Origin of the sequence: Streptomyces sp. A5-4, from assembly GCF_051131715.1 — a bacterium.
In the GTDB taxonomy this organism is placed as follows: Bacteria; Actinomycetota; Actinomycetes; order Streptomycetales; family Streptomycetaceae; genus Streptomyces.
The window spans coordinates 2849846-2932500 of record NZ_CP178591.1 but is presented as its reverse complement, the minus strand read 5'-3'; the positions used below and the strand labels follow the sequence as shown (position 1 = coordinate 2932500).

Here is an 82655-nt window from a genome sequence, read left to right as displayed (position 1 = left end):
CCGAATGCCGGTAAGTGAGAGCACGGCAGTGAGACTGTGGGGGATAAGCTCCATGGTCGAGAGGGAAACAGCCCAGAGCATCGACTAAGGCCCCTAAGCGTACGCTAAGTGGGAAAGGATGTGGAGTCGCACAGACAACCAGGAGGTTGGCTTAGAAGCAGCCATCCTTGAAAGAGTGCGTAATAGCTCACTGGTCTAGTGATTCCGCGCCGACAATGTAGCGGGGCTCAAGCGTACCGCCGAAGTCGTGTCATTCGTACACATATCCCCAACGGGAGTACGGATGGGTAGGGGAGCGTCGTGTGCCGGGTGAAGCCGCCGCGTAAGCGAGTGGTGGACGGTTCACGAGTGAGAATGCAGGCATGAGTAGCGATACACACGTGAGAAACGTGTGCGCCGATTGACTAAGGGTTCCTGGGTCAAGCTGATCTGCCCAGGGTAAGTCGGGACCTAAGGCGAGGCCGACAGGCGTAGTCGATGGACAACCGGTTGATATTCCGGTACCCGCTTTGAAACGCCCAGTACTGAACCCATTAATGCTAAGGCCGTGAAGCCGTCCTGGAGCCTTCGGGCAAAGGGAAGTGGTGGAGCCGCCGGTCCAAGGTGGTAGTAGGTAAGCGATGGGGTGACGCAGGAAGGTAGTCCAGCCCGGGCGGTGGTAGTCCCGGGGTAAGGGTGTAGGGCGTTGTCCAGGTAAATCCGGATGACATGTGCCTGAGACCTGATGCCGAGCCGATTGTGGTGAAGTGGATGATCCTATGCTGTCGAGAAAAGCCTCTAGCGAGTTTCATGGCGGCCCGTACCCTAAACCGACTCAGGTAGTCAGGTAGAGAATACCGAGGCGTTCGGGTGAACTATGGTTAAGGAACTCGGCAAAATGCCCCCGTAACTTCGGGAGAAGGGGGGCCATCACTAGTGATCGGACTTGCTCCGTGAGCTGGGGGTGGCCGCAGAGACCAGCGAGAAGCGACTGTTTACTAAAAACACAGGTCCGTGCGAAGCCGTAAGGCGATGTATACGGACTGACGCCTGCCCGGTGCTGGAACGTTAAGGGGACCGGTTAGTGCACCTTCGGGTGTGCGAGGCTGAGAACTTAAGCGCCAGTAAACGGCGGTGGTAACTATAACCATCCTAAGGTAGCGAAATTCCTTGTCGGGTAAGTTCCGACCTGCACGAATGGCGTAACGACTTCTCGACTGTCTCAACCATAGGCCCGGTGAAATTGCACTACGAGTAAAGATGCTCGTTTCGCGCAGAAGGACGGAAAGACCCCGGGACCTTTACTATAGTTTGATATTGGTGTTCGGTTCGGCTTGTGTAGGATAGGTGGGAGACGTTGAAGCATGCACGCCAGTGTGTGTGGAGTCAATCTTGAAATACCACTCTGGTCGTGCTGGATGTCTAACCTCGGTCCGTGATCCGGATCAGGGACAGTGTCTGATGGGTAGTTTAACTGGGGCGGTTGCCTCCTAAAGAGTAACGGAGGCGCCCAAAGGTTCCCTCAGCCTGGTTGGCAATCAGGTGTTGAGTGTAAGTGCACAAGGGAGCTTGACTGTGAGACCGACGGGTCGAGCAGGGACGAAAGTCGGGACTAGTGATCCGGCAGTGGCTTGTGGAAGCGCTGTCGCTCAACGGATAAAAGGTACCCCGGGGATAACAGGCTGATCTTCCCCAAGAGTCCATATCGACGGGATGGTTTGGCACCTCGATGTCGGCTCGTCGCATCCTGGGGCTGGAGTCGGTCCCAAGGGTTGGGCTGTTCGCCCATTAAAGCGGTACGCGAGCTGGGTTTAGAACGTCGTGAGACAGTTCGGTCCCTATCCTCTGCGCGCGTAGGAATATTGAGAAGGGCTGTCCCTAGTACGAGAGGACCGGGACGGACGAACCTCTGGTGTGCCAGTTGTCCTGCCAAGGGCACGGCTGGTTGGCTACGTTCGGAAAGGATAACCGCTGAAAGCATCTAAGCGGGAAGCCTGCTTCGAGATGAGTATTCCCACCACCTTGAGTGGTTAAGGCTCCCAGTAGACGACTGGGTTGATAGGCCAGATGTGGAAGCCCGGTAACGGGTGGAGCTGACTGGTACTAATAGGCCGAGGGCTTGTCCTCAGTTGCTCGCGTCCACTGTGTTAGTTCTGAAGTAACGAACTGTGCATACACCGGTTTGGTTAACTTCATAGAGTTTCGGTGGTCATAGCGTTAGGGAAACGCCCGGTTACATTTCGAACCCGGAAGCTAAGCCTTTCAGCGCCGATGGTACTGCAGGGGGGACCCTGTGGGAGAGTAGGACGCCGCCGAACAATTATTGTGGGAAAGCCCCGCACCTTATGGTGCGGGGCTTTTCTGCGTTCTGGATCCGTTTCTTCTCTGGGCTCTGGGCGAGGATTTTCTAGAGTCGGCCTGCGGCTTTCAGGGCGAGGTACGCGTCGGCGAGAGCGGGAGCCAGATCGTCCGGAGTGGTATCGACGACGGTGACGCCGTGGCGGGTCAGCTTCTCCGCTGTGTGACGACGCTGCTCCTGCTCCTGGGTGCCGGCAGCAGCGTCGTACACCGAGTCCACTGTGCCGCGAGCGGTCGCCATCTGTTGGATACGAGGGTCGGCCACCGAGGCCACGAGGACCGTGTGGCGTTTGGTGAGCTGCGGGAGTACAGGCAGGATGCCCTCGTCCACAGGTGCGGCATCCAGGCTGGTCAGGAGCACGATGAGCGAGCGACGCGGGGCGTTCTTCAGGGCTGTCGCGCTGAGCCCCCTGGCATCGGTCTCCACCAGTGCCGGCTCCAGCGGTGCGAGAGCGTTGACCAGCGCTGGTAGGGCGTCGCCCGCGGTGCGTCCCTGGACCTGAGCGCGGATGCGCCGGTCGAACGCGAGTAGGTCCACCCGGTCGCCCGCGCGTGAGGCGAGTGCGGCGAGGAGCAGTACGGCGTCCATCGAGGCATCCAGGCGCGGCACGTCACCGACACGACCGGCAGAGGTGCGGCCCGTGTCGAGAACAACCAGGATGTGGCGATCGCGCTCCGGGCGCCAGGTGCGTACGGCGACGCGGTTCTGCCGGGCGGTGGCGCGCCAGTCGATGGACCGGGTGTCGTCGCCGGGTACATAGTCGCGGAGGCTGTCGAATTCAGTGCCTTCACCGCGGGTCAACACACTCGTGCGGCCGTCGAGCTCGCGGAGCCTGGCCAGTTTGGAAGGCAGGTGCTTCCGGCTGGTGAAAGGCGGGATGACGCGGACCGTCCACGGAACTCGATGGCTGCCCTGGCGGGCCACCAGGCCCAGGGGCCCGTACGACCTGACCGTGATGCGGTCGGCGTGGCGATCGCCACGCCGGGTTGGGTGCAGGACGGTGGAAGTGCGACGGCGTTCCCCCGCCGGCACGGCCAACTGGCGACGTGACGAGGCCTGTTCGGCGTCGGTGGACCAGCTACTGGGCGGCCAGGCGTCGCGGATGTCGGAGCGGAGGCGGCGGCCCGTGGGGTTCGCGACGGTCAACTGGACTGTCGCAGTGTCACCTTGTCGAACTGACGTGTCACCACTTCGGGTGAATTGGAGCCTTTTTACTGGCGTTGCCAGGGCGTAGTCGCACAGAATTGCGAGTGTGAGGGGCGCATTTACGGCGAGCATCCCTGACCAGCTCGGCGCCAGGATGCCGATGGGGAGAGAGCCGAGGGCGGCGAGGAGTGCGGTTCGTCCGGTGAGGGCCACAGTCATCGCCTCAGCGGGGGACGGGCACTTGGGCGAGGATCGCGGTGATGACGGAGTCTGCGGTGACCCCCTCCATCTCGGCCTCGGGACGGAGTTGGATGCGGTGGCGCAGGGTGGGAAGTGCCAGTGCCTTGACGTCGTCGGGGGTGACGTAGTCCCTGCCGGTGAGCCAGGCCCAGGCGCGGGCGGTGGAGAGCAGGGCAGTGGCGCCTCGTGGGGAGACGCCGAGAGTGAGTGAGGGGGAATCGCGGGTGGCACGGCAGATATCGACGACGTAGCCGGTGATCTCGGCGGAGACCGTGGTCTTGGCGACTGCGGCGCGGGCCGCTTCGATGTCGGCAGGGCCTGCGGCCGGTCGTACACCTGCTGCGTGCAGGTCCCGGGGGTTGAAGCCTTCCGCGTGCCGGGTCAGGACCCCGATCTCGTCCTCGCGGGACGGGAGCGGGACCGTGAGTTTGAGGAGGAAGCGGTCCAACTGGGCTTCCGGGAGGGGGTAGGTGCCCTCGTACTCGACGGGATTCTGGGTCGCGGCGACCAGGAAGGGCTCGGGCAGTAGGCGCGGGGTGCCGTCGACGGTGACCTGACGTTCTTCCATGGCTTCCAGGAGGGACGCCTGCGTCTTGGGCGGTGTCCGGTTGATCTCGTCCGCGAGCAGCAGATTGGTGAAGACAGGGCCTGGCTGGAAGGAGAACTCGGCGGTGCGGGCGTCGTAGACCAGTGAGCCGGTGATGTCGCTCGGCATGAGATCAGGAGTGAACTGGACGCGCTTGGTGTCGACTTCGAGCGAGGCCGCGAGTGCGCGGACAAGCAGAGTCTTGGCCACCCCGGGAACTCCTTCGAGCAGGACATGTCCGCGGCAAAGCAGAGCCACGACCAGTCCGGTGACAGCGGGATCCTGGCCGACCACGGCCTTGGCGATCTCGGTGCGCAGGGCTTCGAGCGAGGCGCGGGCGCTGTCGGGGTTCTCTGCGGGCTGGGCGCTCATGAAGCGCGTACCTCTCTTTCGAGGGCGTCGAGTTCGTCCGCCAGGCGGATGAGGCCGACGTCGTCTGAGGGGGCGGTGCCGAAAAGCAGGGAAAGGAGGTCCCGGCCGGTCGTCGGCAGGTGGGCGGAGACGGCGGGGAGCAAGGATTCGACGGCGTCGGCCCGGGAGGCGGGCACGCCGAGCAGGAGGGCGAGACGGGCACGGCTCGCAGAGCGCAACGCCGAGGCCGCGCGGTCGCGGGCGTTGGCCTTGCGGTAGAGACGCGCCCGGCCCTCGGTCGTCTCGGAGGCGCGGACGGCCACCGGGAGATTTTCGCTCACGAGAGCGCCCATTCGGCGACCACGCCAGATGGCCGCGAGCACTGCGGCGAGGGCGAGTTGAAGGGCTCCCCACAACCAGCCCGGGGGGGCCAGGTCGGCAAAGCTGCTTTCGCCGCTGTCGGTGGCGGAGGCATCACCCAGCGAGGGGAGGTACCAGACGAGATGAGGCCGGGAGCCGAGGAGTTGCAGGGCCAGCGAGGCATTGCCCTGCTGGTCGAGACGGTCGTTGTAGAGGATGTCCGGCGAGCCGAGGAGAACGGTGTCACCGATGGCGGGGCCCGGGACCCGCAGCAGAGTAGGGAGGCCGTCGCTGGGGTAGCAAGCCTGCCGGCCGGGGATCGCGGAGGTGTAGCGGACCCCGCCGATGTCGGCGCCGCCGGCGCGGCGGGCGGCGGGCATGGAGCACTGGGGGGACCGCGACGACACATCGCTGCGTGCCGCAGAGTGGACGCCGGGCACGAGTCCGGAGACGGAGGGTGCTCCTGCCGAGAGGAGGACGGTCCGGCCGCCGGACCGCTGGGTCGCGGCGCGGAATTTCTTCTGCTGGCGGGCAGTCAGCAGGTCGGGATTGGTGACCAGGAGCGTGGTCTCGGGGCCCGTCGCGGTACGGGCGTCGTCGAGGTCGGTGACCACCCGGGTGTCGACGCCACGTTCCTTGAGGAGCTCGGCCACGGCGCGGCTGCCGTAGGGGCCCGCCGAGCGCGGGTCGAGGCGTCCGTGCTGGTCGCCCGAGCGTGCGGCGGCGATGGCGACACCGGCAGCGACGACGACGAGGAACGCGAGCAGCAGCCCACGGGTGCGCGTCCATACCTGGCGGGTGGTGGGGGAGTCCGAGGTGGAGCGGGCGGCGGTCGCCGTCATTCGGCTACTCCTCGGACCGCGCCGCTCAGCAGAGGCCTGGCGCGTTCAAGATCAGTGTCCAGCTCACTCAGGCGCCGGTATGCCCGCTCGTCGGAGGTGCGGCCGCCGTACGTGACGTCGTCGAAATCCCGGGCCGCGGCACGCAGCCGGTCGGCGTGGTCGGGCAGTGGGCGCCCGGCCTCCGCAGCGGCCTCGTCGGCAGTGCGGCCGGGGCGTGGGTCGAGGAGAGCGCGTTCCTCCAGCGAGCGGACGACGGCGCGCATCCGCTCCTGGACGGCCTCGTTCCATCGATGGGCGGCGGCGTGTGCTTCGGCGGCAGCGCGGTGTTCGGCCGCGCTGCGTGGGCCGTCGTCGAAGAGGGTGCCCTCGGCGGGCGGGGTGCGCTGCGGAGTGCCGAGGCGCCACCACAGGCCGAGGACGAGGAGCACCACGAGTACGGCGACGACGAGGATCCCGACCACGCCACCCGGGGCGGCCCCGGAGGCCGCGCCGAAGAGATCGTCGATCCATTCCCAGAAGCTGTCCAGGGCGCGCTGGAAGGCGCTCGGCTCGTTCTCCCGGTACATCGGGTTGGACAGCTCCTGCTCCGCCGCCTCGCGGGCGGGGACGCGCGGAGTGCCCACCGGTACGTCATCGGCCGTGCGGGCCCGCAGGTTTGCCGTGCTGGTGCCCCCTGCTGCGAACACCGCATCAGCTCCCGGCGGTGGGGTCGGTGGGCTGCTCGGGGCCGTATCCGGGCACCCCTGCGGCGCGGGCGAGGTCCAGGTCGAGGGCCTCTCGGCGGATGCGCTGGTCGATGTAGAGCAGGACCGTCACGCCTGCGGAGATCGGGTAGGTGATCGAGGAGGCGATCACAGCGCCGATGCCGGTGATGATCAGGAAGGGCCAGCCGAACTCGGGGGTGGCTCCGGTGAACAGTCCGCCCAGTCCGTCGCCGTCCACGGCGTATGCGATCGCGCCGAACGGCACCGCGATGATCATCGAGACGATGAGGGTCAGCAGCCCCGTGAGTACGAGGATTCCGAAGATTCTCCACCAGGTGCCCCGGACCAGTTTCGCGGAACGGCTCAGGGACTTGATGATGCTCTGCTTCTCCAGCATCAGTGCGGGAGAGGCGAGGCTGAACCGGATCATCAGCCAGACGGTGACGACGAAGGCCGCGAGGCCGCCGAGCAGGGAGAGTCCCACGCCGGCGGTGCCTCCCAGCAGTACGCCGGGCAGAATGCCGACGGTCATGATCGCCATGGCCATGAGCGGCAGCAGCAGGGTGAGACCGAGCAGCTTCGGCAACTGGGACCGGGACTCACGCCAGGCGTCGGAGAGCGTGACCTCACGGCCGATCACCGAACGGCTGATGACCATGGTCAGCAGAGCGGTGGTGAACAGCGTGCCGATCAAGGTGATCGCGAGGGCCGGGGTGGTGTTGACCAGGCTGGTGACCGTCGAGTCGATGGCCTGGTTCAGAGCCTCGGTGGGGCTCGCGTTCGGATCGACCTCGGGTGGCGCGGGGAGCAGGTAGCGCTGGATCAGGATGTCGCAGAGCTGAGTGATCACCGAAACGGTGATCGTGATGCCGAGAACCGTGCGCCAGTGGGCGCGCATGGTCGACACCGCGCCGTCGAGGATCTCGCCGATGCCGAGGGGCCGGAGCGGAATCACGCCGGGCTTGGCGGCGGCAGGAGGGCCGCCCCAGCCGCCTCCCGGCCCGCGCCCGGCGCCCCAGCCCGGTCCGGGCTGTTGCGAGGGGACGGTGGGGCCTCCGGGCGCGCTGGGTGGGGACCACTGTGCCGCGGGGGGCTGAGCCTTGGACCACTTCGAAGAGGCGTCGCCCTGGTCGGCAGGCTCAGCAGGGCGGGGTGCGCCCGGTTCCTGGCCGTCGGAGGGGGCAGATCCGGGCGAAGCCCAGCCCGGAGAGTCGTTCATTGTCGCTCCTTCACGGTGCCCGTCCGCGGTCGCGGCGGCAGGTTGGCAGCCATCGTGCCACGGGGCGTCGGCCGACGGACCTGGCCCCGTATCTCCTTCGCACCTTCAATTGTCGGTGCCTCACCGGGCAGACTGGGCGAATGGCCGATCAGGACGCGCAATCCACAGCGGGCGCAGAGCCGCCCGCGCTCCCTTCGCTGCGCTGGGACGAGCCGCCGGAGGGGCCCGTACTGGTGCTGCTCGACCAGACCAGACTGCCCGCGGACGAGGTCGAACTGGTCTGTACGGATGTGCCTGCGCTGGTGCAGGCGATCCAGACACTCGCTGTACGCGGTGCACCGCTGCTCGGAATCGCCGGCGCCTATGGGGTGGCGCTCGCGGCAGCACGTGGCTACGACGTCGAGGAAGCCGTGGTGCTGCTGGAGAGGGCGCGGCCCACCGCGGTGAACCTCGGATACGGCGTGCGCCAAGCGGCAGAGGCCTACAGGGCTGCAGAGCAGAAGGGGGCGGACCCGGAGCAGGCCGCCACTGCCGCGCTGGCCGCCGCCAAGGCACTGCACCGGGCCGATGCCGAGGCCAGTGTGGAGATGGCGGCGCACGGGCTGGCGCTCCTGGAGGAACTGCTGCCGGGAGGCGGTCACCGCATCCTGACCCACTGCAACACCGGGGCGCTGGTCTCCGGCGGTGAGGGCACGGCGTTCGCGGTGGCCTTGGCGGCTCACCGCAGTGGCACGTTGCGGCGGCTGTGGGTCGACGAGACGCGTCCGCTCCTGCAGGGGGCCCGGCTCACCGCGTACGAGGCGGCCCGCAGAGGCATGCCGTACACGCTGCTCACGGACAGCGCTGCGGGCTCGCTCTTCGCGGCCGGGGAGGTGGACGCGGTGCTCATCGGAGCCGACCGGATCGCCGCCGACGGTTCCGTGGCGAACAAGGTCGGGAGCTATCCGCTCGCGGTGCTGGCCAAATACCACCACGTACCGTTCATAGTGGTCGCACCCACCACCACGGTCGATCTGGGCACTCCGGACGGGGCGTCCATCGAGGTGGAGCAGAGGTCGGGGCAGGAAGTGACGGAGCTCACAATGCCGCAGATTTCGGGCATTGGTGCGGAACCGGGCGTCGGGATCGGAATGCCGGTCGCGCCGCTGGGAACCCAGGCGTACAACCCTGCCTTCGACATCACACCACCGGAGCTGGTGACGGCGATCATCACGGAGCAAGGCACGATTTCCCCGGTCACAGGCGTCGCACTCGCGGAGCTGTGTGCCAGGTCACGCCAGGTAACGATTAGCTAATGGGATGATGTCGATTATGAAGGGACGCGTCCTTGTCGTCGACGACGACACCGCACTGGCCGAGATGCTCGGCATTGTGTTGCGTGGAGAAGGTTTTGAGCCGTCTTTTGTAGCGGACGGTGACAGGGCACTTGCGGCATTCAGGGAGGCGAAGCCCGACCTGGTGCTGCTGGATCTCATGCTGCCCGGACGGGACGGCATTGAAGTCTGCCGCCTCATCCGGGCCGAGTCCGGGGTGCCGATTGTCATGCTGACCGCCAAGAGCGACACCGTTGATGTGGTGGTCGGGCTGGAATCCGGCGCCGACGACTACATCGTCAAGCCGTTCAAGCCCAAGGAACTCGTCGCCCGTATCCGGGCGCGACTGAGGAGGTCGGAGGAACCGGCGCCGGAACAGCTGGCGATCGGAGACCTGGTCATTGACGTGGCCGGTCATTCCGTGAAGCGGGAGGGGCAGTCGATCGCTCTGACCCCGCTCGAGTTCGACCTGTTGGTCGCGCTCGCACGCAAGCCGTGGCAGGTGTTCACCCGTGAGGTGCTGCTCGAGCAGGTATGGGGTTACCGCCACGCCGCGGACACCCGGTTGGTCAATGTCCACGTACAGCGGCTGCGCTCGAAGGTCGAGATGGACCCGGAGCGGCCGGAGATCGTGGTGACCGTGCGCGGTGTCGGCTACAAGGCCGGACCGAGCTGACATGACCCGAAGCAGCGCTGCTCCGATGCCCGGGGAGCCGGGAGTCCGTACGGAGCGGGCTGCCGGGCCCCGGCGAGTGACGTCCAGGCTCGGCCGCTCTCTGCAGGGCGGCCGGCTGCTCCAGGACGGGGCGCCCAGCAGCCCAGTGCTGAGGCTCTTCATGCGTCTGGCCAGGCGGCCCCTGCTGCCTGCCGTGCGGCTGTGGCGGCGGAACATCCAGCTGCGCGTGGTCGCCGCCACCCTGCTCATGTCGCTCGGTGTGGTGCTGCTCCTGGGTTTCGCCGTCATGTGGCAGGTACGCAATGGGCTGCTCGACGCGAAGGAGGGGGCCGCGCAGAGCCAGGCGGCCGGTGGGTTCGACGTGGCCGAGGAGAAGGCCCGCACGATCGCGGGTCCCGGCGGCAGCGAATCCGCTGAGGCCAGGGCCGCGGCGCGGAATTCCACCAACTGGCGGACCGAGCTGGCCGAGCAGCTCGCCAGTGGTGGACGGCAGGCGTTCCATGTGGTGGCGCTGAGCTCGATATCGGACGATCAGGAGACGAGCAGCCGCGGACCGCGTGCGTCGGCCGACGTGAACCCGATGGCGAGCGTGCCGCAGAAGCTGCGGGACGCGGTCGACGAAGGAACGGGGAAGGCGCACCAGGCCTTCGTCGAGATCAAGTACACGGACGGCCAGCAGCCCGAGGCCGGCCTCGTCGTCGGCAAGCAGCTGATCGACAACAGCGGCGAGCCCTACCAGCTCTACTACCTTTTCCCGCTGACCCAGGAGACGGAGTCTCTCGGCCTGGTGCAGCGCACGCTCGTCACCGCGGGGCTGTTCGTGGTCGTTCTGCTCGGAGCCATCGCCTGGCTGGTGGTCCGGCAGGTCGTCACCCCCGTGCGGATGGCCGCGGGGATCGCCGAGGGACTGGCCGTGGGCCGTCTCCAGGTGCGGATGAAGGTCACCGGCGAGGACGACATCGCCAGACTCGGCGAGGCCTTCAACAAGATGGCGCAGAACCTGCAGCTCAAGATCCAGCAGCTGGAGGACCTGTCCCGGATGCAGCGGCGCTTCGTGTCGGACGTCTCGCACGAGCTGCGCACACCGCTGACGACCGTGCGGATGGCCGCCGATGTCATCCACGAGGCACGCGGTGACTTCGACGCGGTGACCGCGCGCTCCGCCGAACTGCTCAGCGGCCAGCTCGACCGGTTCGAGTCGCTGCTCGCCGACCTCCTTGAGATCAGCCGCTTCGACGCAGGCGCGGCGGCCCTGGAGGCCGAGCCGATAGACCTGCGGGACGCCGTACGCCGAGTGATCGAGGGCGCCGAGCCGCTGGCCGAGCGCAAGGGCACCCAGATACGCGTGACCGGTGATGAGCAGCCCGTCATCGTGGAAGCCGACGCCCGGCGCGTCGAGCGCATCCTGCGCAACCTTGTCGTCAACGCCGTCGAGCACGGCGAGGGCAAGGACGTGGTGGTGCGGCTGGCCTCGGCCGGCGGCGCCGTGGCCGTGGCCGTACGCGACTTCGGCGTGGGGCTCAAACCCGGTGAGGCGACCCGGGTGTTCAGTCGTTTCTGGCGGGCCGACCCGGCCCGTGCACGTACCACCGGCGGTAGCGGGCTCGGCCTGTCCATCGCGGTCGAGGACGCACGGTTGCACGGCGGCTGGCTCCAGGCCTGGGGGGAGCCGGGTGGCGGCTCGCAATTTCGGCTGACCCTGCCGCGTACGGCGGACGAATCGCTGCGCGGTTCGCCGATTCCGCTGGAGCCCGAGGACTCGCGGCGCCGGCGTGAGCGCGCGGACGGTGATGACGAACGGGAAGACGGCAGTCACCGGCTGGCGAGCGTGCCGGTCCAGCCCGGGGGCGACCGGTCCGCGCTGCCCGTGCCGCTGCGGGCGGCGCCCGCAGCGGATCCGACGGCGCTGCCCGGCAGTGGGGCACGGGTGGTGGCACGTCCGGCGGGCGACAGCGACAGCGACAGCGCCTCGCAGGCTGCCGCGCCGCAGACGTCGCCACGCACGGCGTCACAGCTTTCGTCTCAGGGTTCGCGATTTTCGCAGGCGTCACAGACATCGCAGATCGAGCAGTCGTCGGAGCGGAAGGACATCACCCGTGGGCGCTGACCGAAGTCGCGGTGGCCAGTGGCGCATGACCCGCACTTCGGTGCTGCTGGGATGCGGCGGCCTGCTGCTGGCGGGCTGCGCGTCCATGCCGAACAGCGGGGACGTGGAGGAAGTGAAGGCGTCCGCGCGCGGTGACTCGCAGGTGCGGGTGTACGGGGTGGCGCCCAGAGCGGGCGCGCAGCCCAACGAGATCGTCGGCGGCTTCCTGGAGGCGATGACGGGGGACGACCCGCAGTTCGCCACGGCCCGTAAGTACCTGACGAAGAAGGCGTCCCAGCGATGGAAGCCCAGTCAGGTCACGGTGCTGGACAGTGGCCCGGTGGCGCAGGACGAACGGGCCAATGACCGCGAGGGCGGGGCCTATACGTACGAGCTCACCGGCACGCAGGTCGCCGAGGTGAACGAGCAGCGCGCCTACCAGCCGGTCAAGCGCACGTACCACGAGGTCATTCACCTCAGCAGGCAGAACGACAAAGACAGCAAGGACGGCCAGGAGTGGCGCATCGACGGACTTCCCACGGGTCTGGTGCTCGGGCTGTCGGACTTCGAGCGCATCTACCGTTCCGTCAATAAGTACTACTTCGCTTCCGGTACGTCCTCGCAGAGCGGCGGTGGCCACCCCTGGCTGGTCGCCGACCCCGTCTATGTGCGCAAGCGCATGGATCCGGAGACCCGGATGGACCCGGTGACGCAGACGGTCAGGGCGCTGCTCGGCGGGCCGACGAACTGGCTGAAGCCGGTGGTCGGTTCGAGCTTCCCCACGGGTACGGCGCTCAAGGCGGGAACCAAGTCGCTCACGTTCGACGACCGCAACGCGCTCAAGGTGCCGCTCAACGAGAAGGCGTCCAACGTCGGCCAGAAGCGGTGCCGGGAGATGGCGGCCCAACTGCTGTTCACCGTCCGGGATCTGACGTCCTACCGGGTGGGACAGGTGGAGTTGCTGCGGTCCGACAGCTCGTCGCTGTGCGAGCTCGGCGCAGACCAGGCCGAGGACTTCGCGCCGGAGCGTGCCTCCGGCAGCCCCGACTATCAGTATTTCCTCGACACCAAGAGCCGTCTGGTGCGGATGGTGGCGGGTTCCGAGGCCACGGACAGCGACGACGCCTCTGAGCCCGTTCCCGGCCTGCTCGGCGCGGGGGAGCGAAAGCTGGGCGCGGTCGCCGTGGCGCGCGACGAGCGCCACGGGGCAGGGGTGTCGCGCGACGCCCGCTCGCTCTATGTGGCGTCCGTCGTCTCGGACGAGGAGCCCACGGAGCCCGCGCTCACCAGCAGTGGCAAGCAGCAGCAGGACCGGCTGTCCGCCCCCAGTTGGGACGGCCGGGGCGATCTGTGGGTGGCCGACCGCGATCTCCGCAACCCCCAGCTGCTACGGCTGATCGGCGGCGAGGGTGAGCCCGAGCAGGTCAAGGTCGTCGACGGCCTGGACGGGGCCCGTGTCGAAGCCCTCAAGGTCTCGGCGGACGGTGTGCGGATCGCGTTGCTGGTCTCGGAGAAGGGCCGGACGACGCTGAAGATCGGCCGAGTGGAGCGGCGCGGGTCCGACGACAAGCCCGAGGTGTCCGTGGTCGATCTGCGCCCCATCGCCCCGCAGATGGAGGAGGTGACGGCCGTCTCCTGGGCGGGCCGAAGCCGCCTTGTGGTGGTCGGCCGGGAGTCCGGCGGCGTACAGCAACTGCGCTATTTGCAGACGGACGGTTCGACGTCGGACGCCGGTGCGCTGCCCGGTGCGAACCGGGTGACGGCGGTCGCTTCGGCCGACGACGACCGGCTGCCCCTGCTGGCGCACTCGTCGGAGGACGGCATTGTGCGGCTGCCTCCCGGTGCCAACTGGAAGACCGTGGTGAAGGAAGGCTCGTCGCCCGTCTATCCGGGGTAGTCCGCGGCTAATTCCGTACGGCCTCGTGCGTTCGCGTGCAGGTTCGCGCGGGTTATCCACAGGGGTGGCCGAGGCGCACCCGTCTTGGCAGAGTGGATGCCATGCGGGGGTGGTGGCGGGAAGCCGCCGGTCTGTTGCTGCCGGTCGGGTGCGCGGGCTGTGGCAGACCGCGTACGGCGCTGTGTGAGGAGTGCCGACAGACGTTGTACGGCACTGGGCCCCGGCGGGTCCGGCCGTGGCCCGAGCCGCCGGGGCTGCCGGTGGTCCATGCCGCCGCTCCTTACGGGGACGCGGTGCGGGCGGTCCTGCTCGGGCACAAGGAGCGGGGCGCGCTGGAGCTTGCCGGGGCGCTCGGAGGTGCGCTGGCCGGCGCGGTTCTGGCCGGCGCGTCCGGGACGGGTGCGCCCGGCACCGGCGGGTCTCCGCTCGGCGGTGGGTACCGGGGCGTTGGACCGCTGCTGCTCGTACCCGTGCCGTCCGCGCGGCGGGCGACCAGGTCGCGCGGACACGACCCCGCGCGCCGGATCGCGCTCGCCGCTTCGGGTGAACTGCGCCGGGCCGGGGTAGCCGCACGGATGCTCCCGATGCTGCGGCAGCGCCGGGCGGTGAGTGACCAGTCGGGTCTGAAGGCCCCGGAGCGGCTGGCTAATCTCGCCGGGGCCCTGGAGGTGGTGGCAGGGGGCCCCGGGCTGCTGGAGGGCCGCAGGGTGGTGCTGGTGGACGATCTGATGACGACGGGGGCATCGCTCGTGGAGGCTGCGCGGGCACTGCGTGCCGCCGTGCCGACGGATTTTCGCGGTTTCCGACACCTGAGTGCGGCGGTGGTGGCGGCGCCCTCGCTTTCCTTCGGAATAAACCGGAACTGACGGGGAACTTGCGTCGTTGCAGGTGGTGAGGGGGAAAAAGCACCTGAACGGAGGTACGCGCCGGTAGCGGGTGCCGACATGCCTCCGGGAGAGCTATGTTCGGTTGTGAGGAAAAGCAGACCCTGTGCCTCACTTATCGGACTAGGGCGCCTGGGTTTTCCCTCAGCTCGAAAGGTCGAAGTGGACGGGTGGGGATCTTGTCCCCTGGGGAGGAGGAGGTGAAAGTCACCAAGTCCGAGGCTCCGGTGTTCGTCGGGGCCTGGTGCGAAAGGGAGATGCTCCGCCGCTGAGCGGGGCTATCCGGAACGGAGTTCTGCGTGGACATCGTCGTCAAGGGCCGCAAGACCGAGGTACCCGAGCGGTTCCGGAAGCACGTGGCCGAGAAGCTGAAGCTGGAGAAGATCCAGAAGCTCGACGGCAAGGTGATCAGCCTGGACGTCGAGGTGTCCAAGGAGCCCAACCCGCGGCAGGCGGACCGTTCCGACCGGGTGGAGATCACGCTTCACTCGCGTGGACCGGTGATCCGGGCAGAGGCATCGGCGGCCGACCCGTACGCAGCGCTGGACCTGGCCACAGGCAAGTTGGAGGCGCGGCTGCGCAAGCAGCACGACAAGCGCCACACACGTCGCGGCAACGGACGGCTGTCGGCGGCCGAGGTCGGTACGACCGTGGCCAACTCGGCGCCCCTCAACGGCAGTGGAGAGCTCGGCGCCGCCGTGGCCGTGGCCGAGGCGCCCCAGGCGGTTCCCACCACCATGGTCGGCTCGCTCGAAGTGCAGGGCGAAGGACCTCTGGTGGTGCGCGAGAAGACACATGTCGCCGCCGCGATGACGCTCGACCAGGCGCTCTACGAAATGGAGCTGGTCGGGCACGACTTCTATCTCTTCGTCGACTCGGAGACGAAGGAGCCCAGTGTCGTCTACCGGCGGCACGCCTACGACTACGGAGTCATTCACTTGACGACCGACCCCTTCGCCGAGACAGAGGTGGGCGGCGCCGGCGGTGCTCTCGGAGGGTGATCCGCCGTACGCGCTGAACCCTTGAGGGCTGAGCGTCGTACCACTGTGGGTGGTGCCCCTGGAGCGCCCGTGCGCCCCCAGGGGCACCACTGTGCGACCACTTCGTCACTCTTCTGTCGTCCCGGCATGAAATCATGGCGTCGCAGGCCAATCGATGTTCTGCGGACTGTGGTTGGCACAGCTCATGATTTTCGGGCCACGGCCTTCAGGGGGAGGAACGATGGCGGACAGCTTCGGTCCGGTGCACGACGAGGACGACGCGATCGGCGGTACGGACGCGAGCGGGTCGCGTAAGGAGCCCATCAGGGTCCTGGTCGTCGACGACCACGCTCTTTTCCGCCGAGGACTTGAGATCGTCCTCGCGCAGGAGGAGGACATTCAGGTCGTCGGTGAGGCGGGTGACGGGGCCGAGGCCGTGGACAAGGCTGCCGACCTGCTGCCCGACATCGTGCTGATGGATGTGCGGATGCCCAAGCGCGGTGGCATCGAGGCATGCACCTCGATCAAGGAGGTGGCTCCCAGCGCGAAGATCATCATGTTGACGATCAGCGACGAGGAGGCCGACCTCTACGACGCGATCAAGGCAGGTGCGACGGGTTACCTGCTCAAGGAGATCTCCACCGACGAGGTGGCCACCGCGATCCGCGCGGTGGCGGACGGCCAGTCCCAGATCAGTCCGTCGATGGCGTCCAAGCTCCTCACCGAGTTCAAGTCGATGATCCAGCGCACGGACGAGCGTCGGCTCGTCCCCGCGCCACGGCTCACCGAACGTGAGCTGGAGGTGCTCAAGCTCGTCGCCACGGGGATGAACAACCGCGACATCGCCAAGCAGCTGTTCATCTCCGAGAACACCGTGAAGAACCACGTCCGCAATATCCTGGAGAAGCTGCAACTGCACTCCAGGATGGAGGCCGTGGTCTACGCGATGCGGGAAAAGATCCTGGAAATCAGATGACCGCGGATCAGGTGAGACGGGCCAGTTCGGCGGCGAGCGGCGCACGCAACCGCTGCGCGTCGACCCGCTCCAGCCGCACATCGGCGCAGCCGACCCACTTCGCCGCCTCTACGAGTGCCTCGGCCATCGGCCGGACCGCCTTCGGTCCCTGAAGCGAAACCTGCCGCGCCACCAGGGTCCTGCCCTCGCGCGCCGGGTCGACGCGGCCGAGCAGCCGCCCGCCCGCCAACAGTGGCATCGCGAAGTACCCGTGCATCCGCTTCGGCTTGGGGACGTACGCCTCCAGGCGGTGCGTGAAGCCGAAGATCCGCTCGGTGCGCGGCCGGTCCCAGATCAGCGAGTCGAAGGGCGACAGCAGGGTCGTGCGGTGGCGCCCGCGCGGTGTGCTCGCCAGGGCCTCGGGATCGGCCCAGGCCTGCTTCTCCCAGCCCTCGACGTCGACCGGGACCAGTCCCGAGTCGGCGATCACGGCCTCGACCTGCTCACCCTTGAGGCGGTGGTAGTCCGCGATGTCTGCGCGGGTACCCACTCCGAGTGACTTTCCGGCCAGCTGCACGAGCCGGCGCAGGCACTCGGTGTCGTCCAGGTCGTCGTGGTGGACGGCGTCCGGGACGGCCCGCTCGGCCAGGTCGTACACCCGCTTCCAGCTGCGCCGTTCGGTACACACCACCTCCCCGTACATCAGTGCCCGCTCGACGGCGACCTTCGACGCCGACCAGTCCCACCACTCGCCGCCGTTCTTCGCGCCGCCCAGCTCGGTGGCGGTCAGTGGCCCTTCGGCGCGCAGCTGTTTGATCACGGTGTCGTACGCGCCGTCCGGCAGGTCGTGGTGCCACTGCGGGCGGGCGCGGAAGGCGCGACGGCGGAAGGCGAAGTGCGGCCATTCCTCGATGGGCAGGATGCAGGCCGCGTGCGACCAGTACTCAAAGGCGTGACCGTCGGTCCAGTAGGCGTCGTCCACCGTCGTACGCCCCACGGCGCCGAGGCGGGCGTACGGAATCAGCTCGTGCGAGCGGGCCAGCACCGAAATGGTGTCGAGCTGCACGGCGCCCAGGTGCCGCAGCATGCCGCGCACCCCGCCTCGCCGGTCGGGCGCGCCCAGGAATCCCTGCGCGCGCAGGGCGATTCTGCGGGCTTCGTCGGCGGACAGGGAGGCCGTGGGCGGCAGCAGACTCGTCATGGCCGAACCCTAGAGGCACGCACTGACAAGCCCGGGGTGGCCTGCGGCGATTCAGGACTTGCCGGGCAGGTACGGGTGCTCGGCCGGCAGGCCGATGTCGGACGGGAGCAGCGCGCCGACCCAGGCGTCCCGGCGGACGCCCTTGTTCACGATTCCGGAGCGCTGGGTGCCCTCCAGGACGAAGCCGACCTTCTCGGCGACCGTGCGTGAGGCCGTGTTGCCGACCTCGGCACGCCATTCCAGGCGTTCCACCCCCACCGCGGTGAAAACCCAGTGTGCGAGGGCCAGCGCCGCCTCCGTGACGTAGCCGCGGCGGCGCTGCCCCGCCGCCGCCCAGAAGCCGATCTCCGCGGTGTCGCTCTGCCTGTGCGTGGTCGTGGAGATCGCGGCGACCAGCTCGGCGCCGTCCCGGGTCAGCACGGCGAAGGAGTGGACGGTGCCCGCGCGCCAGCCGTCCGGTGCCTGTAGGGCGACGAAGCTCTCCGCGTGCGCGCGCTCGTACGGGGAAGGAATCGTCGTCCAGCGCTGGATTTCGGGGTCCTGGCAGGCCAGGAGGACGGCATCGGTGTCGGCCTGCTGGAAGGGGCGCAGGAGCAGCCGTTCGGTGGTGAGGATGACGGGCTTCATCGGCCGATTCTCGGCTCCTCGGCCACCCGGCCACCAGACCTTTTCGGGGGAGCCCGGCACCTTCCGGGTGCTCCGGCCGTTCTCTTTGCGGGTGACAGTGGGCCTTCATGCCAGTGGACCTCCCGGCGTGGCGAGGTCCTCGCTTACGATGGCCGTTGCGGTGGGGCCCACCTGCCGTGCCCGCGTACCTCCAGTGCACAGGCCCGACCGGCAAGGAGACCAACCTCAGTGTCCGTCTTCAACAAGCTCATGCGTGCAGGCGAAGGCAAGATCCTGCGCAAACTGCACCGCATCGCGGACCAGGTGAAGTCCATCGAAGAGGACTTCGTGAACCTCTCCGACGCCGAGTTGCGGGCGCTCACCGACGAGTACAAGGAGCGGTTCGTCGACGGCGAAAGCCTGGACGACCTGCTCCCCGAGGCGTTCGCGACCGTTCGCGAAGCCGCCAAGCGTGTTCTCGGTCAGCGCCATTACGACGTTCAGATGATGGGTGGCGCCGCCCTGCATCTCGGCTATGTCGCGGAGATGAAGACTGGTGAGGGCAAGACCCTCGTCGGCACGCTCCCCGCTTATCTGAACGCCCTGTCCGGCAAGGGCGTCCACCTGATCACGGTGAACGACTACCTGGCCGAGCGCGACTCCGAAATGATGGGCCGGGTCCACAAGTTCCTCGGTCTTGAGGTCGGCTGCATTCTCGCCAACATGTCGCCCGCGCAGCGCCGCGCCATGTACGCCTGCGACATCACGTACGGCACGAACAACGAATTCGGCTTCGACTATCTGCGCGACAACATGGCGTGGTCCCAGGACGAGCTCGTCCAGCGCGGCCACAACTTCGCGATTGTCGACGAGGTCGACTCGATTCTGGTCGACGAGGCGCGTACGCCGTTGATCATTTCGGGACCGGCCGACCAGGCCACCAAGTGGTACGGCGACTTCGCGAAGCTGGTCACCCGGCTGAAGAGGGGCGAGCCGGGCAATCCCCTCAAGGGCCTTGAGGAGACCGGCGACTACGACGTCGACGAGAAGAAGCGCACGGTCGCCATTCACGAGCCGGGCGTCGCCAAGGTCGAGGACTGGCTGGGTATCGACAACCTCTACGAGTCGGTGAACACCCCCCTCGTCGGTTACCTGAACAACGGCATCAAGGCCAAGGAACTCTTCAAGAAGGACAAGGACTACGTCGTCATCGACGGCGAAGTCATGATCGTCGACGAGCACACCGGCCGTATCCTCGCCGGCCGCCGCTACAACGAGGGCATGCACCAGGCGATCGAGGCGAAGGAAGGGGTGGACATCAAGGACGAGAACCAGACCCTCGCCACGATCACCCTGCAGAACTTCTTCCGCCTCTACGGCAAGCTCTCCGGCATGACCGGTACGGCCATGACCGAGGCCGCGGAGTTCCACCAGATCTACAAGCTGGGCGTCGTGCCGATCCCGACGAACCGGCCGATGGTCCGCGCCGACCAGTCCGACCTGATCTACCGCACCGAGGTCGCGAAGTTCGCCGCGGTCGTCGACGACATCGCGGAGAAGCACGAGAAGGGGCAGCCGATCCTGGTCGGCACCACCTCCGTCGAGAAGTCCGAGTACCTCTCGCAGCAGCTCTCCAAGCGCGGTGTCCAGCACGAGGTCCTCAACGCCAAGCAGCACGACCGTGAGGCGCCGATCATCGCCCAGGCCGGCCGCAGGGGCGCCGTGACCGTCGCCACGAACATGGCCGGTCGCGGTACGGACATCAAGCTCGGCGGCAATCCGGACGACCTCGCCGAGGCGGAGCTGCGCCAGCGCGGCCTCGACCCGGAGGAGCACATCGAGGAGTGGGCCGCGGCCCTGCCCGCCGCGCTGGAGAAGGCCGAGCGAGCCGTCAAGGCCGAGTTCGAAGAGGTCAAGGACCTCGGCGGGCTCTATGTGCTGGGTACCGAGCGGCACGAGTCGCGCCGTATCGACAACCAGCTGCGCGGCCGTTCCGGCCGTCAGGGCGACCCGGGCGAGTCCCGCTTCTACCTGTCGCTGGGCGACGACCTGATGCGCCTGTTCAAGGCCGCGATGGTCGAGCGCGTCATGGCGATGGCGAACGTCCCCGACGACGTACCCATCGAGAACAAGATGGTGACGCGCGCGATCGCGTCCGCCCAGTCGCAGGTCGAGCAGCAGAACTTCGAGACCCGTAAGAACGTCCTGAAGTACGACGAGGTCCTCAACCGGCAGCGCGAGGTCATCTACGGCGAGCGCCGCCGCGTCCTGCAGGGCGAGGACCTGCAGGACCAGGTGCGTCACTTCATGGACGACACGATCGACGCCTACATCCAGGCGGAGACCGTCGAGGGCTTCGCGGAGGAGTGGGACCTCGACCGGCTGTGGGGCGCGTTCAAGCAGCTCTACCCGGTGAAGGTCACGGTCGAGGAGCTCGAGGACGCGGCGGGGGACCGCGCGGGCATCACCGCCGAGTTCATCGGTGAGTCCATCAAGGACGACATCTACGAGCAGTACGCGGAGCGCGAGTCGGAGCTGGGCTCGGACATCATGCGTGAGCTGGAGCGCCGCGTGGTGCTGTCCGTGCTGGACCGCAAGTGGCGCGAGCACCTCTACGAGATGGACTATCTCCAGGAGGGCATCGGCCTGCGCGCGATGGCCCAGAAGGACCCGCTGGTCGAGTACCAGCGCGAGGGCTTCGACATGTTCAACGCGATGATGGACGGCATCAAGGAAGAGTCCGTCGGCTACCTGTTCAACCTGGAGGTCCAGGTCGATCAGCAGGTCGAGGAAGTCCCTGTGCAGGACTCCTCCGAGAAGACCTCGCTCGCCAAGAAGGACGCCCGTCCGGAGATCAGGGCCAAGGGCCTGGACGCTCCGCAGCGGCCCGACCGGCTGCACTTCTCCGCTCCCACGGTGGACGGGGAGGGCGGCATCGTGGAGGGCGACTTTCAGGACGAGGACGGGTCCGACCGTTCCGAGGCGGACGGTCTGACCCGCGCCGAGCGGCGCAAGGCGCAGAAGGGCGGCGGCCGCCGCCGCAAGAAGTAGCAGCGGGCGGCAGCACGCACGGGTACCCGGCGGCTTCACCGCCGTCGGAGTCCCACCGGCCGCGGTGGCCCCTCCTGTGCCCCCGAGGCGCTCCTGCGCCCTTGCCTGCGGGCCCGCGTGTTGGTGGCTGCCTCCGGGCCTGTCTCGCTAGGCCGATCCTCCGCACATAGCTGAATCGGATGAACTGATGAGTTGGCCGGTACTTCGATAAGTGCGGGTCGTTGTTCTGGACGTGCCGATATCTCGTTCGTGTCGTTCCCGGGTCCAGCGCCCCCGCATGTCGGTGGAGTTGGCGCCTGTGGTGGAGAGGCGTCTGGGTGCTCTGCCTGCCTCTGCCGAGTTTCTGCGCCGGCTGGACGTGGCCGGGATCATCGACGAGCTGTGTCCTGTCCGTGAGGTGGCTCATCTGACGCACGGGCAGGTCGTCGAGGCGCTGATCGCCAACCGGCTGTCCTCGCCGACCTCGATGGTGCGGGTGGAGGACTGGGCGCGGAAGTGGGCTGTCGAGGAGGTCTTCGGCATCGAGCCGGACCTGCTCAACGACGACCGTATCGCCCGCGCTCTGGACGCGATCGCCCCGCACCTGGAGGAGATCACCGGCTCGGTCGGCGCGCAGGCCATCGCGGAGTTCGGCATCGATACCGCTCAGATCCACTGGGACATGACGTCGATCTCCATGTTCGGCGCCTACCCGGACCAGGAAGAGGAGTACGCGCAAGTCAGATACGGTCACCCCAAGGACCGGCGGGTCGACCTGAAGCAGGTCCAGGCCGGGCTGGCCGTCACCCGCGACGGTGGCATCCCCGTCTTCCACCGTGCCTACGACGGCGGAGCGGGCGAGGTCGCCCAGGTCGTCGGCGCGATGAAGGCCCTGCGGAAGATCGCCGACCGCAAGGACTTCCTGCTCGTCGCGGACTCCAAACTGGTGTCCTACCCGAATGTCACCGCCCTGCTTGACGCCCGGGTCGGATTCGTCGCCCCCATACCCGCGGCCCAGGTCAAAGCCGGCTTCTACGCCACTGCCGACCTCGGGGCCGCCGAGCTGGTCGACTACGTCAACGACCGCGACCGCGAGCGGGAGACCCCCGCCGACCAGCGCGAGTCCTACCGGGTCCTGGAAGACGTCCACGCCATGGCAGGACCACGCAAGCGCGACCCGGTCCACCACCTGCGCCGGATCCTGGTCCACTCCACCGGCAACGCGGAGGGCCAGCGCAAAGCACGCGCCAAGCGTCTGGCCAGAGCCACCGAGGATCTGGAGAAACTGCAAAACTCGGCCGGCGGCCGGTACTACACCACCGCCGAGAAGGTCCAGGCCCGGATCGGGGTGATCACCAAGTCCCGCCGGGTCGCCAGCTGCCTGCGTACCACCGTCACCGCCGGCCCCGACGGGAAACCCACTCTGGCCTGGCACTTCGACGAGGACGTCCTGGCCGCCGAAGCCGCCGCCGACGGCTGGTACTCCCTGGTCACCGCTCTGACTCCGGAGCAGGCCGACACGGCCGAGGTCTTCCGGCGCTACAAAGGCCAGGGAGTGGTCGAACGCCGCTACGGCGAGTTCAAAGGCCCCCTGGCCGTCGCGCCGCTGTTCCTGGAGCACAACCGCCGCATCACGGCCTTGATCACCGTGATCTGCCTGGCCCTGCTGGTCTACTGCCTGATCGAACGCCAGGTCCGCCAGGCCCTGGGCCCCGAGCAGACCATGGCCGGCCTCTACCCCGACAACCGCAAGGTCCGACCCACCGGCCGCATGATCCTCTACCACCTCGACGGCCTCATGCTCCGCCCCGGCACCGCCACCGACCCACCCGTCATCCTCATCAGCCGAGGAGTCCAAGCACACCTACTCGAACTCCTCGGCATCGACGAAACCCGGCCCCGCTGGCTGGAGACCTAAAGCCCCATGTGCGAAGTCACCGGCTAGGTGCGTGCTCGGGTCGCGCCCACCGGGTCGCCGCCCAGCTCCACCGCGGCGCAGCGCCAGCGGAGATCGGCCCCCTGCTCCAGCCGGAACGCCATCGCGCGCACCTGTTCACCGGCCGCGATGCTGGCGAACGCCTCGACCACTCCGGGGCGGGGGTGGAAGCCGCCGCAGTTGCGTACGACGGGCAGGGCGCCGCGGGTCCTCAGCGGGGTGCGGGGCGCGAGCTGGACCAGCTGCTCGTACGCCTCGCCGATGGTGTGCCCGAGCATCCAGTGCACCGGGCGCCGGCCGCTGAGCACCGCCAGCAGGCGCTCGGCGAACATCTCGTGCGGGGTGCTGGGGCGGGGGCGTGACCGAGACTGCGGGCGGCGGGCCGCGGATGTGGGTGTGCCGGGCCCGCGCTGATCGCCGCGTCCCTGTGGCCGGGTCCTGTCCTTGCTCATCTCTGCCCCGCTCTTTCGTGCCCGTTGGCATACCGGGCGGTAACTTCTGCTGTGGATCTTTTACGGGGGGAGCGGGGTGGCGGGCAAGGCGAGGAAGCCGTTGGGGCGGGGGCCGTCAGGATCACCTATCAGGGTGACCAGCGCGCGGTATCAGGCGGCGGGCGGCAGGTGAGAGGTCCCTCGGGTGGACGCCGCGGGGGCGGGAACGGCCACCCCGAAAGGGGACTCCGTACGTATCCTTGGGTCCGTCTCCCCGACTACGAAAGTGGCCTGCCATGCGCGTCTACGTCCCCCTGACCCTTCCCGGTCTCGCTGAGGCGCACAAGGCGGGCGAGCTGGGCCCCGGCCCGCTGGCCGCCTACGCCGTGACGCCGGGTCTGCGCGAGTGGTACGTCTCGGACGACATCGAGGAGCTCGAATACGCGGCGCTGGGCCGGGCCGCGGCCGCGTCACTGCGGCTGCTGGCCGGAGACCCGGACGCGGCGCGGCGCCGGGTCGTCGTCGCCGTCGACGTCCCGGACGAGGACGCGGTCGCCGACCCCGACCGGGGGCCGGCCGCCTCCGCCGTGGGCGAGGTGCGGCTGCCGGCCGCGGTGCCGCTCAAGAAGGCGGCGGCGGTGCATGTCGACGCCGACGAGGCCGACGCGGATGTGACGGCGGCGGCCGGGGCGCTGGGGGCGGCGGACCATGGCGACGACGACGCGCAGTTCACGGTGGACGGGGCGGAGGACCACGTACTGCTGTGGTTCGGTGTGCAGGAGATCCCGAACCTGATCGCCTGATCGCCCCGCCCGGTCGCCCGGGTGCTCCGCCCGATTGGAACCGGACCACATCGTCGGACTGCGCTGTCATACCCGGTGGGTACCGTCTATTCATGGGGAAGCACATGACGACGCACTTGGTCTGGGACTGGAACGGCACGCTGCTCGACGACATCGCGGCGGTCATCGGGGCGACGAACGCCGCGTTCGCCGAGATCGGCCTGGAGTCGATCACGCTGGCGCGGTACCGGGAGCTGTACTGCGTACCGATCCCGCTCTTCTACGAGCGGTTGATGGGACGGCTGCCGACGGACGAGGAGTGGGAGGTCATGGACGAGGCCTTCCACCGGCACTACACCGCGCACCGCATCGGGTGCGTGCTGACCACGGGCGTCGAGGAACTGCTGCGTGAATGGCGGTCGGCGGGCCGCAGCCAGTCGCTGCTGAGTATGTACGGGCACGAGGAACTGCTCCCGGTGGTGCGGGGATACGGGATCGAGCCGCACTTCATACGGGTCGAGGGGCGGACCGGCCCGTCGGGCGGCAGCAAGGTGGCGCACATGGCACGCCATGTCGCGGCGCTGGGCGGCGTCGGGCCGGAGCGGGTGGTCGTGATCGGCGACGCGGTCGACGATGCGGTGGCGGCGGCGCACGTGGGAGCGAGAGCGGTGCTCTACACCGGGGGCTCGCACAGCAGAGGAAGCCTGGAGGTGGCGGGGGTGCCGGTGGTCGACACGCTCGCCGAAGCGGTGCTGCTGGCGCAGCGCATGCAGGTCTGAGCGGGGGGCGCCGGGCCCCGGGACTCGGCGGCCGGAGACCACCGCAGGGCTCCGAAGCTGCGGGGCGTCACGTCGCTGAGCGGAGCGCGGCGGAGAACGGTCCGGGGAGCGGAACCCGGGGGCCCGCGGTCGTCGGGCGGTGAGGAGTACGTCACAGGCATCGGCGCCGGTGGCCGGTTTTCCCTAGGGGGCGCGCGTCTCTGTCCAGAGTGGCGCACTTCGTGGCCGGTTTTGTACACGGACCGGACATGACGGGGCCCCGGTACAGGGCGATAGCCTTGTCACGTGATCAGCGCGATAGCCCTCGGGGGCAGCGAAGCCCCCGGTATGCGCCCGGAGCACCACCGTGCCCGGGCCTTCGCCGATCTTCAAATCCCGGGCCTGCCGCCAAAATGGCCAATTGCGCCTCGGGTATCTCTCCGCGGCATAACGTCGACTACGACCGGACACCCCGCGTCGTGGCGTTGTGTCACCTTCTTCACCACCTACGTCACGCAACGGCGCGCGACAGGAGCCAGAGGACATGCAGACCAAGCTGGACGAAGCAAAAGCCGAGCTGCTCGCACGGGCGGCACGGGTAGCTGAGAACAGCCCGGCCGGGGGACAACTTCCGACTGGGTCGACGAGCGAGGGAAGCCCGGACCGGGAGACGCTCCTCGCGTACCTCCAGCGCTACTACCTGCACACGGCCCCCGAGGATCTGGCAGACCGCGACCCGGTCGACGTATTCGGTGCGGCACTCTCGCACTACCGGCTGGCGGAGAACCGCCCGCAGGGCACCGCGAACGTCCGGGTGTACACGCCGACCGTCGAAGAGAACGGCTGGACCTGCAGTCACACGGTCATCGAGGTCGTCACCGACGACATGCCGTTCCTGGTCGACTCGGTCACCAACGAACTTTCCCGCCAGGGGCGCGGCATCCATGTCGTGATCCACCCTCAGGTCGTCGTACGCCGTGATGTGACCGGCAGGCTGATCGAGGTCCTCACGGCCGAGGCGGGGCGCGGCGAGCTTCCGCACGACGCCGTCACCGAGTCCTGGATCCATGTCGAGGCCGACCGCGAGACCGACCGGGCCGACCTCAAGCAGATCACCGCCGATCTGCTGCGTGTCCTGTCCGACGTCCGGGAGGCCGTCGAGGACTGGGAGAAGATGCGCGACGCCGCGCTGCGCATCGCGGAGGGGCTGCCCGGCGAGCCCGCCGCCGACGACCTGCGCGAGCAGGAGGTCGAGGAGGCCCGTGAGCTGCTGCGTTGGCTCGCCGACAACCACTTCACATTTTTGGGATTCCGCGAGTACGAGCTGACCGACAGCGACGCGCTCACCGCCGTCCCCGGTACCGGACTTGGCATCCTGCGCTCCGACCCGCACCACAGCGGCGACGAGACGCACCCCGTGAGCCCGTCCTTCAGCCGGCTGCCCGCGGACGCCCGTGCCAAGGCCCGTGAGCACAAGCTCCTCGTCCTGACGAAGGCCAACAGCCGCTCGACCGTGCACCGGCCGAGCTACCTCGACTACGTCGGCGTGAAGAAGTTCGACACCGAGGGCAATGTCGTCGGTGAGCGCCGCTTCCTCGGCCTGTTCTCCTCCGCCGCGTACACCGAGTCCGTACGCCGCGTCCCGGTGATCCGCCGCAAGGTCGCCGAGGTCCTCGAAGGCGCGGGCTTCTCGCCCAACAGCCACGACGGCCGCGACCTGCTCCAGATCCTGGAGACGTACCCGCGCGACGAGCTCTTCCAGACGCCCGTCGACCAGCTCCGGTCGATCGTGACGTCCGTCCTGTACCTCCAGGAGCGCCGCAGGCTGCGGCTGTACCTGCGTCAGGACGAGTACGGGCGTTACTACTCGGCGATCGTCTACCTGCCCCGCGACCGCTACACCACGGGTGTCCGGCTGCGGTTGATCGACATTCTCAAGGAGGAGCTCGGCGGCATCAGCGTCGACTTCACCGCCTGGAACACCGAGTCGATCCTCTCCCGGCTGCACTTCGTGGTCCGTGTCCCGGCCGGCACCGAGCTGACCGAGCTCACCGACGCCGACACCGAGCGCATCGAGGCCCGCCTCGTGGAGGCCGCCCGCTCCTGGGCCGACGGTTTCGCCGAGGCCATGAACGCCGAGTGCGGCGAGGAGCGCGCCGCCGAGCTGCTGCGCCGGTACGGACACGCCTTCCCCGAGGGCTACAAGGCGGACCACTCGCCGCGTTCCGCCGTCGCCGACCTGATCCACCTGGAGCAGCTCACCCACGGCCGCAACGACTTCGCGCTCTCTCTCTACGAGCCGGTGGGCGCCGGCCCCAACGAGCGTCGCTTCAAGATCTACCGGATCGGTGAGCAGGTCTCGCTGTCCGCGGTCCTGCCGGTGCTTCAGCGGCTCGGCGTCGAGGTGGTCGATGAGCGGCCGTACGAACTGCGCTGCGCGGACCGCACGCACGCGTGGATCTACGACTTCGGCCTGCGCATGCCCAAGCCGAGCGGCAACGGCAGCAATGGCGACTACCTCGCCGACGACGCGCGGGCGCGGTTCCAGGACGCCTTCGCGGCCGTGTGGACGGGACAGGCCGAGAACGACGGCTTCAACTCCCTCGTCCTGAGCGCCGGGTTGAACTGGCGTCAGGCGGTGGTGCTGCGCTCGTACGCGAAGTACCTGCGTCAGGCCGGTTCAACCTTCAGCCAGGACTACATGGAGGACACCCTCCGGAACAATGTCCACACCACCCGGCTGCTGATCTCCCTCTTCGAGGCGCGGATGTCGCCGGGCCGCCAGCGCGCGGGCACCGAGCTGACCGACGGGATCCTGGAGGAGCTGGAAGGCGCGCTCGACCAGGTCGTCTCGCTCGACGAGGACCGGATCCTGCGGTCCTTCCTCACCGTCATCAAGGCGACGCTGCGCACCAGCTTCTTCCAGAAGACGAAGACGGGCGAGCCGCACTCGTACGTCTCGATGAAGTTCGACCCGCAGGCCATCCCGGACCTGCCCGCGCCCCGACCGGCGTACGAGATCTGGGTGTACTCTCCGCGCGTCGAGGGCGTCCACCTGCGCTTCGGCAAGGTCGCCCGCGGTGGTCTGCGCTGGTCCGACCGCCGTGAGGACTTCCGTACGGAGGTGCTCGGCCTCGTCAAGGCGCAGATGGTGAAGAACACCGTCATCGTGCCGGTCGGTGCCAAGGGCGGCTTCGTCGCCAAGAACCTGCCGGACCCGTCCGTGGACCGCGACGCCTGGATGGCCGAGGGCATCGCCTCGTACAGGACCTTCATCTCGGCGCTGCTCGACATCACCGACAACATGGTGGCGGGCGAGGTCGTACCGCCGAAGGACGTCGTGCGCCACGACGAGGACGACACGTACCTCGTCGTCGCCGCCGACAAGGGCACCGCGACGTTCTCCGACATCGCCAACGAGATCGCTGTTGCCTACAACTTCTGGCTCGGAGACGCCTTCGCCTCGGGCGGCTCGGTCGGCTACGACCACAAGGGCATGGGCATCACGGCCCGCGGCGCCTGGGAGTCCGTCAAGCGGCACTTCCGCGAGCTCGGCCACGACTCCCAGAACGAGGACTTCACGGTCGTCGGGGTCGGCGACATGTCCGGTGACGTCTTCGGCAACGGCATGCTGCTCAGTGAGCACATCAGGCTGATCGCCGCCTTCGACCACCGGCACATCTTCATCGACCCGAACCCGGACGCGGCGCTCTCCTACGCCGAGCGCCGCCGTCTCTTCGAGCTCCCGCGCTCCTCGTGGGCCGACTACAGCACCTCGCTGCTCTCGGCCGGCGGTGGTATCCATCGGCGCGACGCCAAGTCGATCCCGATCAACGCGCATCTGCGCGAGGTCCTCGGAATCGAGGCGGGCGTCAGCAAGATGACCCCGGCCGACCTGATGAAGGCGATCCTCCAGGCACCGGTCGACCTGCTGTGGAACGGCGGCATCGGTACGTACGTCAAGTCCGCCGGCGAGTCGAACGCCGACGTCGGCGACAAGGCGAACGACGCCATCCGCGTCAATGGCGAGGACCTGCGGGCCAGGGTCGTCGGCGAGGGCGGCAACCTGGGCGCGACCCAGCTCGGCCGCATCGAGTTCGCGCGGGCCGGCGGCAGGATCAACACCGACGCCATCGACAACAGTGCGGGCGTGGACACCTCCGACCACGAGGTGAACATCAAGATCCTGCTCAACGCCCTCGTGGTGGACGGTGACATGACCGTCAAGCAGCGGAACAAGCTGCTCGCCGCGATGACCGACGAGGTCGGCACGCTGGTGCTGCGCAACAACTACGCGCAGAACGTGGCCCTGTCGAACGCCGTCGTGCAGGCGCCCTCGCTGCTCCACGCCCACCAGCGTTTCATGCGCAGGCTGAGCCGCGACGGGCATCTCAACCGTGAGCTGGAGTTCCTGCCCACCGACCGGCAGATCCGCGAACTGCTGAGCAACGGCCGCGGTCTGAGCCAGCCCGAGCTCGCCGTGCTCCTCGCGTACACCAAGATCACGGTGGCGGACGAGCTGATCCACACCGGTCTGCCGGACGACCCGCATCTGCGGGTCCTGCTGCACGAGTACTTCCCCGAGGCTCTGCGGGAGAAGTTCACCGAGCAGATCGACGCGCACGCGCTGCGCCGCGAGATCGTCACGACGGTGCTGGTCAACGACACCGTGAACACCGGTGGCTCGACCTTCCTGCACCGTCTGCGGGAGGAGACCGGGGCCTCGATCGAGGAAATCGTACGGGCGCAGTTCGCGGCCCGCGCGATCTTCGGGCTGAGCAAGGTCTGGGACGCCGTCGAGGCGCTCGACAATGTGGTCGCGGCCGATGTCCAGACCCGGATCCGACTGCACTCGCGCCGTCTCGTCGAACGCGGTACGCGCTGGCTCCTCGGCAACCGCCCGCAGCCGCTGGAGATCGGCGAGACCATCGAGTTCTTCCGCGAGGGAGTGGTGAAGGTCTGGGACGAGCTCCCGAAGATGCTGCGCGGCGCGGACCAGGAGTGGTACCAGGGGATCGTCGACGAGCTGACCGGAGCGGGTGTTCCCGAGGAGCTCGCGGTGCGGGTGGCCGGGTTCTCCTCCGCGTTCCCCGCGCTCGACATCGTGGCGATCGCGGAGCGGACCGACAAGTCTCCGATGGATGTCGCCGAGGTGTACTACGACCTCGCCGACCGGCTGTCCATCACCAAGCTGATGGACCGGATCATCGAGCTGCCGCGGGCCGACCGCTGGCAGTCCATGGCCCGCGCCTCCATCCGCGAGGACCTGTACGCGGCGCACGCCGGGCTGACGCAGGACGTGCTGTCCGTCGGAAACGGGGCCTCGACGCCGGAGCAGCGCTTCAAGGCGTGGGAAGAGAAGAACGCGGCGATCCTGGGCCGCGCGCGCACCACGCTGGAGGAGATCCAGGGCTCGGACGCCTTCGACCTGGCGAACCTGTCGGTCGCGATGCGGACGATGCGGACGATGCTGCGTACGCGCGTCTGATCCGAAGGTGACAGCGGTACGAGACAGGGGGCGCCCCGCACCGGGAGGTGCGGGGCGCCCCCTGTCTACTGCCGTGCGACCGTGGTGGTCCTGAGCCGGTGGCAGGACAGGACGGCCGCGCCGAGCAGCAGTCCGTTGCGTACGACCATGAGCGCACAGCCCAGCGGTGTGCCCGTCACGACTTCCTCGTACAGCACCGGATAGACGAGCGAGCTGATCGCGGCGGCGGGCAGCAGCAGGGCCGCGACCGGGCGTTGCGAGGTGGCGCGCGAGGTGAGGCAGACCGCGGCCAGGCCCAGCAGCCAGATCAGGTACTGCGGGCTGATCACCCGGCTGGTGACGGTGAACAGCAGCACGGCGCACAGGGCCGCGTCGAAGGGCGTGGCGGGCGTCCAGTGCCGGGCCCTGAACCGCCACACCAGCAGCCAGCAGAAGGCGGCGGCCGTGCAGAGCAGTGACAGATGCGCGACGGTCGACACATACGGGCCGGTGAACTCCATCGCCCCGTACCGGAAGGCCACCGTGCCCGGCCAGCCGGTCAGCCGCGCGAGGGACAGCGCGGTGCCGCCCAGCGACTCGATCTGCACGCCCCTGCTGCCCTGTTGACGCAGGAAGTCCAGGGTGTGCGAGAAGGCGAGGGACAGGAAGGCGAGCAGCGCCAGCGCGGCCACGGCGGCGGACAGCCAGGCGTTCCGCGTGCCGCGACCTCGCGGGGTGCCCAGCAGGGTGAGTGCCGGCCAGACCTTCACCAGTGCGCCCAGGGCGGCGAGCGCGCCGCCGACGCGTGGCCGGGTGTGCATCGCCAGGAGGGCCAGTACGGCGAGGGCGGTGACCAGGACGTCGTACCTGACCAGGGGCAGATGCAGGAGCAGAGGCAGGGCGCACACCCACATCCACGCGCCCCCGGCACTCCGTCCGCGCCTCTTCCACGCTCGCACGAGCGCGACGGTGACGAGGGCGTCGGCGAGGAGGGTGAGCACCACGAAGGCCTGGAAGTAGGTCAGCCACGGCAGTGCGGCGGGCGCGAGGATCACCAGGCCCGCGGCGGGCGGGTACTGCCACATGACGTCGTCGAGCGGGAAGTCGCCGCGAGCCAGCTGCTCGTACCAGGCGTGGTAGATCCCGTGGACCTCCCCGCTGATGTCGCCGAGCTCGACGACGGCGCCGGAGAGCAGGACGAGCATGGCGAGCCGGGTGGTGAGCCAGACCGCGCCCAGGGCGCGCCAGGAGCGGAGTGCGCGGGGCGTGGGGGCGTGCGAGCCGGGGGCGGGGGTCGGGTCGAGAGCCCCGATCTGCTGGGTCGTCATCCAGAGGGACTTTAGCCGCCTTTGTTCTATTTGCTGTGCTTTGCGTGCGCCTCGTAGGCGGCGACGACTTCTCGCGCGGGCCCGTCGGCGCGTACCGTCCCCGCCTCCAGCCAGATTGCCCGGTCGCAGGTCTCGGTGATGGTCCTGTTGTGGTGGCTGACCAGGAAGACGGTGCCCGCCTGCTCCCGCAGCTCGGCGATCCTGGCCCGGCTGCGACGCTGGAACTTCGCGTCGCCGGTGGCCAGCGCCTCGTCGATCAGCAGTACGTCGTGGCTCCTGGCGGCGGCGATCGAGAATCGGAGCCGGGCGGCCATGCCCGATGAGTACGTGCGCATGGGCAGGGTGATGGCGTCCTCTCCGTGGTCGTTGATGCCGGAGAAGTCGACGATCCCCTCGTAACGTTCACGGATCTGCCGACGGGACATGCCCATCGCGAGGCAGCCGAGGATGATGTTGCGCTCGCCCGTCAGGTCGTTCATCAGGGCGGCGTTGACGCCGAGCAGCGAGGGTTGGCCCTGGGTGTGGACGTGGCCCTGTGTGGGCGGAAGCAGGCCGGCGACCGCTTTCAGGAGGGTCGATTTCCCCGACCCGTTGGAGCCTATGAGGCCGATGGCCTCGCCCCGGTGCGCGACGAAGGTGACACCCCGGACGGCGTGCACTTCGCGTACGCCGGCGCGACCGCCGTGGACCTTGTAGGTGATGTGCACGTCGTCGGCGACGACGGTGGGGACGGGTTCCCGAGGGGTGTGGTCAGCCACGGCCGTACGTCTCCTCTGCCTGCCAGAAGTAGATGAAGCCGCCCACGCCCGCGACGAGCGCCCAGCCCGTGGCCACGAGCCATACGTGCGGGGGTAGTTGGGCGTCGGTGAAGGTGTCGATGAGGGCGAAGCGCATCAGGTCGATGTAGATGGCCGCCGGATTGCACTCCAGCGCGACGAGGGCCAGGCGCGGCAGGTGGTCGTTGTGCAGGACGTGCCCGATGCTCCACATGACACCCGACACGTACATCCAGGTGCGCAGGACGAACGGCATGAGCTGGGCGATGTCCGGGGTTGCCGACGCCAGCCTGGCCATGATCATCGCCAGCCCCGTGTTGAACACCGACTGGAGCAGCAGCGCCGGGAGCGCGAGCAGCCAGGACGCGCGGGGGAGCTGCCCGAAGCAGACCAGGATCGCCGACAGTACGGCCATGGAGAAGAGCAGCTGCTGCAGCTGCTGGAGGGCGTACGAGACGGGCAGCGCGGCGCGCGGGAAGTGCAGGGCCCGCACCAGGCCGAGGTTTGAGGTGAGGGAGCGGGTGCCGGCCATGACCGAACTGCTGGTGAACGTCCAGACGAAGACGCCCGTGACCAGGAACGGGACGAAGTCGGCGACGCCGTCCTTGGTGTGCAGCAGGACGCCGAAGATGAAGTAGTAGACCGTCGCGTTGAGCAGCGGGGTCATGATCTGCCAGATCTGGCCCAGCTTGGCCTGGCTGTACTGCGCGGTCAGCCGGGCGGTGGCGAACGCCAGGACGAAGTGCCGCCGGCCCCACAGGCGGCGGGTGTACTCGGGCAGCGAGGGGCGCGCGCCGCTCACTGTCAGGCCGTGGCGGGCGGCCAGTTCCGCCAGGTTGGCCGGTGGCGCCGGGGTGGGTGGCGCGGATGGTATGGCAGGGGCGGATGGTGGGCGTTGTTCGGTCGGTGTCGTGGGTGGTGCGGGCTGTGCGGTCGGCAGGCTCACATCGGCGGCTTTCGACGGGGGACCGGGTCCGTGCTGACGGCGGGACGGGCCCGTATCGTCGTGACGATGACAGTAGGTCGCATCGACGTCGGAACGCAACCGTCTCGTCGTTACGTGAAAACGCTATGCTTCCCCGCATGACTTCACGCCGTGCGCCCGCCGGAGCCGCAGTGCTCAGGGAGGACGTGACCGATGCGATCCGTGCCGCCGTCTTCGAGGAGCTGGCCGCCGTCGGCTTCGCCCGGATGTCGATCGAGGGGATCGCCCGCAGGGCCGGTGTCGGCAAGACGGCCGTCTACCGACGCTGGAAGTCCAAACTGGCGCTCGTTCTGGACCTGGTCTCCGCCGTCGCGTCCCAGGGCGTGCCCGCCCCCGCCACCGGCTCGCTGTACGGGGATGTGCGCGCCCTCATCGAGGTCGCCTCGCACGCGCTGCGGCACCCGGTCGCCTCGCAGGTGATCCCGGACCTGCTCGTCGAGGCCGCGCGCAATCCGGAGATCGCCGACGCGATCAGGACGGCGCTGCTCGACGGCCGACGCGGCTTGGCGGCCGGGGTGGTGCGGGATGCCGTCGAGCGCGGGGAGTTGCCTGCGGGCGCCGACGTCGACCGGGCGCTCGACCTCATGATCGGCCCGCTGTACTGGCGGCTGGTGGTGGTGCGCACCGAGCTGCCCGACGGCTATCTGGACGACCTCGCCACGTCCGCCGTCGCGGCTCTCAAGGCCTGACCGGCCTCAGGTCGGCTGCGGCCGCCGGGCGGCCGCAGCGGCGGGCGTGTTCGGCCCGCGACGGCGTCGGCGGCGTCCGGCCTCAGCGGCGTCCGGCAGTCAGGAGGCCGGAGAGGTCGCGCCCGCGCTCGTGCCGGGGGCCCGCCGCCGGAACCGGCCTGCGGTCCTCCAGCGGCACGATGGACGGCAGCGCGGCCGTCTCGCCCAGGAACACATGGCGTACGACGCGCTCGGCCGCCCTGCCGTCGTCGTACGCGCAGAAACGCGCCCGGAAGGCGGCCCGCAACTGGGCGGAGCGGGAGCCGCGCCAGTGGCCGCTGGAGAAGATGTCGATCAACTCGTCCTCGGTGCGGGCGATCGCGCCCGGCGGGAACTCGCGCAGGTCGAAGTAGGTGCCGCGAGCGGCCCCGTACGCGTCCCAGTCGTCGGTGTGCACGACGACCGGGCGGTCCAGGTTGGCGTAGTCGAACATCAGGGACGAGTAGTCCGTGATCAGGGCGTCGGCAGCCAGACAGAGCGTCTCCACCGAGGGGTGCTCGCTGACGTCGATGATCCGGGGGGATTCACCCGATCGTGCGGAACGCGGGCGGGAGAACGGCACGTTGGAGGAGTAGAGGGCGCGATCGAGGATGACGACCCGGGGGCCCAGCGCGCGAGAGATCCGGTCGAGGTCGAGGAGTGGGCGCTGGTCGCGGCGGTAGTCGCGGTGTGTCGGGGCGTACAGCAGGGCGGTGAAGCCCTCGGGGATGCCGAGGGTGGAGCGCAGGCGGGCGACGTCGGTGGCGGTGGCGCGCTGGAAGGTGTCGTTGCGGGGGAGGCCGTATTCGAGCGTGGTGTAGCCCGAGGGGTACGCCCGTTCCCAGATCAGGGAGGAGTGGCGATTGGCGGAGAGGCAGTAGTCCCACTTGTCGACGTCGTCGAGGAGGCGGGTGAAGTCGGTGGTGCGGGCCGCCGCCGGGTGGTCCTGGAGGTCGAGGCCCATCGACTTGAGCGGTGTGCCGCGCTGGGTCTGCAGGACGATCTGGCCGGGACGCTTGGTCAGGCGCGGTTCGAAGCCGACGTTGCTCACCAGGTACTTGGCACGGGCCAGGGCCGTCCAGTGGGCGAAGGTGTCCGGCCGGATCGTGCGGGTTCCGGTGGGGACGGTGTGGTGGTGCTCGGGGGTGGCGATCCAGGAGGTGCGGATGTGTGGGGCGAGTTCGCGTACCTGCTCCTCGATCGCGGCGGGATTGCAGGCGTAACCGGCGTGCGCGTAGGCGGTGAAGACCGCCCGGTCGGGCCGCAGGGGCAGGCGCAGCTGGACGCGGTAGTGCAGCCGAAGGACGGCGGCGCGGACGGTGCGACGCAATGTCGCGGACCGGCGGCGGAGGGAGGAGCGCAGTCGCAGGTAGGTCCGCACCGCGCGGTGCAGGCGGTGGCTGCCCAGTCGGACCGTCGCGTGCCGCAGGCGAGCGCTCGGGCGCGGGGCGGTGCCCGGGGCGCGGTGGCGGCGGTAGTGGGCGCGGGCCAGTTGAAAGAACTCGCTGTGGCCGCCGCGCGGCAGCTGCCCCCGGGTGGTGACCAGCGTGGTGAAGTGGTCGGCCATCCGCCGGAAGACCAGCGGGCGCCAGTGGGCCAGTTCGGGGCGGGCGTCGATGAAGGCGAAGACGCGGTCGTACTGGCCGAAGACGTCGAAGTGCTCGCGGCCGGTGGCTGGATCGCCGGGGCTGCCGGTGCGGGCCGTGCGGTCGGCACGGGTGGTGTCGTCGACGCGGGCTGCGCTGTCGGCTTCGGCAGTGCGGCCGACGCTGCCCGAGTTGCCGGTGGTGAAGTTGCACGCGCTACCCGTGGTGATGCGGCCGACGCTGCCCGAGCTGCCCGTCGTGAAGTTGCCCGCGCTGCCGGTCGTGCTGCCGGTGCGGCGGCGCTGGCGGTGGTGCACGCAGACCCGGTCCAGGACCGCGATCGAATCGGCGGCCAGCAGCGCCGGGTAGGTCCAGGGGACGTCCTCGTACCGGCCGGGCGCGAAGGTGAAGCCTTCGCGCTCCATGAACTCCCGGCTGTACGCCTTGTTCCACACCACCGCGGGGAGCTTCAACAGGCCCGGTCGGTAGCCGAGTTCGAAGGCGGCCGGGCCCTCCTCGGCCAGCTGCGCGGCGTGTTGGTCGCGTACGGCCTCGCCCGACCAGTGTGTGCGGGCGTGGTCGTAGACCAGGAGGTCGGGTGCGTCCGTCTCCTTGAGGCGGTCGGTGATGGCCTGGAGCGCGCCGGGGACAAGGGTGTCGGCGCCGTCGAGGAAGATCAGATAGTCGCCGGTCGCCCGGGTGATTCCGGCGTTGCGGGCGGGGCCCGGCCCGGTGTTCCGGGGCAGCCGCACGGCCGAGACCCGTGGATCGCGGGCCGCGTACGCGTCGATGACCGCGCCACCGGAGTCCGGCGAGCAGTCGTCCACCACGATCAGTTCGAGATCGTCGTAGCTCTGGACGAGCACCGAATCGAGGCACTCCTCCAGGTACGCCTGGACCTTGTACGCGGGCACGATGACGCTGAACCGGGGCACGGCACATCCAGGGGGTCGACGTGGGCATCTGCCCCAGGAACGGCCGAAGGAGTGAAGTGGTTACGCCGGACGTGGCATCCGGGGGAAGGATGCGGCGTGGCGGCCCGGTTTCAATAAACCGGGCCGCCCCGTCACCGCTGCCCACGGAGAGCCGAAAGGCCGTCGAACGGCCCTCGCCAGGCCGCTATTTGACCCCGCCGGCCATGACGCCGGACACGAACTGCTTCTGGAACGCGAAGAACACGATGAGCGGGATCACCATCGAGATGAAGGCGCCGGGCGCCAGGATGTCGATGTTGTTCCCGAACTGCCTTACCTGGCGCTGGAGTTCGACCGTGATCGGCGGATTGGCCGAGTCGGCGAAGATCAGTGCGATCAGCATGTCGTTCCAGACCCAGAGAAACTGGAAGATGCCCAGCGAGGCAATGGCGGGACCGCCCAGCGGCATCACGACACGGGTGAACAGCCGGATCTCGCCCGCCCCGTCGAGGCGCGCCGCCTCCAGTAGCTCCTTGGGGATCTCCGCGAAGAAGTTCCGCAGAAGGAAGATCGCGAAGGGCAGTCCGAAGGCGACATGGAAGAGCACCACGCCCGCCGTGGTCTCGAAGAGGCCGACCGAGCCGAAGAGCTTGGACACCGGGATCAGGGCGACCTGTACCGGAACCACCAGCAGACCGACGACGACCAGGAACCACCAGTCACGGCCCGGGAAGTCCATCCACGCGAACGCGTACCCGGCCAGTGCGCCGATCACCACGACCAGCACGGTCGACGGGACGGTGATCATGATCGTGCTGAGCAGGGAGTCGGTGATGGCTTCGTTCTTGAGGAGGTTGGAGTAATTGTCGAAGGTCACCTCCGAGGGGGAGGTGAAGACCTTCCACCAGCCGCTCGACGCGATGTCGGTGGAGGTGCGCAGTGAGGAGAGCAGCAGCCCGACCGTCGGCATCAGCCAGAACACCGCGACCAGGATAAGGAAGACCCGCATCAGCCCGCCGCCGGCCCGGGCCGCGATCCGCGCCGGAAGGGGCTGCTTCGCCTTCACACTTTGGCCACCCGTGGTGGTCATCGGCGTGCCTCCTTCCGCAGACGACGGACGTTGAAGAGCATCACCGGGATCACCAGGAGCAGCAGGAGTACGGCGATCGCGCTGCCCACACCGAGGTCGGCATCGGTGCCGAACGACGAGCGGTAGAGCTGGAGCGCCAGTACGTTCGCATCGTCCTGGGACGAGCCCGGCGCGATGATGAAGACCAGGTCGAAGATCTTCAGCACATTGATCATTAGGGTGACCAGCACCACCGCGAGCACGGGTGCGAGCATGGGCACGGTGATGCGGCGGAAGACCTGCCACTCGTTGGCGCCGTCGACCCGGGCCGCTTCGAGGAGTTCACGTGGCAGACCGGCGAGCCCGGCCGCGATCAGCACCATCGCGAAGCCGGCCCACATCCAGACGTAGCTGCCGATGATCGCCGGTGTCACCAGATTCGGGCCGAGCCAGTCGACTCCGTTGAACGGCTCGTGGAAGTTCGATTCGGGCAGGCGCAGTTCGGCGCCGTCCGCCTTCGACGAGAGCGTGAACGTGCCGTCGGCGGCGGCCTGGGTGGAATCGACGACCTTGCCGTCCTTGACCGCTTCGATCTTGAGGCCCTTGAGGCCCAACTCCTTGGCGTCGATGGTGTTGGGCCTGCCGCCGCCACCCCGGGTGAAGTCGAGCCAGGCCGTGCCGCTCACCCGGTCCCGGGAGACTTCGGCGGGTGCGGCGATCTTCGCGTCACCGGGCATCTTGGCGGGTGCGACACCCACCAGCGGCAGATTGACCTGCTCGCCCACGGTCACGGTCTCTTTGGTGACGAAGGTCCCACCGCCGCCCGCTTTGAGCGGATGGACCGGCAACGGGCGCGCCTTGGGATAGCCGGCCGATTCGGCGAAGGCGTCATGGGCGGTGACCGCGACGGCGTTGGCGACCCCGCGCTCCGGATCCTGCTCGTACACCAGCCGGAAGATGATGCCCGCGGCGAGCATCGAGATGGCCATCGGCATGAAGAGCAGCAGCTTGAAGGCCGTCCCCCAGCGGATGCGCTCGGTGAGGACGGCGAATATCAGGCCGAGTGCGGTCGAGATGGTCGGGGCGAGGACCACCCAGATCATGTTGTTCTTGACGGCCGTCAGGATGGTGTCGTCCCGGAAGATCTCCACATAGTTGTCGAAGGCGGCGAAACTGTCGCCCGACTTGTCGAAGAAGCTCCGGTAGATCGAATACCCGATCGGGTAGACCACGAGCGCGCCGAGCAGCACCAGGGCGGGCAGCAGAAAGCCGACCGCCATCGATTTGCGTGTGCCGGTCACGCTCTTGCGTTTGCCGTTGTCGGCGGGGGGCGGCGTCACTTTCGCGGCGCCCCCCGCGGTCGCTGACGTCACCGCGTCAGCTCTTGTAGGCCTTGGCCGCGTCGGTCTCCAGCTGCTGCTGGGTTCCCGCGATGTCCTTCGGGTTCTTCAAGAAGTCCTGAAGAGCCTTCCACTCACCCTTGCCGGGTGTGCCGCCGAACGACTGCGGGGCCTGGTCCGACATGTCGAAGCGGAACGAGTCGCCCGCGTCGACCAGGGCCTTGGCGATGTCGCGCATCACGTCGTTGGGGTACGCCGCCAGGTCCAGCGACTTGTTGGGCGATACGAACCCGCCGGAGCCGGCCGCGATCTTCGCGGCGTCCTCGGACGCCAGGAAGGTCATCAGCGCCTTGGCGCCCTTGGAGTCCTTCAGAGCCACGGCCACATCGCCGCCGGTGACCACCGGGGCCTCGCCGCCGACCGCCGGGAAGGGGAACACCTTCGCGTCCGTACCGAGCTTGGCCTCGGTCTGCGCGATGTTGACCGCGACGAAGTCGCCCTCGAAGACCATGGCGCCCTTGGGCTGGTCGCCGCCGGTGAACGTCTGGGTGACGGACGCCGGGAACTCGGTGCCGAGAGCGCCCTCCTGGCCGCCCGCGATGAGCTCCTTCTTGCCGAAGAGCTGGCCGAGTGTGGTGAGCGCGTCCTTGACGGAAGGGTCGGTCCACTTGATCTTGTGCTGTGCCAGCTGGTCGTACTTCTCCGGACCCGCCTGGGAGAGGTAGATGTTCTCGAACCAGTCGGTCAGCGTCCAGCCGTCCGCGCCGCCGATCGAGACCGGCGGGACACCGGAGGCGGAGATCGTCTCGGCGGCGGTCAGGAATTCCTTCCAGGTCTTCGGCTCGGCCGCGCCCGCGTTCTCGAAGGCAGCCGTGTTGTACCAGATCAGGGACTTGTTGGCGGCCTTGTAGTACACGCCGTACTGCTTGCCGTCGACGGCGGCGATGTCCTTCCAGCCCTTGGTGTAGTTCTTGTCGAGCTGCGCCTGGGTCGGGGCGTCGACGGGCTTGAGCCACTTGCGCTGGACGGCCTGCTGGAGGGCGCCCGGCTGCTGGAGCAGCGCCACGTCCGGGGGCTGGCCGCCGGAGATCTTCGTACCGAGGTAGTTGAGCATCGCGTCCTGGGTGGGGACGTAACTGATCGTCGCCCCGGTGCGCTTTTCGAACTCCTTGAGGACCTTGGTGAAGTTCTCCTGCTCGGGGCCGGTCCAGACCGCTACGACCTGGACCTTCTCGCCGTTGAGCTTGGGGAGCGTGACACTGGACGCCGGTGTCTTGCCGGCGTCCGCGCCGTCCTTCTTGTCCCTGCTGCCGTCCCCGTCACTGCATCCGGAGAGGGCGAGCGCACTCGCGGCGATCACCGCCAGTGCGGCCCTGCGAGCCCTTCGGTCCCTGTGTGTACGAAGAGTTGTGCGCATCTCTGCCCCGTCTCTGCCGTGCGCGTGCGGACCGGCGCAGCTCTGACGGTGGCGGCGCCGATGCCGGTGTAGCTGTCCCGTCCGCTCAGTCCTACGCCCGGTGGTCGGGGCCCGCAATAGCGCCTTCCGTGTCAACTTGATGATCGTGATGGGCTCGTGACGTTGGATCAGCTGTCGCCTGGGATTTGTGCGCGTTTTCGTATGTCTGTCGCTGGGGCCCCGGAGGGCGCTGTGGGCCCTGCGACTCCTGAGGTTTCCAGCGGGGAGAGTGGTGCGAGCGGCGCCGCGTTGACCGTGCGGGCCGCGCGGTCCAGGGCGCTGGCGAGCAGGGCCAGGTCCGTCGGCCCGTTGCCCAGCTCACGGACCGGGCGCCGGGTCGGCGGATCGCCCATGCGCTCCCACTCCAGTGGGACGACGGTCGGCCGCAGGGTCGCCGTACGGGGGATGCGCCCGGTGACCCTGCCGCCCTGGAACACCGTCACGGTGCCGTCCGCGTGATGCAGCCTGCCCCTGCCCGGCGCCGGCTCCTCCGGGGAGGGGGCGGCCGGTGGGGCGTCGAGCACCACGCGCAGCCGCGCGCCCCGGGCCAGCTCCGTGTCCGCCGTGCGGTCCGGCCTGGCGGAGGTGGCCACCAGATGCACCCCGAGCCGCTCGCCCTCCCGGGCCACCGCCTCCAGGGCCCGCACGACCGAACCGGCCGACGGACGGCCCATACTGCCCAGGGCCGGAGCGACCAGCGCGTCGAAGTCGTCGACCAGCACGACGAGCCGGGGGAGCGGTGAGTGCTCGGTGTCCGGGCGGGCCTGCTGCGCGAGGGACGTGGTGGTCCGCAGGCGCAGCGTCCCGCCGCTGGACGGCGGGTCGAGGTCGCCGCTGTGCTGCTCGGCGGAGCTGGGCGGGCGCTGGCCGACGAGCCTGCCCGACACCTCGCGATGCGTGTGCCACTCGGCGAAGCCGAGGCCGCCGAGCAGCTCGTGGCGCCGCTTCAGCTCGGCGCCCAGCGCCTGCGCGAACTCCCGCATGCGCAGCGGGTCGGAGGCCACCAGATGCGTGGAGACGTGCGGCAGCTCGGTACAGACCCGCAGGCCCTCGCCGCGCTCACCGCCGGCCCCGTCCACCAGGACGAGACCGAGCCGGTCGGGCCGGGCGGCGGCGGCCAGTGAGGCGGCGAAGGAACGCAGCAGCTCGGTGCGCCCGCTGCCCGCGGGGCCCTCGATCAGCAGATGCGGTCCCTCGGCGGTCAGGTCGACGCACAGCGGCCCGCGCGGGCCCGCGCCCAGGACCGCCCACGCGCGGGTGGCGCCCGGTGCCTGCCCGTCGTCCGCGGCGGCGGCCCAGCGGGCCATCAGCGACGCGGGGGTGGCGCGGGCCAGGCCCAGCTCGTCGAGCAGCCGGGCGGACGGCGGCAGCGCGGCAGCGCGGCCCGAACGGCCCGGCGGCGGGCCGTCCGTGCGCAACGGGGCCATCGACCGGGCGAACCGCTCCGCCCAGGCCGCGGACACCGCGTCCACCGTGGCGAGCGTGCCGTGTCCCACGGGCTGCGCGCTCGCGGTGCGGAGCAGTCGCAGAGCGGTGGCCACATCGCCACTGAGCAGGGCGACCGCCCCGCACTCGCGGAAGGCGGGAGCGGCGGCGCAGGCCGCCTCGTAGGTCGCGGCGACCGGTGAGACGGGGGAGGCGGCGGCGGTCTCGGCCAGGGTCAGAAGGTGGATGCCGCTCGCGGCGCCCGTCGCGGCCAGCCGGGTGGTGGCCTCGCGCAGCCCGGCGGATCCGGGGTCGCCGTCGACGACCACCACGGTGTACGGCCCGTCCGCGCCCAGCGGTTCCTCGTCGGTCCGCCGCACCAGCTCGGCGATGCGGGCCGAGGCCTGGTCCCGGTCGTAGGCCAGCAGCAGTCGGCAGTCCTGGCCGTGGGCGGGCCGCAGATGCGGCAGCCAGCCGAGCCAGCCCCACTCGGCCTTGCGCTCCTCCAGTGCCCTGGAGCGGTCCGCGCTGATCAGCACGATCTCCAGGTCGACGGGTGAGTGCAGGGCGGCGAGCTGCGCGACCACGGACCTGGCGAGCCCGGCCAGCCGGGCGCGAGGTCCGGCCAGCCCCAGTGAACCCACCTCGCGCAGCCCCACGGTCACCGGCACGGCGGGCAGCGGCCGGCCGCCGTCGGGCCCGGCCCGGTCGGCGGTGCCCAGCCGGAGCACCAGCGTTTCGGGGTGCCCGGGGCCGCGCTCCCACAGCCGGGGGCCGGGGCCGAGGGCGGTGAGCAGCAGGGATGCCGGGTCGGGCCAGGTCTCCGGGGCGGCGAAGGTGGCCGGCGCTACGTCCGCGGGGGCGCCGACGGGCGGCATCCCGACAGGCGTCGACTCCGCCGGTGCGTACTCGGCGACGGTCTCCCCGCGCCCGCCGGTCAGACGCCGGGCCCAGGCCCCTATCCCCCCGCGCTTGCGGGCCTGCTCCTCGCCGAAGACCCCGCGCCGACCGCCGTGCGTCCCGTCGCCGGGGCCCGGATGGCCGCCGGAGCCGCGACCCGAGCCGGAGCCGCGCCCGTCGCCGCCGCCTTCTCGGGTGCGGCCCGGCGCTGTGGCTGTCGGGTCCGCCGGGCTGTCGTACGCCTCGGGGGTGAATTCCTCGCGGTTGTCCGACAGCCCCGCCGTGCGACCCGATGCCACTGGGGCACCGGCCTCGCTCGCGGGCCGCGGATCGGGATACCTGGCGCCGCCCTGTCCCGACGCGGACGCCGCGGCGCCGAGTGTGTCGTTTCGCGCGTCATAAGGAGCACCACCGGGCGACCCGGGCGCCGAACCGGCCCGGTCGCCGTACCGGTCGTCGTACGGCCCGGCGCCGGACCGGCCCGCGGCCGTCGGCCCGCCCTCGGGGACGTACTGACCGGGCACCGTGGGCGCGGGCCCGGACCCCGGCCGGCCCGCGGGCGGTCGGGACACGGAACGGTCGCCCGGACGGCCGGGCGTCGCCGGGCCCGGCTGGTTGCCGCTGTCGTACGGCCCTCGGTCGGCCCCCGCGGACCGCTCGCCGTCGAACGGATCGCCGCCGAACCGCTCGCCGGCGGACCGGGAACGCTCGTCGGCGGCCTCGGAAGTCGCTCCGGACCGGGATCCGTACGCGGTGGCGCCCGGCGCTCCGGAAGCCGGTCCGCCGCCCTGGGCGTCGTACGGCCCGGTGGACCGGACGACGGGCGGGGTCCCTGTGAGTCCGCCCGAGACCCGGCGGCCGGCGGGAGGCCCGCTGTCCGCGGTCGCGGTGCCGGTCGGAACAGTGGACCGGGAACCCCGGTCCGTGACCGTGGGCGTGGGGGCTCCGTACGCGCCCGGCACCGGGCCGCCCCGGGTGCTCCGGGTGGGCCCGTCCGGCGCGCGGTTGATGCGCAGGTGGCCCTCGCCGTCCGGGGCCACCGGGAGTGAGGGGGGCAGCTCGCCCGGGGCCAGCCGCAGCGCGGACTCGCCGACCCGCAGCAGCGCGCCGGGCGCCAGCCGCACCGGGCGCTCGTCGACCTCGGCGCCGTCCAGCGCCGTGCCGTTGGTGGAGCCGAGGTCCGCGACCGAGACGCGGCCGTCCTCCGTCAGCGTCACCGCGCAGTGCAGCCGTGACACGTCCGGGTCGTCCAGCGGGACGTCCGCGTCCGTGGAGCGGCCGATGCTGATCCGGCCGCCGTGCAGCAGATGGACGCCTCCGGCGTCGGGGCCCGCCACGACGTGCAACTGGGCCGGGGCCGGTGCCGCGTCGGGACGGGTGTCGCCCTCCGGCGCGGGGGCGTGCAGTGACAGCACCGCCCCGTCGACCAGCGGCGGCTCACCCAGCGGGCAGTGCTGCGCGTCGAGCCGCTCGCGCCCCGCGTAGACCACCACCGCGCCCGTGGTCTCCGGGCCGGAGCCCGGTCCCGAGACGGCCGCCGCCAGGCCCGAGGCCACGGCGGCCAGCGCCGTCCCGGCGGGGGCGGTGACCAGCACGTCACAGGCGCGCGCGGCCGGCGCGGCGGCCTGCGGGCCGTGGGCCCGCGTGCCGTGTGCGCCCTGGCCGCTGCGCGGCGCGAGAACGGTCAGCCGGATCTGCATCGCCGTCAGCGGTCCCTTCTGCGCGGAGTGCCCGGCAGAGGGACCGCCCTGTGATTCCCCCCACCCGGCACGGACGCGTCGTCCGGTACAGGTCGGCACGCAACGGGGGCCTTCCGGCCCGTCAGTTCCGTGCTGCAGGCATCCTCGCACCTGCCACTGACAACACGCCCGGCACCCGTCGGCAAGTGATCTTGATTGGTCGGCTGTGGACGTAAAAGTGCAGGCTTGGGTTCAGGCGCGACGTATGTGGCACGTGCGTTCGGCAACCATCCGAACAGTGCGGGCGTCTTCCCGTGGACAGGTGCTGTCCGTGCCCCGTTCGGTGGCAGCGGGGCGGCATTACAGTGGGTCGGAAATACGGGCCGGAGCGCTCGGAACGAAGCGAGGGCCACGCAGCCACGCCAAGGGAACATGATCAGCAGGGAGCGCATGACGTGCGGCCGGTAGGCAGTAAATACCTGCTCGAGGAGCCGATCGGGCGCGGCGCCACGGGCGTCGTCTGGCGGGCCCGCCAGCGCGAGACCGCCGGAGCCGAAGCAGCGGTGGCCGGTCAGCCCGGCGAGACCGTCGCGATCAAGGTCCTCAAGGAGGAGCTCGCCAACGACGCGGACGTCGTGATGCGCTTCCTCCGGGAGCGGTCCGTACTGCTGCGGCTCACCCACCCGAACATCGTCAGGACCCGGGACCTGGTCGTCGAAGGCGATCTGCTCGCCCTCGTCATGGACCTGATCGACGGCCCCGACCTGCACCGCTACATCCGTGAGAACGGCCCGTTCTCGCCCGTCGCGGCGTCCCTGCTGACCGCGCAGATCGCGGACGCGCTGGCGGCCAGCCACGCCGACGGTGTGGTCCACCGTGACCTGAAGCCGGCGAACGTCCTGCTCGACGAGCGCGACGGCCAGATGCACCCGATGCTCACCGACTTTGGCATCGCACGCCTCGCGGACTCCCCGGGCCTGACCCGCACCCACGAATTCGTCGGCACGCCCGCGTACGTCGCGCCGGAGTCCGCCGAGGGCCGTCCGCAGACCTCCGCCGTCGACATCTACGGCGCGGGCATCCTGCTGTACGAGCTGGTCACCGGGCGCCCGCCGTTCGCCGGCGGTACGGCGCTCGAAGTGCTCCACCGGCACCTCAGCGAGGAGCCCCGCCGCCCGACCACCGTCCCCGAGCCGCTCTGGACGGTCATCGAGCGCTGCCTGCGCAAGGAGCCCGACGAGCGGCCGAGCGCCGAGAACCTCGCCCGCGCCCTGCGCACCGTCGCGGGCGGCATCGGCGTCCACTCCTCGTCCGCGCAGGTCGAGGCGGCCATGGGGGTGGCCGCGCTGCTCGCCCCCGACCCGGCGCCCGCGCCGGTCCCCGACCTGCCGGGCGCCGCGGACCCGACCCAGGTCCTGCCGAGCAACGCCGGGTCGTACGACCCGAGCGCCGCGACCAGCGTCATGCCGTCCACGGGCGGACCGCGGCACGGCGCCGGGGCCGGCGACGCGACCTCGGTCATGCCCCCCGTCCCGCCGGCCCCCGACGGCATGCCGGGCAGCCCCGAGGACCCGCACCCCTGGCAGAACCAGCTGCGCGCGGCCCGCGACCGCAATGAGCAGACGCAGGTCCAGTACCTCGACCCGAGCGAGGACCCGCTGCGCAGGCGCCCCCAGCGCCAGCCGCAGCCGCCGCAGCATCAGTCGCAACAGCCCCCGCAGTACCAGCAGCCGCCCCAGTCCCAGCGCCAGCCGCAGCAGCAACCGCAGCGGTATGCCCCGCCGCCCCCGCCGCAGCATCAGCAGCCGCAGGCGCCGCCCCCGCAGCAGCGGTACGCGCCTCCGCAGCAGCCCGCCCCGCCGGCCCCGCGCCCGCCGCGCGAGCCGCGCCGCAGCAATCCCAACCGGATGCGCATCCCCGGCCTCGGCTGTCTCAAGGGCTGTCTGTTCACCATCATTCTGCTGTTCGCGGCCTCCTGGCTGGTCTGGGAGCTGACCCCGCTGCAGGACTGGATCGGTTCGACGAAGAGCTTCTTCGAGCAGATCGGCGACACCTACACCTCCGTCAGGAAGTGGTTCGAGGACATCGGAGGCAAGACAAACTGACCGACTCGGTCGACTTGTCGACTTCTGGGGGCGGATTTCGCCCCCAGAAGTGCGGGTTGAGGCCATACGGGGCACAGAGCGCCCCGCCACCCGCGTAGCCTCAGGGCGATCGACAGCCGCTGAGGGAGCAGTCTTGGCACGGAAAATCGGCAGCCGGTACACCGCCCACCAGATCCTGGGCCGCGGCAGCGCCGGCACGGTATGGCTGGGCGACGGACCCGAGGGTCCGGTCGCCATCAAGCTGTTGCGTGAGGACCTCGCCTCCGACCAGGAGCTCGTCGGACGCTTCGTCCAGGAGCGCACCGCGCTGCTCGGACTCGACCACCCCCGGGTGGTCTCCGTCCGCGACCTCGTCGTCGACGGCAACGACCTCGCCCTCGTCATGGATCTCGTACGCGGTACGGACCTGCGCACCCGGCTCGACCGCGAGCGCCGGATGGCGCCCGAGGCGGCGGTCGCGATCGCCGCGGACGTCGCCGACGGCCTGGCCGCCGCGCACGCCGCCGGAGTGGTGCACCGGGACGTCAAGCCGGAGAACATCCTGCTCGACATGGAGGGCCCGCTCGGCCCCGGCGGCGCGCACCCCGCGCTGCTGACGGACTTCGGCGTCGCCAAGCTGATCGACACGCCCCGCCGCACCCGTGCGACGAAGATCATCGGTACGCCGGACTACCTGGCGCCCGAGATCGTCGAGGGGCTGCCGCCCCGCGCCGCGGTCGACATCTACGCGCTGGCCACCGTCCTGTACGAGCTGCTCGCGGGCTTCACACCCTTCGGCGGCGGCCACCCCGGCGCCGTACTGCGCCGCCATGTCACGGAAACGGTTGTGCCGCTGCCCGGCATCCCCGAGGAGCTGTGGCAGCTCCTCGTGCAGTGCCTGGCGAAAGCACCGGCGTCCCGCCTGCGCGCGTCGGAGCTCTCCGTGCGGCTGCGCGACCAGCTCCCCCTGCTCTCGGGCATCCCGCCGCTGGACGTCGACGAGCCGGACACCGAGGAGGAGGCGGCGTACGAGGAGCGGTCCCGCCACCCCGAGACGTCCGAGGAGCCGCGTCGTCGCGGCGCCGTCCCCCTGGTGCCGGGGTCTGCCCTCGACTCGAACCGGGACACCCATACGAGCATGCGCGTCCCGGGCCCCGACGAACTGGCCGGGGGCGCCCGCGGCACGGCCCGCGCCCCCCGCGCGAGCGGTCAGCGCCGCCCCGGATCGGCCCGCCACAAGGCCGGCAGCGTTCGCAGGCGCCGCCTGGCCCTGGGCGTCGTGGCGGTCCTCCTCGCCGCGGCGGCCGGTGTCGGCGGCTGGCTGGCGGTCGTGGACGACGGCCAGCGGACGCCGCCCCGGGACACCCGTCAGTCATCCCCTTCCCAGCCTTAGCCCCGACCCGGTTCCGGGCCGGGGACCCGGCCCCCGCCCAGCCCCGGAAGGGGTGTCGGGCGGGCGAGGGGAACGCCCGCCCGCCCAGCCGTTACGCTGGACCCGTGGCAGTCGTCGATGTATCCGAAGAGCTCAAGTCCCTCTCCTCGACCATGGGGTCGATCGAGGCCGTCCTGGACCTCGACAGCCTGAGGGCCGATATCGCCGTGCTTGAGGAGCAGGCCGCCGCGCCGTCCCTGTGGGACGATCCGGACGCCGCGCAGAAGATCACGAGCAAGCTTTCGCACCTGCAGGCCGAGGTCCGTAAGACGGAGGCGCTCCGCAGCCGGATCGACGACCTGCCGGTGTTCTTCGAGCTCGCCGAGGCCGAGGACGACGCGGACACCCTCGCGGAGGCGGAGACCGAGCTCATCGCCGTCCGCAAGGCGCTGGAGGAGATGGAAGTACGGACGCTCCTCTCCGGCGAGTACGACGCGCGTGAGGCCCTCGTCAACATCCGCGCCGAGGCCGGTGGCGTCGACGCCTCCGACTTCGCCGAGCGTCTCCAGCGCATGTACCTGCGCTGGGCCGAGCGGCACAACTACTCCACCGAGGTCTACGAGACGTCGTACGCCGAAGAGGCCGGTATCAAGTCGACCACCTTCGTCGTCCGGGCGCCGTACGCCTACGGAACGCTCTCCGTCGAGCAGGGCACGCACCGGCTCGTCCGCATCTCGCCCTTCGACAACCAGGGCCGTCGGCAGACCTCCTTCGCCGGCGTCGAGGTGCTCCCGGTCGTCGAGAAGACCGACCATATCGAGATCGACGAGTCCGAGCTGCGCGTGGACGTCTACCGCGCCTCGGGCCCCGGCGGACAGGGCGTCAACACCACCGACTCCGCGGTGCGACTGACCCACGTCCCGACCGGCATCGTCGTCTCCTGTCAGAACGAGCGCTCGCAGATCCAGAACAAGGCCAGCGCGATGAACGTCCTCCAGGCGAAGCTCCTTGAGCGCCGCCGCCAGGAGGAGAAGGCCGAGATGGACGCCCTCAAGGGCGACGGCGGCAACTCCTGGGGCAACCAGATGCGTTCGTACGTCCTGCACCCGTACCAGATGGTCAAGGACCTGCGTACGGAGTTCGAGGTCGGAAATCCGCAGGGTGTTCTCGACGGCGAGATCGACGGCTTCCTCGAAGCGGGAATTCGCTGGCGCAAGCAGCAGGAGAAGTAAACCTCGCTTTGTCGACACGACAACTGGCGCCCTTGGGGCGCCAGTTGCCGTTTGTGTCACAGTCGCGCCCCTGTGCGGTGGGCAAGTGTTCCCATTTCGGGCATTGCTCGCGCAACCTCCTTGACGAGCTTCTTATTTCTGGCGAGGCTGACGCGCGGCATGCGTATGTACTGGGGCGCGTGTGATCCCGGGGAATGTCAACATCCCCAGCGGCTGTCGCCCTAGCGCTGCTCCACTGACGAATTCAGCTACTGGGGGTACCACACAGATGACGAAGAAGACGCGGATCCGTGTTGCACGGATAGCCGCCGGCGCGGTGATTGCCGCCGGTGCGTCGCTGACCGCCGCGGGCGCCGCTCAGGCCGTCGGTTTCGGTACCGACACCAGCGTGGACACGGGCGTTGTCGACATCGGCCTCGGCCTCGATGTGAACACCATCGAGGGTGGCGACAACGCCGGCACGGTAGCGGGTGGTGTCGATGCCGGTCCTACGGGTGGCGGCGAGACGGGCACGACCGGCACGACCGGTACCACGGGCACGACGGGTACCACGGGCACGACCGGTACCACGGGCAACACCGGAACGACCGGTACGACCGGTACGACCGGTACGACCGGCACGACCGGTACCACGGGCACGAGCGGCAACACCGGCACGACCGGAACTACGGGCACGACCGGTACCACGGGCACGACCGGTACGACGGGCACGACCGGTACGACGGGCACGACCGGTACGACGGGCACGACCGGTACGACGGGCACGACCGGCAGCACCGGCACGACCGGAACCACGGGCAACACCGGCACGACCGGAACTACCGGCAACAGCGGTACCACGGGCACAACCGGCAACTCCGGCACCACGGGCACGACCGGCAGCAATGGCGGCAATACCAGCACCACCGGTGGTGACAGCGACGGCGGCGACACCGGTACCACGGGCACGACCGGCAGCACGGGCGGTGACACGACCGGCGGTGGCGACACCGGCGGCACCAGCACCGGCGGTGACACCGCGGGTGGTGCGACCGGCGGCAACGACGGCACCGACACCGACAGCGTCGGCTCGCAGCCGGTCCAGCAGGGCGAGGCCAAGGAGGAGCTCGCCGAGACGGGCGCCGCCGAGACCTCGTTCCTGCTCATCGGTGCCGCGACGATGATCGCCGGTGGCATCGGCTTCCGCATGCTGCCGCGCCTGGTCAGCGGCCGTACCGCCGCCTGAACCAGGTAGAAGTCATGGACGTCGCCCGGACGCCGGCCAGGCGCCCGTAGGACGACCGGACGTACGGAAAGGGCCCGAAGCGCTCAGCGCCTCGGGCCCTTTCCTGTGCCGCTTCTCCGCTTCTTCAAGTCTCCGCCCCGTCCGGCCCGCGCCGCGCAGCGCCCTCAGGAGGCCCGTGGGGCGACGAGGGCGGCCGTTACGCGGTCTGGTGTGCCAGCAGGACCAGCGCGGCCACCAGCACCGCGAGCAGCGCCATGAGCGCGGCAGGGCTGAGCCCCGCCAGGGGCCCCTCCTGCTGGAGTCGCTGCCTGCTGGCCCGGCACACCTGGCAGCGGCCCTCGTTCACGGGCGCCGCGCAGTTCGCGCACACCAATCGGTCGTAGGTCATGCGCTGTCCTCCTCCCGCGCGGCGGAGCCGCAGCCGTGCACCCTCGGCCGTGTAGCCGTACCCATCAACGGTCTACTCCGCTCAACGCTCCGGGAAACGCCACCGTTCCCCCTTCCACTGTGCCAGCTCCCACACGTTCCGGCGCGCCCCACCGGCGTGCGACCGCTCTCCCGGGCCGGGAAGCAGCCAGGAGCGTACGTAGATCCGTGATAAAACGCCCATCCCAGGACGCCGACTGCGCGGGCCCCTCCGGGTCGCGTATGGTCACGCTCACCTACTCCCGGCGACCGTGGTGCACCCGTGATCCGATTCGACAATGTCTCCAAGACTTACCCGAAGCAGAACCGCCCCGCTCTCAGGGATGTTTCCCTTGAGGTCGAGAAGGGCGAATTCGTCTTCCTCGTGGGCTCTTCCGGCTCGGGCAAGTCCACTTTCCTGCGGCTGTTGTTGCGCGAGGAGCGCGCCAGCCACGGCATGGTGCACGTCCTGGGCAAGGACCTCGCGCGCCTGTCCAACTGGAAGGTGCCGAGCATGCGCCGCCAGTTGGGCACCGTCTTCCAGGACTTCCGCCTGCTCCCCAACAAGACCGTCGGGGAGAACGTCGCGTTCGCGCAGGAAGTCATCGGCAAGTCGCGCGGAGAGATCCGCAAGTCCGTACCGCAGGTCCTCGATCTCGTCGGTCTCGGCGGCAAGGAGGGCCGGATGCCCGGTCAGCTCTCGGGCGGTGAGCAGCAACGCGTGGCGATCGCCAGGGCCTTCGTCAACCGGCCGATGCTGCTCATCGCGGACGAGCCGACCGGAAATCTCGACCCGCAGACCTCCGTCGGCATCATGAAGCTGCTGGACCGCATCAACCGCACCGGCACCACTGTGGTGATGGCGACCCACGACCAGCAGATCGTCGACCAGATGCGCAAGCGCGTCATCGAACTCGAGAAGGGCCGCCTCGTGCGCGACCAGTCTCGGGGCGTCTACGGATACCAGCACTGAAAGGACGCCATGCGCGCCCAGTTCGTCCTGTCGGAGATTGGCGTCGGTCTCCGTCGTAACCTCACGATGACCTTCGCGGTAGTCATCTCTGTCGCCCTCTCCCTCGCCCTCTTCGGCGGCGCGCTGCTCATGCGCGAGCAGGTGAGCACGATGAAGGGCTTCTGGTACGACAAGGTCAATGTCTCGATCTTCTTCTGCAACAAGAACGACGCGGAAACCATCCCCAAGTGCGCCAAGGGAGCGGTCACCAGCGAGCAGAAGGCGCAGGTCAAGTCCGACCTCGACAAGATGGACATCGTCAAGAGGGTCGACTACGAGTCGGCCGACCAGGCGTTCAAGCACTACAAGGAGCAGTTCGGGGACTCCTCGATGGCCGACACCATCACCCCGGACCAGATGCAGGAGTCCTTCCGCGTCAAGCTGGAGGACCCGGAGAAGTACAAGGTGGTCGCGACCGCGTTCGCCGGCCGGGACGGCGTGCAGTCCGTCCAGGACCAACGCGGCATCCTCGACAACCTCTTCGAGCTGATGAACGGCATGAATGTGGCCGCGCTCTGCGTGATGGCCCTGATGCTTGTCATCGCGCTGATGCTGATCGTCAACACCGTGCGCGTATCGGCCTTCAGCCGACGGCGTGAAACGGGGATCATGCGGCTCGTCGGCGCGTCCAGCTTCTACATCCAGATGCCGTTCATCATGGAGGCCGCGTTCGCGGGCCTGATCGGCGGCGTGTTCGCCTGCGGGATGCTGCTCGGGGGGCGGTACTTCCTGATCGACCACGGGCTCGCGCTCGCCGACAAGCTGACTCTCGTCAACTTCATCGGCTGGGACGCGGTGCTCGCGAAGCTGCCGCTGGTGCTCGCCATCGCACTGCTGATGCCCGCGCTCGCGGGCTTTGTGGCGCTGCGCAAGTACCTGAAGGTGTGACATGAGCCCCGGGCGCCGTCCGAGCATCAGCTCGTACGGCGCCCTCCGCTTGTCCTAGACTCCTCGGCATGCAGGGCCCGGAAGACAGCCTCCAACCCCGTGGGATCCGCCGCGGGGCGGCCCTGACATTGATCTTCGCCACCGTGCTGGTCACCGCGGTCGCCACCGGCTCCTGGGAGCGCGCGGACGGAACGCAGTCCGCCGAGCAGCGCCCCGCCTCCCGCTCGGCCGCCGCGACAGCGGACCGTGAAGCGGTCGCCGACGCGGCGGCCGAGGCGATGGCCGACGGAAAGTCCGGCAAGGAGGCGGCCGAGGAGGTCGTCAGCCGCAGCGGGGACCGCTGGGGCGCGGTCTACGACCCGGGCGAGTACGAGGAGTTCGAGCAGGCCCTCGACGGCGAGTACACGGGCGTGGGGCTGTGGGCCAAGCGCACCCGCGAAGGCCGCATCGAGGTGTCCCGGGTGCAGCCCGGCGGACCCGCCGAGCGGGCCGGGGTCAGGGCGGGCGACCAGCTCCGCACGATCGACGGCCACCGGGTCGAGAAGCGTCCTGTCACCGAGGTCGTGAAGCTGCTGCGGGGGAAGAAGGCGGCGAAGCCGGGCACCTGGGTCGCGCTCGGCCTCCAGCGCTCCACGCGCGCGTGGAGCGAGACGGTGCAGCGGGCCCGGCTGGACACCGAGGCCGTCACGGTCGAGCGGCTCCCGTACGGCGCGACCCTCATCAAGGTGGCGTCCTTCACCAAGGGCTCGGGCGAGCAGGTGCGCGAGGCGGTGAAGAAGGCGCCGCGCGAGCACGGCCTCCTCCTCGACCTGCGGGGCAACGGCGGCGGGCTGGTCACCGAGGCCGTCACCGCGGCCTCCGCCTTCCTCGACGGTGGCCTGGTAGCCACCTACGACGTGCACGGTGAGCAGCGTGCCCTGTACGCGGAGCCGGGCGGGGACACCCGGAGACCCGTTGTCGCGCTTGTCGACGGCGACACGATGAGTGCCGCGGAGCTCGTCACGGGGGCGCTCCAGGACCGCGGTCGCGCGGTCACTGTGGGATCACGCACCTTCGGCAAGGGCTCGGTCCAGATGCCGAGCCGACTGCCCGACGGTTCGGTCGCCGAGCTGACCGTGGGCCACTACCGCACTCCGGCGGGCCACAGCGTCGACGGCCGGGGCATCAGCCCGGACCTTTCGGTGAGCGAGAAGGCCCAGCAGAGGGCCCAGACAGTATTGAGTGGCCTCGGGGGAGGGTCTTAGTGCGAAAATGGTCGCACTATGGCTAAGGAACAAGGGCGCAAGATGATCGCGCAGAACAAGAAGGCGCGACACGACTACCTCATCATCGACACCTACGAAGCCGGCATGGTCCTGACCGGCACTGAGGTGAAGTCCCTGCGGCAGGGGCGCGCCTCGCTGGTGGACGGCTTCGTGCAGTTGGAAGGCAACGAGGCGTGGCTGCACAACATCCACGTACCCGAGTACACCCAGGGGACCTGGACCAATCACTCCGCGCGCCGCAAGCGCAAGCTCCTGCTGAACCGGATCGAGATCGACAAGCTCGCGGCGAAGTCGCAGGAGACCGGCCACACGATCGTGCCGCTCGCGATGTACTTCAAGGACGGCCGGGCCAAAATCGAGATCGCGCTGGCCAAGGGCAAGAAGGAGTACGACAAGCGTCAGACGCTGCGCGAGAAGCAGGATCTGCGGGAGACGAACCGCGCGATCTCCGCGGTGAAGCGCAAGGAACGGAGCTGACCGACCGAGCCCACGCCGGGCCGGTCAGGAATGCGCTGGCCCCGTCGTGCGTTGGTCACGTACGATGGGCACTGCACACCACCACTGGTGGGGTGCGGCACCACAAGCACCACCTTGAAAAATCAACATGGGGATGATCGGTTTCGACAGCGGATGTCGAGGCAGGGGAAGCGAGTCGAGGAAGCGGCAATGATCTCGTTAACCATATGTCGCAAACTATAATCGCCGATTCCAAGCGCGATTCCTTCGCCCTCGCTGCCTAAGTAGCGACTGCGTGAAGTGTCAGCCCAGGGGTGTTCCCGACCTGGATCCTGGCATCATCAAGGGAACTAAACCACTCGGTCCGGTCACGGGATCGGGTGGGAAATCAAACAGTGACTGAGCCCGTCGGAGACTTGTCCGTGTGATCTCCGGGGCCGAGAAAAGCGAAGCGGACTGCACTCGGAGAAGCCCTGGTTCTGCACCGTTGGACGCGGGTTCGATTCCCGCCATCTCCACAATTCCCATGTGAGGCTCAGGCCCCGCTGCCGTCAAGGCAGCGGGGCCTTTGTCGTGTCCGCGTGCGCATCGTGTCCGCGTGTGCGCCCGGCCGGGGGAGGCGTCCCCACGGGGAGGTTATCCAGCCAAGTGAATGATACCCATTTGCCCGATTCTTCTTCGGGTGGGGAGGCGTCGGGCCGGCGCCGCGGTATCCGGGGGCCCGAGGTGTCCAGGGGGTTGGGCCGAGTGATGCGGAACCGGTGCCGACCGGTCGGGAGCAGGTCTGAACCGGTCGGGAGAAGTGTCGAACCGGTCGCCGCGAAGGGCCGACGCTACGGTCGGTGATCGATCCCGGGCTGCTGTAGCCGATATCACCTGGGTGCCGAAAAGGGTGGTGGCATACCGCATTTTATGCACTAAACGGGCTGATGTTGCCTCCGTGGTAAGGGCTCAAATGGCGTGAAGTGACTACCTCCACGTGACGAGCCGACGTTGATATGTCACTGAACCTCAACAACAAGTGACACGGCAGTCCTCCCGTCCCCGGGGTGCGCTACATTCATGGCCCGGGTGCGGTGGTAGGGGGCGCTCGGAGCGGGTGGGGGCCTGGTCCGACGGCAGATTCTCGGGCAGTCGTGTGCGCACCCCGCATCATTTTTTCCTGTGGGGGCGTGTGTAAAGCTATGGAATTTTGGCGTGAAAGTGCCCTGGACGGGCGTGCTCATGATCCGAACGAGATGACGGTCCAGCTGGACGGCCTCGGCCGGATGGCGGCGGATCCGCAGGTGGATCCGACGACAGTGTCAGGAGCCCAAGAGGGCTCCGACGGGCCGGTGTTCGTCGACGAGAGCGGCCGTAGGAGCAGGAAGTTCCGGCGGGTCGGCTGGGTGCTCGCCACCGTCTGCGCCTGCTACGCGATCACTCTCGTCGCAGCCCTGATGGGCGGTACCTCCAAGGCACCCTGGCTTCCGATACCCGGACTCGCCGACGAGAAGCAGAAGGCGGACACCGCCGAGGTGGCCCCGGTCCCCGACGTCGATCCGCTGCCCTCCGGGGCGACCCCGGGTGCGACGACCGGTGTGAGCCCCGCGGGCCCGGCCGGCACCGATCCGCTGCCGCCCCCGGGCAAGGGCGCGAGCAGTGCGCCCGCCGCGTCCCGGCCGGGCGCCGCCGCCTCGGGGACCACCGGGCCCCCGGACCGCAACGCCCCGCCGCCGGCCGTCGATCCGGGTGCGGACCCGGGCGCCGCCACCGGTGGTACCGCCCCCGGGCCCGGCACCGGCACCGGGGGCACCGGCCCCGGCACGGACCCGGCCCCCGACCCGGATCCCGCGCCCGACCGGGACCCCGGCACCGATCCGGGCGCCACCACCGGGGGTACCGGTGGCACCGATCCGGGCACCGGCACCACGGACCCGGACCCCGCCGCGGGCGGCACCAGTGCTCAACTCGCCCTGAAAGGCCCGTAACAGAGATGGCAACCCAGGGCGCTCCCCAGGGCAGGCGCGCCACCCGCGCCCATCGCAGCCGGCGCACCGTACGGCGCCGTATCCCCATGCGGTATCTGCTGCCCTCGCTCTTCCTGGTCGCGTTGCTCGCGATGCTGATGCTGCGCGGCTACGTACACAGTGAGATCCTCGCCGACCACCGGGTCCGCCCTCCGGCGCCCATCGGCCATGTCCCCGAGGACATCCTCGCGGGCGGGCCGGTCATCGACGCGCGGAACGCGCAGGCGCCCAAGGCGCTGAGCATCCCCGAGCGCAAGCTCGTGCTGACCTTCGACGACGGGCCCGACCCGAAGTGGACGCCCAAGGTCCTCGACAAACTCAAGGAGTACAAGGCGCACGGCGTCTTCTTCGTCACCGGCACCATGGCCTCGCGCCATCCCGGTCTGGTCGAGCGCATGGTGCGGGAGGGCCACGAGGTCGGGCTGCACACCTTCAGCCACCCCGACCTCTCCTACCAGTCGAAGTCCCGCATCGACTGGGAGCTCACCCAGAATCAGCTCGCCATCGCGGGCGCCGCCGACATCCGCACCTCGCTCTTCCGGCCGCCCTACTCCTCGTTCTCCGACGCCCTCGACGACAAGTCCTGGCCGGTCACCCAGTACATCGGCAGCCGCGGTTACATCACGGCGTTCAACAACACCGACAGCGAGGACTGGAAGCGCCCCGGCGTCGAGGCGATCATCGAGCGCGCCACACCCAAGGGCACCGAGGGTTCGATCGTGCTGATGCACGACTCCGGCGGCGACCGCTCGCAGACCGTCGCGGCCCTCGACCGCTTCCTGCCCGCGATGCAGGAACGCGGCTACACCTTCACCCACCTGACCGGGGCGCTCGGCGCCCGCTCGGCGCACACTGCGGTCACCGGCCCCGAGCTGTGGAAGGGCAAGGCGTGGGTCTACGCCGTGGGCCTGTCCGAGAAGACCACCGGCGTGCTCGTCATCGGCCTCGCCGTCATCGGCGTGCTGGTCATGGCGCGCTTCGGCCTGATGCTGCTGCTGTCCTTCCTGCACGCCCGCAAGGTCCGCAGGCGCGACTTCAGCTGGGGCCCGCCGGTCACCCGGCCCGTGTCGGTGCTGGTCCCGGCGTACAACGAGCGCGAGTGCATCGCCAACACCGTCCGCTCGCTGATGGCCGGCGAGCACCCCATCGAGGTGATCGTCATCGACGACGGCTCATCGGACGGCACCGCGGACATCGTCGAGGCGCTGGGCCTGCCGAACGTACGCGTCGTACGCCAGCCCAACTCCGGCAAACCGGCCGCCCTCAACAACGGTCTCGCGCACGCCCGTTACGACATCGTCGTGATGATGGACGGTGACACCGTCTTCGAGCCGGCCACCGTCCGCGAGCTGGTCCAGCCGTTCGGCGACCCACGGGTCGGTGCGGTCGCGGGCAACGCCAAGGTCGGCAACCGCGACTCGCTGATCGGCGCCTGGCAGCACATCGAGTACGTGATGGGCTTCAACCTCGACCGCCGCATGTACGACCTGCTCGGCTGCATGCCGACGATCCCCGGCGCGGTCGGGGCCTTCCGGGCCGACGCCCTGCAGCGCTTCGGCGGCATGAGCGAGGACACCCTCGCCGAGGACACCGACGTCACCATGGCCCTGCATCGCGACGGCTGGCGCGTCGTCTACGCGGAGAAGGCGCGCGCCTGGACCGAGGCGCCGGAGACCGTGCAGCAGCTGTGGTCCCAGCGCTACCGCTGGAGCTACGGCACCATGCAGGCGATCTGGAAGCACCGCCGCGCCGTCGTCGAACGCGGCCCGTCGGGACGCTTCGGGCGGGTCGGTCTGCCGCTGGTCTCGCTCTTCATGGTGCTCTTCCCGCTGCTGGCCCCACTCATCGACGTGTTCCTGCTGTACGGACTGGTCTTCGGCCCCACCCAGCAGACCGTCGTGGCCTGGCTCGGCGTCCTCGCCGTGCAGGTCGTCTGCGCCGCGTACGCGTTCCGGCTCGACCGCGAGCGCATGATCCACCTGATCTCGCTGCCCCTGCAGCAGATCCTCTACCGCCAGCTGATGTACGTCGTCCTGCTCCAGTCCTGGATCACCGCGCTGACCGGCGGCCGGCTGCGCTGGCAGAAGCTGCGTCGTACCGGTGTGGTCGAGGCGCCCGGCTCCATCCCGAGCCAGCGGCAGCGCAGGACCGAGAAGAGGCCCGTCGCATGACCCCCGGCACCACCGGCTTTCCCGCCGCGTCCACCCAGACACCCGGCACGGTCGCCGCGCCGGCCGAGGCCGCCGACGCCCCGGTGGCGGCGCCCCGGCCCGGCCGGGACCGCTACCTCGACGTGCTGCGCGCCGTCGCGCTGCTGCGCGTCGTCGTCTACCACGTCTTCGGCTGGGCCTGGCTGACGCTGCTCTTCCCGTCCATGGGCGTGATGTTCGCGCTCGCCGGCTCGCTGATGGCGCGCTCGCTCAAGCGGCCCGCCGCCGGTGTCATCCGCGGCCGGATCCGGCGGCTGCTGCCGCCCATGTGGGCCTTCGCCGTCGTCGTGCTGCCGATGATGTTCTACCTCGGCTGGGGGCCGGTGAAGGAGGACGGGGTCTGGTGGTTCCTCAAGCTGGCCAACTACCTCTTCCCGGTCGGCGCCCCGCCGTACCCGTGGCACAGCGGTGACCAGGCCGGTCTGCTCGAATCCACCTGGGCGGGCCAGGCCGTCGGGCCGCTCTGGTACATCCGCACCTACCTGTGGTTCGTCATCGCATCGCCCGTGCTGCTGTGGGCGTTCCGCAGGCTGCCGTGGGTGACACTGCTCGCCCCGCTCGGCGCCACCGCCGTCATCGGCACCGGACTGGTGACGATCCCCGGTGAGGCCGGCAACGCCATCGGCGACTTCGCGGTCTACGGCTCCTGCTGGATCCTCGGCTTCGCCCATCACGAGGGCATGTTCCGACAAGTCCCGCGCTACATCACGGTGTCGGTGGCCGCGGCGGTGATGGCCTTCGGCCTGTGGTGGGCCTCGGGGCATCTCACCGCGGACGGCTGGGACCTCAACGACATCCCGCTCGCCCAGGCCGCCTGGTCGTTCGGCTTCTGCGTGATCCTCCTCCAGTACTCCCCGTCCTGGCAGGAACTCCCGCGCAGGCTGGCCAGGTTCGACCCGCTGATCACCCTCGCCAACAACCGCGCGGTGACGATCTACCTCTGGCACAACCTGCTGATACTGTCGACAATCTTCGTCATCGACCTCCTCTTCGAGATCCCGGGCGTCGACCCGACGTACTCCGGCCTGATCGAGGACTGGTACACGGTGTTGATGGTGATCGCCGTCTGGCCGCTGATCGCCCTGATGATCGTCGCGGTCGGATGGGTGGAGGACGTCGCGGCCAAACGCCGGCCGCGCCTGTGGCCGGACGGGCGGACACGCGGCCGGGCGGCCCCCGCGCGGGCGCGCTCACACCGGCACTGACCGCCGGGTGAGAGCAAGGTTTCGCCCCGGTCACCTGCGGCCACGGGCCTGAAATCCGCCGTCCCTAGCGTCGCTTCCACGACCCGATACCCGTGGAGGCGCGCATGGCAGGCCGGTGGATCGAACAGTGGGATCCGGAGGACGACACCTTCTGGAGGAGCACGGGCGAGCGGATCGCCCGGCGCAATCTGCTCTACTCCGTGCTCTCCGAGCACATCGGGTTCTCCATCTGGACCCTGTGGTCGGTGATGGTGCTCTTCATGGGGCCCGAGTACGGCGTCGACCCGGCCGGGAAGTTCTTCCTGATCGGCACGGCCACCCTGGTCGGCGCCGTCGTCCGGGTGCCGTACACCTTCGCCGTCGCCCGCTTCGGCGGACGCAACTGGACCGTTTTCAGCGCCTTGTTGCTGCTGCTGCCGACCGGCGCGGCCTGCGCGGTGATGGAGCCCGGCACCTCGTACACGACGTTCCTGCTGGTCGCCGCCCTCACCGGGGTCGGCGGCGGCAACTTCGCGTCCTCCATGACCAACATCAACTCCTTCTTCCCGCTGCGCAAGAAGGGCTGGGCGCTCGGCCTCAACGCGGGCGGCGGCAACATCGGCGTACCGGTCGTGCAGCTCGTCGGGCTGCTGGTCATCGGGGTGGCCGGGGCCGGCCACCCCCGGATCCTGCTCGGCCTCTATCTGCCGCTGATCCTGGTCGCGGCCGGGTGCGCCGCGCTGCGGATGGACAATCTGGCGCCGGTACGCAACGACACCGGGGCCGCGAAGGCCGCCGTACGCGATCCGCACACCTGGATCATGGCGTTCCTGTACATCGGGACCTTCGGCTCCTTCATCGGCTACAGCTTCGCCTTCGGGCTGGTGCTGCAGACCCAGTTCGGCCGCACACCCCTGCAGGCCGCCTCGATCACCTTCGTCGGGCCGCTGCTCGGCTCACTGATCAGGCCCGTCGGCGGCATGCTCGCCGACCGCCACGGCGGCGCCCGCATCACCCTGTGGAACTTCGCCGCGATGGCCGGCGCCACCTCCGTCGTCGTGTACGCGTCCATGACGGAGTCGCTGCCGGTGTTCCTGGCCGGCTTCACCGCGCTGTTCGTCCTGACCGGGCTCGGCAACGGCTCGACGTACAAGATGATCCCCGCGATCTTCCAGGCCAAGGCGCTGGCACAGGGCATGTCGGGCGAGGCCGCCGCGGCCTACGGGCGGCGGCTCTCTGGGGCCTCCATGGGGCTCATCGGGGCGGTGGGCGCGCTCGGCGGGCTCGGCATCAACCTCGCCTTCCGGCAGTCCTTCCAGAGCGCGGGGACCGGCACCGCGGCCTTCGGCTGCTTCCTCGCCTTCTACGCCGCGTGCTTCGCCGTCACCTGGGCGGTATACCTTCGCCGGCCGACCGACGTACCGGCGAAGCCGCAGCTCACCTATGCGGAGGTGTGATCGACCAAGGTCCGTAACGGGTGGGAAATACTGGGGAACCGAGCCCGTCATGTGCCATTGACAGGCTCGGCTGTCCGCACCACCAGCAGAGCGGGACGAGAGCCGGGTACCCCAAATGTCCGCCACACCCGAAGAACACGCAGCCCACGGGCCCCTCGCCGGCTTCACCGTCGGCGTCACGGCGGCGAGGCGCGCCGAGGAACTGGGCGCGCTGCTGACCCGGCGCGGCGCGGCCGTCCTGCACGCCCCGGCGCTGCGGATCGTCCCGGTCGAGGACGACAGCGAGCTGCTCGCCGCGACGAAGGACCTGATCGACAACGCGCCCGACGTGGTGATCGCCACGACCGGGATCGGCTTTCGCGGGTGGATGGCGGCGGCCGACGGCTGGGGGATCGGCGAGGCCCTCCTCGGCCGACTGCGCGACAGCGAACTCCTGGCCCGCGGGCCCAAGGTCAAGGGCGCCGTCCGCGCGGCGGGCCTCACCGAGGAGTGGTCCCCGGCCTCGGAGTCCATGGCCGAGGTGCTCGACCGGCTGCTGACCCAGGGGGTCGACGGCCGCCGGATCGCGATCCAGCTGCACGGCGAACCGCTGCCCGGCTTCATCGAGGCGCTGCACGACGCGGGCGCCGAGGTCGTCGGCGTGCCCGTGTACCGGTGGATGCCGCCGCAGGACATCGCGCCGCTCGACCGCCTCATCGATGTGACCGTCGCGCGCGGCCTGGACGCCCTGACCTTCACCAGCGCCCCGGCCGCCGCCTCCCTGCTGTCGCGGTCCGAGGACCGTGGGCTGCTGCCCGAGGTGCTCGCCGCCCTTCGGCACGACGTCCTGGTGGTCTGCGTGGGGCCGGTCACCGCGCTGCCGCTCCAGGCGCACTCCATCGACACCGTCCAGCCCGAACGCTTCAGGCTCGGCCCGCTCGTCCAGGCCATCTGCCGCGAACTGCCCGCCCGCGCCCTGACGTTGCCCGTCGCCGGCCACAGCTTCGAGATCCGCGGCCACGCCGTGGTGCTGGACGGCGAGCTGCGGCCCGTACCGCCCGCCGGCATGGCCCTGCTGCGAGCCCTGGCCCGTCGCCCCGGCTGGGTCGTCTCCCGCGCGGACCTGCTGCGCGCCCTGCCGGGCTCCGGCAAGGACGAGCACGCCGTCGAGACGGCGATGGCCCGGCTGCGCGCCTCCCTCGGCGTCCCCAAACTCATCCACACCGTCGTCAAACGCGGCTACCGGCTGGCTCTCGACCCGGCGGCGGACCCGCAGGCCGACACGCGGGCCAGTACGAAGTACTCGGCCGGCTGAGGGGCCGAAAGCGGAGCGGTGGCAGGGGTTCCGGCTTGTGGCGCGGCCGGGCACTCTGGGTGGGACGACACCCACCGGTAACCCCCGAGGCGGTGACACGCGCATGACGGCGGCCACGGGCTCCTGCGCATTACGGTTCGACTCCGGACGGCTCTGTCTGGACCTGGTGGCGACCGCGGCGCCGCCGGACGAGCAACTCGACGGCAGTGGGCGGCTCGGGGAGTGGCTCGTCGGCGCGGGTCTCGTGCCCCCGGGCTCCGCGCTCGGCGCGGTGGACGCGCGGTGGGTGCGCCGGTTCACCGAAGCGCGCGCCCGCGTCGCGGAGTTGGTACGCGCCGAGCTCGGCGGACGCACCGCCCCACTCGCGCTGGACCACGTCAACCAGCTGGCGGCCGACCCGCCGCCCGGCATCCGCGCCGTGCGCGCCGCGGACGGCACCCTGGTCAGGGTGCTCAGCGGCGCCCCCCAGTGCGCGGCGCTGCTGGCCGCCGTCGCCCGTGACGCCGTCGACCTGCTGACCGACCCCGAGGCGCGGGCCCGGCTGCGCCAGTGCGAGGGCGACAACTGCCACCGCCTGTACCTGGACACCTCCCGTGGGCGGCGCAGGCGTTGGTGCTCCAGCGAGGTGTGCGGCAACCGGGAGCGGGTCGCGCGCCACCGCCGCCGGGCCGTCGCGGCACGGGCCTGACCAGCACCTCGTAAAAGATCTTGAAATTGTTTTGAGTGGATCGGCGCACGGGCCCGTAGTGATGGGAGAGGGAGCCAGCCAGGGTCTCGACCAGGAGGTTCGTGTGCGCAAGGATGCGGCCGTGGCCGATGACCGCCCGCACAGGGCACGACATCGAAGTGTGGGACCGCGCGTCGAAGGGCCGACTCCCGACGAGGAGCTGATGCGTGCCCTTTATCGCGAACATGCCGGACCGTTGCTCGCCTACGTACTGCGTCTGGTGGCCGGCGACCGCCAGCGCGCCGAGGACGTGGTGCAGGAGACGCTCATCCGCGCATGGAAGAACGCCGGACAGCTCAACCGGGCCACCGGCTCCGTACGACCCTGGCTGGTGACGGTCGCCCGGCGCATCGTCATCGACGCCCACCGCAGCAGGCAGGCCCGGCCGCAGGAGGTCGATCCGTCGCCACTGGAAGTCATGCCCGCGGAGGACGAGATCGACAAAGCGTTGTGGCTGATGACCCTCTCCGACGCTCTCGATGATTTGACTCCCGCTCACCGGGAGGCACTTGTCGAGACGTACTTCCGAGGACGTACGGTGAACGAGGCGGCCGAGGTTCTCGGTATACCCAGCGGGACCGTCAGATCCCGGGTCTTCTACGCACTGCGCTCGATGAAGCTCGCGCTCGAGGAACGAGGGGTGACGGCATGACCACGCAGGACCGGCACTCCGAGCACGACGCCGTCGGCGCGTACGTGCTGGGCATCCTGGACGACGCGGACGCCACCGCCTTCGAGGCGCATCTGGCGGGCTGCGAGTTCTGCGCCTCCCAGCTGGACGAGTTCGCGGGCATGGAGCCGATGTTCGCCGCGCTCGCCGAATACCCGGGCCCACCCGCACGTGTCACCCCGCCGAGCCCGCAGCTCCTCGACCGGCTCACCGGTGAGGTCGCGGCGGGACGCGCCCGGCGGAAACGACGCGGGATGTATTTGGTGGCGGCCGCGGCCGTGCTGGTCGTCGGCGGTCCCACGGTCGCGATCGAGGCGACCTCGGGCGACGACGCCGGGCGCAACAACGTCGCCGGACCCCACCCCACCAGCCCCGCCGAGGACGCCTTCTTCAACCACATGGAGGAGAAGGTCGACGCGACCGACGCCGCCACGAAGGTCAGTGCCACCGTCGGTATGGAGAAGAAGGGCTGGGGCACCCACACGGTCCTTGAGCTCAAGAATGTGAAGGGCCCGCTGAAGTGCAGCCTCATCGCCGTCTCGAAGAGCGGCGAGGAGGAGACGGTGACCACCTGGGCCGTCCCGAAGTGGGGCTACGGCATCCCGGACAGCGCCAACGAGGCCGCGAAGAGCCCGCTGTATGTCCACGGCGGCGCGGCCATGGATCGTAACGACATCGACCACTTCGAGGTACGGACGTTCGACGGGAAGCGGCTCGTCGAGGTCGAAGCCTGACATAACCATCCATTGCGCCGGTTCGGACAGGTGCAGACCGGGGCTCCCTTCGCGTACGGTTGACGGCTGCTCGCAGCACGTCAGAAGGGGGCCTCGGTGGCCGTACAGGATGCCGCTGTCGATTCCGTTGATTCCGTAGCCGATTCCGCTGTGGAACCGGTACGCGAACGCGAGATCGGTGTCGAACAAGCACATCTGGACCAGGTGTACCGCCGTCTTGAGGAGAAGATCCACGAGGCGGAGTTCCTCATGAACGACGCCGCCCAGCGCGGCCAGGTCGGCACGCCCGGCGCACTCGCGGAACGCGACGCGCAGGTCTTCCGCGCCGGAATTCACCTCAACCGGCTCAACAACGAGTTCGAGGACTTCCTCTTCGGACGCATCGACCTGCTGCGCGGGAAGGACGGGCAGAAGGGCCCGGACGGTGCGTTCACGTCGGTCGACACGGCCGACGACGCGGTACGCCCCGACAACACGGCCGACATCGCCGAGACGCTGCACATCGGGCGCATCGGCGTACTCGACTCGGACTACAGCCCGCTGGTCATCGACTGGCGCGCGCCGGCCGCCGCGCCCTTCTACCGGTCCACGCCCAAGAGCCCGGGGCGGGTCGTACGGCGCCGGGTCATCCGGTCCAAGGGCCGCAGGGTGCTCGGCGTCGAGGACGACCTGATGCGCCCCGAGCTGACCGCGACCCTGGACGGCGTCGGCCTGCCCGTCATCGGCGACGGCGCCCTGATGGCCGCACTGGGACAGGCCCGCAGCCACACCATGCGCGACATCGTCTCGTCCATTCAGGCCGAGCAGGACATGGTGATCCGGGCTCCGGCCGCCTCGGTCACCGAGGTCTCCGGCGGTCCCGGCACCGGCAAGACCGCCGTGGCGCTGCACCGCGCCGCGTACCTCCTCTACCAGGACCGGCGGCGCTACGCGGGCGGCATCCTCGTCGTCTCGCCCACGCCCCTGCTCGTCGCGTACACCGAGGGCGTGCTGCCCTCGCTGGGCGAGGAGGGCCAGGTCGCGATCCGCGCGGTGGGCTCGCTGGTCGACGGGGCCGAGGCCACGACGTACGACGAACCGAACATCGCCCGCGTCAAGGGCTCGTCGCGGATGCTGAAGGTGCTCCGCAAGGCCGCCAGGGGCGCCCTGGAGCTCCCCGCGAAGGCCGTCATCGGGCAGGAGGGGCAGCTCCCCTTCGGCGACGAGGAGGAGCAGGAGCCCGGCGCCGGCACGCCCACCCTGCTGCGGGTCGTCGCCTTCGGCGCCCGCGTCGAGCTGGACGCCGGCGACCTGGACCGCATCCGGCAGTCCGTGCTCGGCGCCACCACGCCCGTCAACCTGCTGCGCCCACGGGCCCGCAAGCTGCTCCTCGACGGGCTGTGGTCCAAGTCCAGCGGGCGCCACCGCGCCGCCGAGTACCAGCGGACGGACCACGAGCTGGCCGCGGAGCTGCGCTCGGGCTTCGACGAGGACGTCTCCACGGAGACCGCGTTCATCGACTTCCTGAACGCCTGGTGGCCCGAGCTCACCCCGCGGCGGGTGCTCGCCGCGATGGGCGACGAGCGGCAGCTGGGCCGCTGGGCCCGCCGCATCCTGACCACGCGCGAGATCAGGCAGCTGGCCCGGTCGCTGGGCCGGCTGGACTCCGAGGGCAAGGGCCCCCTGTCGGTCCACGACGTGGCGATGCTCGACGAGCTGGAGCTGCTGCTCGGCACTCCGGCCCGGCCCAAGCGCAAGCGCGAGTACGACCCGCTGGACCAGCTCACCGGCCTTGAGGAGCTGATGCCGCAGCGCGAGGAGACCCAGCGGGAGCGGGCCGAACGCCTGGCCCTGGAGCGCACCGAGTACGCGCACGTCATCGTCGACGAGGCGCAGGACCTCACGCCCATGCAGTGGCGGATGGTCGGCCGCCGCGGCCGGACCGCCACCTGGACGATCGTCGGCGACGCGGCGCAGTCCTCGTGGTCCGACCCGGAGGAGGCGGCCGAGGCCCGCGACGAGGCGCTCGGCTCGCGCCCCCGCCGCGGGTTCACGCTCACCGTGAACTACCGCAACCCGGCGGAGATCGCCGCACTGGCGGCCAAGGTCCTGGCGCGCGCGATGCCGGGCATGGAGTCGCCGTCCGCGGTGCGCTCCACGGGCGTGGAGCCCCGCTTCGCGGTCGTACGGGACAAGGACCTGGCCCGGACGGTCCGCGAGGAGGCCCAGCGGCTCCTGGACCGGGTGGACGGCACCGTGGGTGTCGTCGTCGCCATGAACCGGCGCGCGCAGGCACGCAAATGGCTGGCGCCGCTCGGCGGCCGGGTCGTGGCGCTCGGCAGCCTGGAGGCCAAGGGTCTGGAGTACGACGCCACGGTCGTGGTCTCGCCCGCCGAGATCGGGGACGAGTCCCCGGCGGGTCTGCGGGTGCTCTACGTGGCGCTGACGCGCGCGACGCAGCAGCTCACGGTGGTGTCGCAGGAGCGCGACCGGCCCGACGCGGACGGGGTGCCGGACCTGCTGAGGGACCGGCCGGGAGATTGATTCGGAGCCGATCCGCGATGGGGGAATCACTTCCCGGGGTGGTTTGTTAGTCTGGGTGTGGCGCCGATTCGATCCAAGCCCCCGGGCCCAACCTTCGTCGCTTCGAGCGACCACTTGCCGCGAGGCGAGCATGGCGGGTCGGTGCCACTCACAACTTCATAGAAAGGCCCGCGTCACCCCAGGGTGGCGCGGGCTTTTTGCGTGCCCGGGGCGAGGCAGTGCGTGCCCGTCGAGTGCCTCTGAGTGACCGGTGCGCGTCCGGGGTTCCGCTGGACGGATCATCTCTCGTATGGTGGAAAACAGTTTCCGAAAGCGGAATGAGCATTACCTGCTACCGGCAGGTAGGTGCGACCATCGGAAGGCGTTGCCGGGCAAACAGCCGTGGCCGCGTAGCAATGAAGCTGAGTGAAAGCAGAGGAAGTCGGCCATGGCAACGGCGCCCAGCGTCTCGTACTCGATGACGGTCCGACTGGAGGTCCCCGCGAGCGGGACCGCGGTCAGTCAGCTCACCACGGCCGTCGAAGCCTCCGGCGGCTCCGTGACCGGCCTCGACGTCACCGCGTCCGGCCACGAGAAGCTGCGGATCGACGTCACGATCGCGGCCTCCTCCACGTCGCACGCCGACGAGATCGTCGAGGAACTGCGCCGCATCGTCGGCGTGGTGGTGGGCAAGGTCTCCGACCGTACGTTCCTGATGCACCTCGGCGGTAAGATCGAGATGTCGTCCAAGCACCCCATCCGCAACCGTGACGACCTCTCGATGATCTACACCCCGGGTGTGGCGAGGGTCTGCATGGCGATCGCCGAGAACCCCGAGGACGCCCGTCGCCTCACCATCAAGCGCAACTCCGTCGCGGTCGTGACGGACGGCTCGGCGGTGCTCGGCCTCGGCAACATCGGCCCGATGGCCGCCCTGCCGGTCATGGAGGGCAAGGCGGCGCTCTTCAAGCGCTTCGCCGGCATCGACGCCTGGCCGATCTGCCTGGACACCCAGGACACCGATGAGATCGTCGCCGTCGTCAAGGCCATCGCCCCCGGCTTCGCGGGCATCAACCTGGAGGACATCTCGGCGCCCCGCTGCTTCGAGATCGAGGCACGGCTGCGCGAGGCCCTCGACATCCCGGTCTTCCATGACGACCAGCACGGCACGGCCATTGTGGTGCTCGCCTCACTGACCAACGCGCTGCGGGTGGTCGGCAAGTCCATCGGTGACGTACGGGTCGTCATGTCCGGGGCCGGCGCCGCGGGCACGGCCATCCTGAAGCTCCTGATCGCCGCGGGTGTCAAGCACGCCGTTGTCGCCGACATCCACGGTGTCGTGCACGCGGACCGCGAGGACCTGGTCGCCGCCGCGCCCGAGTCGCCGCTGCGCTGGGTCGCCGACAACACCAACCCGGAGGGCGTCCGCGGCACCCTCAAGGAGGCCGTGGTCGACTCCGACGTCTTCATCGGCGTCTCGGCCCCCAATGTCCTCAACGGGGACGACGTCGCGGCGATGGCGGACGGCGCGATCGTGTTCGCGCTCGCGAACCCCGACCCCGAGGTCGACCCGGCGATCGCCCGTCAGACGGCGGCTGTTGTGGCCACGGGACGCTCCGACTTCCCGAACCAGATCAATAATGTGCTGGTCTTCCCGGGCGTCTTCCGCGGCCTGCTCGACGCCCATTCCCGCACCGTCAACACGGAGATGATGCTGGCGGCGGCCACCGCCCTCGCCGATGTCGTCTCCGAGGACGAGCTCAACCCGAACTACATCATTCCGTCCGTCTTCAACGACAAGGTGGCGGGCGCGGTCGCCGGAGCGGTCCGTACGGCCGCAAAGGCTGTGACGGGCCCCACGTCCGCGCAGCCTTCCGTCTGACGCCCGGCGCGTCGCGGAACGCGGGGCCCCGTCGGCCCCTCTAGGGTGGCGGGCAAAGAGCCCGCCGGCCCCCGCAGAACCCTGCGGTCCGCTTCCGGAAGCAGACGGAGCGTCACCACGTCGAGGCAGTGGCGCTTTTCGTGTGACTCCGGAGGGTGCCGGATTGGCTTTCCCGCCGCTGGTGGGGGCAGGATGCATATTCGGGCGCGAGGGTCTGACGACAGACCCGGGTCCGGGGACTGTCCGAGGGCCCTGGCAGCATCGGCTTCGATCTCACGCCTCACAGGCAAGAAGAACACGGGAGTAACAACATGAACCGCAGTGAGCTGGTGGCCGCCCTGGCCGACCGTGCCGAGGTAACCCGCAAGGACGCCGACGCCGTTCTGGCCGCTCTCGCCGAGACCGTTGGCGAGATTGTCGCCAAGGGCGACGAGAAGGTCACCATCCCCGGCTTCCTGACCTTCGAGCGCACCCACCGTGCCGCTCGCACCGCTCGTAACCCGCAGACCGGCGACCCGATCCAGATCCCGGCCGGCTACAGCGTGAAGGTCTCCGCGGGCTCCAAGCTCAAGGAAGCCGCCAAGGGCAAGTAACCCCCCTAGGCACATCCGAAGGGGGCGTCCACCCGGAACACGCCGGGAGGGCGCCCCCTTCGGCATGCCCACCCCTTCGGGCCGCCCGCCCCCCTTCGGCGTACTCGCGCCGCTAGGACCTGTGTTCGTACGACCCGGACGGGCCGCCGGGGCGATCCGTGTCCGGGTCTCAGACGGTGGCCAGGTCCACGTCCGTCAGGGACGCCACCAGGACCGTGCGGGGGCCCGAGGCGATGCCGGGCACCGAAGGAACCGCCAGCAGCCTGCAGCCCGCCGCCAGGGCGGCTGTGGCGCCGGTCGGGGTGTCCTCCACGGCGAGGCAGAGCGCCGGATCCACCCCCAGGGCCGCCGCGGCGGCCAGATACGGGTCCGGGTGGGGCTTGCCGCGCGGCGTCTCGCCGGAGGCCACCGAGGCGGCGAAGCGGTGCGCGCCCAGCGCGGCCAGCACCAGATCGGCCACCGGCCGCTCCGACGCGGTCACCAGGGCCGCCGGTATGCCCAGCTCCCCGGCCCGGTCCAGGAGGCGCAGGGCGCCGGGCTGAATGGTGATGCCGGCGGCGACCCGGGCGGTGAAGTCCCGGTCCAGCCGCTCGGCCGTCCCGGTCACGCCGTGCTCGCGGGCCAGCAGCCCGGCCGCGCTGCCGACGGCGGCGCCCGCGAAGGGCGCCAGCTCCGCGGGGCCCGCGGGCAGACCGTGCTCGCGCAGCAGGGCGGCCACGACGTCGAGCCACTGGTGCTCGGTGTCGACGAGGGTGCCGTCCATGTCGCACAGCAGGGCGGCGGGCAGAGCGGGGGATGGCATGTGTGGCTCACGTTCGCTAGGGGGTCTTGACGTGCGGGAAGGGTCAGTCGGCGGTGGTGCGGGCCAGCGGGTTGGCCCGGGTGGAGTTGCGCACGGTGAAGACCACCGCGCCCGGCCGGTAGCGGTCGTCCGAGGTCTCCACGGGGCGGCCTTCGCCGCTGGTGGTGGTGCGGCGCACCCGCAGCAGCGGGCTGCCGCGCCGGACGCCGAGCTCCTTGGCGTCCACGGTGCCGGCGGCCACCGCGTCCAGGTGGTGCTCGCCGTGCGCGAAGACCAGGCCGGTGGAGTCCCGCAGGGCCGTCGTCACGGACTCGCAGTCGGCGGGCAGCCGCTCCACCGCGTCGGCGACCCAGCCGGCGTACACGGTGCGCTCAAGCAGCACCGGGTCCCCGTCGAGGGTCCGCAGTCGCCGTACGCGCAGCACCGGATCGCCGGGCGCGAGCCGCAGCAGGGCCGCCTCCTCGCCGTCCGCGGCGCCGCGCGCCGAGTCCAGGACCAGGCCGCCGGGGACGTGCCCGCCCGCCCTGGCCCACTGCGCGAAGCTGCGCAGCTCGCTGAAGCTCTGGCTCGGCGCGGTGGACATGACGACGTGCCTGGCGCCCTGCCGGGAGCCGATCAGCCCGGCGTCGAGCAGGGTGCCGATGGCGTGCCGGACCGTACCGCGCGAGACGTCGTACAGCGCGGCCAGTTCGGACTCCGATGGCAGGGCGCCGCCCACCGGGTACCGGCCGTCGGCGATGGCGTGGCGCAGGGCCTCGGTGATCTGCTGGTGCCGTCGGGTCACTGTGCTCCTCATGCTCCCCGCCGCTGGTGGGACGGGGTGCTGCATCATGGCATCTGTGCGCAGCATCATGCATCTCCCCAGGGGGGAGGTCTGCTTCTTACCACTTCCCCCAGCCTTAAACCTCCCTCTTCATAACGCTTTTGACCTGGGGTTTTATTGATGTGAATGCTTGGTCGAAGCGGCGGGGTGCTGCTAGTTTGCGCTGGCTTAGTGCTGTCGGCTTGTACATACAGGTGGCCGGCCGAGGACCCAGGAGTACAACGTGCACCCATCCCGTTCGCCCCGCCCCAGCCGCTCGCTCCTCCTTGTGGGGGCCGCGCTCGCGACCGTCACTCTGGCCACCAGTTGTGGCTCGGCCCCCGACACCGTCGGCGGCGGCAGCAAGGCCGCGGCGGCGAGCTCGGCCGCGGACCTCGGCGGGATGGACAAGCTCGCCCTGGCGGCCGAGAAGGAGGGCGAGCTGAACGTCTACGCGCTCTCTCCCGACTGGGCCAACTACGGCGAGATGATCGAGACCTTCGAGAAGAAGTACAAGATCAAGGTCAACAACGAGAACCCCGGCGGCAGCAGCCAGCAGGCGCTGAACGCGGCCGCCAAGCGCAAGGGCCAGGACCGCGCCGTCGACGCGCTGGACCTCGGCACGGCGTACATGCAGAACGCCAAGGCGCAGAAGCTCCTCGCCCCGTACAAGGTCGAGGGCTGGGACAAGATACCCGCCGCGCAGAAGCAGCCCGACGGTTCGTTCCTGAACAACTACGGCGGCTACGTCTCCATCGGCTGTGACGCCAAGGCCGTCAAGAAGTGCCCCGAGACCTTCGCGGAACTGCTCGACCCGGCGTACAGGAACAAGGTCGCCCTCAACGGCAACCCGACCGAGTCCAGCTCCGCGCTCGCCACGGTCTTCGCCGCCTCGCTCTCCAACGGCGGCTCGCTCGACGACATCCAGCCCGGCCTCGACTTCTTCAAGAAGCTCAAGGAGAAGGGCAACTACGTCCCCGCCGAGTCGACCCTCGCCACCATCCAGAAGGGCGAGACACCGATCTCGATCGACTGGGACTACCTGAACCTCGGGTACGGCGAGAAGCTCAAGGCCAAGGGCGTCGACTGGAAGGTCACCGTCCCCTCGGACGGTCAGTACTCCAACTACTACAACCAGGGCGTCAACAAGCACGCCCCGCACCCGGCCGCCGCGCGCCTGTGGCTGGAGTTCATCTACAGCAACGAAGGCCAGAACATCTGGCTCAAGGGCTTCTCCCGCCCAGCCCTGTTCGAGGTCATGGACAAGGACGGCAGCGCCGACAAGGCCGCCGCCGCCAAGATCCCCGAGGTCAAGGGCACCCCCAAGACCGTGACGCCGCAGCAGGAGGCGAAGGCCAAGGAGGCCGTCGTCCAGGGCTGGGGCAAGGCGGTCAGCTGAGCATGACCGACCAAGTCGCCCCCACGGCCCCGGTGGCCGAGGCCGACGGGGTGAAGGGCGGCGCCGTCCCCACCCTCGGCGCCGCCCGCCCCCGCGGCCGGTCCGTGCGCCGCGGGCGCCGGCACCGCTGGCCCGCAGTCGTCCCGTACTTCCTCTTCCTCGCGCTCTGCTTCGGCCTGCCCGCCGGGACCATGGCGTACAACGCGTTCGTCGTCACCGACCCGGTGACCGGCGCGAGTGTGTACAGCCTCGCCAACCTGGAGGGCTCGCTCTCCGGCGCGTACGCGACCGGGCTCGCCGGCAGCGTCAGGCTCTCGCTGTTCAGCGCGCTGCTCGCGACCGTCTTCGGCGCGCTGATCGCCCAGGCCGTCGTCACGTCGAAGCGGCCGACCCTGCGCAAGCTCGTCGTCTCCGCGTCCGGGGTCCTCGCGAACTTCAGCGGCGCGCCGCTCGCCTTCGCGTTCATCGCGACGCTCGGCACCACCGGCACGCTCACCAAGCTGCTGTCCCTGGAATCCACCGGCTTCAGCCTCTACAGCTTCACCGGCCTGGTCCTCGCGTACCTGTACTTCATGATCCCGTTGATGGTCGTCACCGTGCTGCCCGCGCTCGACGGGCTGCGCGTCCAGTGGCAGGAGGCCGCCGCCTCCTGCGGGGCGACCCGCGGCCAGTTCTGGCGGCACATCGGCATCCCGGTGCTCACCCCGGCGCTGCTCGGCGGCGCGGTGCTGATGTTCGGCACCGCCTTCGCCTCGCACGCCACCGCGGCCGTGATGACCGGCAGCTCCGTACCGCTGATCACCATCCAGATCGCCAACGCGCTGAACGGCAACGTGCTGGTCGGCCAGGAGAACCTGGCGCTCGCGATGAGCCTCAACATGGTCGTGATCGCGCTGCTCGTGATGGCCGTCCAGATCCCGCTGCAGCGACGGAGTGCCCGATGGCTCGGATGACCTCACGCGGGCCGGTGCTGTCGCTGGCCGCGCTCTACTTCCTGGTGCCCGTGGGCGCCTCCCTCTGGTACACCGTCGACAACCCCGGCGGCATCAGCTTCGAGGCGTACACCCAGGGCCTCGGCTCCGAAGGGATGACCGGCAGCCTGCTGCTGTCCGTCTCGCTCGGGCTCGCCACGGTGCTTCTCGGGCTGCTGCTGATGGTGCCGACCACGGTCGCTGTCGCGCTGTACTTCCCCAAGCTGCGTTCCGTGATCGGGGTGCTGTCGATGATGCCGCTGGTCGTGCCGCCGATCGCGCTGGTGGCCGGCGTCAACACGGTCCTGTCCTGGCAGACGGACCTCGCCGCGACGCCGCTGTACGGGACGTTCCAGGCACTGCTCGACAAGGACTTCCCGCTGATCCTGGTCCTCGTCTACACCGTGATGTCGCTGCCGTTCCTGCACCGCTCGCTGGACGCGGGGCTGCGCGCCGTCGACCTGCGCACCCTCGTCGAGGCGTCCCGCAGCCTGGGCGCCTCACGCACCCAGACCCTGCTGCGGGTCGTCGTACCGAACCTGCGCACCGCGGTGGTCGGCGGGGCGGTGCTCAGCCTGGCCATGGTGCTCGGTGAGTACACCGTCGCCTCCGTGCTGGGCTTCGCGCCGTTCGCGGTGTGGATGGTGGAGGTCGGCGAGACCGAGGCCCAACTGTCCGCCGCTGCGGCCATGTTGAGCCTGCTGATCGCCTGGGGGCTGCTGCTCCTGCTCACCACCCTGGCCGGCGGCCGCAACCGAAGGATTTCCGCGTCATGAGCGTTCCCGTGCAACTGAAGAACCTGCGCCGGGAGTTCGGCTCCACGGTCGCTCTCGACGGCCTCGACCTGGACATCGCGCCCGGCGAACTCGTCGCACTCCTCGGCCCGTCGGGCTGCGGCAAGACCACCGCGCTGCGCATCATCGCGGGCTTCGAGACCGCCGACGGCGGCGAGCTCCTGATGGACGGCAAGGACGTCACGGCGCTGCCCGCCAACCGTCGCGACATCGGCATGGTCTTCCAGTCGTACAGCCTCTTCCCGAACATGACGGCCGCCGAGAACGTGGCGTACGGACTGCGGGTGCGGCGGGCCGGCGCCGCCGAACGCAAGGCGCGGGCACAGGAACTCCTGGAGCTGGTCGGCCTGCCCGGCCGCGGCGGCCACTACCCGCACCAGCTCTCCGGCGGCCAGCAGCAGCGCGTCGCGCTGGCCCGCGCGCTGGCCGTCCGGCCCCGCGTGCTGCTCCTGGACGAGCCGCTGTCGGCGCTGGACGCGAAGGTGCGGCTTTCGCTGCGCGAGGAGATCCGGCGCATCCAGCTGGAGCTCGGCATCACCACGGTCTTCGTCACCCACGACCAGGAGGAGGCGCTGTCCATGGCGGACCGCGTCGCCGTGATGAAGGACGGCCGGCTCGAACAGTGCGCCGCGCCTTCGGAGTTGTACGAGCGGCCCTCGACCCCGTTCGTCGCGGAGTTCGTCGGCACGATGAACCGGCTGCCGGGGACGGTGCGCGAAGGCGGCGTCGTGGAGATCTTCGGGCGGCGCCTGCCGGTGCACGGGGACGTTCCCGGGGTGGGCGTCGAGGTCGATGTCCTGCTGCGCCCGGAGGGGCTCGCGGTCGGCGCGCGGGCGAAGGGCGGCGCCGGTCAGGACGCGACCGTACGCGTCGCGACGTTCCTCGGGGCGACGACCCGGCTGCATCTGGTCACCGACTCGGGGGTCGCCTTCAAGGCGGATCTGCCGAGCTGGGAGGCGGGTCAGCTGGGCGTGGGGGCGCGGTGCACGGTGACGCCGCACGAGAATCCGGTACTGGTGGCGCTGCGCTAGGCGTGTCCCACCCGCCCCTGCCCGCCGTGACCTTTCGCGGCTGCCGCCGGGTGTCCTCGAACGCCGGACGGGCCGAAAGAAATCCTTTCGGCCCGTCCGGCGTTTCGGCGTGTGCGGCAGGCGTGGCTAGACCAGCGCCCCGCCCGGCAGTTCCACCTTCGCGCCGAGCTCCACCAGCTTGTCCATGAAGTTCTCGTAGCCGCGGTTGATCAGATCGATGCCGTGCACCCGGGACGTGCCCTGTGCGGCGAGCGCCGCGATCAGGTACGAGAAGCCGCCTCGCAGGTCGGGGATGACCAGGTCGGCGCCCTGCAGCTTCGTCGGGCCGCTGACGACCGCCGAGTGCAGGAAGTTGCGCTGGCCGAACCGGCAGTTGGAGCCGCCCAGGCACTCGCGGTACAGCTGGATGTGCGCGCCCATCTGGTTCAGCGCGGACGTGAAGCCCAGGCGCGACTCGTACACCGTCTCGTGGACGATCGACAGGCCCGAGGCCTGCGTCAGCGCCACCACCAGCGGCTGCTGCCAGTCCGTCTGGAAGCCGGGGTGCACGTCCGTCTCCAGCGCGATCGCGTTGAGCGGGCCGCCCGGGTGCCAGAAGCGGATGCCCTCGTCGTCGACCTCGAACGCGCCGCCGACCCGGCGGAACGTGTTCAGGAACGTCATCATCGAGCGCTGCTGCGCGCCGCGCACATAGATGTTGCCCTCGGTGGCGAGCGCCGCGGACGCCCAGGAGGCCGCCTCCAGGCGGTCCGAGAGCGCGCGGTGCGTGTAGCCGTCGAGCTGGTCGACACCGGTGATCCGGATGGTCCGGTCGGTGTCCATGGAGATGATCGCGCCCATCTTCTGCAGTACGCAGATGAGGTCCTCGATCTCCGGCTCCACGGCGGCGTTCGACAGCTCGGTGACGCCCTCGGCCAGCACGGCCGTCAGGAGCACCTGCTCCGTCGAGCCGACCGACGGGTACGGCAGCCGGATCTTGCAGCCGCGCAGGCGCTGCGGGGCCTCCAGGTACTGGCCGCCCTCGCGCTTCTCGATCGTCGCGCCGAACTGGCGCAGCACCTCGAAGTGGAAGTCGATCGGCCGACCGCCGATGTCGCAGCCGCCCAGCCCCGGAATGAAGGCGTGGCCGAGGCGGTGCAGCAGCGGGCCGCAGAACAGGATCGGGATGCGCGAGGAGCCCGCGTGCGCGTCGATGTCGGCGACATTCGCGCTCTCGACGTGCGACGGGTCGAGGATCAGCTCACCCGGCTCGTCACCGGGACGTACCGTCACACCGTGCAGCTGCAGCAGCCCACGTACGACGCGCACATCGCGGATGTCGGGCACGTTGCGCAGCCGGCTCGGGCCGCTGCCGAGCAGCGCGGCGACCATCGCCTTCGGCACCAGGTTCTTCGCGCCGCGGACACGGATCTCGCCCTCGAGCGGGGTGCCGCCGTGGACAAGCAGTACATCGTCAGTGCCGGTCATGAATCTCGCGTTCCGGTGTCGTCGGACAGGTGGCCAAGGGGTAAGGGTAATGGCGTTACCCCCTGGTCCCGTAAGGCGAAGGGCCGCTCCGGCACGTCATGGGTTCGCCACAACACGCTGCGCTCCGGGTCGTCGGCACACGGTCACCGCCGGCGGCCGGTGCGCTCCTCCTGCTCCGGTGCGCCCTGAGCTGCGCGTGCCTGCTCATCGCAGTCCGCTCCCCCAGGAGGACGAAGATGCGGGATCATGTCTGCCATGACGGAGGTGTCCTCGCTCACAGGACGGCTGCTGGTGGCCACGCCGGCGCTCGCGGACCCGAATTTCGACCGTGCGGTGGTGCTCCTCATCGACCATGACGATGAGGGTTCCCTCGGCGTGGTCCTCAACCGCCCGACCCCGGTGCGGGTCGGCGACATCCTGCTGCCGTGGGCCGCCCTCGCCGGTTCCCCCGGCGTCGTGTTCCAGGGTGGCCCGGTCTCACTCGACTCCGCGCTCGGCGTGGCGGTGGTCCCCGGCGACGAGGGCGCCGCCCCGGGCTCCCGGCCGCACCCGGGCGGGCGGGACCCGGTCGGCTGGCGGCGTGTCCACGGCGCGATCGGCCTGGTCGACCTGGAGGCCCCGCCGGAGCTGCTCGCCGCGGCGCTGGGCTCGCTGCGCATCTTCGCGGGGTACTCGGGCTGGGGCCCCGGGCAACTGGAGGAGGAGCTGAGCGACGGGGCGTGGTACGTCGTCGAGTCGGAGCCCGGCGACGTGTCGTCACCGGAGCCGGCGAGCCTGTGGCGCGCCGTCCTGCGCAGGCAGCGCAGCAAGCTCGCGGTGATCGCGACCTACCCGGACGACGCCTCGCTCAACTAGGGGGTGCGCGTGCCGCGCCCCACGACGTCTCGGAGAACGGCCCGGCACCCCCCGGGCGGCCGGGTGTCCGAGGGGGCGGCGGCCTGGCGCTCCCGTCGCCGCGCGAGCGTGGGTACCCTTGGATGCCATGAGCACTCTTGAGCCCGAGTCCCAGCCCCAGCCCGACCGAGGCACGGGTACGGGGACCCTCGTCGAGCCGGCGCCGCAGACGTCCCACGGGGATGGCGACCACGAGCGCTACGCCCATTACGTCCAGAAGGACAAGATCATGGCGAGTGCCCTGGAGGGCACCCCCGTCGTGGCGCTGTGCGGCAAGGTCTGGGTCCCGGGACGCGACCCGAAGAAGTACCCGGTCTGCCCGATGTGCAAGGAGATCTTCGAGGATCTCGGCGCGGGCGGTGGCAAGGACAAGGGCGGCAAGGACGGCAAGGGCGACAAGAAGTAGTAACGGGACCACCCCGTACGAAGGGCCCCCGCGGAGCGCTGAACGCGCTCTGCGGGGGCCCTTCGCGTTGCACGGGATGCTCCCCCTGGTCACAAGGTGGTTGAGACCTCTTGTTCGCGGGTGGGGGCGGCTTTAGCCTCCTGCTGTTGTGCAGTGCGAAACCGCCGTTGCGTATCCTGCAACGCCGACTCACAGGAGTCCCGGATGAAGCTCTCTGCTCGAATCACCGCGCCCGCCGCCGCACTTGTCCTGGCCGGACTCACCGCCACCGCCTGCGCCCCGCAGACCTCCGACACCAGCGCGAAGAAGGACGAGAAGAGCGGCACCCTGCGCGTCTGGCTCTTCCAGGAGGTCAGCAACAAGCCCAAGGAGAAGGTGGTCGACCGGGCGGTCGCCGCGTTCCGGGCGAAGAACAAGGACGCCAAGGTCGAGATCGAGTACATACCGGTGGAGACCCGCGCCCAGCGGATCAAGGCCGCCTTCAACGACCCCAAGAGCGCACCGGACCTGATCGAGTACGGCAACACCGACACCGCGGGCTACGTCAAGGACGGCGGACTCGCCGACGTCACCGAGGAGTTCGGCGCCTGGGACGAGGCCAAGGACACCGACCCGACCGCCAAGGAATCGGTGACGGTCGACGACAAGGTCTACGGCGCCCCGCTCTTCGTCGGCGTACGCGCCCTCTACTACCGCACCGACGTCTTCAAGGACCTGGGCATCGAGCCACCCAAGTCGCAGGCCGAGCTGATCTCCACCGCCAAGAAGATCCACAAGGAGAAGCCGGAGCTCTACGGGCTCGCCGTCGGCGGTGCGTACACCTACGGCGCGATGCCCTTCATCTGGGCCAACGGCGGCGAGATCGCCGAGGAGGACGGCGGCACGTACAAGGCCGCCATCGACAGCCCGGCCGCGCAGAAGGGCATCAAGGCGTACACCTCGCTCTTCGGCGGCGACAACTGCCCGGCCGCCAAGTGCGCCGAGATGGGCGGCAACGACACCGTCACCGCCTTCGCCTCCGGCAAGGCGGCCATGGCGATCGGCGGCGACTTCAGCCACGCCGCCGTCGAGGCCGGCAGCGTGAAGGGCAAGTACGCGGTCGTGCCGCTGCCCAGCACCAAGGCGGGCGAGATCGCCCCGGCCTTCGCGGGGGGCAACAACCTCGGCGTACTCAAGAGCAGTTCGCACCGCACGCTCGCCGTCGACCTGATGAAGTCCCTGGCCGGCAAGAAGACGCAGGCCGACCTGTTCGGCGCGATGGGCTTCCTGCCGACGTACACCGACGTCCGCAAGGAGGCCGCGCTCAAGGAGCCGTTCATCGAGCCGTTCATCGCGACGCTCGACGCGGGCGCCAAGGCCGCCCCGGCCTCGCCGGGCTGGGCGCAGATCGACTCCTCGCTGGTCCTGCCGACGATGTTCCAGGAGGTCGTCAGCGGTCGCAAGGACGTCGCCGCCGCCTCCGGCGACGCCGCGAAGAAGATGAACGACGCCTTCGGGTCCGCAGGTTGAGCCCGATGACGCAGAACGTGACGGCGGACCCGGCCCCGGCGCCCGCCGCGGTCCGCAAGAGCGCCCCGCCGCCCGCGCCGCGCAAGCGGTCCGGGCGGCACGGCAGCCGCTGGACCCCCTGGCTCTACCTCGCGCCCGCCCTCGTCGTACTCGGTGGGCTGCTCGTCTACCCCATCTACCAACTCGGCCTGATCTCCTTCCTGGAGTACACCCAGGCCCAGGTCAGCGGCGGCGAACCGACCACCTTCAAGGGGCTCGGGAACTACCAGGAACTGTTCAACGACCCCCAGTTCTGGCAGGTCCTGCTCGCCACCGTGCTCTTCGCCGCGGCCTGCGTGCTCACCACCCTGGGGGTGGGCTGCACCCTCGCGGTCCTGCTGACCCGCATCAGGGCCCTGCCCCGGCTCATCCTGATGATGGCCGCCCTCGGCGCCTGGGCCACCCCCGCCATCACCGGGTCGACGGTCTGGGTCTTCCTCTTCGACCCGGACTTCGGCCCGGTCAACAAGGTCCTGGGCCTGGGCGACTTCTCCTGGACGTACGAGCGCTACAGCGCCTTCGCGCTGGTCCTCCTCGAAGTCGTCTGGTGTTCGTTCCCGTTCGTGATGGTGACCGTCTACGCGGGCATCAAGGCCATCCCCGGCGAGGTCCTGGAGGCGGCGTCCCTCGACGGGGCCTCGCAGTGGCGGATCTGGCGGTCGGTCACGGCACCGATGCTGCGGCCGATCCTGGTGGTCGTCACCATCCAGTCGATCATCTGGGACTTCAAGGTCTTCACCCAGATCTACGTCATGACCAACGGCGGAGGCATCGCCGGCCAGAACCTCGTACTCAACGTCTACGCCTACCAGAAGGCCTTCGCGTCCTCGCAGTACAGCCTGGGCTCGGCGATCGGGGTGGTGATGCTGGTGATCTTGCTGGCCGTCACCCTCGTGTACTTGCGGCTGCTGCGACGCCAGGGGGAAGAGCTGTGAGCACCTCGAATTTCGTCCGTGCACGAATGCGCCGCCCCTGGCGGCTGGCGGCGGAGGTCTCCGCGCTGCTGATCGCGGTCGCCGTGGCCTTCCCGCTCTACTGGATGGTCCTCTCCGCCTTCAAGCCGGCCGGCGAGATCCAGTCGACGGACGCCAAGCCCTGGACCCTCTCGCCGTCCCTGGACTCCTTCCGGCGCGTCTTCGAACAGGAGGAATTCGGCCGCTACTTCCTCAACAGCCTGCTGGTGGCCGGCACCGTGGTCATCGCCTCCGCGCTCATCGCGTTCCTCGCGGCGACGGCCGTGACCCGGTTCCGCTTCAAGTTCCGCACGACGCTGCTCATCATGTTCCTGGTGGCGCAGATGGTGCCGATCGAGGCGCTGACGATCCCGCTGTTCTTCCAGATGCGCGACTTCGGCATGCTCAACACGCTCGGCTCGCTGATCCTCCCGCACATCGCCTTCTCGCTGCCGTTCGCGGTGTGGATGCTCCGCGGCTTCGTCAAGGCGGTCCCCGAGGCCCTGGAGGAAGCGGCGTACATCGACGGCGCCAGCCGCACCCGGTTCCTGTGGCAGATCCTCTTCCCGCTGGTCTTCCCCGGCCTGGTCGCCACGAGCGTCTTCTCCTTCATCTCGACGTGGAACGACTTCCTCTTCGCCAAGTCCTTCATCATCAGCGACACCTCCCAGTCGACCCTGCCGATGGCGCTCCTGGTCTTTTTCAAGCCCGAGGAGAACGACTGGGGAGGGATCATGGCAGCCTCGACGGTGATGACCATCCCGGTACTGGTCTTCTTCGTACTCGTACAGCGACGCCTGGTCTCCGGACTGGGCGGAGCGGTTAAGGACTGACGTCATGCTCGATCTGGTCCCGGCGCCCCCCGCCGCCGCCTGGGCGCCCCCCGCCCAGGGCCACTACCCACTCGGCCACGACACCGTTCTGGTCGCGCATCCCGGCACCGAGGGTGTCGCCCGCTGGCTGCGCGCCACGGTCGGCGCCGCGACCGGGCTGCCGCTGCCGGACGGCGACGACAGCAGCCGTATCGAGCTGCGCATCGACCCCGAGGTCGAGGACGAGCTGGGCCCGGAGGGCTACCGCCTCGTCGTGGACGGCTATCTGGTGCTCCTGGTGGGCGGCAGCGCGGCAGGCGTCTTCTGGGGCGCGCAGACCCTGCGTCAGCTGCTCGGCCCGGACGCCCACCGGCGCGCGCCCCTCGACGCGGCGCGCGAGTGGTCGGTGCCGATGGTGGCCATCGAGGACAAGCCGCGCTTCGGCTGGCGCGGCCTGATGCTCGACGTGTCACGGCACTTCATGCCCAAGGACGGCGTCCTGCGCTACCTGGACCTGCTCGCCGCGCACAAGCTCAACGTCTTCCACTTCCACCTCACCGACGACCAGGGCTGGCGCGTCGAGATCAAGCGCCACCCGAAGCTCACCGAGGTCGGCGCGTGG

General features: G+C 69.8%; 62 protein-coding genes, 2 rRNA genes and 1 other RNA gene (2 of these 65 running past the window's edge). 45 read left to right on the top strand and 20 right to left on the bottom strand.

What is annotated here, in order from left to right:
* Nucleotides 1-2106 (top strand): 23S ribosomal RNA (locus ACLLJJ_RS13515); it begins 1017 nt to the left of the window's first position.
* A gap of 74 nt (nt 2107-2180) precedes the next feature.
* Nucleotides 2181-2297, top strand: a 5S ribosomal RNA gene (gene rrf, locus ACLLJJ_RS13510).
* A gap of 89 nt (nt 2298-2386) precedes the next feature.
* Here the strand turns inward: rrf and ACLLJJ_RS13505 are convergent.
* Genes ACLLJJ_RS13505 through ACLLJJ_RS13485 form a run of 5 tightly spaced genes read right to left on the bottom strand, consistent with a single transcriptional unit; the run spans nt 2387 to nt 7786 of the window.
* Nucleotides 2387-3697: a DUF58 domain-containing protein gene (locus tag ACLLJJ_RS13505; protein WP_434600403.1), complete on the bottom strand. Its 1311-nt coding sequence runs from the start codon at nt 3695-3697 to the stop codon at nt 2387-2389.
* 10 nt (nt 3698-3707) lie between these two features.
* Nucleotides 3708-4682: an AAA family ATPase gene (locus tag ACLLJJ_RS13500; protein WP_434590402.1), complete on the bottom strand. Its 975-nt coding sequence runs from the start codon at nt 4680-4682 to the stop codon at nt 3708-3710.
* Nucleotides 4679-5863 (bottom strand): DUF4350 domain-containing protein, encoded by a 1185-nt coding sequence (locus ACLLJJ_RS13495; RefSeq protein WP_434590400.1) that lies wholly within the window; start codon nt 5861-5863, stop codon nt 4679-4681. The genes ACLLJJ_RS13500 and ACLLJJ_RS13495 overlap by 4 nt, the downstream gene beginning before the upstream one ends.
* The gene (locus ACLLJJ_RS13490) at nt 5860-6549 is read right to left on the bottom strand and encodes a DUF4129 domain-containing protein (RefSeq protein ID WP_434590397.1); all 690 of its coding nucleotides are present in this window, start codon (nt 6547-6549) and stop codon (nt 5860-5862) included. The genes ACLLJJ_RS13495 and ACLLJJ_RS13490 overlap by 4 nt, the downstream gene beginning before the upstream one ends.
* Nucleotides 6550-6553: 4 nt before the next feature.
* Nucleotides 6554-7786 (bottom strand): DUF7544 domain-containing protein, encoded by a 1233-nt coding sequence (locus ACLLJJ_RS13485; RefSeq protein WP_434590395.1) that lies wholly within the window; start codon nt 7784-7786, stop codon nt 6554-6556.
* Nucleotides 7787-7926: 140 nt separating this feature from the next.
* Here ACLLJJ_RS13485 and mtnA point away from each other — a divergent pair, with 140 nt between their 5' ends.
* From mtnA to ACLLJJ_RS13450, 7 genes are all read left to right on the top strand, one after another.
* A complete protein-coding gene (mtnA, locus tag ACLLJJ_RS13480) occupies nt 7927-9081 on the top strand; it encodes an S-methyl-5-thioribose-1-phosphate isomerase (protein ID WP_434590393.1) in 1155 nt (384 codons plus the stop codon).
* Between the two features lie 4 nt (nt 9082-9085).
* Nucleotides 9086-9775 carry a two-component system response regulator MtrA gene (mtrA, locus tag ACLLJJ_RS13475; protein WP_283516097.1) on the top strand — a complete coding sequence of 230 codons (690 nt, stop codon included), beginning with the start codon at nt 9086-9088 and terminating at the stop codon, nt 9773-9775.
* Between the two features lies 1 nt (nt 9776).
* Complete coding sequence (mtrB, locus tag ACLLJJ_RS13470) at nt 9777-11882, top strand: MtrAB system histidine kinase MtrB (protein WP_434590391.1); 2106 nt, start codon at nt 9777-9779, stop codon at nt 11880-11882.
* A 25-nt stretch (nt 11883-11907) separates the two neighbouring features.
* Nucleotides 11908-13758, top strand: coding sequence for an LpqB family beta-propeller domain-containing protein (locus ACLLJJ_RS13465; protein ID WP_434590388.1), 1851 nt, complete (start codon nt 11908-11910; stop codon nt 13756-13758).
* Between the two features lie 101 nt (nt 13759-13859).
* Nucleotides 13860-14624 carry a ComF family protein gene (locus ACLLJJ_RS13460; RefSeq protein WP_434590385.1) on the top strand — a complete coding sequence of 255 codons (765 nt, stop codon included), beginning with the start codon at nt 13860-13862 and terminating at the stop codon, nt 14622-14624.
* A 317-nt stretch (nt 14625-14941) separates the two neighbouring features.
* Nucleotides 14942-15643, top strand: coding sequence for a ribosome hibernation-promoting factor, HPF/YfiA family (gene hpf / locus ACLLJJ_RS13455; RefSeq protein WP_434590382.1), 702 nt, complete (start codon nt 14942-14944; stop codon nt 15641-15643).
* 220 nt (nt 15644-15863) lie between these two features.
* Nucleotides 15864-16598 carry a response regulator gene (locus ACLLJJ_RS13450; protein ID WP_434590379.1) on the top strand — a complete coding sequence of 245 codons (735 nt, stop codon included), beginning with the start codon at nt 15864-15866 and terminating at the stop codon, nt 16596-16598.
* A 7-nt stretch (nt 16599-16605) separates the two neighbouring features.
* Here the strand turns inward: ACLLJJ_RS13450 and ACLLJJ_RS13445 are convergent, their stop codons facing one another.
* Entirely contained in the window at nt 16606-17778 is a 1173-nt protein-coding gene (locus tag ACLLJJ_RS13445; RefSeq protein ID WP_434590376.1) for a winged helix-turn-helix domain-containing protein, read from the bottom strand.
* Nucleotides 17779-17829: 51 nt separating this feature from the next.
* Complete coding sequence (locus ACLLJJ_RS13440; protein WP_434590373.1) at nt 17830-18405, bottom strand: GNAT family N-acetyltransferase; 576 nt, start codon at nt 18403-18405, stop codon at nt 17830-17832.
* Between the two features lie 228 nt (nt 18406-18633).
* On the opposite strand from ACLLJJ_RS13440, the gene secA reads away from it, so the two are divergent.
* Together secA and ACLLJJ_RS13430 are read left to right on the top strand one after the other, a co-directional pair.
* On the top strand, nt 18634-21435 hold the full coding sequence (secA, locus tag ACLLJJ_RS13435) for a preprotein translocase subunit SecA (RefSeq protein ID WP_434590371.1): 2802 nt from the start codon (nt 18634-18636) through the stop codon (nt 21433-21435).
* Nucleotides 21436-21712: 277 nt separating this feature from the next.
* Entirely contained in the window at nt 21713-23332 is a 1620-nt protein-coding gene (locus tag ACLLJJ_RS13430) for an IS1634 family transposase (protein WP_434588209.1), read from the top strand.
* A gap of 23 nt (nt 23333-23355) precedes the next feature.
* On the opposite strand, the gene ACLLJJ_RS13425 is transcribed toward ACLLJJ_RS13430, so the two are convergent.
* Nucleotides 23356-23802 carry an Rv3235 family protein gene (locus ACLLJJ_RS13425; protein ID WP_434590367.1) on the bottom strand — a complete coding sequence of 149 codons (447 nt, stop codon included), beginning with the start codon at nt 23800-23802 and terminating at the stop codon, nt 23356-23358.
* Nucleotides 23803-24077: 275 nt separating this feature from the next.
* On the opposite strand from ACLLJJ_RS13425, the gene ACLLJJ_RS13420 reads away from it, so the two are divergent.
* From ACLLJJ_RS13420 to ACLLJJ_RS13410, 3 genes are all read left to right on the top strand, one after another.
* The gene (locus ACLLJJ_RS13420) at nt 24078-24584 is read left to right on the top strand and encodes a DUF6912 family protein (protein ID WP_434590364.1); all 507 of its coding nucleotides are present in this window, start codon (nt 24078-24080) and stop codon (nt 24582-24584) included.
* A 92-nt stretch (nt 24585-24676) separates the two neighbouring features.
* The gene (locus ACLLJJ_RS13415; RefSeq protein ID WP_434590361.1) at nt 24677-25342 is read left to right on the top strand and encodes an HAD family hydrolase; all 666 of its coding nucleotides are present in this window, start codon (nt 24677-24679) and stop codon (nt 25340-25342) included.
* A gap of 523 nt (nt 25343-25865) precedes the next feature.
* Nucleotides 25866-30809 carry an NAD-glutamate dehydrogenase gene (locus ACLLJJ_RS13410; RefSeq protein WP_434590358.1) on the top strand — a complete coding sequence of 1648 codons (4944 nt, stop codon included), beginning with the start codon at nt 25866-25868 and terminating at the stop codon, nt 30807-30809.
* A gap of 65 nt (nt 30810-30874) precedes the next feature.
* Here the strand turns inward: ACLLJJ_RS13410 and ACLLJJ_RS13405 are convergent, their stop codons facing one another.
* The 3 genes from ACLLJJ_RS13405 to ACLLJJ_RS13395 are packed head-to-tail and all read right to left on the bottom strand — an operon-like array spanning nt 30875 to nt 33766.
* On the bottom strand, nt 30875-32116 hold the full coding sequence (locus tag ACLLJJ_RS13405) for a glycosyltransferase 87 family protein (RefSeq protein WP_434590355.1): 1242 nt from the start codon (nt 32114-32116) through the stop codon (nt 30875-30877).
* A gap of 26 nt (nt 32117-32142) precedes the next feature.
* On the bottom strand, nt 32143-32874 hold the full coding sequence (locus ACLLJJ_RS13400; protein WP_434590352.1) for an ABC transporter ATP-binding protein: 732 nt from the start codon (nt 32872-32874) through the stop codon (nt 32143-32145).
* The gene (locus ACLLJJ_RS13395; protein ID WP_434600402.1) at nt 32867-33766 is read right to left on the bottom strand and encodes an ABC transporter permease; all 900 of its coding nucleotides are present in this window, start codon (nt 33764-33766) and stop codon (nt 32867-32869) included. The genes ACLLJJ_RS13400 and ACLLJJ_RS13395 overlap by 8 nt, the downstream gene beginning before the upstream one ends.
* A gap of 209 nt (nt 33767-33975) precedes the next feature.
* Between ACLLJJ_RS13395 and ACLLJJ_RS13390 the strand changes: the two genes are divergently transcribed.
* Complete coding sequence (locus ACLLJJ_RS13390) at nt 33976-34566, top strand: TetR/AcrR family transcriptional regulator (protein ID WP_434590349.1); 591 nt, start codon at nt 33976-33978, stop codon at nt 34564-34566.
* Between the two features lie 82 nt (nt 34567-34648).
* Here ACLLJJ_RS13390 and ACLLJJ_RS13385 read toward each other — a convergent pair whose 3' ends face one another.
* The 5 genes from ACLLJJ_RS13385 to ACLLJJ_RS13365 form a co-directional block, all read right to left on the bottom strand.
* Nucleotides 34649-37105, bottom strand: a complete 2457-nt coding sequence (locus tag ACLLJJ_RS13385) for a bifunctional glycosyltransferase/CDP-glycerol:glycerophosphate glycerophosphotransferase (protein ID WP_434590346.1) — start codon at nt 37103-37105, stop codon at nt 34649-34651.
* 184 nt (nt 37106-37289) lie between these two features.
* The gene (locus ACLLJJ_RS13380; protein ID WP_434590343.1) at nt 37290-38174 is read right to left on the bottom strand and encodes a carbohydrate ABC transporter permease; all 885 of its coding nucleotides are present in this window, start codon (nt 38172-38174) and stop codon (nt 37290-37292) included.
* On the bottom strand, nt 38171-39526 hold the full coding sequence (locus ACLLJJ_RS13375; protein ID WP_434590340.1) for a carbohydrate ABC transporter permease: 1356 nt from the start codon (nt 39524-39526) through the stop codon (nt 38171-38173). The genes ACLLJJ_RS13380 and ACLLJJ_RS13375 overlap by 4 nt, the downstream gene beginning before the upstream one ends.
* Before the next feature lie 4 nt (nt 39527-39530).
* Entirely contained in the window at nt 39531-40910 is a 1380-nt protein-coding gene (locus tag ACLLJJ_RS13370) for an ABC transporter substrate-binding protein (protein WP_434590337.1), read from the bottom strand.
* 167 nt (nt 40911-41077) lie between these two features.
* Nucleotides 41078-44974 (bottom strand): FtsK/SpoIIIE domain-containing protein, encoded by a 3897-nt coding sequence (locus ACLLJJ_RS13365; RefSeq protein WP_434590335.1) that lies wholly within the window; start codon nt 44972-44974, stop codon nt 41078-41080.
* Between the two features lie 434 nt (nt 44975-45408).
* Here ACLLJJ_RS13365 and ACLLJJ_RS13360 point away from each other — a divergent pair, with 434 nt between their 5' ends.
* The 4 genes from ACLLJJ_RS13360 to ACLLJJ_RS13345 all read left to right on the top strand — a co-directional run bounded on the left by ACLLJJ_RS13360 (nt 45409) and on the right by ACLLJJ_RS13345 (nt 50866).
* Nucleotides 45409-47058, top strand: a complete 1650-nt coding sequence (locus tag ACLLJJ_RS13360; RefSeq protein WP_434590332.1) for a serine/threonine-protein kinase — start codon at nt 45409-45411, stop codon at nt 47056-47058.
* 133 nt (nt 47059-47191) lie between these two features.
* Nucleotides 47192-48430 carry a serine/threonine-protein kinase gene (locus tag ACLLJJ_RS13355; protein WP_434590329.1) on the top strand — a complete coding sequence of 413 codons (1239 nt, stop codon included), beginning with the start codon at nt 47192-47194 and terminating at the stop codon, nt 48428-48430.
* Between the two features lie 104 nt (nt 48431-48534).
* Nucleotides 48535-49641 (top strand): peptide chain release factor 2, encoded by a 1107-nt coding sequence (prfB, locus tag ACLLJJ_RS13350; protein WP_434590326.1) that lies wholly within the window; start codon nt 48535-48537, stop codon nt 49639-49641.
* A gap of 268 nt (nt 49642-49909) precedes the next feature.
* Nucleotides 49910-50866, top strand: a complete 957-nt coding sequence (locus tag ACLLJJ_RS13345) for a hypothetical protein (RefSeq protein ID WP_434590323.1) — start codon at nt 49910-49912, stop codon at nt 50864-50866.
* A gap of 196 nt (nt 50867-51062) precedes the next feature.
* Here ACLLJJ_RS13345 and ACLLJJ_RS13340 read toward each other — a convergent pair whose 3' ends face one another.
* The gene (locus ACLLJJ_RS13340; protein WP_283516072.1) at nt 51063-51254 is read right to left on the bottom strand and encodes a hypothetical protein; all 192 of its coding nucleotides are present in this window, start codon (nt 51252-51254) and stop codon (nt 51063-51065) included.
* A 300-nt stretch (nt 51255-51554) separates the two neighbouring features.
* On the opposite strand from ACLLJJ_RS13340, the gene ftsE reads away from it, so the two are divergent.
* From ftsE to ACLLJJ_RS13260, 16 genes are all read left to right on the top strand, one after another.
* The gene (gene ftsE, locus ACLLJJ_RS13335; RefSeq protein ID WP_434590320.1) at nt 51555-52244 is read left to right on the top strand and encodes a cell division ATP-binding protein FtsE; all 690 of its coding nucleotides are present in this window, start codon (nt 51555-51557) and stop codon (nt 52242-52244) included.
* Between the two features lie 9 nt (nt 52245-52253).
* Nucleotides 52254-53171 (top strand): permease-like cell division protein FtsX, encoded by a 918-nt coding sequence (gene ftsX, locus ACLLJJ_RS13330; RefSeq protein ID WP_434590317.1) that lies wholly within the window; start codon nt 52254-52256, stop codon nt 53169-53171.
* Between the two features lie 68 nt (nt 53172-53239).
* The gene (locus ACLLJJ_RS13325) at nt 53240-54415 is read left to right on the top strand and encodes a S41 family peptidase (RefSeq protein WP_434590316.1); all 1176 of its coding nucleotides are present in this window, start codon (nt 53240-53242) and stop codon (nt 54413-54415) included.
* Nucleotides 54416-54433: 18 nt separating this feature from the next.
* Nucleotides 54434-54913, top strand: a complete 480-nt coding sequence (gene smpB, locus ACLLJJ_RS13320; RefSeq protein WP_283516068.1) for an SsrA-binding protein SmpB — start codon at nt 54434-54436, stop codon at nt 54911-54913.
* Between the two features lie 129 nt (nt 54914-55042).
* Nucleotides 55043-55413, top strand: a transfer-messenger RNA (tmRNA) gene (gene ssrA, locus ACLLJJ_RS13315).
* A 717-nt stretch (nt 55414-56130) separates the two neighbouring features.
* The gene (locus ACLLJJ_RS13310; protein ID WP_434590313.1) at nt 56131-56862 is read left to right on the top strand and encodes a hypothetical protein; all 732 of its coding nucleotides are present in this window, start codon (nt 56131-56133) and stop codon (nt 56860-56862) included.
* Nucleotides 56863-56948: 86 nt separating this feature from the next.
* Nucleotides 56949-59072 (top strand): bifunctional polysaccharide deacetylase/glycosyltransferase family 2 protein, encoded by a 2124-nt coding sequence (locus tag ACLLJJ_RS13305; protein WP_434600401.1) that lies wholly within the window; start codon nt 56949-56951, stop codon nt 59070-59072.
* Complete coding sequence (locus tag ACLLJJ_RS13300) at nt 59069-60316, top strand: acyltransferase family protein (RefSeq protein WP_434590310.1); 1248 nt, start codon at nt 59069-59071, stop codon at nt 60314-60316. The genes ACLLJJ_RS13305 and ACLLJJ_RS13300 overlap by 4 nt, the downstream gene beginning before the upstream one ends.
* A 104-nt stretch (nt 60317-60420) precedes the next feature.
* Nucleotides 60421-61752 (top strand): nitrate/nitrite transporter, encoded by a 1332-nt coding sequence (locus tag ACLLJJ_RS13295; RefSeq protein WP_434590307.1) that lies wholly within the window; start codon nt 60421-60423, stop codon nt 61750-61752.
* 115 nt (nt 61753-61867) lie between these two features.
* A complete protein-coding gene (locus tag ACLLJJ_RS13290) occupies nt 61868-63046 on the top strand; it encodes a uroporphyrinogen-III synthase (RefSeq protein WP_434590304.1) in 1179 nt (392 codons plus the stop codon).
* A gap of 103 nt (nt 63047-63149) precedes the next feature.
* A complete protein-coding gene (locus ACLLJJ_RS13285) occupies nt 63150-63734 on the top strand; it encodes a CGNR zinc finger domain-containing protein (protein WP_434590302.1) in 585 nt (194 codons plus the stop codon).
* Between the two features lie 61 nt (nt 63735-63795).
* Nucleotides 63796-64425 carry a sigma-70 family RNA polymerase sigma factor gene (locus ACLLJJ_RS13280; RefSeq protein ID WP_434590299.1) on the top strand — a complete coding sequence of 210 codons (630 nt, stop codon included), beginning with the start codon at nt 63796-63798 and terminating at the stop codon, nt 64423-64425.
* Entirely contained in the window at nt 64422-65177 is a 756-nt protein-coding gene (locus ACLLJJ_RS13275; RefSeq protein WP_434590297.1) for an anti-sigma factor family protein, read from the top strand. Before ACLLJJ_RS13280 ends, ACLLJJ_RS13275 begins: the two co-directional genes overlap by 4 nt.
* A gap of 96 nt (nt 65178-65273) precedes the next feature.
* Nucleotides 65274-67700, top strand: coding sequence for a HelD family protein (locus ACLLJJ_RS13270; protein WP_434590295.1), 2427 nt, complete (start codon nt 65274-65276; stop codon nt 67698-67700).
* A 427-nt stretch (nt 67701-68127) separates the two neighbouring features.
* Nucleotides 68128-69561 (top strand): NAD-dependent malic enzyme, encoded by a 1434-nt coding sequence (locus ACLLJJ_RS13265; protein WP_434590293.1) that lies wholly within the window; start codon nt 68128-68130, stop codon nt 69559-69561.
* Nucleotides 69562-69872: 311 nt separating this feature from the next.
* Complete coding sequence (locus tag ACLLJJ_RS13260; protein ID WP_003954777.1) at nt 69873-70154, top strand: HU family DNA-binding protein; 282 nt, start codon at nt 69873-69875, stop codon at nt 70152-70154.
* Nucleotides 70155-70323: 169 nt separating this feature from the next.
* Here the strand turns inward: ACLLJJ_RS13260 and ACLLJJ_RS13255 are convergent, their stop codons facing one another.
* Together ACLLJJ_RS13255 and ACLLJJ_RS13250 are read right to left on the bottom strand one after the other, a co-directional pair.
* On the bottom strand, nt 70324-70956 hold the full coding sequence (locus tag ACLLJJ_RS13255; RefSeq protein ID WP_283516059.1) for an HAD family hydrolase: 633 nt from the start codon (nt 70954-70956) through the stop codon (nt 70324-70326).
* Nucleotides 70957-70999: 43 nt separating this feature from the next.
* Nucleotides 71000-71740, bottom strand: a complete 741-nt coding sequence (locus ACLLJJ_RS13250) for a GntR family transcriptional regulator (protein ID WP_434590288.1) — start codon at nt 71738-71740, stop codon at nt 71000-71002.
* 307 nt (nt 71741-72047) lie between these two features.
* Here ACLLJJ_RS13250 and ACLLJJ_RS13245 point away from each other — a divergent pair, with 307 nt between their 5' ends.
* Genes ACLLJJ_RS13245 through ACLLJJ_RS13230 form a run of 4 tightly spaced genes read left to right on the top strand, consistent with a single transcriptional unit; the run spans nt 72048 to nt 75953 of the window.
* The gene (locus ACLLJJ_RS13245; RefSeq protein ID WP_434600400.1) at nt 72048-73157 is read left to right on the top strand and encodes an ABC transporter substrate-binding protein; all 1110 of its coding nucleotides are present in this window, start codon (nt 72048-72050) and stop codon (nt 73155-73157) included.
* A 2-nt stretch (nt 73158-73159) separates the two neighbouring features.
* Nucleotides 73160-74110, top strand: coding sequence for an ABC transporter permease (locus ACLLJJ_RS13240; RefSeq protein ID WP_434590285.1), 951 nt, complete (start codon nt 73160-73162; stop codon nt 74108-74110).
* The gene (locus ACLLJJ_RS13235) at nt 74098-74904 is read left to right on the top strand and encodes an ABC transporter permease (protein ID WP_434590282.1); all 807 of its coding nucleotides are present in this window, start codon (nt 74098-74100) and stop codon (nt 74902-74904) included. The genes ACLLJJ_RS13240 and ACLLJJ_RS13235 overlap by 13 nt, the downstream gene beginning before the upstream one ends.
* Complete coding sequence (locus tag ACLLJJ_RS13230) at nt 74901-75953, top strand: ABC transporter ATP-binding protein (protein ID WP_434590279.1); 1053 nt, start codon at nt 74901-74903, stop codon at nt 75951-75953. The genes ACLLJJ_RS13235 and ACLLJJ_RS13230 overlap by 4 nt, the downstream gene beginning before the upstream one ends.
* Nucleotides 75954-76079: 126 nt before the next feature.
* Here the strand turns inward: ACLLJJ_RS13230 and murA are convergent, their stop codons facing one another.
* Complete coding sequence (gene murA, locus ACLLJJ_RS13225) at nt 76080-77420, bottom strand: UDP-N-acetylglucosamine 1-carboxyvinyltransferase (RefSeq protein ID WP_434590276.1); 1341 nt, start codon at nt 77418-77420, stop codon at nt 76080-76082.
* Nucleotides 77421-77675: 255 nt separating this feature from the next.
* On the opposite strand from murA, the gene ACLLJJ_RS13220 reads away from it, so the two are divergent.
* The 6 genes from ACLLJJ_RS13220 to ACLLJJ_RS13195 all read left to right on the top strand — a co-directional run.
* On the top strand, nt 77676-78275 hold the full coding sequence (locus ACLLJJ_RS13220; protein WP_434600399.1) for a YqgE/AlgH family protein: 600 nt from the start codon (nt 77676-77678) through the stop codon (nt 78273-78275).
* Between the two features lie 127 nt (nt 78276-78402).
* Nucleotides 78403-78720, top strand: a complete 318-nt coding sequence (locus ACLLJJ_RS13215) for a DUF3039 domain-containing protein (RefSeq protein ID WP_434590275.1) — start codon at nt 78403-78405, stop codon at nt 78718-78720.
* A gap of 204 nt (nt 78721-78924) precedes the next feature.
* On the top strand, nt 78925-80229 hold the full coding sequence (locus tag ACLLJJ_RS13210; RefSeq protein ID WP_434590272.1) for an extracellular solute-binding protein: 1305 nt from the start codon (nt 78925-78927) through the stop codon (nt 80227-80229).
* 5 nt (nt 80230-80234) lie between these two features.
* Entirely contained in the window at nt 80235-81203 is a 969-nt protein-coding gene (locus ACLLJJ_RS13205) for a carbohydrate ABC transporter permease (protein ID WP_434590269.1), read from the top strand.
* A 26-nt stretch (nt 81204-81229) separates the two neighbouring features.
* Nucleotides 81230-82054: a carbohydrate ABC transporter permease gene (locus ACLLJJ_RS13200; RefSeq protein WP_434600398.1), complete on the top strand. Its 825-nt coding sequence runs from the start codon at nt 81230-81232 to the stop codon at nt 82052-82054.
* Between the two features lie 4 nt (nt 82055-82058).
* A protein-coding gene (locus ACLLJJ_RS13195) for a beta-N-acetylhexosaminidase (RefSeq protein ID WP_434590266.1) crosses the window boundary here: on the top strand, nt 82059-82655 show its start. 1053 nt of this gene lie beyond the right edge of the window; only the first 597 of its 1650 coding nucleotides appear in the window; the start codon lies at nt 82059-82061; the stop codon falls past the right edge of the window.

Bases quoted from the DNA above. Each gene is read 5' to 3' on its own strand.
- ACLLJJ_RS13500 (WP_434590402.1), bottom strand. From the start codon at position 4,682: ATGAGCGCCCAGCCCGCAGAGAACCCCGACAGCGCCCGCGCCTCGCTC.
- ACLLJJ_RS13495 (WP_434590400.1), bottom strand. From the start codon at position 5,863: ATGACGGCGACCGCCGCCCGCTCCACCTCGGACTCCCCCACCACCCGC.
- ACLLJJ_RS13485 (WP_434590395.1), bottom strand. From the start codon at position 7,786: ATGAACGACTCTCCGGGCTGGGCTTCGCCCGGATCTGCCCCCTCCGAC.
- mtnA (WP_434590393.1), top strand. From the start codon at position 7,927: ATGGCCGATCAGGACGCGCAATCCACAGCGGGCGCAGAGCCGCCCGCG.
- mtrA (WP_283516097.1), top strand. From the start codon at position 9,086: ATGATGTCGATTATGAAGGGACGCGTCCTTGTCGTCGACGACGACACC.
- mtrB (WP_434590391.1), top strand. From the start codon at position 9,777: ATGACCCGAAGCAGCGCTGCTCCGATGCCCGGGGAGCCGGGAGTCCGT.
- ACLLJJ_RS13465 (WP_434590388.1), top strand. From the start codon at position 11,908: ATGACCCGCACTTCGGTGCTGCTGGGATGCGGCGGCCTGCTGCTGGCG.
- ACLLJJ_RS13460 (WP_434590385.1), top strand. From the start codon at position 13,860: ATGCGGGGGTGGTGGCGGGAAGCCGCCGGTCTGTTGCTGCCGGTCGGG.
- ACLLJJ_RS13450 (WP_434590379.1), top strand. From the start codon at position 15,864: ATGGCGGACAGCTTCGGTCCGGTGCACGACGAGGACGACGCGATCGGC.
- ACLLJJ_RS13445 (WP_434590376.1), bottom strand. From the start codon at position 17,778: ATGACGAGTCTGCTGCCGCCCACGGCCTCCCTGTCCGCCGACGAAGCC.
- ACLLJJ_RS13440 (WP_434590373.1), bottom strand. From the start codon at position 18,405: ATGAAGCCCGTCATCCTCACCACCGAACGGCTGCTCCTGCGCCCCTTC.
- ACLLJJ_RS13430 (WP_434588209.1), top strand. From the start codon at position 21,713: ATGTCGGTGGAGTTGGCGCCTGTGGTGGAGAGGCGTCTGGGTGCTCTG.
- ACLLJJ_RS13425 (WP_434590367.1), bottom strand. From the start codon at position 23,802: ATGAGCAAGGACAGGACCCGGCCACAGGGACGCGGCGATCAGCGCGGG.
- ACLLJJ_RS13420 (WP_434590364.1), top strand. From the start codon at position 24,078: ATGCGCGTCTACGTCCCCCTGACCCTTCCCGGTCTCGCTGAGGCGCAC.
- ACLLJJ_RS13415 (WP_434590361.1), top strand. From the start codon at position 24,677: ATGGGGAAGCACATGACGACGCACTTGGTCTGGGACTGGAACGGCACG.
- ACLLJJ_RS13410 (WP_434590358.1), top strand. From the start codon at position 25,866: ATGCAGACCAAGCTGGACGAAGCAAAAGCCGAGCTGCTCGCACGGGCG.
- ACLLJJ_RS13405 (WP_434590355.1), bottom strand. From the start codon at position 32,116: ATGACGACCCAGCAGATCGGGGCTCTCGACCCGACCCCCGCCCCCGGC.
- ACLLJJ_RS13390 (WP_434590349.1), top strand. From the start codon at position 33,976: ATGACTTCACGCCGTGCGCCCGCCGGAGCCGCAGTGCTCAGGGAGGAC.
- ACLLJJ_RS13380 (WP_434590343.1), bottom strand. From the start codon at position 38,174: ATGACCACCACGGGTGGCCAAAGTGTGAAGGCGAAGCAGCCCCTTCCG.
- ACLLJJ_RS13370 (WP_434590337.1), bottom strand. From the start codon at position 40,910: ATGCGCACAACTCTTCGTACACACAGGGACCGAAGGGCTCGCAGGGCC.
- ACLLJJ_RS13365 (WP_434590335.1), bottom strand. From the start codon at position 44,974: ATGCAGATCCGGCTGACCGTTCTCGCGCCGCGCAGCGGCCAGGGCGCA.
- ACLLJJ_RS13345 (WP_434590323.1), top strand. From the start codon at position 49,910: ATGACGAAGAAGACGCGGATCCGTGTTGCACGGATAGCCGCCGGCGCG.
- ACLLJJ_RS13340 (WP_283516072.1), bottom strand. From the start codon at position 51,254: ATGACCTACGACCGATTGGTGTGCGCGAACTGCGCGGCGCCCGTGAAC.
- ftsX (WP_434590317.1), top strand. From the start codon at position 52,254: ATGCGCGCCCAGTTCGTCCTGTCGGAGATTGGCGTCGGTCTCCGTCGT.
- ACLLJJ_RS13325 (WP_434590316.1), top strand. From the start codon at position 53,240: ATGCAGGGCCCGGAAGACAGCCTCCAACCCCGTGGGATCCGCCGCGGG.
- smpB (WP_283516068.1), top strand. From the start codon at position 54,434: ATGGCTAAGGAACAAGGGCGCAAGATGATCGCGCAGAACAAGAAGGCG.
- ACLLJJ_RS13310 (WP_434590313.1), top strand. From the start codon at position 56,131: ATGACGGTCCAGCTGGACGGCCTCGGCCGGATGGCGGCGGATCCGCAG.
- ACLLJJ_RS13305 (WP_434600401.1), top strand. From the start codon at position 56,949: ATGCGGTATCTGCTGCCCTCGCTCTTCCTGGTCGCGTTGCTCGCGATG.
- ACLLJJ_RS13300 (WP_434590310.1), top strand. From the start codon at position 59,069: ATGACCCCCGGCACCACCGGCTTTCCCGCCGCGTCCACCCAGACACCC.
- ACLLJJ_RS13295 (WP_434590307.1), top strand. From the start codon at position 60,421: ATGGCAGGCCGGTGGATCGAACAGTGGGATCCGGAGGACGACACCTTC.
- ACLLJJ_RS13290 (WP_434590304.1), top strand. From the start codon at position 61,868: ATGTCCGCCACACCCGAAGAACACGCAGCCCACGGGCCCCTCGCCGGC.
- ACLLJJ_RS13285 (WP_434590302.1), top strand. From the start codon at position 63,150: ATGACGGCGGCCACGGGCTCCTGCGCATTACGGTTCGACTCCGGACGG.
- ACLLJJ_RS13280 (WP_434590299.1), top strand. From the start codon at position 63,796: ATGGGAGAGGGAGCCAGCCAGGGTCTCGACCAGGAGGTTCGTGTGCGC.
- ACLLJJ_RS13275 (WP_434590297.1), top strand. From the start codon at position 64,422: ATGACCACGCAGGACCGGCACTCCGAGCACGACGCCGTCGGCGCGTAC.
- ACLLJJ_RS13265 (WP_434590293.1), top strand. From the start codon at position 68,128: ATGGCAACGGCGCCCAGCGTCTCGTACTCGATGACGGTCCGACTGGAG.
- ACLLJJ_RS13260 (WP_003954777.1), top strand. From the start codon at position 69,873: ATGAACCGCAGTGAGCTGGTGGCCGCCCTGGCCGACCGTGCCGAGGTA.
- ACLLJJ_RS13255 (WP_283516059.1), bottom strand. From the start codon at position 70,956: ATGCCATCCCCCGCTCTGCCCGCCGCCCTGCTGTGCGACATGGACGGC.
- ACLLJJ_RS13240 (WP_434590285.1), top strand. From the start codon at position 73,160: ATGACCGACCAAGTCGCCCCCACGGCCCCGGTGGCCGAGGCCGACGGG.
- ACLLJJ_RS13235 (WP_434590282.1), top strand. From the start codon at position 74,098: ATGGCTCGGATGACCTCACGCGGGCCGGTGCTGTCGCTGGCCGCGCTC.
- ACLLJJ_RS13230 (WP_434590279.1), top strand. From the start codon at position 74,901: ATGAGCGTTCCCGTGCAACTGAAGAACCTGCGCCGGGAGTTCGGCTCC.
- murA (WP_434590276.1), bottom strand. From the start codon at position 77,420: ATGACCGGCACTGACGATGTACTGCTTGTCCACGGCGGCACCCCGCTC.
- ACLLJJ_RS13220 (WP_434600399.1), top strand. From the start codon at position 77,676: ATGACGGAGGTGTCCTCGCTCACAGGACGGCTGCTGGTGGCCACGCCG.
- ACLLJJ_RS13215 (WP_434590275.1), top strand. From the start codon at position 78,403: ATGAGCACTCTTGAGCCCGAGTCCCAGCCCCAGCCCGACCGAGGCACG.
- ACLLJJ_RS13210 (WP_434590272.1), top strand. From the start codon at position 78,925: ATGAAGCTCTCTGCTCGAATCACCGCGCCCGCCGCCGCACTTGTCCTG.
- ACLLJJ_RS13205 (WP_434590269.1), top strand. From the start codon at position 80,235: ATGACGCAGAACGTGACGGCGGACCCGGCCCCGGCGCCCGCCGCGGTC.
- ACLLJJ_RS13200 (WP_434600398.1), top strand. From the start codon at position 81,230: ATGCGCCGCCCCTGGCGGCTGGCGGCGGAGGTCTCCGCGCTGCTGATC.